103 protein-coding genes are annotated in these 93,333 nt (G+C 74.3%); 53 read left to right on the top strand and 50 right to left on the bottom strand.

What is annotated here, in order from left to right:
* The first annotated feature begins 120 nt into the window (after window positions 1–120).
* Both PH189_RS24900 and PH189_RS24895 read left to right on the top strand, forming a co-directional pair.
* Window positions 121–1,287, top strand: coding sequence for a TolB-like translocation protein (locus tag PH189_RS24900; protein ID WP_274191542.1), 1,167 nt, complete (start codon window positions 121–123; stop codon window positions 1,285–1,287).
* Between the two features lie 65 nt (window positions 1,288–1,352).
* Window positions 1,353–2,030: an alpha/beta hydrolase family protein gene (locus tag PH189_RS24895; RefSeq protein WP_274191541.1), complete on the top strand. Its 678-nt coding sequence runs from the start codon at window positions 1,353–1,355 to the stop codon at window positions 2,028–2,030.
* A gap of 10 nt (window positions 2,031–2,040) precedes the next feature.
* On the opposite strand, the gene PH189_RS24890 is transcribed toward PH189_RS24895, so the two are convergent.
* From PH189_RS24890 to map, 4 genes are all read right to left on the bottom strand, one after another.
* The gene (locus PH189_RS24890; RefSeq protein ID WP_274191540.1) at window positions 2,041–3,249 is read right to left on the bottom strand and encodes an RNA polymerase sigma factor; all 1,209 of its coding nucleotides are present in this window, start codon (window positions 3,247–3,249) and stop codon (window positions 2,041–2,043) included.
* Window positions 3,250–3,267: 18 nt separating this feature from the next.
* The gene (locus tag PH189_RS24885) at window positions 3,268–3,603 is read right to left on the bottom strand and encodes a YciI family protein (protein WP_274191539.1); all 336 of its coding nucleotides are present in this window, start codon (window positions 3,601–3,603) and stop codon (window positions 3,268–3,270) included.
* Window positions 3,604–3,659: 56 nt separating this feature from the next.
* The gene (locus PH189_RS24880) at window positions 3,660–4,088 is read right to left on the bottom strand and encodes a DUF6069 family protein (protein WP_274191538.1); all 429 of its coding nucleotides are present in this window, start codon (window positions 4,086–4,088) and stop codon (window positions 3,660–3,662) included.
* A 118-nt stretch (window positions 4,089–4,206) separates the two neighbouring features.
* A complete protein-coding gene (gene map / locus PH189_RS24875; protein WP_274191537.1) occupies window positions 4,207–4,998 on the bottom strand; it encodes a type I methionyl aminopeptidase in 792 nt (263 codons plus the stop codon).
* A gap of 49 nt (window positions 4,999–5,047) precedes the next feature.
* Between map and PH189_RS24870 the strand changes: the two genes are divergently transcribed.
* From PH189_RS24870 to PH189_RS24860, 3 genes are all read left to right on the top strand, one after another.
* Window positions 5,048–5,317, top strand: a complete 270-nt coding sequence (locus PH189_RS24870) for a helix-turn-helix domain-containing protein (protein ID WP_274191536.1) — start codon at window positions 5,048–5,050, stop codon at window positions 5,315–5,317.
* A gap of 126 nt (window positions 5,318–5,443) precedes the next feature.
* Window positions 5,444–5,653 carry an ANTAR domain-containing protein gene (locus PH189_RS24865; protein ID WP_337994187.1) on the top strand — a complete coding sequence of 70 codons (210 nt, stop codon included), beginning with the start codon at window positions 5,444–5,446 and terminating at the stop codon, window positions 5,651–5,653.
* Window positions 5,654–5,676: 23 nt separating this feature from the next.
* Window positions 5,677–6,426, top strand: coding sequence for a GAF and ANTAR domain-containing protein (locus tag PH189_RS24860; RefSeq protein ID WP_274191535.1), 750 nt, complete (start codon window positions 5,677–5,679; stop codon window positions 6,424–6,426).
* A 123-nt stretch (window positions 6,427–6,549) separates the two neighbouring features.
* On the opposite strand, the gene PH189_RS24855 is transcribed toward PH189_RS24860, so the two are convergent.
* The 4 genes from PH189_RS24855 to PH189_RS24840 all read right to left on the bottom strand — a co-directional run bounded on the left by PH189_RS24855 (window position 6,550) and on the right by PH189_RS24840 (window position 10,133).
* Entirely contained in the window at window positions 6,550–7,236 is a 687-nt protein-coding gene (locus tag PH189_RS24855) for an NADPH-dependent F420 reductase (protein ID WP_274191534.1), read from the bottom strand.
* Window positions 7,237–7,255: 19 nt separating this feature from the next.
* Window positions 7,256–8,035: an N-acyl homoserine lactonase family protein gene (locus PH189_RS24850; protein ID WP_274191533.1), complete on the bottom strand. Its 780-nt coding sequence runs from the start codon at window positions 8,033–8,035 to the stop codon at window positions 7,256–7,258.
* Window positions 8,032–9,387: an MFS transporter gene (locus PH189_RS24845; RefSeq protein WP_274191532.1), complete on the bottom strand. Its 1,356-nt coding sequence runs from the start codon at window positions 9,385–9,387 to the stop codon at window positions 8,032–8,034. The genes PH189_RS24850 and PH189_RS24845 overlap by 4 nt, the downstream gene beginning before the upstream one ends.
* Window positions 9,388–9,476: 89 nt before the next feature.
* Window positions 9,477–10,133, bottom strand: coding sequence for a TetR/AcrR family transcriptional regulator (locus PH189_RS24840; protein WP_274191531.1), 657 nt, complete (start codon window positions 10,131–10,133; stop codon window positions 9,477–9,479).
* An 80-nt stretch (window positions 10,134–10,213) separates the two neighbouring features.
* On the opposite strand from PH189_RS24840, the gene PH189_RS24835 reads away from it, so the two are divergent.
* Together PH189_RS24835 and PH189_RS24830 are read left to right on the top strand one after the other, a co-directional pair.
* A complete protein-coding gene (locus PH189_RS24835) occupies window positions 10,214–11,125 on the top strand; it encodes a shikimate dehydrogenase (RefSeq protein ID WP_274191530.1) in 912 nt (303 codons plus the stop codon).
* Window positions 11,115–12,956 (top strand): sugar phosphate isomerase/epimerase and 4-hydroxyphenylpyruvate domain-containing protein, encoded by a 1,842-nt coding sequence (locus PH189_RS24830; RefSeq protein WP_274191529.1) that lies wholly within the window; start codon window positions 11,115–11,117, stop codon window positions 12,954–12,956. The genes PH189_RS24835 and PH189_RS24830 overlap by 11 nt, the downstream gene beginning before the upstream one ends.
* Here PH189_RS24830 and PH189_RS24825 read toward each other — a convergent pair.
* Window positions 12,943–14,460: a PP2C family protein-serine/threonine phosphatase gene (locus tag PH189_RS24825; RefSeq protein WP_274191528.1), complete on the bottom strand. Its 1,518-nt coding sequence runs from the start codon at window positions 14,458–14,460 to the stop codon at window positions 12,943–12,945. The two genes, PH189_RS24830 and PH189_RS24825, sit on opposite strands and share 14 nt — an antisense overlap.
* A 107-nt stretch (window positions 14,461–14,567) precedes the next feature.
* Complete coding sequence (locus PH189_RS24820) at window positions 14,568–14,948, bottom strand: STAS domain-containing protein (protein WP_274191527.1); 381 nt, start codon at window positions 14,946–14,948, stop codon at window positions 14,568–14,570.
* A gap of 170 nt (window positions 14,949–15,118) precedes the next feature.
* Between PH189_RS24820 and PH189_RS24815 the strand changes: the two genes are divergently transcribed.
* Window positions 15,119–15,763, top strand: a complete 645-nt coding sequence (locus tag PH189_RS24815; protein ID WP_274191526.1) for a PaaI family thioesterase — start codon at window positions 15,119–15,121, stop codon at window positions 15,761–15,763.
* Window positions 15,764–15,773: 10 nt separating this feature from the next.
* Here PH189_RS24815 and PH189_RS24810 read toward each other — a convergent pair whose 3' ends face one another.
* On the bottom strand, window positions 15,774–16,007 hold the full coding sequence (locus PH189_RS24810) for a hypothetical protein (RefSeq protein ID WP_274191525.1): 234 nt from the start codon (window positions 16,005–16,007) through the stop codon (window positions 15,774–15,776).
* Between the two features lie 309 nt (window positions 16,008–16,316).
* Here PH189_RS24810 and PH189_RS24805 point away from each other — a divergent pair, with 309 nt between their 5' ends.
* From PH189_RS24805 to PH189_RS24795, 3 genes are all read left to right on the top strand, one after another.
* On the top strand, window positions 16,317–16,472 hold the full coding sequence (locus PH189_RS24805; RefSeq protein WP_274191524.1) for a DUF6131 family protein: 156 nt from the start codon (window positions 16,317–16,319) through the stop codon (window positions 16,470–16,472).
* A gap of 112 nt (window positions 16,473–16,584) precedes the next feature.
* Window positions 16,585–18,270: an alpha-keto acid decarboxylase family protein gene (locus tag PH189_RS24800; protein ID WP_274191523.1), complete on the top strand. Its 1,686-nt coding sequence runs from the start codon at window positions 16,585–16,587 to the stop codon at window positions 18,268–18,270.
* Window positions 18,271–18,402: 132 nt separating this feature from the next.
* Window positions 18,403–19,347, top strand: coding sequence for an SDR family oxidoreductase (locus tag PH189_RS24795; RefSeq protein ID WP_274191522.1), 945 nt, complete (start codon window positions 18,403–18,405; stop codon window positions 19,345–19,347).
* A gap of 58 nt (window positions 19,348–19,405) precedes the next feature.
* Here the strand turns inward: PH189_RS24795 and PH189_RS24790 are convergent, their stop codons facing one another.
* The 5 genes from PH189_RS24790 to PH189_RS24770 all read right to left on the bottom strand — a co-directional run bounded on the left by PH189_RS24790 (window position 19,406) and on the right by PH189_RS24770 (window position 25,063).
* On the bottom strand, window positions 19,406–19,717 hold the full coding sequence (locus PH189_RS24790) for a hypothetical protein (protein ID WP_274191521.1): 312 nt from the start codon (window positions 19,715–19,717) through the stop codon (window positions 19,406–19,408).
* Window positions 19,714–22,233 (bottom strand): phosphoenolpyruvate--protein phosphotransferase, encoded by a 2,520-nt coding sequence (ptsP, locus tag PH189_RS24785; protein WP_274191520.1) that lies wholly within the window; start codon window positions 22,231–22,233, stop codon window positions 19,714–19,716. Before ptsP ends, PH189_RS24790 begins: the two co-directional genes overlap by 4 nt.
* The gene (dhaL, locus tag PH189_RS24780) at window positions 22,230–22,895 is read right to left on the bottom strand and encodes a dihydroxyacetone kinase subunit DhaL (protein WP_274191519.1); all 666 of its coding nucleotides are present in this window, start codon (window positions 22,893–22,895) and stop codon (window positions 22,230–22,232) included. Before dhaL ends, ptsP begins: the two co-directional genes overlap by 4 nt.
* Window positions 22,895–23,896, bottom strand: coding sequence for a dihydroxyacetone kinase subunit DhaK (gene dhaK, locus PH189_RS24775; RefSeq protein ID WP_274191518.1), 1,002 nt, complete (start codon window positions 23,894–23,896; stop codon window positions 22,895–22,897). The genes dhaL and dhaK overlap by 1 nt, the downstream gene beginning before the upstream one ends.
* Before the next feature lie 81 nt (window positions 23,897–23,977).
* Entirely contained in the window at window positions 23,978–25,063 is a 1,086-nt protein-coding gene (locus PH189_RS24770; RefSeq protein ID WP_274191517.1) for a glycosyltransferase, read from the bottom strand.
* A 153-nt stretch (window positions 25,064–25,216) separates the two neighbouring features.
* On the opposite strand from PH189_RS24770, the gene PH189_RS24765 reads away from it, so the two are divergent.
* Window positions 25,217–26,230 carry a hypothetical protein gene (locus tag PH189_RS24765; RefSeq protein ID WP_274191516.1) on the top strand — a complete coding sequence of 338 codons (1,014 nt, stop codon included), beginning with the start codon at window positions 25,217–25,219 and terminating at the stop codon, window positions 26,228–26,230.
* Window positions 26,231–26,246: 16 nt separating this feature from the next.
* Here the strand turns inward: PH189_RS24765 and PH189_RS24760 are convergent, their stop codons facing one another.
* Window positions 26,247–27,239: an LLM class flavin-dependent oxidoreductase gene (locus PH189_RS24760; protein ID WP_274191515.1), complete on the bottom strand. Its 993-nt coding sequence runs from the start codon at window positions 27,237–27,239 to the stop codon at window positions 26,247–26,249.
* A 144-nt stretch (window positions 27,240–27,383) separates the two neighbouring features.
* On the opposite strand from PH189_RS24760, the gene PH189_RS24755 reads away from it, so the two are divergent.
* On the top strand, window positions 27,384–28,955 hold the full coding sequence (locus PH189_RS24755) for a class I adenylate-forming enzyme family protein (RefSeq protein WP_274191514.1): 1,572 nt from the start codon (window positions 27,384–27,386) through the stop codon (window positions 28,953–28,955).
* A 93-nt stretch (window positions 28,956–29,048) separates the two neighbouring features.
* Window positions 29,049–30,110 carry an alcohol dehydrogenase catalytic domain-containing protein gene (locus PH189_RS24750; protein WP_274191513.1) on the top strand — a complete coding sequence of 354 codons (1,062 nt, stop codon included), beginning with the start codon at window positions 29,049–29,051 and terminating at the stop codon, window positions 30,108–30,110.
* 11 nt (window positions 30,111–30,121) lie between these two features.
* On the opposite strand, the gene PH189_RS24745 is transcribed toward PH189_RS24750, so the two are convergent.
* From PH189_RS24745 to PH189_RS24725, 5 genes are read right to left on the bottom strand one after another with little or no spacing between them, the layout of a single operon-like run.
* Entirely contained in the window at window positions 30,122–30,781 is a 660-nt protein-coding gene (locus tag PH189_RS24745) for a trimeric intracellular cation channel family protein (protein WP_274191512.1), read from the bottom strand.
* Between the two features lie 6 nt (window positions 30,782–30,787).
* A complete protein-coding gene (locus PH189_RS24740; RefSeq protein WP_274191511.1) occupies window positions 30,788–32,401 on the bottom strand; it encodes a thiamine pyrophosphate-binding protein in 1,614 nt (537 codons plus the stop codon).
* Complete coding sequence (locus PH189_RS24735; protein ID WP_274191510.1) at window positions 32,398–33,171, bottom strand: cyclase family protein; 774 nt, start codon at window positions 33,169–33,171, stop codon at window positions 32,398–32,400. Before PH189_RS24735 ends, PH189_RS24740 begins: the two co-directional genes overlap by 4 nt.
* Window positions 33,172–33,207: 36 nt before the next feature.
* Window positions 33,208–35,379, bottom strand: a complete 2,172-nt coding sequence (locus tag PH189_RS24730; protein ID WP_274191543.1) for a phosphatase domain-containing protein — start codon at window positions 35,377–35,379, stop codon at window positions 33,208–33,210.
* Window positions 35,380–35,427: 48 nt separating this feature from the next.
* Window positions 35,428–36,252: a class I SAM-dependent methyltransferase gene (locus PH189_RS24725; RefSeq protein ID WP_274191509.1), complete on the bottom strand. Its 825-nt coding sequence runs from the start codon at window positions 36,250–36,252 to the stop codon at window positions 35,428–35,430.
* A gap of 113 nt (window positions 36,253–36,365) precedes the next feature.
* On the opposite strand from PH189_RS24725, the gene PH189_RS24720 reads away from it, so the two are divergent.
* The 4 genes from PH189_RS24720 (at window position 36,366) to PH189_RS24705 (ending at window position 40,069) form a co-directional block, all read left to right on the top strand.
* The gene (locus tag PH189_RS24720; RefSeq protein WP_274191508.1) at window positions 36,366–38,228 is read left to right on the top strand and encodes a serine/threonine-protein kinase; all 1,863 of its coding nucleotides are present in this window, start codon (window positions 36,366–36,368) and stop codon (window positions 38,226–38,228) included.
* A gap of 62 nt (window positions 38,229–38,290) precedes the next feature.
* Entirely contained in the window at window positions 38,291–39,244 is a 954-nt protein-coding gene (locus tag PH189_RS24715) for a DMT family transporter (RefSeq protein WP_274191507.1), read from the top strand.
* Window positions 39,241–39,633, top strand: a complete 393-nt coding sequence (locus PH189_RS24710) for a hypothetical protein (RefSeq protein ID WP_274191506.1) — start codon at window positions 39,241–39,243, stop codon at window positions 39,631–39,633. Before PH189_RS24715 ends, PH189_RS24710 begins: the two co-directional genes overlap by 4 nt.
* 55 nt (window positions 39,634–39,688) lie before the next feature.
* Entirely contained in the window at window positions 39,689–40,069 is a 381-nt protein-coding gene (locus PH189_RS24705; RefSeq protein WP_274191505.1) for a putative quinol monooxygenase, read from the top strand.
* 13 nt (window positions 40,070–40,082) lie between these two features.
* Here the strand turns inward: PH189_RS24705 and PH189_RS24700 are convergent, their stop codons facing one another.
* A complete protein-coding gene (locus PH189_RS24700; RefSeq protein ID WP_274191504.1) occupies window positions 40,083–40,544 on the bottom strand; it encodes a hypothetical protein in 462 nt (153 codons plus the stop codon).
* Window positions 40,545–40,550: 6 nt separating this feature from the next.
* The gene (locus PH189_RS24695) at window positions 40,551–41,135 is read right to left on the bottom strand and encodes a TMEM165/GDT1 family protein (protein ID WP_274191503.1); all 585 of its coding nucleotides are present in this window, start codon (window positions 41,133–41,135) and stop codon (window positions 40,551–40,553) included.
* Between the two features lie 113 nt (window positions 41,136–41,248).
* Here PH189_RS24695 and PH189_RS24690 point away from each other — a divergent pair, with 113 nt between their 5' ends.
* The 5 genes from PH189_RS24690 to PH189_RS24670 all read left to right on the top strand — a co-directional run bounded on the left by PH189_RS24690 (window position 41,249) and on the right by PH189_RS24670 (window position 45,703).
* Window positions 41,249–41,839: an NADPH-dependent FMN reductase gene (locus PH189_RS24690; RefSeq protein WP_274191502.1), complete on the top strand. Its 591-nt coding sequence runs from the start codon at window positions 41,249–41,251 to the stop codon at window positions 41,837–41,839.
* Window positions 41,840–41,916: 77 nt separating this feature from the next.
* Window positions 41,917–42,219: an urease subunit gamma gene (locus tag PH189_RS24685; RefSeq protein ID WP_274191501.1), complete on the top strand. Its 303-nt coding sequence runs from the start codon at window positions 41,917–41,919 to the stop codon at window positions 42,217–42,219.
* Window positions 42,216–44,264 carry an urease subunit alpha gene (locus tag PH189_RS24680; protein ID WP_274191500.1) on the top strand — a complete coding sequence of 683 codons (2,049 nt, stop codon included), beginning with the start codon at window positions 42,216–42,218 and terminating at the stop codon, window positions 44,262–44,264. Before PH189_RS24685 ends, PH189_RS24680 begins: the two co-directional genes overlap by 4 nt.
* Before the next feature lie 13 nt (window positions 44,265–44,277).
* Window positions 44,278–44,967: an urease accessory protein UreF gene (locus PH189_RS24675; RefSeq protein ID WP_274191499.1), complete on the top strand. Its 690-nt coding sequence runs from the start codon at window positions 44,278–44,280 to the stop codon at window positions 44,965–44,967.
* Complete coding sequence (locus PH189_RS24670; RefSeq protein WP_274191498.1) at window positions 44,957–45,703, top strand: urease accessory protein UreD; 747 nt, start codon at window positions 44,957–44,959, stop codon at window positions 45,701–45,703. Before PH189_RS24675 ends, PH189_RS24670 begins: the two co-directional genes overlap by 11 nt.
* On the opposite strand, the gene PH189_RS24665 is transcribed toward PH189_RS24670, so the two are convergent.
* On the bottom strand, window positions 45,700–47,361 hold the full coding sequence (locus PH189_RS24665; RefSeq protein WP_274191497.1) for a purine-cytosine permease family protein: 1,662 nt from the start codon (window positions 47,359–47,361) through the stop codon (window positions 45,700–45,702). The two genes, PH189_RS24670 and PH189_RS24665, sit on opposite strands and share 4 nt — an antisense overlap.
* A 148-nt stretch (window positions 47,362–47,509) precedes the next feature.
* On the opposite strand from PH189_RS24665, the gene ureG reads away from it, so the two are divergent.
* Window positions 47,510–48,232: an urease accessory protein UreG gene (gene ureG / locus PH189_RS24660; protein WP_274191496.1), complete on the top strand. Its 723-nt coding sequence runs from the start codon at window positions 47,510–47,512 to the stop codon at window positions 48,230–48,232.
* A gap of 1 nt (window position 48,233) precedes the next feature.
* On the opposite strand, the gene PH189_RS24655 is transcribed toward ureG, so the two are convergent.
* Both PH189_RS24655 and crcB read right to left on the bottom strand, forming a co-directional pair.
* On the bottom strand, window positions 48,234–48,587 hold the full coding sequence (locus PH189_RS24655) for a fluoride efflux transporter FluC (protein ID WP_274191495.1): 354 nt from the start codon (window positions 48,585–48,587) through the stop codon (window positions 48,234–48,236).
* On the bottom strand, window positions 48,584–49,048 hold the full coding sequence (crcB, locus tag PH189_RS24650; protein WP_274191494.1) for a fluoride efflux transporter CrcB: 465 nt from the start codon (window positions 49,046–49,048) through the stop codon (window positions 48,584–48,586). Before crcB ends, PH189_RS24655 begins: the two co-directional genes overlap by 4 nt.
* An 83-nt stretch (window positions 49,049–49,131) precedes the next feature.
* Here crcB and PH189_RS24645 point away from each other — a divergent pair, with 83 nt between their 5' ends.
* Window positions 49,132–49,524, top strand: coding sequence for a hypothetical protein (locus PH189_RS24645; RefSeq protein WP_274191493.1), 393 nt, complete (start codon window positions 49,132–49,134; stop codon window positions 49,522–49,524).
* On the opposite strand, the gene PH189_RS24640 is transcribed toward PH189_RS24645, so the two are convergent.
* Window positions 49,505–50,341 (bottom strand): sulfite exporter TauE/SafE family protein, encoded by an 837-nt coding sequence (locus tag PH189_RS24640; protein ID WP_274191492.1) that lies wholly within the window; start codon window positions 50,339–50,341, stop codon window positions 49,505–49,507. The two genes, PH189_RS24645 and PH189_RS24640, sit on opposite strands and share 20 nt — an antisense overlap.
* 116 nt (window positions 50,342–50,457) lie before the next feature.
* On the opposite strand from PH189_RS24640, the gene PH189_RS24635 reads away from it, so the two are divergent.
* Window positions 50,458–51,342, top strand: coding sequence for an SMP-30/gluconolactonase/LRE family protein (locus PH189_RS24635; RefSeq protein WP_274191491.1), 885 nt, complete (start codon window positions 50,458–50,460; stop codon window positions 51,340–51,342).
* Here PH189_RS24635 and PH189_RS24630 read toward each other — a convergent pair.
* The 3 genes from PH189_RS24630 to PH189_RS24620 form a co-directional block, all read right to left on the bottom strand.
* Window positions 51,299–52,966, bottom strand: coding sequence for an acyl-CoA dehydrogenase family protein (locus PH189_RS24630; protein ID WP_274191490.1), 1,668 nt, complete (start codon window positions 52,964–52,966; stop codon window positions 51,299–51,301). The two genes, PH189_RS24635 and PH189_RS24630, sit on opposite strands and share 44 nt — an antisense overlap.
* Before the next feature lie 81 nt (window positions 52,967–53,047).
* Window positions 53,048–54,034, bottom strand: coding sequence for an alpha/beta fold hydrolase (locus PH189_RS24625; protein WP_274191489.1), 987 nt, complete (start codon window positions 54,032–54,034; stop codon window positions 53,048–53,050).
* 295 nt (window positions 54,035–54,329) lie between these two features.
* Window positions 54,330–54,650, bottom strand: a complete 321-nt coding sequence (locus PH189_RS24620) for a DUF222 domain-containing protein (protein WP_274191488.1) — start codon at window positions 54,648–54,650, stop codon at window positions 54,330–54,332.
* Between the two features lie 337 nt (window positions 54,651–54,987).
* Here PH189_RS24620 and PH189_RS24615 point away from each other — a divergent pair, with 337 nt between their 5' ends.
* Window positions 54,988–55,857, top strand: coding sequence for an alpha/beta hydrolase (locus PH189_RS24615; RefSeq protein WP_274191487.1), 870 nt, complete (start codon window positions 54,988–54,990; stop codon window positions 55,855–55,857).
* A gap of 128 nt (window positions 55,858–55,985) precedes the next feature.
* Complete coding sequence (locus PH189_RS24610; RefSeq protein WP_274191486.1) at window positions 55,986–56,714, top strand: helix-turn-helix domain-containing protein; 729 nt, start codon at window positions 55,986–55,988, stop codon at window positions 56,712–56,714.
* On the opposite strand, the gene PH189_RS24605 is transcribed toward PH189_RS24610, so the two are convergent.
* Together PH189_RS24605 and PH189_RS24600 are read right to left on the bottom strand one after the other, a co-directional pair.
* On the bottom strand, window positions 56,662–57,624 hold the full coding sequence (locus PH189_RS24605; RefSeq protein ID WP_274191485.1) for a helix-turn-helix domain-containing protein: 963 nt from the start codon (window positions 57,622–57,624) through the stop codon (window positions 56,662–56,664). The two genes, PH189_RS24610 and PH189_RS24605, sit on opposite strands and share 53 nt — an antisense overlap.
* Window positions 57,625–57,741: 117 nt before the next feature.
* A complete protein-coding gene (locus PH189_RS24600) occupies window positions 57,742–58,194 on the bottom strand; it encodes a VOC family protein (protein ID WP_274191484.1) in 453 nt (150 codons plus the stop codon).
* Between the two features lie 112 nt (window positions 58,195–58,306).
* On the opposite strand from PH189_RS24600, the gene PH189_RS24595 reads away from it, so the two are divergent.
* The 3 genes from PH189_RS24595 (at window position 58,307) to PH189_RS24585 (ending at window position 60,436) form a co-directional block, all read left to right on the top strand.
* Window positions 58,307–59,062 carry a TetR/AcrR family transcriptional regulator gene (locus PH189_RS24595; RefSeq protein ID WP_274191483.1) on the top strand — a complete coding sequence of 252 codons (756 nt, stop codon included), beginning with the start codon at window positions 58,307–58,309 and terminating at the stop codon, window positions 59,060–59,062.
* A gap of 72 nt (window positions 59,063–59,134) precedes the next feature.
* On the top strand, window positions 59,135–59,686 hold the full coding sequence (locus PH189_RS24590; protein WP_274191482.1) for a hypothetical protein: 552 nt from the start codon (window positions 59,135–59,137) through the stop codon (window positions 59,684–59,686).
* 33 nt (window positions 59,687–59,719) lie between these two features.
* A complete protein-coding gene (locus tag PH189_RS24585) occupies window positions 59,720–60,436 on the top strand; it encodes a PP2C family protein-serine/threonine phosphatase (protein WP_274191481.1) in 717 nt (238 codons plus the stop codon).
* A 1-nt stretch (window position 60,437) separates the two neighbouring features.
* Here PH189_RS24585 and PH189_RS24580 read toward each other — a convergent pair whose 3' ends face one another.
* Window positions 60,438–60,863: an ATP-binding protein gene (locus tag PH189_RS24580; protein WP_274191480.1), complete on the bottom strand. Its 426-nt coding sequence runs from the start codon at window positions 60,861–60,863 to the stop codon at window positions 60,438–60,440.
* A gap of 227 nt (window positions 60,864–61,090) precedes the next feature.
* Between PH189_RS24580 and PH189_RS24575 the strand changes: the two genes are divergently transcribed.
* Complete coding sequence (locus tag PH189_RS24575) at window positions 61,091–63,445, top strand: arylsulfatase (RefSeq protein ID WP_274191479.1); 2,355 nt, start codon at window positions 61,091–61,093, stop codon at window positions 63,443–63,445.
* Between the two features lie 13 nt (window positions 63,446–63,458).
* Here PH189_RS24575 and PH189_RS24570 read toward each other — a convergent pair whose 3' ends face one another.
* Entirely contained in the window at window positions 63,459–64,271 is an 813-nt protein-coding gene (locus PH189_RS24570; RefSeq protein WP_465251264.1) for a formylglycine-generating enzyme family protein, read from the bottom strand.
* 312 nt (window positions 64,272–64,583) lie between these two features.
* On the opposite strand from PH189_RS24570, the gene PH189_RS24565 reads away from it, so the two are divergent.
* Together PH189_RS24565 and PH189_RS24560 are read left to right on the top strand one after the other, a co-directional pair.
* Window positions 64,584–64,781: a hypothetical protein gene (locus tag PH189_RS24565; protein WP_274191477.1), complete on the top strand. Its 198-nt coding sequence runs from the start codon at window positions 64,584–64,586 to the stop codon at window positions 64,779–64,781.
* Between the two features lie 72 nt (window positions 64,782–64,853).
* Complete coding sequence (locus PH189_RS24560; protein ID WP_274191476.1) at window positions 64,854–65,702, top strand: aldo/keto reductase; 849 nt, start codon at window positions 64,854–64,856, stop codon at window positions 65,700–65,702.
* Between the two features lie 23 nt (window positions 65,703–65,725).
* Here the strand turns inward: PH189_RS24560 and PH189_RS24555 are convergent, their stop codons facing one another.
* Complete coding sequence (locus PH189_RS24555) at window positions 65,726–65,902, bottom strand: RGCVC family protein (RefSeq protein WP_274191475.1); 177 nt, start codon at window positions 65,900–65,902, stop codon at window positions 65,726–65,728.
* Between the two features lie 180 nt (window positions 65,903–66,082).
* Between PH189_RS24555 and PH189_RS24550 the strand changes: the two genes are divergently transcribed.
* Complete coding sequence (locus tag PH189_RS24550) at window positions 66,083–66,304, top strand: hypothetical protein (RefSeq protein WP_274191474.1); 222 nt, start codon at window positions 66,083–66,085, stop codon at window positions 66,302–66,304.
* A 19-nt stretch (window positions 66,305–66,323) separates the two neighbouring features.
* Here PH189_RS24550 and PH189_RS24545 read toward each other — a convergent pair whose 3' ends face one another.
* Window positions 66,324–67,424, bottom strand: coding sequence for a hypothetical protein (locus PH189_RS24545; RefSeq protein WP_274191473.1), 1,101 nt, complete (start codon window positions 67,422–67,424; stop codon window positions 66,324–66,326).
* A gap of 102 nt (window positions 67,425–67,526) precedes the next feature.
* Between PH189_RS24545 and PH189_RS24540 the strand changes: the two genes are divergently transcribed.
* Window positions 67,527–67,856 (top strand): hypothetical protein, encoded by a 330-nt coding sequence (locus PH189_RS24540; RefSeq protein ID WP_274191472.1) that lies wholly within the window; start codon window positions 67,527–67,529, stop codon window positions 67,854–67,856.
* 38 nt (window positions 67,857–67,894) lie between these two features.
* Here PH189_RS24540 and PH189_RS24535 read toward each other — a convergent pair whose 3' ends face one another.
* Window positions 67,895–68,362, bottom strand: coding sequence for a hypothetical protein (locus tag PH189_RS24535; protein ID WP_274191471.1), 468 nt, complete (start codon window positions 68,360–68,362; stop codon window positions 67,895–67,897).
* A gap of 114 nt (window positions 68,363–68,476) precedes the next feature.
* Here PH189_RS24535 and PH189_RS24530 point away from each other — a divergent pair, with 114 nt between their 5' ends.
* Both PH189_RS24530 and PH189_RS24525 read left to right on the top strand, forming a co-directional pair.
* Complete coding sequence (locus tag PH189_RS24530; RefSeq protein WP_274191470.1) at window positions 68,477–68,629, top strand: CsbD family protein; 153 nt, start codon at window positions 68,477–68,479, stop codon at window positions 68,627–68,629.
* Between the two features lie 72 nt (window positions 68,630–68,701).
* A complete protein-coding gene (locus tag PH189_RS24525; RefSeq protein ID WP_274191469.1) occupies window positions 68,702–69,475 on the top strand; it encodes a hypothetical protein in 774 nt (257 codons plus the stop codon).
* Here the strand turns inward: PH189_RS24525 and PH189_RS24520 are convergent.
* The 5 genes from PH189_RS24520 to PH189_RS24500 all read right to left on the bottom strand — a co-directional run bounded on the left by PH189_RS24520 (window position 69,441) and on the right by PH189_RS24500 (window position 73,957).
* Entirely contained in the window at window positions 69,441–69,758 is a 318-nt protein-coding gene (locus tag PH189_RS24520) for a winged helix-turn-helix transcriptional regulator (protein ID WP_274191468.1), read from the bottom strand. The two genes, PH189_RS24525 and PH189_RS24520, sit on opposite strands and share 35 nt — an antisense overlap.
* 1 nt (window position 69,759) lies before the next feature.
* The gene (gene lon, locus PH189_RS24515; RefSeq protein WP_274191467.1) at window positions 69,760–72,054 is read right to left on the bottom strand and encodes an endopeptidase La; all 2,295 of its coding nucleotides are present in this window, start codon (window positions 72,052–72,054) and stop codon (window positions 69,760–69,762) included.
* Between the two features lie 92 nt (window positions 72,055–72,146).
* On the bottom strand, window positions 72,147–72,347 hold the full coding sequence (locus tag PH189_RS24510) for a helix-turn-helix domain-containing protein (protein ID WP_274191466.1): 201 nt from the start codon (window positions 72,345–72,347) through the stop codon (window positions 72,147–72,149).
* A gap of 40 nt (window positions 72,348–72,387) precedes the next feature.
* Window positions 72,388–73,392 carry an acetyl-CoA hydrolase/transferase family protein gene (locus tag PH189_RS24505; protein ID WP_274191465.1) on the bottom strand — a complete coding sequence of 335 codons (1,005 nt, stop codon included), beginning with the start codon at window positions 73,390–73,392 and terminating at the stop codon, window positions 72,388–72,390.
* Between the two features lie 127 nt (window positions 73,393–73,519).
* The gene (locus tag PH189_RS24500; protein ID WP_274191464.1) at window positions 73,520–73,957 is read right to left on the bottom strand and encodes a uroporphyrinogen decarboxylase/cobalamine-independent methonine synthase family protein; all 438 of its coding nucleotides are present in this window, start codon (window positions 73,955–73,957) and stop codon (window positions 73,520–73,522) included.
* Between the two features lie 116 nt (window positions 73,958–74,073).
* Between PH189_RS24500 and PH189_RS24495 the strand changes: the two genes are divergently transcribed.
* From PH189_RS24495 to PH189_RS24480, 4 genes are all read left to right on the top strand, one after another.
* Window positions 74,074–74,823, top strand: coding sequence for an IclR family transcriptional regulator (locus PH189_RS24495; protein WP_274191463.1), 750 nt, complete (start codon window positions 74,074–74,076; stop codon window positions 74,821–74,823).
* 48 nt (window positions 74,824–74,871) lie between these two features.
* On the top strand, window positions 74,872–75,828 hold the full coding sequence (locus tag PH189_RS24490; protein WP_274191462.1) for a PDR/VanB family oxidoreductase: 957 nt from the start codon (window positions 74,872–74,874) through the stop codon (window positions 75,826–75,828).
* An 11-nt stretch (window positions 75,829–75,839) separates the two neighbouring features.
* Window positions 75,840–77,057, top strand: a complete 1,218-nt coding sequence (locus PH189_RS24485; RefSeq protein WP_274191461.1) for a cytochrome P450 — start codon at window positions 75,840–75,842, stop codon at window positions 77,055–77,057.
* A gap of 116 nt (window positions 77,058–77,173) precedes the next feature.
* Window positions 77,174–78,223, top strand: a complete 1,050-nt coding sequence (locus PH189_RS24480; protein ID WP_274191460.1) for a beta-ketoacyl-ACP synthase III — start codon at window positions 77,174–77,176, stop codon at window positions 78,221–78,223.
* Window positions 78,224–78,254: 31 nt separating this feature from the next.
* On the opposite strand, the gene PH189_RS24475 is transcribed toward PH189_RS24480, so the two are convergent.
* Entirely contained in the window at window positions 78,255–78,584 is a 330-nt protein-coding gene (locus PH189_RS24475; RefSeq protein ID WP_274191459.1) for a DUF6247 family protein, read from the bottom strand.
* A gap of 127 nt (window positions 78,585–78,711) precedes the next feature.
* Here PH189_RS24475 and PH189_RS24470 point away from each other — a divergent pair, with 127 nt between their 5' ends.
* The 5 genes from PH189_RS24470 to treS all read left to right on the top strand — a co-directional run bounded on the left by PH189_RS24470 (window position 78,712) and on the right by treS (window position 85,021).
* Window positions 78,712–79,224, top strand: a complete 513-nt coding sequence (locus PH189_RS24470) for a helix-hairpin-helix domain-containing protein (RefSeq protein WP_274191458.1) — start codon at window positions 78,712–78,714, stop codon at window positions 79,222–79,224.
* Between the two features lie 34 nt (window positions 79,225–79,258).
* Complete coding sequence (locus PH189_RS24465) at window positions 79,259–80,053, top strand: MOSC domain-containing protein (RefSeq protein ID WP_274191457.1); 795 nt, start codon at window positions 79,259–79,261, stop codon at window positions 80,051–80,053.
* Between the two features lie 19 nt (window positions 80,054–80,072).
* Window positions 80,073–80,531 (top strand): cupin domain-containing protein, encoded by a 459-nt coding sequence (locus tag PH189_RS24460; protein WP_274191456.1) that lies wholly within the window; start codon window positions 80,073–80,075, stop codon window positions 80,529–80,531.
* Between the two features lie 132 nt (window positions 80,532–80,663).
* Window positions 80,664–82,640, top strand: coding sequence for a SpoIIE family protein phosphatase (locus PH189_RS24455; protein WP_274191455.1), 1,977 nt, complete (start codon window positions 80,664–80,666; stop codon window positions 82,638–82,640).
* 125 nt (window positions 82,641–82,765) lie between these two features.
* Window positions 82,766–85,021: a maltose alpha-D-glucosyltransferase gene (treS, locus tag PH189_RS24450; RefSeq protein WP_274191454.1), complete on the top strand. Its 2,256-nt coding sequence runs from the start codon at window positions 82,766–82,768 to the stop codon at window positions 85,019–85,021.
* On the opposite strand, the gene PH189_RS24445 is transcribed toward treS, so the two are convergent.
* Window positions 85,014–85,445 (bottom strand): Lrp/AsnC family transcriptional regulator, encoded by a 432-nt coding sequence (locus tag PH189_RS24445; RefSeq protein WP_274191453.1) that lies wholly within the window; start codon window positions 85,443–85,445, stop codon window positions 85,014–85,016. The two genes, treS and PH189_RS24445, sit on opposite strands and share 8 nt — an antisense overlap.
* An 80-nt stretch (window positions 85,446–85,525) precedes the next feature.
* Between PH189_RS24445 and PH189_RS24440 the strand changes: the two genes are divergently transcribed.
* Together PH189_RS24440 and PH189_RS24435 are read left to right on the top strand one after the other, a co-directional pair.
* Window positions 85,526–86,215, top strand: coding sequence for an AzlC family ABC transporter permease (locus PH189_RS24440; protein WP_274191452.1), 690 nt, complete (start codon window positions 85,526–85,528; stop codon window positions 86,213–86,215).
* On the top strand, window positions 86,208–86,552 hold the full coding sequence (locus tag PH189_RS24435) for an AzlD domain-containing protein (protein WP_274191451.1): 345 nt from the start codon (window positions 86,208–86,210) through the stop codon (window positions 86,550–86,552). Before PH189_RS24440 ends, PH189_RS24435 begins: the two co-directional genes overlap by 8 nt.
* A gap of 7 nt (window positions 86,553–86,559) precedes the next feature.
* Here the strand turns inward: PH189_RS24435 and PH189_RS24430 are convergent, their stop codons facing one another.
* Window positions 86,560–86,988, bottom strand: coding sequence for an SAM-dependent methyltransferase (locus PH189_RS24430; RefSeq protein ID WP_274191450.1), 429 nt, complete (start codon window positions 86,986–86,988; stop codon window positions 86,560–86,562).
* A 48-nt stretch (window positions 86,989–87,036) separates the two neighbouring features.
* Between PH189_RS24430 and PH189_RS24425 the strand changes: the two genes are divergently transcribed.
* From PH189_RS24425 to PH189_RS24410, 4 genes are read left to right on the top strand one after another with little or no spacing between them, the layout of a single operon-like run.
* Window positions 87,037–87,477, top strand: coding sequence for a DUF1707 SHOCT-like domain-containing protein (locus PH189_RS24425; RefSeq protein WP_274191449.1), 441 nt, complete (start codon window positions 87,037–87,039; stop codon window positions 87,475–87,477).
* A 32-nt stretch (window positions 87,478–87,509) separates the two neighbouring features.
* Window positions 87,510–88,184 carry an MBL fold metallo-hydrolase gene (locus PH189_RS24420; protein ID WP_274191448.1) on the top strand — a complete coding sequence of 225 codons (675 nt, stop codon included), beginning with the start codon at window positions 87,510–87,512 and terminating at the stop codon, window positions 88,182–88,184.
* A gap of 39 nt (window positions 88,185–88,223) precedes the next feature.
* Window positions 88,224–88,643, top strand: a complete 420-nt coding sequence (locus PH189_RS24415) for a hypothetical protein (protein ID WP_274191447.1) — start codon at window positions 88,224–88,226, stop codon at window positions 88,641–88,643.
* A complete protein-coding gene (locus PH189_RS24410; protein ID WP_274191446.1) occupies window positions 88,640–89,899 on the top strand; it encodes an FAD-dependent monooxygenase in 1,260 nt (419 codons plus the stop codon). Before PH189_RS24415 ends, PH189_RS24410 begins: the two co-directional genes overlap by 4 nt.
* Before the next feature lie 7 nt (window positions 89,900–89,906).
* Here PH189_RS24410 and PH189_RS24405 read toward each other — a convergent pair whose 3' ends face one another.
* The 4 genes from PH189_RS24405 to PH189_RS24390 all read right to left on the bottom strand — a co-directional run.
* Window positions 89,907–91,412, bottom strand: a complete 1,506-nt coding sequence (locus tag PH189_RS24405; RefSeq protein WP_274191445.1) for a CoA-acylating methylmalonate-semialdehyde dehydrogenase — start codon at window positions 91,410–91,412, stop codon at window positions 89,907–89,909.
* Between the two features lie 48 nt (window positions 91,413–91,460).
* On the bottom strand, window positions 91,461–92,243 hold the full coding sequence (locus PH189_RS24400) for a hypothetical protein (RefSeq protein ID WP_274191444.1): 783 nt from the start codon (window positions 92,241–92,243) through the stop codon (window positions 91,461–91,463).
* Window positions 92,244–92,399: 156 nt separating this feature from the next.
* Window positions 92,400–92,636 (bottom strand): hypothetical protein, encoded by a 237-nt coding sequence (locus PH189_RS24395; RefSeq protein WP_274191443.1) that lies wholly within the window; start codon window positions 92,634–92,636, stop codon window positions 92,400–92,402.
* A gap of 69 nt (window positions 92,637–92,705) precedes the next feature.
* On the bottom strand, window positions 92,706–93,333 hold a 628-nt coding region (locus tag PH189_RS24390), incomplete at its 5' end, for a TetR/AcrR family transcriptional regulator (RefSeq protein WP_274191442.1).

Genomic DNA, 93,333 nt, shown 5'->3' with positions numbered 1-93,333 from the left:
ACCCCACCGAGCTGGATCGACCCCGACCGACAACCCCGACCCGGCGGCCGACCCCTTGTCCCCCTCTGAGCTCCCAGCGCGCCTTGACCATGCCGCGACGACACGGTGTTCATTGGGACGATGACCGCCATACCGGTGCCGAGGCACGACCTCGTCGATGTCGAGGACTTCTTCGCGGATCCTCCGTTCGCGGACCCGTCGATCTCCCCGGACGGCACCCGGATCGCCTACCTCGCGCCGCACCGGGGGCGCCGCAACGTGTGGGTGCGCGGCGTGGACCAGGACCACGAGCAGGCCGTCCCGGTCACCCACGACACCCGCCGCGGGATCAGCACCTACTACTGGACCGACGACCCCCGGTGGCTCCTCTACCGGCAGGACACCGACGGGGACGAGGCGTGGCACCTGCACCGTGTCGACCTCGACCACCCGGACCAGCCGGCCGTCGACCTGACGCCGCTGGCCCCGGGCTCGCGGGTGTTCGCCGTCGAGCCGGAGACGACGGTGCCCGGCTCGGTGATCGTCTACATGAACCCCCGCCCGCTGTTCGTCGACGTCTTCCGCCTCGATGTGGCCACCGGTGAGACCACCCCGCTCGTGGAGCGCACCGACCCGGCGGAGACCTTCCTGCTCGACCGGGCCGGGCGCCCGAGCTGGTACGTCGCCCAGGACGCCGAGGGCACCCACGAGATCGCCGCCGTCGACCCCGACACCGGCGAGCGACGAGTCATCCACCGGGTCGGCGGTCCGGAGCACCCCATGGGCCTCTTCCTGCTGCCCACCCCGGACGGCCGCGGGGCGCTGCTCGGCGACTACCAGGACTCCGACGACCTGCGGCTGACCCGGATCGACCGCGACACCGGCGAGCAGACGGTGGTCGCCGCCGTCGAGGGCCACAGCCTGGACACCCTGAGCTCGGTCGCCGACACCCTGCCGCCCAGCGTGTTCGTCAGCCGGCGCACCGGGGAGGTCATCGCCGCCCGCTTCACCGGCGACCGACCCCGCATCGTCCCGCTCGACCCCCACTTCGCCGAGGTCCAGGCCGCGCTGGAGAAGCTGTCCGACGGGGCCCTGAACGCGGTGTCGTCCGACCTGGACGAGCAGCGCTGGATCGCCACCTTCGGCCACGACCGCGAGCCGACGGGGTCGACCTGGTTCTACGACCACGCCACCGGGGAGAGCCGCCTGCTCTCGGGCGGCGACCAGCACCCGGACCCGGCGGTCCTCGCGCCGATGACCCCGGTCGCCTTCCCGGCCCGCGACGGCCTCCCGCTGCACGGTTCCTGACCCTGCCCGTCGGGGTCGCCCCGGAGGGCCTGCCGCTGGTCCTGCTGGTGCACGGCGGGCCGTGGATGCACGACACCTGGGGCTACAACGCGACCGTGCAGTTCCTCGCGAACCGCGGCTACGCCGTGCTCCGCGTGAACTTCCGCGGCTCCACGGGCCACGGGCGTCGCCACCTCCTCGCCGCGATCGGCGAGTTCGCCCGCGCGATGCACGACGACCTCGTCGACGCCGTCGACTGGGCCGTCGCCCAGGGCTACGCGGACCCCGACCGCGTCGCCATCCTCGGCGGCTCCTACGGCGGATACGCCGCGCTGGTCGGCGTCACCGTGACCCCGGACAGGTTCGCCGCGGCCGTCGACTACGTCGGCATCTCCGACCTGGCGAACTTCCTGGCTACGCTGCCCCCGTTCGTGCGAGCGAACATGACCAACAACTGGATCCGCTACGTCGGCGACCCCGACGACCCCGAGCAACTGGCCGAGATGCGCCGGCGCTCCCCGATCACGATGGTCGACCGCATCCGGACCCCGCTGCTCGTCGCCCAGGGCGCGAACGACGTCCGCGTCGTGCAGGCCGAGTCTGACAACCTCGTCGCGCCGCTGCGCGAGCGCGGGGTGCCGGTCGAGTACCTCCTCGCCGAGGACGAGGGGCACGGCTTCGAGAACCCCGAGAACCAGGTCCTGCTGCACCGCGCGATCGAACGGCACCTCGCGACGCACCTCGGCGGTCGCACCGCCCCGTGAGGCGGCCGGATCAGCCGCTCACCTCCGAGGCGAGGCCCGCCCGTCGCGTCTCGAGGAACGTCCGTTCGGTGTCGTTCGTGGCCAGGGTGATCGCCTCCGCGTAGGCGGTGACGGCCTCGTCGGTCCGGCCCAGACGCGCCAGGAGGTCGGCGCGGGTGGCGGGCAGCAGGTGGTAGCCGGGTATGTCCAGCTCCTCGACCGCGGCGAGGGCGGCGGCGGGTCCGTGCACCTCGGCGACGGCGACGGCGCGGTTGAGCGCGACGATCGGGGTCGGGTTGAGCGCCATGAGCTGGTCGTAGAGGGCCAGGACCTGGGTCCAGTCGGTGGCCGGACCGTCGGTGTGCACGGCGTTGATCGCGGCCTGGATCTGGTACGGACCGGGACGGTCGCGGCGCAGGCAGCGCCGGACGAGCTCGTGCCCCTCGGCGATCAGCTCCCGGTTCCACAGGGTGCGGTCCTGTTCGGCGAGGGTCACCAGCTCGCCGGTGGGCGCCGTGCGGGCCGGGCGGCGGGCCTCGGTGAGCAGCAGCAGCGCGAGCAGGCCGAGCACCTCCGGCTCGTCGGGCATCAGGTCGGCGAGCGCCCGGGCGAGGCGCACCGCCTCCGCGGACAGATCGGTGCGCAGCAGCGGGCCCGCCGTCGCCGTGTAGCCCTCGTTGAAGATCAGGTAGAGCACGGTCAGTACGGGCGGGAGGCGGTCGGGCAGCTCCGCCTCCCCGGGCACCCGGTACGGGATGCCGGCGTCGCGAATCTTCTTCTTGGCGCGGACGATCCGCTGGGAGATCGTCGCCTCGGGCGCGAGGTAGGCGCGGGCGATCTCGGGGACCTCGAGCCCGCCGAGCAGGCGCAGGGTGAGCGCGGTCTGCGCGAGCGGGGAGAGCGCCGGGTGGCAGCAGGTGAAGATCAGACGCAGCTGGTCGTCGCGCACCGGTCCCACCTCCTCGGTCTCCTCGGGCTGGTGCAGCAGCAGGGCCTGCGCGTGGCGGGCCTCGCGGGTGGACTCGCGGCGGATGCGGTCGAGAGCCCGGTTCCGGGCGGTGGTGACGATCCAGGCGCCCGGGTTGCGCGGCACCTCCTCCCCCGGCTGCGCCCACTTCTCCATCGCCGCCGCGAACGCGTCCTGGACGGCCTCCTCGGCGAGCCCGATGTCGCCGAGGAGGCGCGTCAGGGTGGCGACGCAGCGGCCGTACTCGGCGCGGTAGACGCTGGTGAGGTCCATGCGGACGACGCATCCCGGTCAGGCGAGGCCGTCGAAGGGCCGGACCTCGATGGGCGCCTCGCAGGCCTCCGCGCACTTCTCGGCCCAGCCCAGCGCCGCGTCGAGATCGGGGACCTCGATGACCCAGAACCCGGCGAGCTGCTCCTTCGTCTCCGCGAACGGCCCGTCGGTCATGGTGGTGGTGCCGTCCTGCACGCGGACGACGGTGGCGCTGTCGTAGGGCAACAGGCCCCCGGCGAAGACCCAGATCCCCTGCGCCTTCATCTCGTCGTTCACCGCGCCGACCCGGGCGAAGTTCCGCTCCTGCTCCGCCTCGGTGGGCCGGGGTCCGCTCTGGTCGAGCTCGACGCTCATGAGGTAGTGCACGGTGTTCGCTCCTGTTCGTGACGTCCTCGGACGGGATGTCGGAGTCAGGCCAGCCGGCGGGCGACGGCGGGAATGACGATCGCGGCAGCCACGACGTGGGTGAGGATCAGCAGCATCTTCGTGGACACCGCGGCGTCGGCGAGGACGTCCGGCACGAAGGAGAGCACGGTCAGCGCGACGGTGGTGCGCACCCACGCCGTGCGCGGGTGGCGGGCGAAGCGCCGCAGCGCCGTGGCGATGACCAGCCCGAGGACGGAGAAGATCGCCGTCAGGACGGCGAACCCGGTCGTCGGGATCGGCGCGCCGGCGACGGCGGTGCTGATGCCGATCGCCTGGCCGCCGGCGGCCACGGCCGCGGTGGCGACGGACGCGGCGACGGTGGCCGCCGCGCCCGCCAGGAGCATCGAGCCGACGCCCGGGGCGGCCGCGGTGGTGTCGTCGGCGTGGACGGTGGCGGTGGTGGTCGGGGACACGGGGACCTCCGGTGGGTGCGGGAGCGGCCCGGTTGCCGCTCTCTTACTCAGGCGACGAACGGGGTCGACCCGTGTCGACACGCCCCCGGAAATTCCTCCGAGAGTTTTCGCCGGCCCCTCAGGTGCCCGAGCCGGCGAGCTCGCCCTCGCGCCGGGTGAGCACCAGGGGGCCGACCTCGGTGATGGCGATGGTGTGCTCGGAGTGGGTCGTTCGCGAGCCGTCGGCCGAGCGGATGGTCCAGCCGTCCGGGTCGTAGGTGATCTTGTCGGTGGTGCGGGCGAACCAGGGCTCGAGGGCCAGGGTGAGCCCCGGCCGCAGGCGCAGCCCCCGCCCGGCCCGTCCGTCGTTGGCCACGTGAGGGTCCTCGTGCATCGTGCGCCCGAGCCCGTGCCCGCCGAACTCGAGATTGACCGGATAGCCGTGACGGGCGGCGACCGCACCGATGGCGGCGGAGATGTCGCCGAGGTGCTGACCGGCCTGCGCGGCGTCGATCGCGGCCTCGAGGGCCTCCTCGCCGGCCCGGACCAGCTGGCGGTCCTCCTCCCGGGGGGTGCCGACGATGACGGTCCGGGCGGAGTCGGCGACCCAGCCGTCGACGGCGACGGCGAGGTCCATGGTCAGGACGTCGCCGTCGCGCAGCACGTGGTCGTGGGGCAGGCCGTGCAGGACGGCGTCGTTGACCGACAGGCAGATGACGTTGCGGAAGGGGCCACGGCCGAAGGAGGGGGCGTAGTCCCAGTAGCACGACTCCGCGCCGCGCTCCCGGATGAGCTCACGGGCGAGGAGCTCGAGGTCGAGGAGGTTGACGCCGACGGCGGCCCGCTCCCCCACGGCCTGCAGGACGTGGGCGACGAAGCGTCCGGTCGTGTGCATCCGCTCGATCTCGGCAGGGGTCTTGAGCTCGATCATCGCCGTACCTCGCCAGTGGGATAGTTATCCCGGTATTAGTATCACGGTCATGGTGCGCGTGCCCTTGACCCCGCAGGACCACGAGCGAGGCCGGCGACTCGGCGAGGTCCTGCGCGCGGCGCGCGGGCCGCGGAGCATGACCTCGGTGGCTACGGCGGTCGGGATGTCCCCGGAGACCCTCCGCAAGATCGAGACGGGCCGGGTCCCGACGCCCGCGTTCTTCACCGTGGTCACGCTGTGCACCGAGCTCGGGGTGCCGCTCGACCAGCTCGCCGACCGGTGTGCCGCGGACGCCCCGGCGGAGCCCCGGAGCGCCTGACGGCGAAGCTCCGGACGGCGGTGGACTTCCCGACCGGTCGGGAGCACAGTGGCGTCGAGCCCGGTCCGGACCCCGCCGTGGCCCGATCCGCGGCTCTCCACGCGCCGCGAGCCACGAGCGCAGCGGGTGACCATGAACGATGACGTCCGGCCCTTCGACCCCCGGGTCCACCAGGCCGAGGGCATGCTCACCGCGCGGTACGGCGTGCCGATCAGCGAGGCGGCCGGGATGCTGCGCGCTTGGGCGGCACGAGGGGACCTGACGGTGCCCGAGATGGCGGCCCAGGTCGTCGGCACGCTCGTCGCCCGCCGCGGGAACGGCCACCCGAGTCGGTGACGGGACACGCGAAGGAGTCCCGCGTGGGCGACCAGCAGCCGGTGAGCACCGGTGAACGTGCGGGTGTCGAGCTGGCACGGGCCCTGGAGGAGGCGGCTCGCGGCCTGGTCGAACGGGGGGCGGACGAGGACGTCGAGCACACCCTGCAGCTGATCGTGCGAGGCGCGATCCACACCATCCCGCACGTCGAGCAGGCCGGCGTCTCGCTCGTCGAACGCGGCGGGATCGTGACGGCCCGCGCGCCGAGCAACGACGTCGTGCGCGAGCTCGACGAGCTCCAGACCCAGCTCGGGGAAGGACCGTGCCTCGACTCGATCTGGTACGAGCAGCGGACGGTGATCGAGGACATCACTCAGGTGCGCGCCCGCTGGCCCCGATGGGCCGTCGAGGCCGAGCGGCGCGGTATCGGGTCGTTGATGGCGTTCCAGCTCTTCACCGACAAGGGCAGCGCCGGAGCCCTGAACCTGTACGCGTCGGAGACCGGGGTGTTCGACGAGGCCACGACGGACACCGGCTCGCTGTTCGCCACCCAGGCCGCCCTGGTGCTCCACGGCGCCCGGCGCGTCCACGGGATGGCCGGGGCCCTGGCCAGCCGGGACGTCATCGGGCAGGCCAAGGGCATCCTGATCGAGCGGATGGGCGTGGGGCCCGAGCGGGCCTTCGCCATCCTCGTGGAGTCGTCCCAACAGACGAACATCAAGCTCGTGGACGTGGCGACCTGGCTGGTCGGCGAGGCGCAGAAGCCCGGCAGACGGGGCGGCCACGGACGTTAGCCCGGCGCAACGAGGTGGGTACCACCGCGCCAGGTCGGCCGTGCAGCCCGCGGGTAGGACGTCGACTCAGGTCCCGTCGGTTCAGCCTTCACGAGCCGGCGGGACCGTCGTCATCTCCGGGCCTTACGCGGCCCGGAACTCCTCCGGACGTCCCGGGGTGGCCTCGGCGAGGGCCGCGCTGACGCCTTCGGCGTCGTGGTCCTTGCCGTAGACCGGCGTGCCGGGCTGCTGGCGCCACGACTCCTCGAGCGGGCCGGCGTCGACCGGGTCGAACCCGAGCTCGTCGACGAGGGCGAACACCGTGTCCTTGCCGGGCCCGTCCGCACCCGCGACCGGCAGCGCGATCCGCCCCTGCTCGCCACGCGGCCTCCCGCGCTCGAGCAGGTGCTTCCAGTAGATGCCGTTGAACACCTTGTAGGCCGGCACGCCGAGGTGCTCGGCGACCCACACGCTCTCGGGGGTGCCGTCCTCGAGCGCGTCGATGCGGCCGTCGCGCTGCTGCGGGTAGTAGTTGTTCGTCTCGATCACCGGCGCGCCCGGCCGCGCCGACGTCACGAGGCCCGGCGCGAGGTCCGGGGTGTTCTTCTGCGGGATGCTGACGATCACGACGTCCGCGTCGACGGCGGCCTCGCGCGCCCACACGGCCGTCGCGCCGGTCTCCGCGGCCAGCTCGGCCAACGTCTCGGGGTCCCGGGAATTGGCCACCCGGACCTCGTGCCCCAGAGCGCTCAGCCGCCGCGTCAGCGTTCCGCCGATCATGCCTGCACCGATGATCCCGATCCTCATGACGACCAGAACCCGGCGTCGCACGACCTGATTCCGGCGCCGGTCAGGCCAGGCGGACGACGCCGGACCCGGCGCCCTCGACCACGCGGGGGTCGTGACCGGGGACGACGAGGCCGTCGTCGCCGGCGAGTTCGACGAGCCGGTCGAAGGCGGTGTGGACGTCGGGCACGGAGTGCAGGATCGGCGGCGGGTGGTCGTCGGCGAGGTTCTCGTGGAAATGGGCGGCGTCGGAGGCCAGCACCACCGGGCCGGCGGCGGTCCGCACGCGGACCACCTGCATGCCCGCGGTGTGCCCGCCGACGTGGTGCACCTCCAGCCCGGGCACGATCTCGGCGGTGCCGTCGACGACGTCGAGCCGGGACCGCGCCGTCCCCGTGAGGTGGCCGACGTCCTCGCCGCTGACCAGCCAGTGCTCCCGGCGGATGCGGGCGGCCATCGGGCCGGTCCAGTACTCGAGCTCCCCGCGCTGCACGACGTAGCGGGCGGCGGGGAAGGCCGCGACCGTGCCCGTGTGGTCGTAGTGCAGGTGGCTCAGCACGACGTGGTCGACCTGCTCCGGACGGACGCCCAGCTCGGCGAGCCCCTCGACGGGCGAGCGGTGGAACGTGATCCCGTCGATCGGCACGGGCCGACCGGGGTCGATCCCGGCGTCGACGAGGACGACGTGGTCGGCGTTCGTCGCGAGCCAGACGTAGTAGGCGGTGGGGTGGGGCTCGCCCGCGCGGTCGTCGTGGCCGAGGAAGTGCTGACCCCGCACGCCGGGCCGGCTCGCGAAGCGGACAGCGTGCACCGCGAACGGCGGTGCCCCGCCCACGAGGCTCACGAGGCCGTCGGGCTGGCCGCGGCGGGCTGCGACCGTGGCACCGGGCTCACGCCCAAGTCCTCGGTCGGGGTGCGGTAGTAGTCGCGACCGGTGGCCACGGCGACGATGTTGAGCAGGCACACCGCGGCGACGAAGCCGGCCACTGCCGGCCAGTTGCTGCCGTCGTCCCCCGCGAGGGCGGCGGCGATCGAGGGTGCGAAGCCGGCGACCGCGAAGCCGATCTGCGTGCCGATCGCGACCCCGGAGAGCCGGACGCGGGCGGGGAACATCTCCCCGTAGAAGGCGGGCCACACGCCACCGGTGGCGCTGTTGCCGAGGCCGAACACCAGGATGCCGAGGACGAAGATCCAGACATAGCTGCCGGCCGAGATCGCGGCGAGGTAACCGGCCATCGTCACCGCCATCGCGATCGAGCCGGCGAGGAACACGGGCTTGCGGCCGATACGGTCGCCCAGCGCGCCGAACAGCGGGATGACGACGATGGCGACGACGTTGGCGACCACCCCGACCCAGAGCATCGCGGTGCGCGAGAGCCCGACGTCGTTCACGGCGTAGGACAGCGCGTAGACGGTGAAGATCGTGCTGACGGTGGCGATCGTGGAGGCCAGCACCACCCTCACGACGGCGCCGAGGTGCGAGCTGAACAGCTCCGCGACGGGCGCGCGGGAGGTCTCGGCGCGACGCTGCTGCTCCTGGAAGACCGGCGTCTCGTCGAGGGTGCGGCGGATGAGGAGCCCGGCGACGACCACGACGGCGCTGAGCCAGAACGGCAGGCGCCAGCCCCAGCTCAGCAGGTCCTCCGTGGGCAGCGCGGCCACCGGCAGGAAGATCGCGGTGGCGAGCACCTGGCCGAACTGGGTACCGCCGAGGGTGAAGCTCGTGAAGTACGCGCGGCGGTTCGACGGGGCGTGCTCGAGGCTCGTCGACGAGGCGCCGGCCTGCTCACCGCCCGCCGAGAAGCCCTGCAGCAGGCGCAGCACGACGAGGATGATCGGCGCGGCGATGCCGATGGACGCGTAGGTCGGCAGGCAGCCGACGGCGAAGGTCGCGACGCCCATGAGCAGCACCGTCGACACGAGGATCCGCTTGCGGCCGAAGCGGTCGCCGAGGTGTCCGAGCACGAAGGCCCCGACCGGTCGCGCCACGTAGCCCGCGCCGAACGTCGCGAGGGCGAGCAGCGTGCCCGTCGCCGGCTCGGCCCCGGGGAAGAACAGCTTGTTGAACACCAGCGCGGCGGCCGTGCCGTAGATGAAGAAGTCGTAGTACTCCAGCGCGCTGCCGATCCAGGCGGCCAGCGCGGCCTTGCGGGGCTGGGCAGGGGGCCCGGTGGGCGCCTGCGGCGATGCGGTCACGACCACTCCTCGACACGGTGCGTCTATGTACCGTTCGGTTACGTACCGGATGGTGAGTTGAGACGCACGGCCGTGTCAAGCCGCTCGGGTCAGGCCCGCCCGACGTGCGCAGTCAGGTACTCCAGGACGAGGTCGCCGACCATGCGCCGGTAGTGCGCGCGCCGGTCGGGGTCGAGGAGGTCCCGGTCGAACACGGCCTGGAAGGTGTACCGGTTCGCGGTGCGGAAGATGCAGAACGCGCTGATCACCATGTGCACGTCGAGGGCGTCGACATCGTCGCGGAAGAGTCCCGCGGCGCGACCGCGCTCGAGGATGCCGCCCAGCACGTCGACAGCGGGCGCCGCGAGGCCGGCCAGGACCTCCGACGTGCGCAGGTGCTCCGCGCGGTGGATGTTCTCGATCGCCACCAGACGGACGAAGTCGGGGTGCGACTCGTGGTGGTCGAACGTGAGCTCGGCGAGCGCCCGCATCGCGCGGGCCGGGTCGAGGTGCTCGACCTCGAGCTGGGCCTCGAGAACCCGGATGCCGGCATAGGCGTTCTCGAGCACCGCCAGGTAGAGCCCGCGCTTGCTGCCGAAGTAGTAGTAGATCATCCGCTTCGTCGTGCGGGTGCGCGCCGCGATCTCGTCCACGCGCGCGCCGGAGAACCCGTGATCGGCGAACTCGGTGGTGGCCACGGCCAGCAGGTCGGCACGGGTGCGGACGGCGTCGCGGCGCCGCTCGGCCACCTCCGCCTCCTCGGTCACGCCCCGACCCTAGGCGGCGCGGGTCCGGACGAAGCCAGCACGGCTGGATAATGAACCATCTGGTACGTACGCTGCGGGCCGTGAGACTCCTCGCCGACCCCGACACCGTGCACGTCGGCCTGATCGGTGCGGGCATCGGCCCGTCGCTCTCCCCCGCGCTCCACGAGCGCGAGGCGCGCGCCCTCGGGCTGGCGTACCGCTACACGCTGGTGGACCTCGACGTGCGCGGCCTGGGCCCCGCCGACGTCGGCGACCTCCTCGCCGAGGCCCGCGACGCCGGCCTGCGGGGCGTCAACGTCACCCACCCCGTCAAGCAGCGGATCCTGCCCCATCTCGACGCGCTCTCCCCCGACGCCGCGGCGATCGGGGCGGTCAACACGGTGGTGTTCGACGGGGACCGCAGCCTGGGCCACAACACCGACTGGTCGGGCTTCGCCGCGGCCCTGCGGACGGGCCTGCCCGGGGCCGCGCTCGGACGGGTCGCCGTGCTCGGGGCCGGTGGTGCCGGCGCCGCCGCGGCGCACGCCCTGCTCACCGCCGGGGCCGGCGCCGTCGACGTCCTCGACGTCGACGGCGATCGGGCCCGCGAGCTCGTCGCCCGGCTCGACACGACCTTCGGCCCCGGCCGCGCGCACGCCGCCGCGGCCGCAGCGATCGGCGACGTCCTCGCCGCCGCCGACGGCCTCGTCCACGCCACCCCGACCGGTATGGCCGACCACCCGGGCCTGCCCGTCCCGGCCACCGTGCTGCACCCGCGCCTGTGGGTCGCGGAGATCGTCTACCGCCCGCTGCGGACCGCCCTGCTGGAGGCCGCGGCCGGCATCGGGTGCCCGACGCTCGACGGCGGCCTGATGGCGGTGCACCAGGCCGCCGACGCGCTGCACCTGTTCACCGGGCTGGCGCCCGACACCGCCCGGATGCGCCGCCACCTGCTCGAGCTCGTCGGCGCACCGGCCCAGCCCACCCCCCGGGAGGACCACCGTGCCGGCTGACCCCCACACCGCCGTCGCCACGGTCTGCCTGTCCGGGGCCCTCGAGGACAAGCTGGCCGCCGCCGCCACGGCGGGCTTCGACGGCATCGAGATCTTCGAGCCCGACCTCGTCGCCTCGCCCATGTCGCCGGGCGAGGTCCGGCTGCGCTGCGCCGACCTGGGCCTGTCGATCGACCTCTACCAGCCGTTCCGCGACCTCGACTCCACCGACGACGACCGCCTCGCCGCGAACCACCGTCGCGCCCAGCACAAGTTCGACGTCATGCGGGCGCTGGGCACCGACACCGTGCTCGTGTGCTCCTCGGTCGCCTCCGACGCCGTCGCGGACCCCGACCGGCTCGCCGGCCAGCTGGCCGACCTGGCCGACCGGGCCGCGGAGCGCGGCCTGCGGCTGGCCTACGAGGCGCTCGCCTGGGGCCGGCACGTCGACACGTGGGAGGCGTCCTGGGACGTCGTCCGGCGGGCCGACCACCCGGCGCTGGGCCTCTGCCTCGACAGCTTCCACGTCCTCTCCCGCACGTCCGAGATCGACGGGATCGCCGCGATCCCCGGCGAGAAGATCTTCTTCCTCCAGCTCGCCGACGCCCCGGTGCTCTCGATGGACGTGCTGCAGTGGAGCCGCCACCACCGGCTCTTCCCCGGCCAGGGCGGCTTCGACCTGCCGCGCTTCCTCGCCGCTGTCCTGGACGCCGGCTACGCGGGACCGCTCTCGCTCGAGGTCTTCAACGACGTCTTCCGTCAGGCCGACCCCGTGCGCACCGCCGTGGACGGGCACCGCTCCCTGCTCGCGCTCGCCGAGGCGACGGCCGCCGGCGGCACCGGGACCGATCCGGTGGGCGGACCCGCGCCCGCGGTCGAGGGCACGGCGTTCGTCGAGATTGCCACCGGCGGCGAGGACCCGGCGCTCGACCACGCGCTCACCGCCCTGGGCTTCGCCCGCACCGGGCACCACCTCACCAAGCCCGTCGACCGCTGGGAGCAGGGCCGCGCCCGCGTCCTGGTCAACCGCGCCGAGGGGCCCGCGGCGGCGATCAGTGCGCTCGCGGTCGAGTCGGCGGACCCGCCGGCCGCGGCCCGACGGGCGGCCCGGCTCGGAGCGCCCTGCCTCGCCCGTGCGCACGGTCCCGCCGAGGCCGACCTCCCTGCGGTCACCGCTCCCGACGGCACCGCGCTGTTCTTCTGCCGGCCCGGCGTCGACAGCGACTGGAGCGGCGACTTCCGCACCACGCGGAGCGCAGCTGCTGGACTCGGCGTGACCGCCGTGGACCACGTCGGGCTCGCCCAGCCCTTCGACCACTTCGACGAGGCGACCCTGTTCTACCGCGCGGTCCTCGGGCTGCAGCCAGGCACCGCCGGCGAGTTCGCGGCCCCGTTCGGCCTCGTGCGCAGCCGCGCCCTCGCCGACCCCGCCCGGCGCGTCCGGCTGGCCCTCACGGTCTCGCTGTTGCGTCGCGGCGAGTGGGCGCCGGGCATCCCGGAGCCGCAGTACATCGCGCTCGCCGTCGACGACGTCGTTGCCGCCGCCCGGGCCGCGCGGGCCGCCGGGGCGCCCCTGCTCGGCATCCCCGACAACTACTACGAGGACCTCGCCGCGCGCGTCGACCTGCCGTCCGACCGGCTCGCGGCGTACCGCGAGCTCGGTGTCCTGCACGACCAGGGCCCGGGCGGCGCGTACCTCCAGGTCTGCACCGAGGTCCTCGCCGGGCGAATCTTCGTCGCCCTCGTCCAGCGGGTGGGCGACGACGACGGGTACGGCTGGACCGACACCCCGGTGCGCATGAGCGCCCACCGCCGGCAGCGCCTCGCGCGCCGGGCGCTCACCCCGGGCTGAGGGTCGATGCCGTGCCGTCGGCGCGGTGGACGTGGACGAGCGCGACGTCGTCGTCGTGGACGCCGCCGGTGAGGTTCGCGACGAGGCCGTCGCAGGCCGCGGCGGTGACCGGCCGGGGCAGCGCGGCGACCGCCTCGAGCAGCCACTCGATGCCCTGGGTGACGTCGCGGGTGCGGCTCTCGACCAGCCCGTCGGTGTAGAGCAGGAGGTCGGCCCCGGGCGGGAGCTCCGCGCTGCGCTCGGAGAACACGCGGCCGACGCCGAGCGGCTGGGCCATGGCCTCCCCGAGCTGCTCGATCGTCCCGTCGGCGCGGCGCAGGACGGCCGGCAGGTGCCCGGCGTTGGCGTAGACGAGCCCCTCGTCCGGGCGGAGCACGGCGTAGAAGCAGGTGACGAAGGTCGGCTCCGCGAAGGTCTCGAGCAGCGCGGAGACGTAGCGCAGCACGTCCGAGGGCGCGAGGCCGAGCACGGCGTAGGCGCGGATCGCGGTGCGGACCTGACCCATGATCGTGGCGGCGGTGACCCCGTGGCCGACGACGTCGCCGATGACGAACGCGGTGCCGCCGACGTCGAGGGGGATGACGTCGAACCAGTCGCCGCCGATCTTGTGCCCGGTGGCCGCGGGCAGGTAGCGGGTGACGAGGTCCAGCCCCGGCACGGCGGGCGCCTCGGGCAGCATGCTGCGCGAGAGCTCGCGGGTGAAGTTCCGCTCGCGCTCGTAGAGCCGGGCGTTGTCCAGCGCGATGGCCGAGTAGCCGGCGATGCCCTCGGCCAGGTACTCGTGGCGACTCGTGAACCGCCCGCGCTCGGGGTGGCCGAAGAAGAACCCGCCGAGCACCTCGCCGCTGGTCGGGCTGATCACCGGGACCGCGAGGTAGCTGGACACGGGCAGGTGCCCCTCGGGCATCCCGTAGTAGGGGGCGTTGCGGCCGAAACGCCGGTCGGCGCTGATGTCGTCGCTGCGGACGGTGCCCTCGCCGTCGAACGTCGGCGCGAACACCAGGGTGTTGCGCGGCATCGGGAAGCGGGAGAAGGCCTCGCGGGGCGCCCCGGAGAGCGTGTAGAGGGTGTACGACTCGCCGAACTGGTTGATCAGGTTGTAGAGGAAGGCGCCGAACGCCGCCCCGACGGCCGTGGTCGCCGCGGCGGTGGCCTCCTGCACGAGCTGGTCGACGTCGAGCTGCGCGGTCAGCCGCCGGCCCACCGACTGCAGGGCGTCGATCACGGCGGCCTCGGCACGCAGCGCCGCGACGCTGCTGCGCAGCCCGCCGGTCGCGGCGGCCACCGCCTCGGCCGCGACCAGGGGGGTGCGGTCCACCGGCACCCGGGTGACCAGCGCCGTCCCGCCGCCGGAGTCCTCACGGTCGACGACGACGAGCCCGGCCGTCGCCCCCGGGACCAGCGCGGCGAGCTGCGCGTCGTCGGGGATCAGCACACCCCCGCCGTCCACCGCGCGCAGGGCGGCGAGCCGGTCCGGACCCAGCACCACCCGCTCGACGGGCACCCGCGCCCCCGTCCGTCCCGGTGAACACCGCGGCGAGCGCGGTCAGCAGAGCCTCGGCGTCGGGCCCCGGGCGCTCGCTGCCGGGCGGCGTCGCGGTCATTCCGCCCTCACCCGGAGGCGAGGGCGTCGGCGAGCGTCGCGTGGATCGCGAGCTCGTCGGTGAGACGGGTCAGCTCCAGCGGACGCAGGACGAGCCGCCCGGTGGCCACGACGCGAACCGGGATCTCGCCCCCGAGCTGCCGGTGGGTGCGGACGAGCTCGGCCATGCCGGAGGAGGCCAGGAACGTCACCTCCGTCAGGTCGAGCACCAGCAGGGCCGGACGCAGCCGCGCGGCCCGCTCGACGGTCCGCCGCAGCGCAGGCGCGAGCGCGAGGTCGAGGGCCCCGGACACGGCGAGCACGATGCCCTCGGCCACCTGATCGAGGGCCACCGAGCCCGACGGCTCGTCCCCGAACGGGTCGTCGTCCACCGATTCGCGCTCGGTCATGGCGTCATCATCCCTGCCCGGACGAACGCCCCGACAGCGGCGTCGGGGGGAGGAATCGTGCCCGCGGCCGAGGTGACGATGTGCACCTTTCCCACGACCTGGTGTGCGCCCCGGGCCGCAGTGGCGCACGGTGTCGGACGGACGTGAACCGCGAGGACAGGGAGCATCGGGTGGACGACGAGGCGATCGTGCTGGCCGCGCCGCTCGTCCGGACCGACCCGCACCGTCCCGACACCGAGACCTGGCTGGGCCGTCCGGTGCCCGAGGGCTACACGGACATGATCGACCAGGTCCGGGAGCTGCTCGACCGCCTCGCCGGTGCCGCCCCGAGCGCCGAGGTCGTGCGGTCCACGACGAAGACCGTCGCGGAGCTGAGCGCCGCGCTGGCCGCGTACGAGGTCGACGAGCCCGACCAGCTCTCCGGACGGCTCGGTTCCGCTGCCGGCCGGGCGCAGGTGGCCGGTCCCGCGCTGCACGTCGACGAGGTCGACGACGAGCGGATGACCGGGCGGGTCCGGTTCGGCCGGCACTTCCTGGGCAGCAACGGCGTCGTCCACGGCGGCGCGATCCCGTACCTGTTCGACGACCTGCTCGGCAGGCTCGCCCTGGGCGGGGGACGCCCGCGTTCCCGGACCGCCTACCTGCACGTCGACTACCGCTCCGTCGCCCCGATCGACACCGAGCTGCGGGTCGCGGCCTTCTTCGACCGCGAGGAGGGGCGCAAGCACTTCCTGCGCGGCACGCTCCACGACGGCGACCGCCTGTGCGCGGAGGCCACGGCCCTCTTCGTCGCGCTGAACCCGGGCCAGACCTGACACGAGGTCCTCAGTCCTCCTCGGCGGGCGCCGCCAGCGACGGCCACCCGACGTCGGCGCGGACGCTCCCCGAGACGTAGAACGCCGGCGCCGTCACCGAGGTCCCGCACGACGGGCAGCGGCGTCGCTCGCGACGTCCGTCGTCGACCAGGAAGCCCGGTGGGAAGCGACGGATGCGACCTCGGCACCACTCGCCCGGGCAGATCAGATCCTGGTGCCACACCAGGTGCTCACCGTCCGCCATGGCCACCGAGTCTCGGCGCTCCGCGGAGACCGGCGGCCCGTCCCGGCGGCAAATACTTTCCGCATGACGTCCGACGATCTCGTCACTGCTCCGGGTGCTCCCCCGACTGCCCCGCCGCGCGGGACGTGACGGCCCAGCGGCCTCGTCCGGTCGCAGCGGCGCCCCGGCGACCGGCCCAATTACGTCGGGAATCCGCGCCGACCAGCACCGGCGCATCGGTCGGGCTCGTTGTCACCTCCGACCGGCCGGGTTGCAGACGGACGACCCGGGCCGGCTCCTCGCACGCTCCCCCCGGTATCGGAGAAACCTGTGATCATCCTCGGCATCATCCTCATCGTCGTGGGCTACGTGGCCCCCGTCCCGAGCATCATCGCCACCATCGGCTGGATCCTCCTGGTCGTCGGCCTGATCCTCACCCTGCTCGGCGCCGTCGGGCGCCCCGTGGGACGCAAGACCTACTTCTAGGCACTCCCGGGGATCCGCCGGCGGCCCACACGGGCCGCCGGCGGGTCACCCCGGAGTGAGCACGCGACGGTGTGCCTACGGTGGTGCGGCACCCGCACCGAGAGGACACCCCATGGCGACACCGTCCGGCTCGGTCGGGGCCCACCTGGCGACCCGGCTCGTCCAGCTCGGCGTCGGCCACCTCTTCGGCCTCCCCGGGGACTTCAACCTCGCGCTCCTCGACGAGATGCTGCCGGTGCCGGGGCTGGAGTGGGTCGGGTCTACCAACGAGCTCAACGCCTCCTACGCGGCCGACGGCTACGCGCGGGTGGGGCGCCGGGTGGGGGCGTTCGTCACCACGTACGGCGTCGGGGAGCTCTCCGCGGTCAACGGCATCGCGGGCAGCTACGCCGAGGACGTCCCCGTCGTCCACGTCGTCGGGATGCCGTCGGGGACCGCCATGGCCGCCGGCGCCCCGCTGCACCACACCTTCCTCGACGGCGACTTCCGCCGCTTCGAGCGCGTGTTCCGCGAGGTGACCGCGGCCCAGACCGTCCTCGAGCCCCACAACGCCGTCGCCGAGATCGATCGTGTCCTGCGGGTGGCCCTCGAGACGAGCAAGCCGGTGTACATCGGGGTGCCCGCCGACGTGGCCACGGCCGCCGCCGGAGCCGGCTCGGTCGAGCCGCTGGTCGCCCCCGCGGGCGACCCCGCCGGCCTCGAGCAGTTCCGTGCCGGGCTGGCGGCGCACCTGCAGGGCCACGACGACGTCTGTGTCCTGGCCGGTCCGCGCGTGCACCGCCGGGGCCTCGAGCACGTGGTCGCCGGGCTCGCCGAGCTGCCCGGGGTAAGGGTCGCCTCGCAGTCCGGGTCGAAGGCGCTCGTCGACGAGGAGCACCGCGCCAGCCTGGGGACCTACCTCGGCGCCACCACCCGCTCCGACGCCGCCCGCGCCGCCGTCGACGACGCCCGCCTCCTGGTCATGGCCGGCACCGTCCACAGCGACTTCACGACGGGGTTCTTCACCCACCGCTACGACCGCGAGGCCGCCGTGGAGCTCGCGATCGACCACGCCCGGATCGGGCGCGCCGTGTACCCGCGGGTGCGCCTCGAGGACTCACTGCAGGTCCTCCACGAGCTCGTCGGGGCGGCGGGGTTCTCGCCGGCGCCGCCGGTGGAGCTCGCACCGTCCGGCCACGACGTGCCGGGCGCGGACGACGAGCCGCTCGACCACGCCCGGTTCTGGAGCCGGCTGCAGGGCTGGATCGCCCCCCGCACCACCCTCGTCGCCGAGGCCGGCACCGCCTTCTACGGCGCCCTCGACCTCTCCCTCCCCGCCGAGTCCGACCTGCTCGGCCAGCCGATCTGGTCGTCGATCGGCTTCACGCTGCCGGCCACGCTCGGCGCCGCGCTCGCGCGCCCCGACCGACGTCCCGTGCTGGTGATCGGCGACGGCTCGGCGCAGCTCACCGCGCAGGAGCTCGGGATGCTCTACGCCCGCGCGCCGGACGCGATCGTGCTCCTGCTCAACAACGACGGGTACACCGTCGAGCGCGCCATCCAGAGCCCGGACGCCGTCTACCAGGACATCACCGCGTGGGACTGGACCCGCCTGCCCGCCGCCCTGGGCGCCCCGGACGTCCACGCGGTGTGCGCCCGGACCGTCGGCGAGCTCCGCGCCGCCCTCGACCACGCCGGGACGCCGGGCACCGCGGCGTTCATCGAGGTCGTCCTGCCGCCGAAGGACGCGCCCCGTCTCCTGCTCGAGCTCGCCCGGGGCCTGTCCACCACCGGCCGGGCGGCGTTCGAGACGTCCTGATCCCCACCATCGGTCCGGCCAGCCCGGTCCGCTCAGCCCGGGCCCGGCCAGCCTCGGATCGACGGGCCGTGGTTCCTGCTCCCGGAGCGCCGCACTCTCGAGTCACATCCCCGAGAGCTCAGGAGCGATCCCATGCCACGCACACGGCCCGACATCACCGTCCCCGACCTGACGGGCAGGCGCGCCGTCGTCACCGGAGCGAGTGACGGCGTCGGCCTCGGCGTCGCCGCACGGCTCGCCGCCGCCGGCGCCGAGGTGGTCCTGCCCGTCCGGAACCCCCGCAAGGGCGAGGCGGCGCTCGCCGCGATCGCGGACCGGACGCCGGGGGCGGACGTCTCGCTGCGGACCCTCGACCTGTCCTCGCTCGCCTCGGTGGCCGACCTCGGTGCCACCCTGCGCGAGGAGGGCCGGCCGATCCACATCCTGATCAACAACGCCGGCGTCATGACCCCGCCGGACCGGCAGAGCACCGCCGACGGGTTCGAGCTGCAGTTCGGCACCAACCACCTCGGCCACGTCGCGCTGGTGGCCCACCTGATGCCGCTGCTGCGGGCCGGAGCGGCCCGCGTGACCTCGCAGATCAGCGTCGCCGCCCGCTCCGGCACGATCAACTGGCAGGACCTGGACTGGGAGCGCTCCTACGACGGGATGCGCGCCTACAGCCAGTCGAAGATCGCGTTCGGGCTCTTCGGCCTCGAGCTCGACCGGCGCAGCCGCGCCCACGGCTGGGGCATCACCAGCAACCTGTCGCACCCCGGCATCGCGCCGACGAACCTGCTCTCCGCCCGCAGCGAGGTCGGCCGCGACCGCCCCACCCTGGGACGGCGGGTCATCGGCGCCCTCTCCGCGCGCGGCATCCTCGTCGGCACGCCCGAGTCGGCGGGCCTCCCCGCGCTCCTCGCGGCGACGTCCCCCGAGGCCCGGGGCGGCCTGTTCTACGGGCCGGGCGGGCCCGGGAACCTCGGGGGCGCGCCCGCGGAGCAGAAGCTCTACCCGCCGTTGCGCAGCGCCGACGAGGCCGAGCGGGTCTGGACGGTGTCCGAGGAGCTGGTGCGGGTGGGCCTGATGACCGGGTGACGACGGGCGCTCTCGTCTCGCCGGACGTCCGTGCCCGGCGTCGGGCCCGGCATCGTGCTCAGCGCCCGGCGAGACGCCGCCGGTTGCCCGTCACGGACTGGTGCACGGGGGCGAGGACGTTGCCCACGAACTGCGCGGTGTCCCGCGGGGGGTGCACCACCGCGGCGTATCCCGCCCGGCCGAACGCGCTCGCCTTCTCGGTGACCATCCGCTGCAGCTCCCGGCGCTCCTTGGCGTTCGGCGGCCATCCGCCCAGCACGAGCCGCGCCGTCCGGTAGGAGATGACGATCGGGGTCGAGACCGTGATCTCGACGAGCTGCATCCACGGGCGCAGCCACCCCGCCCCGGACTTCGTGCTCGTGGTGTTCATCCCGTCCACGGTACGGACGGGACGCCGGGACGCCCGCCGACGGTTCGCTCCGTGGACAGCAGGGCGCGGACCGCACCGGCGTCGGGGCAGGTCAGGGCGGCCGCGGCGACGTCGCGGGCAGAACCGAGGTCGACGTCCCGGACGGCTTCCTTGACCGTGGCCGCGGCGCCCGGGGCGACGCTGAGCTCGCGGACCCCGAGACCGATCAGGATCGGGACGGCGGCCTCGTCGCCGGCGAGCTCGCCGCAGACCGCGACGAGCACGTCGTCCCCGGCCCCGCGCACCGTGGCCGCGATCAGCGCGAGGACCCCGGGGTCGAGGGCGTCGGCGAGGGCGGCGAGCTGGTCGTTGCCGCGCTCGGCGGCCAGCGTGTACTGGGTGAGGTCGTTGGTGCCGATCGAGAAGAAGTCGACGTGCGGCGCGAACGCGGCGGCCTTGAGCGCCGCCGCCGGCACCTCGACCATGATCCCGACCCTCAGGCCGGCCGGGCGACCCCGGCCGACGGCCTCGACGGCCTCGTCCAGCGCCCGGCGGGCGGCGGTGAGCTCGTCGACCGCCGCGATCATGGGGAACATGACGTCGAGGGGATGGTCGTGGGCGACCCGCACGATCGCCGTCAGCTGGTCGGCGAGGATCCGAGGGCGGGCCAGCGCCAGCCGGATGCCCCGGACCCCGAGGAACGGGTTGGCCTCGGGCGCCACCGGCAGGTAGTCCAGCGGCTTGTCGCCACCGACGTCGAGCGTGCGCAGCGTGATCCGGCCGTCCATCGCCTCCGCGATCGCGCGGTAGGACGCCTCCTGCTCGTCGACGGTCGGGGCCTCCCGCCGGTCGAGGAAGCCGAACTCGGTGCGGACCAGGCCGGCGAGGTCGGCCCCGTGGGCGGCCCGGGCGTCCTCGGGCGACCCGAGGTTGGCGCCGACGAGCACCGTGGTCCCGTCACGGGTGACGGCCGGTTCGTGCGCCCGACGCCGCGCGTCGTCCCGGCGCCGGTCGAACGCCGCGGCCCGGTCGCGGAAGGCGGCCAGCGTGGCGTCGTCGGGGTCCACGACGACCTCGCCGGTGGTCCCGTCCACGACGAGGAGCGTGGCCTCGCCGGCGCGGGCGGCCGGCGCGGCGCCGACCCCGACGACGGCGGGCACACCGCGGGCACGCAGCAGGATCGCGGCGTGCGCCGTGGGGCTGCTTCCGGCCAGGACCACCGCGGGCGTGCGCGCCGGGTCGAGGGCGGCGGCGTCGGCGGGGGACAGGTCGTCGGCGACGAGGATCCCGTCCGGCGCGGTGTCCTGTTCCTCGCGGCCACCGAGGGCGCGCAGCACCCGGTCGCGCACGTCGCGCACATCGGCGGCGCGAGCACGCAGGTACTCGTCCGCGGCGGCCGCGAACCCCTGCTCCACGTCGTCGAGGGCGTCCGCCCAGGCGCGCGCGGCGTCGGCGCCGCCGTCGATACGGGCACCGGCGTCGGCGAGCAGGTCGGGATCGTCGAGCAGCAGCACCTGGGCGTCGAAGATGGCGGCCTCGGCCTCGCCGATCTCGCGGGCGGCGGTGCCGCGGACGCCGTGGAGCTGGTCGCGGGCGCGGGTCCGGGCCTCGTCCAGGCGGCCGCGCTGCTCGTGCGGGGTGCCGGGCCGGGCGTCGGGGACGGTGACGGCGGCCCGGCGCGCGACCCGCACGGGCCCGATCCCGATGCCGGGCGACGCCGGGACCGGCCGGTGCTCGGTCCGCTGCTCCTCGACGTCGAGCTCGACCGCGAGCGGTGCCGGCGCCGGGCCGGCCTCGCCGAACCCGTCCCCGGCGAGCCCGAGGATCCGGCGGAGCGCCTCCGCGGCGTCGCCGCCCCGGGCCCGCACCGCGACCTCGTGGCCGTGGAGGGCACCGAGGGTCGCGACCTTCGACAGGCTCGCCGCCGAGACCTCCGGCCCGTCGAGCGTGACGTTGCGCAGACGCACCTCGGCGTCGAGACCGTGCAGCGCCCGCACGAGCTGCGCGGCGGGCCGGGCGTGGAGCCCGTGCGGCATCGCGACGGTGAAGGACCCGACCTCCTCGTCGCCGGCCGGCGCGGTGTCGGCGGTGCCGGGCTCGAGCGGGGTCGAGGACGGGCCGAGATCGGCCGGACCGAGATGAACCGCCTTGGCCTCCAGGGCGTCGCCCGCCTCGGCGGCGACGGCCGCGGCCGAGGCACCCCCCGCCGCGCTGACCGAGGCCAGCACGAGCCCCTCGACGAGCGGGGCCGGCGTGAGCACCACGCGCTCGCGGACGTCGTCGTCGACCATCTCGAGGGCCAGCTCGGCGGAGAGCACCGCGCTGCCCATGTCCATCAGCACGACCACCCCGTCGCCCTGGTCGGCGCGGGCGACGGCCTCGCTGATGGCGATCGCGTCGGTGCCGAAGCCGCCGTCGTCGAGGCCGGCGGCGACCTCGATCGGGCCGCGGCCGTCCTGCAGCATCTCCCCCGCCAGCGCCACCGCCGCCTCCGCGAGGGCCCGGCTGTGGGACACGACGACGATCCCGACGGTCACGCACCCTCCGCGACGGCCCCGCCGACCGAGCCGGCGGCCGCGGCGACCAGCAGGGCGGCCGACGTCGCGCCCGGATCCTGGTGGCCCGCGCTGCGCTCCCCGAGGTAGCTCGCCCGTCCCTTGCGGGCGACCATCGGGGTCGTCGCGTCACGGCCCTCGTCCGCGGCGGTGGAGGCGGCCCGCAACGCGTCCGCCAGCGACTCGCCGGCGGCCAGTGCGGCGTCGAGCGCGTCCAGGGCCGGGGCGAGGGCGTCGACCATCGTCTTGTCGCCGAGCTCCGCCTTGCCGCGGGCGACCACCCCCTCGAGACCCGCGCGCAGCGCCTTCGCGAACGTCTCGGGGTCGAGCGTCGTGGCGCCGCCCGTGGCCGGGGCCATGCGGAGGAACCACGTGCCGTAGAGCGGTCCGCTCGCTCCCCCGACCGACTTGACCAGCGTCATGCCGGTCTGCTTGAACAGCGCCGCCGGGTCCGCGGCGGGTGCGGCGTCGAGGGCGTCCACCACCGCGCTCATGCCGCGGTGCATGTTCGCCCCGTGGTCCGCGTCGCCGATCGCGGCGTCGAGGTCGGTCAGCTCGTCCTTGTGCTCGGCCACGGACGCGGCGAACGCCCGCAGCCAGCGCTGCAGGGTGTCGAGGTCGACACCGGGAGAACCAGCTGCCATCACATGCCCCATCGCAGGCCGGAGGTGGCCACGGGCGCGTCCCAGAGCCGCAGGAGCTCGTCGTCGAGCTGCGTGATGCTGACCGAGCACCCGGCCATGTCCAGGCTGGTGACATAGGGCCCGACCAGGGTGCGGACCGGGACGACGCCCGCCTTGTCCAGCAGGGCGGCGATCTCGCCGTACATCAGGTACAGCTCGAGCAGCGGTGTCGCGCCCGTGCCGTTGACGAACACGAGGACGCCGTCCCCGCCGGTGAAGTCGCGGTCCGCGAGCACGGGGTCGACCAGCATCGGGGCGATCTCGTGCGCGGGCGCGAGCGGGACACGACGCCGGCCCGGCTCGCCGTGGATGCCGATCCCGATCTCGATCTCGTCGTCGGGGAGGTCGAAGGTGGGGCTGCCCTTGGCCGGGACGGTGCAGGACGTCAGCGCCATGCCCATGCTGCGGGAGTTGTCGTTGACGCGACGGGCCAGGTCGGCGAGCTCGGACAGGCTGCGCCCCTGCTCGGCGGCGGCGCCGACGATCTTCTCGACGGCGATGGCGGCACCGGTCCCGCGCCGGCCGGCGGTGAAGAGGCTGTCCTCGACGGCGACGTCGTCGTTCATCACCACGGCCTCGACCGTCGTGTCGGTCTCCGCCGCGGCGAGCTCGGCGGCCATGTCGAAGTTCATGACGTCGCCGGTGTAGTTCCAGACGAGGTGCAGCACGCCGGCGCCGCTGTCGATGTTCTTGGTGGCCTCGGCCATCTGGTCGGGCACGGGCGACGTGAAGACCTCGCCGGCGCAGACCGCGTCGAGCATCCCGGGGCCGATGAACCCGGCGTGCGCGGGCTCGTGGCCGCTGCCCCCGCCGGAGAGCAGCCCGACCTTGCCCGACACGGGCGCGTCGGCGCGGTAGATGATCCGGTTCTCGTGGTCGACCCGGAGCTCGGGATGCGCGCGGTCCAGCCCGCGCAGGGACTCCGCGACGAGGTCGGCCGGGTCGTTGAGAAGCTTCTTCATGATTCGACTCCTGACGTAGAGCGCCGGGCCGACGATCGTCGTTCCGCCAGGTCCGGGCAAGGGTCCGGACGGCCGAGACGATCAGCGATCGGTCCGGGCGAGCCACCACGCCACGACATCTCTCTTCGTGTAGCCGACCGGTCGCGGGACGTCACCGGACGCGGCCTCGTCCGGCGTCTCCATCGCCCGCCGGAGGCCGTCGGCCAGGCTCACCGGGTCGCCCGGGGTCGTGAGGGTGACGAGCGGGTGCCCGCGCAGGTCGTCCGCGAGGCCCGTCTCCGTCGTCGTCACCACCCGGCAGCCGTGCGCCAGGCCCTCCACCAGCGGCAGCCCGATCTGCTCGCGCCACCGCCGGAGCCGGACCGACGGCATGGCGACCACGGCGCTGGAGCGCAGGAGCTCGTGCACGACCTCCCGGGGCGGGCGCCGCCGGATCGACACCCCGTCCCGCAGGGGCGGCTCGCCCTCCCCGGCGGGGTCGCACACCACCATCCGCCAGCCCTGCTCGACCGCACCCGAGCGCTCCCAGGCATCCATGAGCACGGGGAACCCCTTGCGCTCGCTGGGCGCGCCGAGAACCAGCACGGTGCGGTCGCGGGGCGTCCCGGCCGGGGGCCCGCACACGCGGCAGGCGTCGAGCCGCGGCGTCAGGACGGTGTGGCGCGCCCGTCGCAGCGACCACCCGAACGCCCGCCGATAGTTCTCGGCGGCGCCGGTCGTCCCGAACACCACCGTGTCGAGCAGCAGCAGGGAGACCCCGAGCCCGCCGGCGGCGAGCCGGGTCGCCACCGCACCCAGCACGGGGCGGGCGTCGAGGGACCGGAAGCTCAGCCGTTCCCGCGCGTCGAGGTTCTCGATGGCGTAGGTCGCGACCCGCACCCGTCGCCGGCCCGGACGCGCCGCGCGCAGCACCCTCACCAGGACGATGGAGCGCAGGGCCCGGACCCACTCCCCGACCCACAAGGGCTCGGCGACCTCGAGGAGCTCCAGGTCGGGGTCCCGCGCGGCCTCCAGCAGCCCCGGCCAGCTGAAGGGCCGCACGTCCGGGTGCGCCAGCAGGGCGGGATCGGCGTCCCCGAGCTCCGAGGTGAAGAGCAGCACCTGGCCCGCGGGCATCTCCTCCACGACCGAGCTCCGCAGGTTCGGGACGATCCGCAGCGTCTGCACCGCAGCTGGTACCCCGCCGGCGCCGCCCCCATCCGGCCGTCGGGCACCTCTCGGAGACCCGTCGTGAGCACGGTGCACTCCTCGACGGTTCGCCGTGACCCCGGACTGCGCTACCGTCGCCCCTGCCCGGCCGCCGAGGACGGAGGCGGATCTGTGTCGCGGACGGGATGGCTCGGGGAGCTCGGCGCCGGGAGCTGGCGACGCGTGGCCGTGGCGGCCGTGCTGACGGCCGGCCTGGTGGTCGAAGCGGTCCACCAGATCGGCGCCGGCGACCACGCGCCGGACCTCCCGATCGTCGACGACTGGCTCCCCGCCGGGCTCATCCTCGCCTCGAGCGCCGTGTGCGTGTGGGGCGCCCGACACCGTCGGACGAGCCCGTCCCGCGGTGCGTGGTGGTGCTTCGCCGCGGCGCTGCTGCTCTTCGCCCTCGCGGAGATCCTGTGGGGAGCGCTGTACGGCGACGGCGGCGACGTGCCCACCCCGAACCCCACCGACGCGCTCTACCTCGGGACCTACCCGCTCTTCATGGCGGGCCTCGTCCTGATGGTGCGGGCCCGGGTGACCGACGTCCCCTGGCACCGGTGGCTCGACGGCTTCGTCCTGGTGCTCCTCGTCGCCACCCCCGGCGTCCTGCTGGTGATCGTCCCAGTGCTGCAGAACGCCCCGATCGATCCCGCGGGGGAGCTCGTCACCGTCGCCTACCCCCTCGGTGACGTGCTGCTGATCGGTGCACTGCTCGGCACGCTCCCGCTCATGTCGTGGCGCCTCTACGGCAGCTGGCCGTGGGTCGGCGCCGGGCTCGTGTGCCTGACCGTCGCCGACTCCGCCTACAGCCTCACCGCCGCGGACGTCGTCGCCCACCGCGGCCCCTACGACTTCCTCTGGAGCGCCGGCGCGCTCGCGTTCGCCGTCGGCGCCACCAGGCTGCCCGGCCACCCCCGCCCGTCGAGGGAGATCACCGGCTGGCCCGCGATCGCCCTGCCCCTGTTCGCCCAGGCGGTCGCCGTCGCCACCCAGGTCTACGGATGGTTCCGGCCGCTGCCGCCCGCCGAACGGCTGCTGACCATCGCCGTGCTGGTCGTCGGCATCGCCCAGATCATCGTCTCGCGCCCCCGGCCGTCGGGCGAGAAGGACGAGACGGCCGGGGCGGGCCGGGACGCCCGCTGATCCCGGCGTCCGTCGGCTACGCGGCCTCGACCTTGGGCATGATGTCGTTCTTGATGCGCTTGAGGTCGTCGAGCGTCTTCGTCACCGGGACGTCGGTGAAGGGCGGCCAGATCAGCGGCATGGTCAGACCGGCCTCCTTGTAGGCCTTGAGCCGGTCGGTGAGCTGCTTCTCGGTGCCCACCAGGAGGTTGGACGGGACGCCGTTGTCGGTCTGGTCGGTCTCCTCGTCGGTGATGACCGTCCAGATCATGCTGCAGATCTCGAGGTCCTTCGAGCGCTTCGGGCTCCCGATCTCCTCGAACTGCTGGTCGATGGCCGTGAGCCACTTCGACAGGCCGTTGGGAGAGTCCTGGATGCCGATCCAGCCGTCGAGGTCGTACTTCGTGATGCGCTTCGCGGAGCGCAGCGGGTCCTTGAGCCCGCTCATGAAGATCGGCGGGCGCGGCTGCTGCAGCGGCTTGGCGCCGAACCCGCACCGCTCGAAGTCGGCGAACTCGCCGTGGTACTCGAAGTGCTCGTTCGCCCAGACGCCCTGCAGGACCTCGATCGTCTCGCGCACGTGCTTGTGCCGCTTCGGGAAGATGTGAGCCGCGCTCGCGGCGGCGAACTCCTCGGGCATCCACCCGGCGCCGAGACCGACGTTGAGCCGGCCGCCGGAGAGGTGGTCGATGGTGGCCAGCTCGGCGGCGAGAACGCCCGGCGCCCGGAACGGGGTGTCGATGATGCTCTGGCCGATGCGGACCGTCGATGTGCGCGCGGCGAGCCACGGGAGCAGCGGGTAGCCCTGGAACCACTGCCCGGTGGACTGCACGGGCAGGGCGTTCGGCAGCCCGTCCATCATGCCGAACGAGTACTGGAGCTCCCCGCGGTCCGAGGCCTCCGGGACGACGATCCGGTCCAGCGTCCACACCGAGTCGAACGCGAGCTCCTCGGCGAGGTCCGTGAGGTCCTCGAGCTCCTTGATGGTCACCTCGGTGCGGAAGTTCGGCAGGTACAGAGCGAGCTTCACGGGGACGGCCTCCTTGCCCTCGGAGCGACGTGGATCACAGCGGCTGGCGATGACGCTCCCGCACCTCGTGATCCGAGGCAAGGGTTGCGTCCAACCGACAACCTCTCCCGCAGCACCGGTCCGGCTGGCATGATCCGGACTGCGATGACCACGACCTCCCGCCGTCCCGGGACCTTCGCCGAGCTCTGGCGCCGCGCCGTCGACCGGCACGCCGACCGCCCGTTCCTCGTGTTCCGCAGCGAGGACGGCGAGGTCGACACGTGGACCTACGCCGAGTTCGACGGCCTCGTCCGCGACACCATGGCGCTGCTCGCGGCGCACGGCGTCGGCCGCGGGGACGCGGTGCACCTGTGCCTGCGCAACTGCCCGGGGTCCATCGCGCTCTGGCTCGCCACCACGGGGCTCGGGGCCTGGATGGTGCCCGTCGACCCTGCGTCGACGAGCCGCGACGTCGCGAGCCAGATCGCCCGCGTGACCCCGAAGATGGGCTTCTACGCGAGGGCGCGGAAGGACACCTACCTCGCCGGCGTGCAGGGCGCAGGGGGCACCGCGCTGCGCAGCGTCGCCCTCGAGGAGACCGCCGCGGACGTGCGACCGGGCGGCCGCCTGCGGGCCGGGGACGGCCGGACCGCCGAGGTGGAGGCCGTGGAGCCGGGCACCCGGCTGGCCGTCATGTTCACCTCCGGCACGACGTCGCAGCCCAAGGGCGTCGTGCTGACCCAGGCCAACTACCGCCACGTCGCGGCGGGCATGGCGGCCGCGGCGGACCTCGGCGCCGACGACCGCTGGCTGGTCACGCTCCCGCTGTTCCACGCGAACGCGCAGTTCTACTGCTTCGCCCCGGCGATCGAGGTCGGCGCCTCCGTCGCCCTCACCGCGACCTTCTCGGCGAGCCGGTGGGTCGCGCAGGCGACCGAGCTCGGCGCCACCCACGCCAGCCTGTTCGCCGCGCCCGTGCGCATGATCCTGGCGCGGACCCCTGAGGGCACGCCGCCCGCCCGGCTGCGCCACGTCTGGTTCGCCCAGAGCCTCGGCCGGGACCACCACCGCGAGTTCGCCGAGCTCGTCGGCGTCCTGCCGCGCCAGGTCTACGGGATGACCGAGACGACCACGGTCGTCACCGCCGACCGCGGCGATCCACCCAGCCACGAGCTGATCGGGGAGCCGCTGCCCGGCCGCCGGGTCCGCCTCGTCGACCCGTCCACCCACGCCGACGTCGAGCCCGGCTCGCCGGGAATGATCATCGTGGCGGGCGAGCGCGGCGTCGACCTGTTCGCGGAGTACCTCGACGACCCCGCGGTCACCGACCGCACGTTCACCACCGACGACGACGGCGTCACCTGGCTGGTCACCGGCGACCTCGCCCGGGAGACCGGGAGCGGGGCGCTGCAGTTCGTCGGACGCGCCGACGACGTCATCAAGGTCGCCGGGGAGAACGTCAGCCTCACCGAGGTCGAGGCCGCCCTCGCCCAGGCGCCGGGCGTGCTCGAGGTCGCGGTCGTCGCCCGCGCCGACGCGATCCGCGACCAGGTGCCCGTCGCCTACGTCGTCGCCCGCGACCCGGACCACGCCCCGACCGTCGACGAGCTCGCCACCTGGGCCGCGGATCAGCTCACGCCGCAGGCCCGGCCGCGCGAGTGGCACCTCATCGACAGCCTGCCCCGCACCAGCGTCGGCAAGGTGCGCCGCTTCAGGATCGGCAGCGACGACGCCTGAGCGGCGAATCTGCCGACGCCGGGCGTTTGTTGCTCCCCCGGCGCGACCAGGGGTGTGATGTGGGCCTCACCCATGACCCTCGGGAGGTCGTCGATGGCCGACACCATGAAGGCGCTCGCATTCCTGGGCACCGGGAAGGTCGGGCTCGTCGAGCGCCCGATCCCCACCGCCGGCCCCGGCGACGCGGTCGTCCGGACGACGAAGGCGCTGATCTGCACCTCCGACGTCCACACCGTGGCCGGGCTTCTGCCGGTCCCCGAAGGCCGCCTGCTCGGGCACGAGAGCGTCGGCGTGGTCCACGAGATCGGCGAGGGCGTCACGTCGGTGCAGGTGGGCGACCGGGTCGCGGTCAACGCCGTCACCCCGGACGGCACGTGCGACAACTGCCAGGCCGGCTACACGTCGCAGTGTGGCGGCCCGCTCGGTGGCTACCGCTTCACCGTCCAGAAGGACGGCAACATGGCGGAGTACTTCCACGTCAACGACGCCGACTACAACCTCGCCCCGATCCCCGAGGGGCTCGCCGACGAGGTCGCGGTCTACGCCTGCGACATGCTCTCGACGGGGCTCATCGGCTCCGAGAACGCCAACATCCCGATCGGCGGCTCCGTGGCGATCTTCGCCCAGGGCGCGGTGGGCCTCTCCGCGACGCTCGGCGCCAAGCTCCGGGGCGCGGGGCTCGTGATCACCGTCGAGGGCCTGGCGAACCGGCAGGCCGTGTCCCGGCAGTTCGGCGCCGACGTGGTGATCGACCCGGCGTCGGGCAACGTGGCCGAGCAGATCATGGAGATGACGAACGGCGGGGCGGACTCCACGGTGGAGGCCCTGGGCAACCAGGCGACCTTCGAGGGCGCGCTCTACGCCACGCGTCCCGGGGGAACACTGTCGAACGTCGGGTACCACGGGGAGTCCGGCCCGACGGTCGTCATGCCGCTCGACGCGTGGGGCCTGGGCATGGCCGGCAAGAAGATCGTCACCGACCTGTGCCCGGGCGGGCGCCTGCGCATGGAGCGGCTGATGCGCCTGCTGTCCAACGGCAAGATCGACCCCACGCCGATGACGACCCACCAGATGGGCATCGACGAGGTCGAGGAGGCCTTCGACATGATGACCCACAAGCGCGACGGCATCATCAAGCCGCTGATCACCTTCTGATCAGCCCCGTCTCACCCCTCCGTCGCCCGCCCGACCGGACCACTGCCCGGCGGCCGGGGGGCGTTGAGCCGGAAGCCGACACCCACCAGGCGGACGACGAGGGCGACGGCGGCGCCGACGAGCGTCCACACCAGGCCGCCGACGCCCGCCCTCGCGGCGAGCACGACGACCGCGGCGCCGAGCATCGCCGGGATCGCGTAGAGCTCGCTGCTCAGGACGCTGGGGACGCGGCGTACGAGGACGTCGCGGATCGTGCCCCCGCCGGCCGCGGTGATCGTGCCGAGCAGGACGGCCTGCCCGGTGCCCGCGCCGTGGACGAGGGCCGTCGTCGCCCCGGTCACCGCGAACAGGCTCAGCCCGAGCGCGTCGAAGACCGTGATCGGCAGGGCCAGGCGCTCGAGCTGCCCGGCCGCCGCGAACGCGACCAGTCCGCCGGCGGTGGCCACCACGAGGTAGCGCCAGTCGCTGAACGTCGCCGGGGGAAGGGCGCCGAGCAGGACGTCGCGCAGGATCCCGCCGCCCAGGGCGGTGATCATCCCGAGCGTCACCACCCCCACGATGTCCAGCCGCGCGACCCGGATCCCGGTGAACGCGCCGTTCAGCGCGAACGCGAACGTCCCGGCGAGGTCCAGGACGAGCGCCGTCGTGACGGTCGCGGGCGATCCGGTCATGCCCTCTCAGTGCCCCCGGAACGCCTCCGCCAGCCACCACGACGGGCCGTCGGAGGTGACCTTCGCATCGAGCAGCAGCGGGCGGTCGCGCGGGCCCGCGAGCCACCCCTCCACGATCGCGAGGTCCCCGGTCGACCGGACCACGGCCGCATCGCACCCGTAGCCCCGGGCGATCGCGGCGAGGTCGGTGTCGGGGAAGCGCACGGTCCCGTGGTCGGAGTCGGCGAAGTGGTGGAACTCCGCGCCGTACCCCGCGTCGTCGTAGACCACGACGACCATCCCCAGCCCCAGCCGTACGGCGGTCTCGAGCTCGGCGATCCCCATGAGGAAGCCGCCGTCGCCGCACGCCGCGACGGCGAGGCGGTCCGGACGGGCCAGCGCGGCCCCGAGGCCGGTCGCCAGGCCCAGCCCGATCGACTGGAAGGCCTGCGTGAAGCAGAAGCCGGCCGCGTCGGGGACGGCCAGGTAGCCCGCCGGGTAGCCCATGAAGTTGCCGGAGTCCACGGCGACGGTCCGCTCGGCGGGCAGCAGCCCGTCGAGTGCGGCCGAGAGCGTGCTCGGGTCGATGCGGTCCGACCCCGCGACGTCCGCGGGCGCCGCGTGCCGGCCGTCGGTGGCCAGGCGGGCCGCCACGGCGTCGCTCCGGTACCCCGCGGAGGTCGCGACGTGCTCGGCGACGTCGCAGGCGGTCGCCGCGACGTCGCCGAGCACGCCCAGGTCGACGGGGCGCTGCGCCCCGAGCGCGTCGGCGGTGTCGTCGACCTGCACCAGCGTCGCGTCGCCGAGCAGGGCCCCGTGCCGGGTGGTCCACATCGTCAGCGAGGCGCCCCAGGCGACGACGAGGTCGGCGCTGCTGATCAGCTCGGCGGCCACCGGGGTGGAGAAGCCGCCGGAGATGCCCAGCGACCACCGATGGCCGGCGAAGAGCCCGTGCGCCACCGCGGACGTCGCGAGCAGCGCCCCGCAGGCGTCGGCGAGCGTCTCGAGCTCCGCACGGGCGTGCCGAGCGCCGCGCCCGGCGATGAACACCGGACGCTGCGCACCGTCGAGCAGCGCGGCGAGCTCGGCCACCGCGGCGGGGTCGGGGCGGGGTGCGCGCCACGTCGTCCGCTCCGGGGCGGGCGCCGGGTCGGCGGGCGCGGCCTGCACGTCGAGGGGCAGGTTGAGCACGACGGTGCGGCGCTGGTCGCGGCAGGTGCCGTAGGCGCGGACGACGTCCGCGGCCGCCGACGCCGGCGAGTGCACCCGCTCCGCGACGGCGCCGACCGAGCGCGCCACGGCGTCCTGGTCGATGCGGAAGTTCGACCGCACGGCCGCCCCGGCGGTCTCCGCCGCGAGCACCAGCAGCGGCGTACGGCTCTTCGCCGCCTCGGCGATGCCGGTCAGCGCGTTGGTCAGCCCGCAGCCCTGGTGCAGGGTGACGACGGCGACCTCGCCCGAGGTCCGCGCGTACGCGTCGGCCATCGTCGCCGCGCCGCCCTCGTGGCGGGCCGCGGCGTACGGGACGCCGGCCGCGCGCAGCGCGTTGGTGACGTGGAAGTTGCCGCTGCCGACGACACCGAACGCGTGCCCGACGCCCAGCTCCGCCAGGAGCGCGCCCACCTGGTCGGCGACCGTCACGTCTCCACCAGCGCCAGGACGCGCGTCGGGCTCCCCGACCCGCCGACGATCGGCAGCGGGCACACCACCAGCACCGCGCCGGTGGCGGGGAGACGGCCGAGGTTGCGCAGGCTCGTCAGGCCCCACTTGTGCGCGCCCATGAGGAAGTGGTGGCACGCGAACGGCGGGTCGAACCCGCCCGCGGCCCCCGCGTCGGTGCCCACGGTCTCGACGCCGAACCCGGCCAGCGGCGAGGACTGCGCGATCCAGCGCGCGCACTCGGCGGACACCCCCGGGGTGTGCGGGCCGGCCTCGTCGGCGTTCATGAACTCGTCCTGCGTCCCGCCGCGGGCCTCCCACCCGGTGCGGTAGAGCAGCCAACCGCCCTCGGGCAGCGGGCCGTGCTCGGCCTGCCAGGCCTCGATGTGGGCCACCTCGAGCAGGAAGTCCGGGTCGCCCTCGACCTCGCGGCTCATGTCGATCACGACGACCGGCGCGACGAGCAGCCCCATCGGCGCCTGCGAGACGTCGACGCCGTCCCGCCCGGTGACCCAGTGGTTGGGGGCGTCGAGGTGGGTGCCGGTGTGCTCGCCGGTGTGGATGTCGTTCCAGTACCAGGCGGGGCCGCGGTCGTCGTAGCGGGAGAGCTCCTCGAGCCGGAACCGTGAGGTGTTCGCGAACGGCGCGGGCAGCTCGAGGATCGGCGTCGACTCATGCAGCGGCGTCGTGAGGTCGATGACCTCGACGCTCCCGGAGCGGGTCGCGGTCACCAGGGCGGACAGGACGGACACGGGGGTCTCCTCGGTGGGGCGTGCGGGGGATCCGGCTCAGTAGATGCGGCGCAGGCGCGCCGCCAGCGGACGGCCGTCGGGATCGAGCACCCTGCGGTACGCGGGGCCCGTGATCCAGCGTTGCCGCCAGGTCTGGTCGACCTGCTCGTGGCCGGGGGCGTGGCGACGGAGGCGGCCGGGCGGTCGCGCGCCGAGCGCGCCGCCGGCGTGCCACGCGTCGAGGGCAGCGACCCGGTCGCGCACGGTGCGCGCGGCGTCGTCGGGGTCGAGCAGGACGGCGTCGTCGGCCTCGAGGTGCTCGCGCATCAGCTCGAGGCGCAGCCGGCGGGCGAATCCCCGGGCTCCGTCGCCCAGACCCCCCGGGTCCGCGGGGGCACGCCCGTCGCGCTCGGAGTCGAGGATCGCGGCCGCGAGCTCGGAGTCGTGGGTCCAGGACCGCGTGTTGAAGTTGTTGCTCCCGACCGTGGCCCAGACGTCGTCGACGACGCAGATCTTGGCGTGCACGTAGACCGGGCGCGCCTCGTCGTTCTCGACGTCGAGGATCTGCACGCGGTTGCCGCCGGCCTCGTGGACCATCGCGATCGCCTCGCGCTGCCCGACCGACGCCGGGGTCGGGCCGTCGTCGCGGTCGGGACGCGGGACGACGGCGATCAGGTGCAGCTCCGGGGCCCGGCGCAGGGCAGCGGCGAATACGCGCGCGACATCGGCGGACCACAGGTACTGGTCCTCGACGTAGACCAGCCGCCGCGCCCGGCCCAGCACCTTGATGAACGCGCGGGCGAGGCTGCGCTCGCCGCGGGGCGCGAACGGGTGCGCGGGCCGTCGCTGCGGATAGGTGCGCAGGATCTGGATCGCGCACCCGCCTGCCTGCGGCGGGGTCGGCGCCGGGTCCGGGAGCGACGACCCCCGCCGGGGCAGGCCGTGGAGGAGGTCGGGGACGACGTGCCAGGGCAACCGGGCCAGCGGCGCGGGGTCGTCCCACCGCTCGGCGACGACGTCGTGCAGGTCCCGGACGACCGGTCCGCGCAGCTCGACCTGGGCGTCGTGACGGGGGCTGCGGGTGTACTCGTCGCCGGACGCCGCCGACTGCGGGTCGCCCCGATGGACGATGTCGTCGCGGGCGCCGAGGACGAGGTCGATGCCGCCGACGTAGGCGACGTCGTCGTCCGCGTCGCGGTGCCGGAGGACGACGATCTTCTGGTGGTGGCTGCCGAGCGGCCGGATCCGCTGGTCGAGCAGCACCTCGCCGCCGGCGGCGAGGACCGCCCTCGCGAGCCGGCGGTTCTGCGCGACGTGATAGCCGAACGCCTCGAGGTGCGAGCGCCACAGCAGCCCGCGCACCAGGGCCCCGCGCCGCGCCGCGCCCGTGAGGACCTCGGCGACGGTCGGTCCGCCGTCGCCGAGCTGCTGGTCGCCGTCGCCGCGCCAGCCGGCGAACAGCACCAGGTCGCCCGCGCCGGTCGCCGCTACCCGCTCGGTGAGCGCGCGGTAGTAGGCGCTCCCGTGCACCCGCAGGTGCACGGCGTTGCCCTCGGTCCACGCCCGCACCCGGGTCGCCGGGTTGTCGCGCTCGGCCCGCGTGAGGAACCAGTCCTCGATCCGCGGCGCGCCGCGCCGGGGCCCGATCCCCAGCGCGTCGCACAGCCCGGGCAGCAACTCCTCGCCGTTCGGGGCCTCGACGACCGGTGGGCTGCCGTCGTCACCCGCCGACTCCCGGTCGTCCCCGACGTCGAGGAGCCGGCGCAGCGCGATCACGGCGACCCGCCCCGGGTGGTCGCGGGCGAAGTCGGCGAAGAGCTGGGGGTCGTGGCCGGCGTCGTCGCCGACGAGCACGAAGGTGGTGTCCGGGTGCCGGGCCGCCAGCCGGTCGAGCACGGCGCGCTTGCTCTCCAGACCCGCGCCGAAGAGCCAGCCCGTGAAGATGCCGCGCCCGGCCATCAGCACCGTGCCCGGCGGGTACTGGTCGTGGCGCAGGATCCGCCGCAGCGGGCGGGCGAGCCGGATCGGCAGGGCCGTCAGGAAGAAGACCGATCCCCCGGCGCCGCCCTCGACCAGCGTCCGCAGCACCCGCTGCATGCCGAGCTGCGACCGGCGGTCGTGCGGGCCCCGGGTGGCCAGCGCGCGCAGCCGACCCCACTGCTGGCGCAGCGGCGCGATCCGCAGGATGCCGTCGATGTCGTAGACCACCGCGTACGTCGATCGCTCCATGGTCACCGTGCGCATCGTCGCGGGCGGGCGAGCCGAGGACAAGCGCCCTCAGGCGGTGGCCGAGACCAGCCAGCAGGCGGCGGTGAACGCCACCTCGTCCCCCCGGACGAACGGGGCGAGGGCCGGACGGACGCGGTCGACGACGCGGGCCCTGATCGCGTCGTCCTGCCCGGCCAGCGCCCGTCCGACCGGGCCCATGAGGGTCAGGTAGGCCTCCAGCTCGCTCGCGGGGAAGGTGCACTCGCGGTCGACGGGCTCGACGGCGACGTCGCCCCACCCCGCGGCACGGAGCATGGCCGCGGTGCGCTCGGCGTCGGCGAGGCCGAACTGACCCGGGGCACCGGGGACGGGCGGGGGCACGTCGAGCAGGCCGGCGGCCGCCTCCGGCGCGGCCGTCATGAAGGGGTTCTCCTCGGGGTCACGCCAGACGACCGCGCGCAGCGCGCCAGCGGGCGACGCCGCCGCGCGGAGGTTGGCGAACGCCGCCTGCGGGTCGTCGAAGAACATCACCCCGAACCGCGAGGCGATCACGCGCGGGCCGGGGCCGAAGTCGTGGCGCTGCGCGTCGGCCTCGACGAACGACACCTCCACGCCCGCGCGCGCCACCCGCTCGCGGGCCGCTGTCAGCATGGGCTCGGAGACGTCCACCCCCGTCACCGCCGTGCCCGGACCGAGCCGGTGCGCGAGGGCGAGGGTCGTGGCACCGGTGCCGCACCCGACGTCCATCACCGCGGGGACGCCGGGCGCGGCGTCGGCGACGTGGTCGATCAGGAGCTCCTCCAGCGGGACGTACATGGCGTCGAGGACGCTCTGCAGGCGCACCCAGGCCCCGCCGCCGGGTCCGTTCCACTGCGCCGCCTGCTCCGTCCCCATCCGTCCGCCTCCCGTCGCCGTGCCCCGTGACCATGCCCCGACGGCGCGGTCTCCGCACCTGATCCCCGCCCCGGCGGCTGGTCCGGGCCCGCGCGCTGGTGGACGCTGGGGACGTGGGCACGGAGCTGGGTCCCTATCGCCTGGGCCCGGTGCTGGGCAGGGGCGGCATGGGCGAGGTGTACCGGGCGTGGGACACGCGCCGCGGGCGCTGGGTCGCGCTCAAGCTGCTCCACCCCCGGTTCGGCGCCGACCCGGCCTACCGGCGCCGGTTCCGGCGCGAGGCGGAGGCCGCGGCGGACCTGCGCGAGCCGCACGTGGTGCCGGTGCACGACTTCGGGGAGATCGACGGCCAGCTGTTCCTCGACATGCGCCTCATCGACGGCACCGACCTCGGCACCGTCCTGGGCGAGGGGCCGCTCGCTCCCGAGCGCGCGGTCGACCTGATCACGCAGGTCGCCGCCGCGCTCGACGCCGCCCACGCCGCGGGTCTGGTCCACCGCGACGTCAAGCCGTCGAACGTGCTGGTGGGGCCGGGCGACTTCGCCCACCTGGCCGACTTCGGCATCGCCCGCTCCACGGGATCGGAGACCGCCGAGGGCTCGGTGATCGGGACCATGGCCTACATGGCCCCGGAGCGGCTGCGGGCCGAGCCCGCCGACGCGCGCTCCGACGTGTACTCCCTCGCCTGCCTGCTGCACGAGTGCCTCACCGGCTCGCCGCCCTTCGTCGCCGACGACCCGCCCGCGCTCGTCGACGCCCACCTGCGCCTGCCCCCGCCCGCCCTGACCGACGACGCGATCCCGCCGGCGCTGCGACGCGTCATCGCCCGCGGCATGGCGAAGGAGCCCGGGGACCGGCCGGCGGGCGCCGGGGTGTTCGCCGGGGAGGCGAAGGCGGCCCTGCACGCGCGAGCGACTGCGCGGCTCACCCGACTCGTCCCATCCGCCCGGTCGGACCGGCTCGTCCGCGGCTGGCGTCGATGGACGCCGCCCCTCCCCGGCCGGGGGGCGCGGCGGATCCTCGGCGGCGCGCTCGCGGTCCTGCTCCTCGTCGTGGGGATCGTCGCGGTGCGCCGCTACGTGGGCGACGGGATCTCCGTCGGGTACAGCCCGGTCGCGGTGGCCTTCTCGGCCGACGGCGGGGACGCCTTCATCGCCAACGCGGGTGACCGGTTCGTCTCGGTGTACGACACCGGCCGGCGCGTCCGGGTCGGCGAGGTCCTCCTCGACGGCGAGACCGTGGGCGCCGTCGCCGACCCCGCGGGCGAGCAGCTGTTCGTCACCACCAGCCGCCGCGACCGGCACGCCCTGTCCGTGATCGACATGCGCACCTCCGCCGTCGTCGCCGGCGTCGCCCTCCCCCGTGCCCCGGTCGCCGTGCCGGTGGTGAACGCCCGCCGGACCACGGCCTTCGTCCCGACGCCCCGGGGCATCGACGTCGTCGACCTGCGGGGACGCGGCGTCGTGGGCACCCTCAACCGCACGGCCACCGGGCTCGCGCCGAGCGCGGACGGCACCCGCCTGCTCACCGTGGACGACCGCCGCTCGACCGCCGAGGTCGTCGACGTCGCCACCCGCTCGACGGTGACGTCGATCCCCCTCGAGGCGCCGGCGCGCAGCGCGGTCGCGTCGCCCGACGGCACCGCGGTCTACCTCGGCAGCACGGACCCCCGGCACGCCCTGACCGTCGTCGACCCCGTCGCGGGAGCCGTCGTCGACTCCGTGGCGCTGCCCGGTCCCGTCTCGGCGCTGACCGTCTCCCGCGACGGCAGCCGGGCGTTCCTCGCCCTGGCCACCGCCGATCGGCCGGTGCTCGCGGCCGTCGACACCGACGACCTCCGGCCCCAGGTCGGCTGGTTCATGGAGGAGTTCACCGGCCGGGTCGCGCTCGCCGCCTCCCCCGACCGCAGGGAGGTCTACATCGTCAACACCGACCTGGGGACGCTGACCATCGACGACGTCTCGCGGCGTCCGTGAACGCGGAGGGGGTGACGCACAACCGTTTGCGTTGTCGTTAGCGGTGCTATGGACTGGCGGTCATGCTCCGTGACAGCCGCGGCGGCCCGCTGACGGCGCCGCCGGTCGAGGACTCGACGGAGCGTCCTCCCCGCCGCTGGCTCGTCCCCCTGCTCAGCACGCTGTTCGTGCCGATCTACGCGTCCGGGTTCATCGCCGGGAAGATCGCCACCGCGCACATGGCGGTGCCGACGGTGCTGCTGTGGCGGTTCCTCATCGCGCTGTCCGTGGTGCTCGTCGCCGTCGTCGTGATGCGGCCGGCGATGCCCCGCGGCCGGGCCTGGGTGCACCTCGTGGTCACCGCCCTGCTGCTGCAGGTCGGCCAGTTCAGCTTCGTCTACACCGGCCTGGCGGAGGGCGTCCCGGCCGGCGTCTCCAGCCTCATCCTCGGGATGGCGCCCCTGCTGGTCGGGCTGCTGACGCCGCTGGTGCTGGCCACGCGGCTGGGCGCGGCGCCCGCCGTCGGCCTGCTGATCGGGGCCTGCGGGGTCTACATCGTCCTGTCCGACCAGCTCGGCGGGTCGCTCGGCTCGGCCGTCGTGCTCCCGGTGCTCGGGATGCTCTCGATGGCCGCCGGCACGCTCTACCAGAAGCGGTTCAACGACGACACGCCCGTCGCCACGAGCGTCGCGGTCCAGATGGCGGCGTCGCTGGTGGTGACCGTGGCCGCGATGCCCTTCCTCGGCGTCGGCTGGCTGCCCACCGACGCGGCCGGGTGGTGGGTGTCGCTCTGGCTCGGCGTCGTGAACTCGGCCGGAGCGTTCGCGCTGATGTTCCTGCTGCTGCAGTGGCGCTCGACGGTGCACGTGAGCGCCCTGCTCAACCTCGTACCGGCGACGGTCGCGCTCGCCGCCGTGCCGATCGTCGGCGAGCCTCTCACCGTGAACGCCGTCATCGGCCTCGCCGTGGCCCTCGTCGGCATGTACGTCGGCCTCGGGCTCCTCGGCCGGCGGCGCCGGGCAGGATCCCCGTCATGAGGCGAGTGGTCTGTCGCGCCTTCGGGCCCGTCGAGGACGTCGAGATCGTCGACGGGCCCGATCCCGTGCCGGGGCCGGGCGAGGTGCTCGTCGAGGTCGAGGCCGCCGGGGTCGGCTTCGTCGACGCCCTGATCGTCCGGGCCGGCTACCAGCTGCGGCCGGAGCTGCCCTTCACCCCCGGTACCTTCCCTGTGCGGGCGCGGGACGGCGATGGGGGCGGAGGTCGGGAGCCCAGCCGTCGGCGACCGCGTCGCCGCGCTGGTCATGGGCTTCGGCGCCTACGCCTCGCACCTGACGACATCCGCCGGCTCACCGGGGGCGGCGCGCACCTGGTCGCCCGCTTCGCCCGGCGGGCCGTCACCGGGAAGATCGCGCTGGTGCCCGGCTGAGCGGGGCGTGCACATCCTGAGCCGATGTTGACGGTCCTCGCGCCACCTCACGACGATGGCCGGAGGCGATGACCTGGCCGGGGACCTCGCCGACGACTCGAAGGAGCCCGCCGTGATCGTGATCAACATCGTCATGCCGATCCGTCCCGAGAAGACGGACGAGTGGCTGGCCCTCGCCGACTCCTACGCCAAGGACGTCAACTCCGAGGAGGGCTGCCTGTTCTTCAAGTTCTCCCGCAGCCTCACCGACGAGAACGAGTACGTCTGCATCGAGGGCTTCCGGGACGCCGACGCCGGAGCGACCCACGTCCAGCAGCCCTACGTGAAGCACTTCTTCGACGCCGCGCCCGACCTCGTGTCGGCACAGCCGCAGATCCTCTACATCGACACGCCCCACGCCGGCTTCGGCCCGATGGGCGAGATCCAGCCCCGGTGACGAGCAGGCCGACCTAACCGTCGTCGACCGGCCCGGACGCCGGGCTCGCGTGGCCGATCGGGGCCGCGGGGGTGTGCCCCTCACGTCCGTCGTGGCCCTGGAACACCAGGACCAGGCCGAGGACGCCCGCCGCGATCGCGAGGACCGCCCCGACCCGGTCCTTCGTGGAGGTCGCCGGCGGGACGACGACGGCCCCCTCCCGGGCGTACCCCCGCTCCGCACGGAGCCAGGCGGCGAGGCGGGACGGCTGCGTGGACCAGGGCATGGGGTCCGCCCCGTCAGCTCGGGTCGCGGCCCGGCGGGCGTTGCTCATCCGACGCTCGACCTCGGCGGCGACCCCGTAGGCGACGGCCAGCGGGAAGAGCCCCACGGTCAGCAGGTCGAGCGGGGCGGCGACCACCCGGACCAGCCCCGCCACCAGGCACGCGGCGGCGACGACGAGACCGCCCTTCCAGCTCCTCAACCAGGTGAGCACGTCACGTCACCCACGGATCGCGTCGACCGCGGTCCACACCGCGAGACCCACCATGATCGTGGCCGCCACCCGGGTCACCCACTTCACCGGGATGTACCGACGGACGCGGTCGCCGCCCCAGACCGCGAGCGCGGAGACGACCCAGAGCCCGAGCAGGGCGCCGATGCCGACGGCGACCGGGTCGCCGTACCGCGCGACCAGCGAGGCGGCGACGATCTGCGACGGGTCGGCGAACTCCGAGAGCACGGTGATCCCGAACGCGGTCGCGACCACGCTCCAGGCGGTGCGCGGCGTCTCCTTCAACGAGACCTCGTCGTCGTCATCGTCGTCCTCCTCGCCCTCCCGCCAGATCAGGAACGCCCCGACGAGGAAGATCAGGGCCAGGACGGCCTCGAGGGGCCGTTCGGGCAGCAGCGCCAGGAGGCTGCCGGCCGCGATCGCGACCCCGACGTGCACGAGCATCCCGGCGCAGACGCCGACCAGCACCCACCGCGCCGGGAGGCGGCTGGCGAGCACGAGCGTCACCAGTCCGCTGGTGTCCGCGACCTCCGCCAGGAACACGAGCCCGAAGGTGATGGCTGCCACTGACACGGAGGGATCATCCAGTCACGCACGCCCCACCACAACCGCCGCGTTCGTCGCGCAGGGCGCAGAATGGTTGTAGCGACAACCACCTCTCGCACGACGCCACACGAAGGAGCCCGATGACCGACGCCGGCCGCCCCCTGCTGCAGATCATCGTCGCGAGCACCCGCCCCGGGCGGGTCGGTGAACCGATCGCGCAGTGGTTCGCGTCGTACGCGCGGCAGTACGAGGGTTTCGACGTCGAGATCGTCGATCTCGCCGACGTCGACCTGCCGATGTTCGCCGAGCCGGAGCACCCGCGGTTCGCGCGCTACACGCTCGACTCGACGAAGGCCTTCAGCGCCACGATCGCCCGCGCGGACGCCTTCGCGATCGTCCATCCCGAGTACAACCACAGCTACAACGCCGCGCTGAAGAACGCGCTCGACCACCTCAACCAGGAGTGGGCGGGCAAGCCGGTCGCGCTGCTCGGCTACGGCGGAGTGGCCGCGGGTGCCCGCGCCACCGAGGCTCTCTGGCCGGTGCTGGTCGCCCTGCGCATGGTGCCGGTCGCGGCCACCGTGCCGATCCCGTTCGCCGCCAAGTTCGTCTCCGGCGAGGGCGACGCGCGAACCTTCACCCCGCCCGAGGAGACCGAGGCCGGCGCCAAGGCGGCCCTCGACGGCCTCGCCGGGTGGATCGAGACCCTGGGGCTGCGCGGCACGCACTGACCCGCACTCGCCGATACGATGGCGACCACTCGGGCAGCGTGGCTCGTGACGCCCACGCGACGTCCGAGGAGAGCGACGTGCTGCTGACACCGCACGAGCAGGAGAGGTTGCTGGTGCACGTCGCGGCGAACCTCGCCCGCGAGCGCCGCGCACGCGGCCTGCGCCTGAACCATCCCGAGGCCACGGCCCTGCTGACGTCCTGGATCCTCGAGGGCGCCCGCGACGGGCGGTCGGTCGCCGAGCTCATGGCCGACGGGCAGCACGTGCTCACCCGGGACGACGTCATGGACGGCGTGCCGGAGCTGATCCCGACGGTCGCGGTCGAGGCGACGTTCCCGGACGGGACCAAGCTCGTCTCCGTGCACGACCCGATCACGTGATCCCGGGACGGGTCGAGCCCGGCGACGGGGAGGTCCGCGCGGGCGAGGGCGCCGACAGCACCACGGTGCCCGTCCTCAACACCGGCGACCGCCCGATCCAGGTCGGGTCGCACGTGCACTTCGCGGCCACCAACCCCGCGCTGGAGTTCGACCGGGACGCCGCGGTGGGCATGCGCCTCGGGATCAGCGCGGGCACGAGCGTGCGATTCGAGCCGGGGGTCGAGCAGGACGTCACGCTGGTCGCGCTCGGCGGGGCCGGGGTCGTCCCGGGCCTGCGCCTCGACGTCGCCGACCCGGCCGGCGCCCACCGCGGGACCCCGGCCTCGGGCTGGACGGTGACCCGCGAGGCCTACGCCGAGCTGTTCGGCCCGACCGAGGGCGACCTCGTGCGCCTCGCCGACACCGACCTGCGTCTGCGCGTCGAGGAGGACCGCTGTCGCGGGCCGCGCGGCGGTGACGAGGCGGTGTTCGGCGGCGGGAAGGTCATCCGCGAGTCGATGGGGCAGGCGCGGGCGACCCGCGCCGAGGGCGCTCCCGACCTGGTGATCACCGGTGCACTGGTGCTCGACCACTGGGGCGTGGTCAAGGCCGACATCGGCGTCCGCGACGGCCGCATCGTCGGGATGGGGAAGGCCGGCAACCCCGACACGATGGACGGGATCACCCCCGAGCTGGTGATCGGGCCGGGCACCGAGGTCCTCGCCGGGAACGGCAAGATCCTCACCGCGGGCGGCGTCGACTGCCACGTGCACTTCATCAGCCCGCAGCAGCTCCCCGAGGCCCTCGGCTCCGGCGTGACCACGATGATCGGCGGCGGCACCGGGCCTGCCGAGGGCACGAAGGCGACGACGGTGACCCCGGGGGCCTGGTACCTCGCGCGGATGTTCGAGGCCCTCGACGGCGTCCCGATGAACGTCGCGCTGCTGGGCAAGGGCAACACCGTGGGCACCGACGCGATGCACGAGCAGGTCCGCGCCGGCGCGAGCGGCTTCAAGGTGCACGAGGACTGGGGCGCGACCCCGGCCGCCATCGACGCCGCCCTCCGGGTGGCCGACGAGACCGGGGCGCAGGTGGCGCTGCACACCGACACCCTCAACGAGGCCGGCTACGTCGACTCCACGCTCGCCGCGATCGCGGGGCGGAGCATCCACGCGTACCACACCGAGGGGGCCGGCGGCGGGCACGCGCCGGACATCATCACCGTCGCCGGACAGCCGCACGTCCTGCCGTCGTCGACCAACCCGACGCGCCCGCACACGGTCAACACCGTCGACGAGCACCTCGACATGCTCATGGTCTGCCACCATCTCTCGCCCTCGATCCCGGAGGACCTGGCGTTCGCCGAGTCGCGCATCCGGGCGTCGACGATCGCCGCGGAGGACCTCCTGCACGACCTCGGGGCGATCTCGATGATCGGCTCGGACTCGCAGGCGATGGGCCGGGTCGGCGAGGTCGTCCTGCGCACCTGGCAGACCGCCCACGCCGCCCGTCGCCGCATGCTCGGCACCGGCGGCACCACCGCTGACGACAACGACCGGGCCCGGCGCTACATCGCGAAGTACACGATCTGCCCGGCGATCGCGCACGGGCTCGACGCGGAGGTCGGGTCGGTGGAGGTCGGCAAGCTCGCCGACCTCGTGCTGTGGGACCCGGCGTTCTTCGGCGTGCGGCCGCACGTCGTCCTCAAGGGCGGCATGATCGCCTGGGGCCGGATGGGGGACGCCAACGCCTCCATCCCCACACCGCAACCCGAGCTCTCGCGCCCGATGTTCGGCGCCGCCCCCGCCGCGGCCGCGGCCACCTCGCTGTACTTCGTGACGGAGAAGGCGCTGGCCGCGCGCCTGCCCGAGCAGGTGGACGTGCGACGGCGGTTCGCGACGATCCGGTCGACGCGCGGGGTGAGCAAGGCCGACATGCCCGAGAACGCGACCACGCCGGACATCGCCGTCGACCCGGAGACGTTCACGGTGCGCATCGACGGGTCGGTCGTCGACCCCGACCCCGTCCGCGAGCTGCCGATGGCCCAGCGCTACTTCCTGTTCTGATGGGCCCGTCCTGATGGTGGCGCCGCAGCTGTGGCTGCTCGCCGACTCGCGCCTGCCGACAGGCGGCCACGCCCACTCGGCGGGCCTCGAGGCCGCCGCGACCCGGGGGCTCGTCCGCACCCCGGAGGACGTCGCGGGCTTCCTCGCCGCCCGGGTGCCGACGGCGGGCCTGCTCACGGCGGCGGCCTCCGCGGCGGCGTGCGCGCTCGGGGATCGCCCCGCCCACGCTCCGGTCGGCTGGGATCCCTGGGACGCGGCCGTCTCGGCGCGCACCCCGGTCGCGGCCCTGCGGGAGGTCTCGCGGGCCCAGGGGCGTGCGCTGCTGCGCACCGCGCGCGCGGCCTGGCCGTCGCTGGGCTACGACGCCCTCGGGCGCCGTCCGCACCAGGCGCTCGCGCTCGGTGTGGTCGTCGCCGCGGCCGGGGGGACCCCGCACGACGCCGCCGCCCTCGCCGTCCACCACCTCGCCGGGCAGGTCGTCTCGGCGGCGGTCCGACTGCTGGGGATGGACCCGCTCGCCCTGTCCGCGGTGCACGCCCGGGCGCTGGCCGACGGCGCGGCGACCGTCGCCGAGGCGGCGGCCGCCGGGAGCGCCGCCGCCGGCGCGCACGACCCCGCGCTGCTCCCCGCCGCGAGTACCCCGCTGCCCGAGGTGCTGGCGGTCCTGCACGCCCGGGGGGACGGAGCACTCTTTGCCTCCTGAGGCCCCCGCAGGCCCCGACGTCGACGCCACGGCCCGTGTGTCCCGCTCCGGCGGGCGCCTGACCTGGGCGTCGAGCCCTCCCCTCGTCCTGCGCCGCACGGGGCCGGGGCGGGTGCACCTGGTGCAGGTGGGTGGCGGACCGCTGGGCGGCGACCGTCTCCGGCTCGACGTCGATCTCGGGTCCGGCGAGCGCCTCGAGCTCCGCACCGCCGCCGCGACCGTCGTGCAGCCCGGGCGCCACGGCGGCAAGGCCCGCTTCGCCGTGACCGCCCGCCTCGGGCCGGGCGCGTCGCTGGACTGGCGCCCCGGACCGACCGTCGTCACCGACGGCGCAGACTGGTGGTCGAGCCTGGACCTGCGGCTCGCCGCGGGGGCGACCGCGACCGTCACCGAGCAGGTCGTGATGGGGCGCGCCGACCAGCGCGGCGGGCGCTGCCGCAGCGACCTCACCGCCACCGTCGACGGCCGTTCCCTGCTCGCGACGGCGACCCGCCTCGACGGCGCCGACGCGGTGCTCGCCGGGCCGGGCGGGAGCGGCGCGGCCCGCTCGCTCGGCACGCTGCTGGTGTGCGGCGACGGGCTGAACGGCATCGGCGACGACGGGGGCGAGAACGGCGCCCTGCGCTGGGCCCGGACCGTCCTCGACGGCCCGGGCGCGCTGGTCACGGCCCTGGGCCCGACCACGGACGTCGCCCGGACCGTCGAGGCCCAGCGTGCGCTCCTGGCCGGGGGCTAACGCGCGGGCAGCACGTGCCGCCCCTCGCGGTCGGTGGACAGGCACAGCGAGCAGACGTGCCCGGTCCCGGTGCCCGACGCCGCCATGTCGGGGCGCTCGAGGTCCTGCCCGCAGCCCTGGCAGTGCAGCGTCTCCCCCGACGGGTTGCCGTGCTCGTCGAACATCGGGGCGTCGATGCCGTCGTCGGTGCGGCGCAGGTAGTACCGGCCCTTCGTCGCGAGCGCGATGATCGGCGGCAGCACGAAGGCGAGCCCGATCGCCACCAGCGGCGAGTACGACGCGAGCGTCTCCCCCAGCGCGCCGAAGAAGGCGAGGATCGAGACGCCGGCGGCGATGAGCATCGAGCCGAAGCCCACCGGGTTCACCGCGTAGAGCATGCCGCGCCGGAACTCCGGGACCTTGGGCGAGATGCCGAGCAGGTACTTGTTGATCGCGATGTCGGAGGCGACGACGACGACCCACGCCATGCCGCAGTTCGCGTAGAACCCGAGGATCGTGTTGAGGAAGTCGAACATGTTCGCCTCCATCAGCACGAGCGCGATGAGGAGGTTCACCCCGAGGAAGACCAGCCGGCCGGGGTAGTGCTTCGTCACCCGCGTGTAGGAGTTCGTCCACGCCAGCGAGCCCGAGTAGGCGTTGGTGACGTTGATCTTGATCTGGCTGATCACGACGAGGATCACCGCGAGCGTGAGCGCGAGCCATGCCGGCATGATGTTGGTGTAGATCTCGAGGAACTGGCGCACCGGCTCGTTCGCGAACGACGAGGCGCCGGCCACGGTGGCCAGCAGGTACACCGCCAGGAAGAGCCCGACGACCTGCTTCGCCGCCCCGAAGATCACCCAGCCCGGCCCGGCGAGGACCGTCGCGGCCCACCAGCGCCGCGAGTTCTCCGGCGTCTTCGGCGGCATGAACCGCAGGTAGTCGATCTGCTCGGCGATCTGGGCGATGAGCGAGAGGCAGACCCCCGCGGCCAGCATCACCGACCCGAGGCTCGGCGTCCCCTGGCCCTCCTCGCCCTGGTATGCGAAGAACGCCTGCACCGAGTCCGGATGGCTGATGAGCAGGTGGACGAACGGCAGCACCATGAGGACCAGCCACAGCGGCGTGGTCCAGAGCTGCAGCTTCGAGAGCAGGCTCATGCCGTACACGACGAGCGGGAAGATGATGATCGTCGACACGGCGTAGCCGAGCCAGAGCGGCATGCCCAGCCCGAGCTCGAGGCCCTGGGCCATGATCGAGCCCTCGAGGGCGAAGAAGATGAAGGTGAACGTCGCGAAGATGATGTTCGTGACGACCGACCCGTAGTAGCCGAAGCCGCTGCCCCGGGTGATCAGGTCGAGGTCCAGGTTGTAGCGCGCCGCGTAGTAGGCGAGCGGGAAACCGGACAGGAAGATCACGACGGCGAACACCGCGATGCCCCAGAGGGCGTTCACCGTGCCGTAGGAGATCCCGATGTTGGCGCCGATGGCGAAGTCCGCGAGATACGCGATCCCGCCGAGGGCCGAGGCGGCCACGACGCCCGTCGACCACTTGCGGTAGCTGCGCGGGGCGAAGCGCACCGTGTAGTCCTCGAGCGTCTCCCGCGCCGCACCGGCCTGGGACGCGGCGGGTCGCGGCGGCGAGCTGGGTGCGTCCTGGCGTGTCGCGTCCTGCGTCACTGTGACCGTCCTCGAACCGTGGTCGGTGTCCCCCTCGGGGGCGGCTCGGATCAGAGCGTGAAGAGCGTGTGTGTTCACGCGGAAACAGCCGCACGACACTCGTGTTTCCGGCGGACACAGCGCCGCCCGGTCGGCCGATGATGCAGCGGTGCACAGACTCGACGTGGCGGACCCGGGCGGCGGCGCCCCAGACCCGCACGACCAGGACCCGCACGACCAGCACCCGCACCACCACCTCCCGCCGCGACCCGGTCGCGCCCTCCGGGTGGGCATCGGGGGACCGGTCGGGTGCGGCAAGACCGCGCTCGTGGCGGCGTTGTGCCGCGCGCTGGGCCACGAGCTCTCGCTCGCGGTGGTCACCAACGACATCTACACCACCGAGGACGCCGACTTCCTGCGCCGGCAGGCGGTGCTCGCCGACGAGCGGATCGTCGCGGTCCGCACCGGTTGCTGCCCGCACACCGCCATCCGCGACGACATCACCGCGAACCTCGACGCCGTCGAGGACCTGGTCGAGCGCCACGACCCCGAGCTCGTGCTCGTGGAGTCCGGCGGCGACAACCTCACGGCGACCTTCAGCTACGGCCTGGTGGACCGCCAGATCTTCGTGCTCGACACCGCGGGCGGCGACGACGTGCCCCGCAAGGGCGGCCCGGGGGTGGCGGGCGCCGACCTGCTGGTGGTCAACAAGACCGACCTCGCGCCGCTGGTCGGCGCGGACGTCGACCAGATGGCTGCGGACGCCGCTCGGGTGCGCGAGGGTCGGCCGACGATCCTGACGTCGGTGCGCACCGCCCCGGCCGTCACGGGGATCGCGGGCTGGGTCCGTGACGAGGTGGCCCGGCACGCCCTGGTCGGGCGCCGCGCGTAGATCACAGGGCGAGACCGAGCCCAGCGGCGCCGAGCCCGGCCAGCACCGAGGCGACCACGTTGAACACCGCCGAGCTCCAGGCGCCCTGCTCGGCGAGGCGGACGGTCTCGTAGCCGAGGGTCGACCACGTGCTCAGCGCACCACAGAATCCGGTGCCGACCAGCGCCGTCACCGCGGGCGAGGCGCCGAGGCCGAGGACCAGCCCGAGGACGAACGACGCGACGATGTTGACCGTGAACGTCCCCCACGGGAAGCCGGTGCCGTGGGTGGACTGCAGCCAGCGGTCGGTGAGGTAGCGGGCCGGGGCACCGACGGCGGCGCCGAGCACGACCAGCAGGCCCGCGGTGACGGTCATGAGCGGGCCACCGGGCGTCGCAGGCCGACGGCACGCCGGGTGATCGCCAGCCCGATCACGACCGCCACCACGGCGCCGACCACGGTCAGGACGAGGTAGAGGGCGGCCACGGCCAGGTGCGTGCCCCCGACGAGCTGCTGGGCCTCGACGGCGTAGCTGGAGAACGTGGTGAACCCGCCGAGCACGCCGGCGCCGAAGAACGGCCGCAGGATCGGGTGGGCCTCGCGCGCCTCGGTCACCAGCACGACCAGGACGCCCATGAGCAGGCACCCCGACACGTTGACCGCGAACGTCGACACCGGGAAGCCGCCGGGCGGGGCGGGCCACACGGCCAGCAGGGCCCACCGGGCCAGGGCACCGAGCGCGCCGCCGAGCGCGACCGCGCCGGTGCTCGCCGCCTGGCCGCGCAGCACCGGCAAGCCCGGTGGCCGCCCGGCGATCACGTCGTCGTCGTCGGACAACTCATCTCCTCGGTGCGACTCGTCGACTCCGGGAGGCTCCCCCGTCGTGGGGCGGCCCACCGGACGGTGTCTAGTTTCGACCGGTGCCGCCCAACATGGCGATCCTGGTGCACGGGACGGTCGCCGTCCTCGGATCGGCCGCCGTCCTGGCCACCCTGGCCGGTGCCGCGACGGCGAGCCCGCTGGTGGCGCTGAACGCCGTCGGGTTCGTCGGCACCGGCGCGCTGTCGTCCGCCGCGGTCTTCTACTCGGTGGCGCTGCTGCGGATCGGGCTGAACAGCGCCCGCAGGGCGGCGACGACCCTGGTCGCGGTGCTCGCGGGCTCCGCGGGGGTGATGACCCTCGTCCTCGTGCTGCTCCTCACCGAGGCGAGGTTCCGCGAGGAGGCGTCACGCTTCGGGCTCCACTCGGTGGCAGGGGTCGGCGTGCTGCTCGTGCTCGCCGTGGCCCTCGCGATCACCTGGCACGAGCGGTAGCCGGGCGGCGCAGGAGAGCCAGGGTCTCGCGCACCGCCATGAGCAGCGCGAACGTCGCGAAGACCAGGCCGAGCACCACCGTGTCCAGCGCCAGGCCGAGCAGGGCCCCGGCGACGACCCCGGGCGCCGACGTCAGCCCCAGCAGCCATCCCCAGCGGGCGGACGCCGTGCCCTGACGGATGTGCACCCAGGACCCGACGATCGAGTTGGGGATGAACATCAGCAACGAGGTCCCGGCGGCGACGTGCAGCTCGACGCCGAACAGCAGGACCATCGCCGGGACGGCGAGCAGCCCGCCGCCGAGGCCCATCGCCCCCGACCAGGCGCCGATCACGATCCCGACGACGAGGGTCGCCGGGACCACGAACCACAGGTCGGCGAGCAGCCCGGACGGCACGAGGGCGTGGGTCAGCAGCGGCAGCCCGAGCGCATCGACCGAGAACTTGGCGGCCGTCAGCACCAGGATCACGATCAGCAGGACCCGCAGCAGCCGGTCCGACGCGCGGGCCAGCAGGCGGGGCCCGATCAGGCCACCGAGGGTGCCGCCGACCAGCATCCCTGTGCCGACGCGCAGGTCGACCGCGCCGCCGCCGAGCGCGTAGGCGGCGGAGCCGGCCACGCAGATGCCGATGTTCGCGATCGTCGACGTGCCGTGCACGCGGGCCCGGGACATCGCCGTGAAGCGGTCGAGCCCCGCGACGAACAGCACCCCGCCGCCGCCGCCGATCAGGCCACCGACGACCCCGCCGACCACCCCGATGGCCGCGATCCCGCCGCGGGAGCCGCCCTCGGCCGGCTCGTCCCGCCCCGTCCGCACGGCGCCACTGTCGTCGATGGCGGTCGCCCGGGCCACCTCACGCCGCTGTCGGAGCTGTCCTGTGGATCGGTACCGTTCGGCCTGTCGATCCCGCCGGGGTCCGTCCGTGGGGAGGCATGAGCATCGACATCGAGTACCTCCCGCCCGCCCGCACCCTGCTCACCGGCCTGGCGATGGTGGAGTCCGCCCGCTGGCACGACGGACGGCTCTGGTTCGCGCACTGGGGCGTCGGCGAGGTCGTGGCCGTCGACCTCGACGGTCGCGCCGACGTGATGGCGCCCGGCCCGGCCTCCATGGGCTGGTCGATCGACTGGCTGCCCGACGGCCGCCTGGTCACCACGGGCGGGTCGGTCACCCTGCGCGAGCCCGGCGGTCCGGCGACGACGCTGCGCGACCACGGCGCCAACGAGGTCGTCGTCGACCCGCGCGGCCACGTCTACGTCAACGGCGCCGACTTCGACTTCGTCGGTGGCGCGGCTCCGGAGCCCGGCTGGATCGACCTCGTCGCGCCGGACGGGTCGTCCCGCCGGGTCGCCGAGGACATCCAGTTCCCCAACGGCATGATCGTGACCCCGGACGGTGCCACGCTCGTGGTGTCCGAGTCGTTCGCGGGCCGCCTGTCGGCGTTCGACATCGGCGCGGACGGCAGCCTCGCCGGCCGGCGCGTGTGGGCCGACGGCCTCGGTCCCGACGGCATCGCTGTCGACGCCGACGGGGCGATCTGGGCCCAGACCGCCGACACCTTCGCCCACTCGCAACAGCCGGGCGCGCCCGGCGGGGCCTGCGTCCGCGTGCTCGACGGCGGGGAGATCACCCACCGGATCGACACCGAGCTGCCCTGCTTCTCGTGCGCCCTCGGCGGCCCGGAGGGTCGACACCTGTTCCTGCTCTGCAACGAGTTCGAGGGCATCGACCGGTTCGCCGAGGTCCAGGCCCGGCGGTCGTCCCGCATCCTCGTCACCGAGGTGCCGGCGACCGGCCCAGGCGGGCGTGATCGATGATCGCCTCGAAGTCGACGCCGCGCAGCGTCCCGTAGCCCGGGCCCCAGCCGGTACCGAGCCGCGAGGTGACGAACGCGTCGGCGACGGCGGTGGGCGCGTGCTCGACGAGCAGCGCAGCCTGCGCCGCGAGCGCGAGCCGGGTGACCAGGTAGCGCGTGGTGTCCTCGGGCTCGTTCACCAGCTCCTCGATGTCGGCGAGGGCGCCGGCGAGCAGCGGGTGCTCGGCCGCGGCGGGCCGGATGTCGTCGAGGACCGGCTCGAGGGCCTTCGGCTCGCGGGCCAGGACGCGCCCGACGTCCATGACCATCATGTTCGAGGTGCCCTCCCAGATCGCGTTCAGCGGCGCCTCGCGGTAGTAGCGCGGCAGCGGGTGCTCCTCGATGTAGGCGTTGCCGCCGATGGACTGGATGACCTCCTCGGTGACCCCCGGGACCCGCCGGCAGTTCCAGAACTTGGCCACGGGCGTGAGCAGGCGGCTCACGAGCTGCTCGGACACGTCGTCCTGGTGGTCCACGGCGCGCGCCACCCGGAACCCGAGGTGCGCCGCCCCCGCCCACTCCAGGGCCAGGTCGGCGAGGACCGGCGCCTGGATCGGCAGCTGCGAGAGCGGGGCCCCGAAGGCGGTGCGGTGGTCGTTGTAGTGCAGCGCCTGGGACAGCGCCGCACGCATCAGGCCCGCGGAGCCGATCGCGAAGTCCAGGCGGGTGTACTCGGCCGAGGACAGGATCGTCCGCACGCCCTTGCCCTCCTCGCCGACCAGGATCGCCTCGGCGTCGTGGTACTCGATCTCCGAGGAGGCGTTGGCCCGGTTGCCGAGCTTGTCCTTGAGTCGGTTGACCCTGATGCCGTTGAGGCTCCCGTCGGCGCGCCGCCGCGGGACGAGCAGGCAGGAGACCCCGCCCTCGGTCTGCGCCACGGTGAGGTAGCAGTCGGCCATCGGGACCGAGGCGAACCACTTGTGCCCGTTGACCAGGTAGGTCTCCCCCGCCCCTCGCCGGCCGACCGGGCGGGCGACCGTGACGTTGGCCCGCAGGTCGGAGCCGCCGTGCTTCTCGGTCATGAAGTAGCCGATGGTGGCCGCCGACTTCGCGGTGACCGGCACGTCCGCGGGGTCGTAGCCCTCGACGACCACCTTCTCCGCCCACGGCGCGAGCTCGGGTCGGCTGCGCAGGATCGGGATCGACGCATAGGCCATGCCCGTCGGGCAGGCGGTCGAGCCGTCGACCTGGTTCCAGAGGTACGACAGCACCGCCCGCGCCGTGTGCGCGCCCGGCTCGTCGGCGGTCCACGCCAGCGAGTGCACCCCGGAGCCGAACGCCAGCGACATCAGGTCGTGGTAGCTCGGGTGGAAGTCGACGTCGAAGACCTCGCGGCCCAGCCGGTCCAGCGGGCGCAGCTCCGGGGAGTGGCGCTGGGCCTTGCGCGCGGTCTCGAGCACCTCCGGGTCCCAGACGCGCGCCCCGAGGGCGGAGGCGCGCTCGCGGGCCCACGGCGCGTACCGCTCGACGACCCCGGACGCGATCGCATCGCCGGCGAAGGCGTCGACCCCGTGCAGGTCCGGGACCAGGTTGTCCTCAGGGATCGGGCGCGGACGGGAGAACGGGGTCTCGTCGACGGAGGTCACCCGGCCATCTGAACCGCGGTTCACCACCCTCGTCAATCGCCGACCTGCGACTCGGCCTGCCACCCGGGCCGCATCCCGGACTCAGCGCCGGTCGAGGCCGTCCAGCAGCGGGATCAGCGCCGTGGCGAAGCGGTCCGGCTCGCCGAGCAGGGCCAGGTGGCGGGCGCCGGGCAGTTCCGCGATCAGGGAGGTACGCAGGCGTGCGGCGGTCGCCTGCGCCTGCTCGCGGGTGAAGCTGCCGTCCTCGCCGGCGTAGAGGATCGCGGTGGGGACGGCGACGGTCGACTCCTGCGCGTCGGTGAGGCCGATGAGCGGCTGCCGCAGGATGCTCGTCAGCGCGTCGACGGCCCCCGGGAGCAGGAACGGCGCGCGCCACCGGTCGATCGCGGCGTCGTCGACCGGGCACCCGGGCCCGCACTGCGCGGCGACGATCGAGCGGATCGGGGCACGGTGCCGCATCGCCGCGGTGACGAGCGCGGGCGCGATCGGGTCGACGAGCACCCGGCGTGCTCCGCCGCCCGAGCTCGTGCGGTCGGTCCCGAAGTAGGGGGTGCCGTCCCCGTTGGCCGCGACGACGCCGGTGATGCTCGTCGGCGCACGGAGTGCCAGCGACAGGGCGATCGCGACGCCCGAGGAGTGCCCGACGACGATCGGACGCTCGAGCCCGAGCGCCGCGATGAGGCCGCCGAGCTGGTCGGTGTCGGACGCGAGGTCGTAGGGCGGCACGCGGTCGGTGAACCCGTAGCCGCGCACGTCGTAGGCGTAGACGTCCCGGTCGGCGGCGAGCAGCGGCGCGACCCGCGACCAGACGTAGGTCGACTCCGCGAAGCCCGGCACCAGCACCAGCGGCGCCTTGCCGGACGGCCGCACGGCGGGCCAGTGCTCGACGTGCGTGCGGACCCCGGCGGCGTCGACGTCGAACCCCGGCGGCGCGACGTCGAGCTGCTCCGGGCTCAGGCGGTCCCAGCCCAGATAGGCCCCCGACACGGCGAACACCAGCACGACGAGCACCAGGAGGGTCAGGCCGACCCGCCGCGCCCACGTCCACACCCGACGGCGTCCGCGCACGGCGTCACTGTGCTCGCCCGCCGGTGCCGGCGCCGTGCGGCCCCAGCTCAGAAGGGTGGGGGCGGGTCGATGAGGGCCTGGCCGCGGCGGTGTGCGGTGTCTGGCGTCTCGGCGGCCTGCGGCGGGTGCGTCGGTACGGGCCACCACCCGCAGCCGCTTCTCCGCCGCCCGCTCCCGCCGCGCCGCCCACTGCGGATCCAGCGCCCCCGCCACCTCCTGCAGCCGCGCGATCAACGCCCCCACCGGCAACCCCGGCGCCTCCGGCAACAACACCCGGCACACGTGACGGGCGTGATCATCGGACAGGCCACGGGTCCACTCCGAGAACACCCGGGCCTTCCTCGTCGAGCTCCCCCGACGCCATCGCCGCCTGCACCTCCACCAGACGGCGATGCAGATCGTCGGCGAACTCCAGACACCGCCCCGCCATCGACAGCGACCACCCCAACGCCGTCGACACCTCGTCACCGGAGAACTCGTCCACCGACCCCCGCCGCGTCGTCGTGCCGTCCTCGGCCCGCCCGGCCTCGTGCACCGCAGTCAGGAACCGCGCCGCCGCCCGGTTCCGCACCCGCGCACACGCCTGCAGGTAGACGACCGACTCCGCACCCTCCACACACCTCGGATCGATCCCTCCAACGCCTCGACCAGCACCGCCCCCGGCGCGAGACCCTCCAACCCGGCCACACCACCGGGGCCCGGATCGAGATCGATGCTCACACCAGCAACGCCAGCCCCGACCCCCGACAACGAAATCGATCACGACTGGCCGGCCCCCACTCCGTTGCCGACGGGACACCCGGCCGCGGCGGCAGCGGGCGATCCGCGCTCGCCCCGCGACCGTGCACGCACAGCCCACTGCTCTGCGCGGACAGGACATTCCGCCCGGGCTCCCGCTGCCAGGTTGGGACGGCCTGCTCGTCCTCACGACGGCCTGAGAAAGGGACCTCGTCATGACGCACGCCGCCCGCCCGGCCCCCGACACCATCGTCCTCGTCCACGGCTTCTGGGTGACACCGCGCTCCTGGGAGCAGTGGATCGCCCACTACGAGGCCAAGGGCTACCGGGTGATCGCCCCGGCCTACCCCGGCTTCGAGGTCGAGGTCGAATCCCTCAACACCGATCCCGCGCCGGTCGAGGCGCTCACGATCCCCGGGATCGTCGAGCATCTCGAGTCGGTCCTGCGCGGGCTGGAGAACCCGCCGATCATCATCGGGCACTCGGCGGGCGGGGCGTTCACCCAGATCCTGCTCGACCACGGGTTCGGCGCCGCCGGCGTCGCACTGAACTCGGCGCCCACCGAGGGCGTGCCGATCATCCCGCTCACGCAGGCCAGGGCCACGTTCCCGGTGCTGAAGAACCCGGCCAACCGCCACCGGGCGATCCGCTACGACTTCGAGCACTGGAACTACGCCTTCACCAACACCTTCCCCGAGGCCGAGGCCCGCGCGCTCTACGAGCGCTACGCCGTGCCGGTGTCCGGCGGCATCCTCTTCGAGAGCGCGCTGGCCAACCTGACCCCGGGACACAGCGGGACGTGGGTGAACTACCACAACGAGGACCGGGCGCCGCTGCTGTTCGTCGCCGGCAGCGAGGACAACATCATGCCGCCGAAGATCCAGTGGTCGAACGCCGCGCACTACAAGGGTGAGAAGACGATCACCGAGGTGGTCGAGTTCGGCAGCAAGCCCCACCTCCTGCCCGCCGCGCCCGGCTGGGAGGAGATCGCCGACTACGCCCTGGCCTGGGCCCTGCGCCACGCGACGACCCCGCCGGCGATCGTGCCCGCGCCATCGGCTCCGGCCGCGCCGATGACCGTCTAAATCCGCCTGCCCCGCTCGCCCCACGACCACGCGACGTGCCCGCCGGTGTGCACGTCGTGGTGGTCGTTGACCCCGTCGTCCCGTGCCCCGACGCTGGACGGGACGACCCACGACATCGGGGAGCACCCGTGCTCGTTCCCGAGCGGATAGCGAACACCCCGGAGATCACGCTGGTCCTGCCCGCCGGCGACCCGGAGTCGTGCGCCCTCGTCCTCGTCGACCCGTGCGCGCCCGCCGCCGTCGGCCGGCCCACCGGCGCCCCGGACGCCGTCCACATCGACCTCGACGAGCTCGGCCTGCCCCTGGACGTCGTCCGGGAGGCCGCGCGCGAGCTGCGCTCCAGCCCGCTGTACCCCCTCGTCCGGGACCACGTCGTCCGCGTGCAAGCCCAGGCGCGCACGCCCGCCGGCAGCGCCGTCGCCGCGGACCTCGGCCGGGCCTCGGTGCGGCTGGTGCGCGCCCTCGTCCTCTCCGCCGCCGGGCAGGCCCGGGGACCCGACGAGACGAGGACGGCGTCGACCGCGGACCGGGTCGACGCCTACGTGCGCACCCACCTCCGCGACCCCGACCTCGGTCCCGCGGAGATCGCCGCGGAGAACGGCATCTCGGTCCGCGCCCTCTACAGGATCTTCGAGGAGCGCGGCGTCGGTCTCGAGCAATCGATCATCGAGCGACGACTCGAGGGTGCCCGGACCGACCTCGCGGCCCCCGGCCGTCGCCACCACTCGATCGCCACCGTGGCCCGCACCTGGGGCTTCGACAACCCGAGCTTCTTCTCGCGGCGCTTCCGGGCGGCGTTCGGCGTCACGCCCCGGCAGTGGCGGGACGGGACCGGCGCACCCACTCCGACGGCGTGAGCCCGTAGGCGTTGCGGAACCGCCGGCCGAAGTGGCCGGCGTCGACGAACCCCCACCGGCGCGCGACCGCGAAGATCGTGACGTCGGACGGCAGGAACGTCAGCTCCCGGCGCACGCGTTCCAGCCGCTCGCGCAGGATCCAGGCGGCGAGGGTCTCCTCCTGGTCGCCCCAGACGTTGTACAGCGTGCGGAGCGAGACGTGGTGCGCCGCCGCGATCCGTCCCGGCGTGAGGTCGCGATCGCCCAGGTGGGCCCGGACGTGGGCGACCACCCGCGCGCGCAGCGTCTCCCCCAGGACCTCCCGCTCCCGGTGCCCGGTCGCGGAGACGACCAGGGCCCGGGTCAGGTCGGCGGTCGCCGCGCCCAGGTCCGCGGTGACGACGGGGCTCGCCCCGAGCTCGCCGATCGCGCCGGACATGTGCACGAGGTGCGCCCGCACCAGGGGCAGCAGCTCGCTGCCGGCGAGCCGGGGCACGGCGGCCCGGACGACGTCGGCGCTCAGGCCGAGGTCGGCGTGGGAGATGTGCGCGACGATGGTGCTCATGCGCGGCCCGGCGTGGGAGAACGCGTACGGGCTGGTGAAGTCGACGAGCACCACGCCGTCGCGGCCCAACCGCTGGTCGGTGCCGTGGGCCGAGTACGTGCACCCGCTGCGGGCGAGGGCGATCCCGACGAGCTCCGGGGCGTCCCGCCGCACGTCGCGCGCCGTCCGGGTCAGCGTCAACGCCGTGCCCACGGTGCGCAGCACCCCGGTGCTGCCGAGCTGCCACGCCTCGGCCCGGATGTCGACGGACTCGGCCGGCGCCTTCGGCTCCACCCGGCGGCGGACACCGCTGCGGGCGATCACCTCCTGCACCAGCTCGGCCCGGTCGCGTGGTGGGTGGGCGGTGGACTCCAGGACGAGGGCCATGCCCGCTCCCTCCCGAGAGGCACACGTCCTCGTGACACCCCGTCACCGAGAACTCCGACCGACAGGTGAGCATAGGGACGATTCGGCCTGCCTGGAAGCACTGACGGTCACCTCGGGTCAGGCGACGGGGTGCGCCCCGTCGTCCGCCTTCGGCACGAGCACCTCGCCCTCGAGGCCGTCCGGATCGCGGAAGAACATGCTGAACGCCGAGCCGAAGTCGTTGACCGTGCCGTCCGAGGCACCCCGGGTCATCAGCCGCTCGCGGATCGTCGCGAACGCCGGGTAGGACGCGGCGTGCAGCCCGAAGTGGTCCAGGCGTCCGCGGTGCCACATCGGCGTCTGCCGGTCGGCCTCGTCGCTGCTCGGCACCGTGAAGACGTTGAGCTCGGTGTGCGGCCCGATCCGCATCACCGTCATCGTCTCCTCGCCGTCCTGGCCGTGCGCACGGGTCGGCCCGATCTCGGCGTCGAAGACCGCCGCGTAGAACTCCCCGAGCCGCGCCGGGTCGTGGGTCAGGCACGCGATGTGGTCCACCCCGCGAAGAAGCACGTCGATCATCCCTTTCGTCACCGATCGTCCCCCGAGCAGGCCGCCGCAACGGCTGGTGCGGAGCCGCGCGGAGCTGCCAGCATCCTCTCGTGGAGTCCACGCAGGCCGGGTGCGCTCCGACCACGGGTCGTGCATGACGCCGGGCGAGCCTGCCTGGTTCACGCTCCCGGTCCCCCGATGGTCGGACGGGGCCGCCCTGGCGGGTCTCCAGGCCCGGGCGGGGGCGACGCGCCACGAGCTGATCCTGGCGGCCGCCCGCCGGTTCGCCTGCCAGGGCTACCACGCGACGTCGCTCGTCCAGGTGGTCGAGGACTGCGGCCGCACCAAGGGCGCGCTGTTCTTCCACTTCGGTTCCAAGAGCGCCCTCGGCTGGGCGGTCGTGGGCGAGGTCCACGCCTCGTGGGAGGACATCGCCGAGCGCATCGCGGCACGGCACCTCGATCCCCTGCAGACCCTGCTGGTGGTGTACGACGCGCAGATCGGCCGCCTCATGTACGACCCGGTCGTCCAGGGTGGACTGCGCGTGATGCGGGAGGACCCGGGCATGCAGGCCGACCGGAACACGTGGGTCGAGGGCTGGCGGGCCGAGAGCGAGGTCCTGCTCGCGCGAGCCCGCGCCGACGGGCTGCTCACCGCCGACACCGACCCGGCGGCGGTCAGCACCACGCTGCTGAGCACCGTCGTCGGGCACCACTACCTCGCCGAGGCCCAGCCCGACGGCCCCACCACCTGGGAGCGCATGACCACGACGTGGCGCGGGCTCCTCCCGGCCATCGCGGTCCGCCCCTGGGTCACGCGCTGGTCGGACTCGGGCTGGTCGCACCGGCCCGCGCCGACGGCCGAGCCCTACGAACGGGCCCGGCGGGAGGGCGTGTCCGACCGGGTGTGATCCCAAGCGCCGCGACATCGGCGGACGGGCGATCGGGCGGACGATCCGGCGGAGCGCCGTAGGGTCCTCGGAATGACGACCGGGGCGACGTGGGGCGATGTCTTCACGACGCTGACCGATCGGTCCCACCTCGTCGTCGGCGAGGGCCTCTCGGCCATGGTCGACGAAGCCGTCCGACCGCTCGGGCTCCACGCCGACGTGCTGCTGGTCGACCTCGGCCAGCGGGTGCTCACCTCGGTGCGGGTGGACCCTCCGGCGGCGCAGTCGGTGGACGGGACCCTCGCCGGGCGCGCCTTCCAGTACGGCGAGTTCGTCGCGGGCTTCAGCGACGACGGGCGCCGGTTGCTGTGGGTGCCGATGCTCGACGGCACGGAGCGGGCGGGCGTGGTGAGCCTCGAGCTGGGACCCGACGTGGTCGACGACCTCGAGTTCCGTCGCCGGTGCTGGACCCTGTCCGGGCTGATGGGGCACATCGCGATCGCCAAGCTTCCCTACAGCGACCGCGTCCGCCGGCTCCGCGCCCCCCGGCCGCTGACGGTGGCCGCCGAGCTCCTCTGGCAGCTGGTCCCGCCGCGCACCTTCGCCACCGACAACGTCTGCGTCACGGCGCTCCTCGAGCCCTAGGACCGGGTCGCGGGCGACGGCTACGACTACGTCGTGGACCTCGACACCGCCTACGTGGCGGTGTTCGACGGCGTCGGGCACGACCTCGCCGCGGGCAGTGCGACCGCCCTGGCCGTCAGCGCGATCCGCAACGCCCGCCGCCGGGGCGTCAGCGACCTCGCGGCGCTGGCCATCGAGGCCGACATCCAGATGCAGGCGGCCGGGGTGCTCCCGCGGTTCGTGACCGCGATCCTGGCCCGGCTGGACCTGCGCACCGGCGAGCTGCGCTACCTCGTCGCCGGCCACCCCCATCCCCTGCTGCTGCGCCAGGGGCACCTCGTCGGCGCGTTCGAGGCAACCCCCCGGCCGCCGCTGGGGGTCGGCGAGCACGCCGCCCCGGTGGAGGAGGCCGTGGAGTGGCTCGAGCCCGGTGACCGCGTGGTGTTCTACTCCGACGGCATCACCGAGGCGCGCGGCGCCGACGGACGGTTCTTCGGCGAACGCCGGCTCGTCGACCTGAGCGAACGCGCGGAGCTCGACGAGGTCTCGGCGCCCGAGACCCTGCGACGGCTCGCCGCCGCGGTCCTCGAGCACCAGGGCGGGCTGCTGCAGGACGACGCCACCCTGCTGATGGTGGACTGGTCGGCCACGGCGCACGAGCGCCTGCTGCCCTCCGTCGCCCGCGAGGTCACGGCGTCGACCCCGCCGTCACAGCGACCGGAGAAGGGCCGGTCCAGCGCGGTCGGAGGCTTCCGCTCACCGACGGCGTGAGTCAGAGGTAACGGGTCAGAGCGAGACTGGTGCCCCCCGGGCCTGCCTCGATGGCGACGTCGTCGACGAGCTCTCGCATCATCGTGAGCCCCCGGCCCCGGTGGCCGGTGTCGGCGCCCTCGAGCTGCCAGGACCCGTCGTCGGCGACGGTGATGACCAGCCGGTCGACAGCATGGGACGCGGTGAGCGTCATGGTGCCCGCGGCGTGGTCGCCGGAGTAGGCGTGGTCGCAGCAGTTCTCGAGCGCCTCCGACGTGGCCATGACCAGATCCTCGATCGTGTCCGTGTCGAGGTGGTCCCCGCCGAGCCACTGCGTGAGGCGGCGCCGGAGGAGACGGACGTGGCTCCCGTCGGCCGACGTACTGACCTGCAGGGTGTCGGGCCACCGGGCGACGGCGGCGGCACCCAGGGCGTCCGGGTTCGGCATGGTCCCTCCGGGGTGCCCGATCCGCGACGGTCCAACCCACCGATTCTTGTGACGTCTCCCCAGGAATGGCACCCCTCGACGTCGCCGGCATTCCTCGACGAACTGCAGAATGGTCTCGGTACGATGTTCCCCGCCATTCCTTGCTGACGATTCTTGCCTGTGCTAAACCCACCGAGCCGTCCAGCCACGGGCGGTTCACCATCGACAGAAGGGATCGTGGAGCCGGGATGAGCAGGTTCAACGGTGGCCGTCACGTTCTACCCGAGCCGGAGCAGCCGGCCGGGGTGGTCACCGCCCTCGGGATCGACGAACAATCCGAACCCTTCGAGCCGGTCCGCCCGACCGCCGCGCCCGAGGGAGCCCCGAATGTCGTGGTCGTGGTCCTCGACGATCTGGGGTTCGGCAGTTCCAGCGCCTTCGGGGGACCCTGCGACATGCCGACGGCGGATCGACTGGCCGCCGACGGGCTGCGCTACACCCGCTTCCACGTGACGGCGCTGTGCTCGCCGACGCGCCAGGCACTGATGACCGGCCGCAACCACCACTCGGTGGGCATGGGCGGCACCACCGAGATGGCGACGTCCGCCCCCGGCTACTCCGGCTTCCGCCCGCGCAGCGCGGCGACGATGGCCCGCATCCTGCAGGGCAACGGGTACTCGACGGCCGCGTTCGGCAAGTGGCACCAGACCCCGCCGTCGGAGATCAGCCCCGTCGGCCCGTTCGACCGCTGGCCCACCGGCGAGGGTTTCGACCACTTCTACGGCTTCATGGCCTGCGAGATGAACCACTGGTACCCCCTGCTCTATCAGGGCACCACGCCGGTCGAGCCCACACGGCGGCCGGAGGAGGGCTACCACCTGTCCGAGGACCTCGTCGACCATGCCGTCGACTGGGTCCGCACCCAGCGCACCCTGACCCCGGACCGACCCTTCTTCACCTACCTCGCCTTCGGCGCGTCGCACGCGCCCCTGCACGTCCGGAAGGAGTGGCGGGACCACTACCGCGGCCGGTTCGACCACGGCTGGGACCGGCAGCGTGAGCTGACGCTGGCCCGGCAGAAGGAGCTCGGGGTGGTCCCGCAGGACGCGGAGCTCGCCCCGTGGGCCGAGGAGGTGCCGCACTGGGACGAGCTCAGCGACGACCAGCGCGCGCTGGGGGCGCGGTTCATGGAGACCTTCGCCGGGTTCACCGAGCACGCCGACACCCAGCTCGGACGCTTCGTCGACGAGCTGGACGAGCTCGGCGAGCTCGAGAACACGGTGATCGTCTACCTGATCGGCGACAACGGCGCCTCGGGCGAGGGCGGCCTCGAGGGCACGCTCAACGAGCACCGCCTCGGGCACGGCCTCGTCGACGACCCCGCCGAGATGGTCGGGCGCATCGACGAGATCGGCGGGCCGACGAGCTACCCGATCGCCCCGGTGGGCTGGGCGCTGGCGCAGAACACCCCGTACCAGTGGACCAAGCAGGTGGCGTCCCACTTCGGCGGCACCCGCGACGGGCTGGTGATCCACTGGCCGCGGGGCATCACCCACGGAGGCGGCCTGCGCCACCAGTTCCACCACGTCATCGACGTCCTCCCGACCGTCCTCGAGTGCGCGGGCATCCCCGCCCCGATCTCGGTGGACGGGGTCACGCAGAAGCCCGTCGAGGGCACGAGCATGCGGTACACGTTCGACGACGCGGCCGCGCCCGACCGTCGCCGGACCCAGTACTTCGAGATGTGCGGCAACCGCGGCATCTACCACGAGGGCTGGACCGCGGTGACCCGTCACGGCATTCCCTGGGACATGGTGCCGGAGGCCGGCAGGTCGTTCCGCGACGACGTGTGGGAGCTCTACGACACCACCACCGACTGGAGCCAGGCCCACGACCTCGCCGAGCGCCACCCCGAGAAGCTCGCCTCCCTGCGCGAGCTGTTCCTCATCGAGGCGGCGAAGTACCAGGTCTTCCCGCTGGACAACCGCGTCACCGAACGGGAGAACCCGAGGATCGCGGGGCGGCTCGACCTGCCCGGCGACCGTCGCTCGGTCACCTACCACGGGCGGACCCGCCGGCTGATCGAGGAGACGACGCCGAACGTCAAGAACCGGTCCCACACCGTGACCGCCGATGTCCACACCGACGGGACGCTCACCGACGGGGTGATCGTCGCCCAGGGCGGGCGCTTCGGGGGCTGGGCGCTCTACTGCCTCGGCGGGCGCGCCTGCTACGTCTACAACTACTTCGGGACCACCAGCCACGTCCTGCGGGCCGAGGAGCCGATGCCCGCCGGGCGCCACGAGGTCCGGATGGATTTCACCTACGACGGCGGCGGCCTCGGCCGGGGCGGCGCCGTCGTGCTCACGGTGGACGACGTGAAGGTCGCCCACGGCACGGTGGACGCCACCATCCCGTACTACTTCTCGTTCGACGAGACCTTCGACGTCGGCGTCGACCTCGGGACCCCGGTGGGCACCGACTACCCGACCGTCGGCAACGCGTTCACCGGGACCGTGCACACGGTGCGGATCGATCTCGGCGAGGAGGAGGGGACCTCCGAGGACGGCGGGCTCTACCGGCGGGTGATGGCCGCCCAGTAGAGCGCGCAGAAGGTCAGGGGGAGCTCGCGCACCGGAACCCGAGGTTGCCCGAGCTGGACTCGGGGGTGTTCGACGACCGTGCCGCCACGCGGTAGCGGTAGCAGTACGAGTCGTGGCAGAGGTACGAGCCGCCGCGCATCACCCGGCTCACGCCCTCCGCCGGCCCGACCGGGTCGGCGGCGGGCGACTCGCGGTAGGTGTGCGGGGAGAACCAGTCGGCGCACCACTCCCAGACGTTGCCGACCATCTGCCAGAGCCCGTGCCCGTTGGGCCGGAAGGTCTTCACGGGCGCCGTCGTGAGGTAGCCGTCCTCCTCGGTGTTGTGGGTGGGGAAGCGGCCCTGCCAGATGTTCAGCGGCCACCGTCCGCGGGGCCGGAGCTCGTCGCCCCAGGGGAAGCGGGCGCCCTCGATCCCGCCGCGCGCGGCGTACTCCCACTCCGCCTCGGTGGGCAGCCGCTTGCCCGCCCACGCGCAGTAGGCCTGCGCGTCGTTCCAGGACACGTGCACCACCGGGTGGTTGGCGCGGTCGCCCACCGACGAGCCGGGGCCCTCCGGTCGCCGCCAGCAGGCACCCCGCACCCCGAGCCACCATCCGGCGCCCTCGACGCTGGTCAGGATGTCGGCGCGATCCCCGTGGAAGGCCAGGTGGAACACCGCCGACGATCCCCAGCGCTCGGCGTCGGTGACGTAGCCGGTGTCCTTGACGAACGTCGCGAACGCGGCGTTGGTGACCGCGGTGGCGTCGAGGCCGAACGGCGCCAGGGTGACCTCGTGCACCGGGTGCTCGCCGTCGTCGACGTAGCCCTCACCGAAGGGGTCGCCCATCGCGAAGCGCCCACCGGGCAGGGCCACCTGCCCCCGCGTGCTCACGCCCCGACACTAGACGTGGCCGGTGTCGAGGGGCTCGAGCTCCTCACGCGGGCGCGGTCGTGAACACCGGCCACCCGATCTCGGTGCGCCACGCGGCGCGGTCGGCGGTGTCGCGGGGCCCCACCAGCTAGGTCTCGCGACCGGGGCCGTCGACGAGCAGGGCGTGCTCGGCGAGGTGGGCGCCGGGCGCGCCGTAGTGACGTCGATGTCGTCGTGCGGGCCCGGGTGACCGTGAGCGCGAGCTCGCGGGACGGGAGGTCGACCGACGTGGCCGACGACGGCCGTCACCCGGCGGGCCGGCTCGCGGCGGTGCTCCACCGGCAGGGGCCGGGGCTCGGCCGTGAGCAGGCGCTGTTGGCCGGGATCGCCGGCGACTTCCCCGGCAGCCCCGTCACCCTCGCCTTCGGCGTCGTCCTCGCCGACGACCGGATGGAGCGGCTGACGATCCGGCCGGCCGACGGCTGAGGCCGCGTCGGAGGGTGTCGGGGACGTCACGCCGGGGAAGGTGCCCCGCTCCGCGGGGCGTTGACCACCACCATGGCCCCGACACTCCTCGCGCCGGACACCACCGTCGCCCTGAACAACGGCCTGCGCATGCCCCAGCTCGGCTTCGGGGTCTCCGAGGCCCGCGACGCCGAGGCGTCGGTCTCCGAGGCCCTCGAGCAGGGCTACCGCAGCATCGACACCGCCGCGGTCTACGGCAACGAGGAGGGCGTCGGCCGCGCGATCGCCGCGTCGGGCATCCTGCGCGACGAGCTGTTCGTCACGACCAAGGTGTGGCACGGCCACGAGGGGTGCGCGCACGCCCGGGACTGCGCGGCCGGCAGCCTCGAGCGGCTCGGCCTGGACTTCGTCGACCTCCACCTCGTGCACTGGCCGACGGACGTGCTCGCCGAGTGCGTGCAGACCTGGGAGGGGATGGAGCAGCTGCTCGCCGAGGGACGCACCCGCGCGATCGGCGTCTCCAACTTCCGCGCGGGTCACCTGCGGCGCCTGCTCGACCTCGGCGGCACCGTGCCCGCCGTCAACCAGATCGAGCTGCACCCGCACCTGCAGCAGCACGAGCTGCGCGCCCTGCACGCCGCCCTCGGCATCACCACCGAGGCGTGGAGCCCGCTCGGCCGCGGTGCCGTCCTCGACGACCCGACCCTGGTGGCCGTCGCCGACCGGCTCGGTCGCACGCCGGCCCAGGTCGTGCTGCGCTGGCACCTCCAGCAGGGCACGGTCGTCATCCCCAAGTCCGACAGCCCCGAGCGCATCGCCGGGAACCACGCCCTCTTCGACTTCGCGCTGACCGACGAGGACATGCTGGCGATCGCCGACCTGCACGTCGCCGACGGCGCCGGGCGCATCGGGCCGGTGCCCGACGAGCCGACGGGGACCTGATCGCCCGTCCGGCGGACGGCCGGTCAGCGGCAGATGCAGCCCCGATCCCAGCCGTGGTCGCGGGTGGCCGTGCAGAACCTGCGGCCCAGCGCGTCGTGCCCCGACCAGGTGTGCTGGCAGGCGGAGCACGAGGGTTCGCTCGTCTCGTCCAGCACCTGGTCGGTGGGGTTCTCGATGACAGTGGCCTCGTGAGTGCCCATGGCGTGCCCTTCTCGAGCGGCTGGAGTGGCTCCGGACGCGAGAGGGACAGCCCGGCGGAGCAGGTACCGGACGTCTCCGACGCTACGCCGTGTCGTGGGGTGCGGGTAGGCTGAGGTCACTGGCGGAGTTGGCCCCGGCCCCCGGCGAGCCCCGTTCCCCTCCTGGTGGTCGGAGTTCGCATGTCGTCAGTCGGTCCGAACGTCGAGGGTGACGTCCCTCCCGACCGCATCCTCAAGAGCCACGAGGCCGAGGTCGCCGCACACCACCTGGCCCGCCGCCGCGCCGTACCCGTGATCGCCGGGCGTGCCATCGACGCCGACGACTGCCGCGAGCTGCTCCACATGCTGGGGCTCGCCGACGTGGCCGGGCTGCCGACGATCGAGATCCCGCCGCGCCGCTGAGACGCCGGCGGGTGCGGGCTCACTCCAGGAAGCGCGCCCGGTAGCGGGTGGCGACGAGGAGCAGGGCCAGCTCGGCCACGACGGCGACGACCACGAGCTCGGCGTCGAGGTAGCCCAGCGCGACGTTGACGCCGGCCAGCGCCAGGACGAGCCCGATCCGGCAGAGCCGGACGCCCGCCCGATCGCGTCCGATCACCAGCGCCACCGCGGCGACCAGCAGCAGGACACCGACGACGGCCTCGCCGGCCGAGGCGACCACGAGCATCGGCGGTCGCGTGCCCGGCGGCACCGCCCTGTCGTCGAGGACGATCTGCGTGTCCGGGTCGCTGCTCCACAGGGCGATGAGCACGACGAGGCCGAGCAGCGAGAGCAGGCCGAGCAGCGCCGAGCCCGCGGCGAGTGCGATCCGGTGCAGCCAGCGCGGGACGAGCGCCGCCTCCGCCCGGGCAAGGCCCGCGATCCCGGTGCGGGACCGGCTCGGTGCCTCCTCGACCGGGGCGGCCTCGACCACCGGGCGCAGCGCCGCGGCGTAGGCGACGAGGTCGGGACGTGACGTGTCGGCCTCCAGCGACGCGAGGTCGCGGAGCAGCGCGGCGCGGTCGTCCGCGCGCAGGGCGCCGTCGGCGAGGTCCTTCGACCGGACGGCCACCGAGTAGGCGAGCGCCCGGGGGCGGTCGAGCCGGGCGCGGCGCGTCACCGTCGCCAGCCCGAGCACGCCCAGGAAGACGACGTAGATGATCGGCGCCGCCAGCGGGGTGAAGTAGTCGTTCTGGCGGGTGATGAACTTCCCGACCTCGTCGACGAAGAGCCCGGAGCCGACGCCGACGAGGACCGCGGTGGCCGTCGGCACCCAGCGGTTGCTCCACATCAGGGCGGCGAGGCCTCCGAGCAGCAGGAGCAGCCCGCCCCAGAGGGCGTGGGCGAGGTGGTAGGTCGCCCCGCCGATCTGGGGGTAGCCGGTGAGCGCCAGGTAGAGGCGGGTGACCACCACCGCGACCCCGAAGGCGACGGCCACCAGCCGGACGTTGCGGGCGGCGTCCTCCCGCGGCACCGGACCGCGGAGCCGGCGACGCGCGGGCGCCCCGTCACCCGTCGACGCCGCCACCGCGGTCGTGGTCATGGGTCACGACCGTAGTGACTCCGGGCGCACCGCGGGGGACGCCCGGCGCGCCGCTCGCCGGGGCGATTGCGGGCGCTCCACCGGGCAGGGGACCCTGTAGGGGTGGGCGAACACCCGACGCACCTGACACTCGACGACCTCGGCGTGGCCCGGGACCTCCCCCGGCCCGGCGGTAAGGACCAGATTCAAGGCGTCCCCTACCGACCGATCCAGTTCCTCGACGACGACCTCCCGACCGCCCTCGAGCGCTCGGCGACCTGGTTGCGGGAGGCCGAGCAGTGGCTCGGTGAGCCCCTCGACGTCATCGCCGTGCACCTCGACTACGACGACGCCAAGGGCTCGCCTTACTACGACCTCAAGCTCCTCTGCAACGAGGAGGACCTGGCGGGCGTGCCGATCGCGATGCGCAAGCGCGACAACCACACGGGATAGCACACGGCATAGGCACACGGGATAGCACACGGGATCGGCTAGCGGCTCCGGAGCCCGGACGCCTCCACCTGGCCGACGAAGTACCGCACCGACTCGGGCCGGGCGGTGACGCTGAAGTCCATGTGGTCGGCCGACTCCCGGCCGGGCAGGGCACGCACGCCCGGGGCCAGCTCGTCGAAGTCGACACGCAGGGTGCCGGCGCCGACGGTGCCGACCTCGCGCAGCGCGGCGATCGGGAACTCCAGGCGTCCGGAGTGCTCGCCGTCGAACGTCACCGCCATCGACGTCACGCACAGCAGGCCGCGGTCGGTGGTCTGGGGCTCGGTGACGACGGCGCTGAGGACGGCGCGGACCGAGGTCGTCTCGGGCACGGCGGCGAGCGCCTCGGCGAGGTGGCGCTTCGACCGCAGGCGCTCGGCGTCCTTGGCGTGCATGCCGTTCAGCGCGCGGCGCACGTCCTCCCGCTCGGGCAGCGGGACGGGCGGAGTGCGGGAGAAGAGGCCCATGGTGTGGACCCTAGGGACCAACCTCGGGATTCTGAACGGAGGCTTCCGACGCGCGTCCGGCCCAAACTCTGGTCGTGGCCGTCTGAACCCTCCTGATCAGGGAATGTCGATCACATGAGTGCCGACGACACGGTCAAGAACCGCTCGAAGCAGGTCAAGGGGAAGGCCAAGGAGGTCACGGGCAAGGCCACCGGCAACAAGAAGCTCGAGCGGAGCGGCCAGAAGGACATGGTCGTCGGCGAGGTCAAGGAGCGCGGCAACTTCTGATCCGGCTCCCTCCGACAGGCACCATCTGATCGCGGCCTGACGCCGACCCGCCCTCGGGACCATGATGGGGGCGTGGCCACGCGGACGCAGGACACCGAGGTCATCCTTCGCCTGCCGTGCCTCGGTCCCGAACCGGTGCCCCTGACGCAGGCGACCTCCGCGGTCGTCGGGTACGCCCGCGCCCGGCGCTGGCTGCGCTTCCGCTCGCCCGGCACCCCGGAGGGCCGGTGGGTGGAGGTGCCGGCGTTCGGTTGGGCGCGGTTCGACGCGCGGCCCGCGAGCGCCGGCCTCGACGCCGACGTCCTGCTGGCCGAGGGCCTGCACGGACGCCTCGACCAGGCCGGTTGGCACGCCGTGCACGACACCCTCGCGGGGATTCGCGCGCTGGTCGACGCCCTCGTCGCCCGGGCCGGCGGGCGCCCGTTCTGGGAGCTGCCCGACGAGGAGCTCTCGGTGCTCGGCGAGCCCGGCACCGTCGGCGCGTACCTGCGCCGGATCGGGCAGGACTCGGGCGCCCACTCCGCGCACGTCCTCGCCGCCCTGCACCACCGGCACCCCGAGCTCGTCCCGCACCTGACCCGGACCACGCGCCGCGCGCTGCTCTCCCATCTCGAGGAGGGCGACAGCGGCGTCGACGCCGTGGTGCACCGGGATCTGCAGGCGAACGCCGACGCGTTCGCCGCGCTGGAGGACGCCGTGGCAGCGGCGACGGGCGACGCCCGGCCGACCCGCCTGCGCCTGCACGACGTGCTGCTCTGGCTGTCGACGACGCTGCGTCTCGCGCACGCCGTCGCCGCGGGAGATCGTCTCCTCAGTGCGGCCGGCGATCCCGGCTGCAGGTCGTGAGCGCCTCGAGCAGCGGGGCGAGGCGACGACCCTCGGCGGAGAGCGCGTACTCGGTGCGCGGTGGACGCGCGTCGAGCACCCGCCGTTCGAGCAGCCCCGCCGCCTCGAGGTCGGCCAGGCGCGCCGCGAGCGTCGCGGGCGGCACCTGGCCGAGGGCCTGCTCGAACTCCGAGAACCGGACCGCTCCGAGGTGCGCGGCGTAGAGCACCGAGAGCGACCACCGTCGCTCCAGCAGTGCCGTCAGCGCGCGCACCTCGGGCGGTACCGGCTCCCGTGAGCACATGTCAGGCGGCCACCTCGAGGCTCTGGGGCACAGGCTCCAGAGCCACGTCGAGGACCTCACTGATCGTCATCGACGGGTGGAACTCCAGCTGCGCGGCCACGTCGGCGGGGACGTCGTCGAGGTCGGCGCGGTTGCGCTCCGGGACGACGATCTGCGTCAGGCCCGCCGCGTGCGCGGCCAGCACCTTCTGCTTCACCCCGCCGATCGGCAGGACCCGTCCCTGCAGCGTCAGCTCACCGGTCATCGCGACCGTGTGCCGCACCGGGCGTCCGGTCAGCAGCGACACCAGCGCCGTGGCCATGGTGACGCCCGCCGACGGCCCGTCCTTCGGAGTCGCGCCCGCGGGCACGTGCACGTGGAACGAGCGTCCCGAGAATGCGTCCTCGGCGATGCCCAGCTCCGGGGCGTGCGAGCGCACCCACGACAGGGCGATCCGGGCCGACTCCTTCATGACGTCGCCGAGCTGCCCGGTGAGGATCAGGCCCTCGTCGCCCGCCATCCCGGCGGCCTCGATGAAGAGGACGTCACCGCCCGCGCCGGTCACGGCCATGCCGGTGGCGACGCCGGGGACCGCGGTCCGCTCGACGGCCTCGGTGAAGACCCGCTGCCGGCCGAGGTGCTTGCGCACGACCTCGGTGTCGACGACGACGTTCGGCGCTCCCGACGCCACCTCGGTGGCGATCTTGCGGGTCAGCTTGCCCAGCGCGCGGTCGAGCTGCCGGACGCCGGACTCGCGGGTGTACTCGGACACGACGAGGCGCAGCGCGGACTCGTCGGCGCTCACGTCGTCGACCGTGAGGCCGGCGCTCGTGATCTGACGTGGCAGCAGGTGGTCCCGGGCGATGGCGACCTTCTCCTCGACGGTGTAGCCGTCGAAGGAGATGACCTCCATGCGGTCGAGCAGCGGGCCCGGGATGGTGTCCAGCTGGTTGGCCGTCGCCAGGAACACGACCTGCGAGAGGTCGATCTCGACGTCGAGGTAGTGGTCGCGGAACGCGTGGTTCTGCGCCGGGTCCAGGACCTCGAGCAGCGCGGCGGACGGGTCGCCGCGCCAGTCGGCGCCGACCTTGTCCACCTCGTCGAGCAGGATCACCGGGTTCATCGTGCCCGCGTCGCGCAGGGCCCGCACCAGGCGGCCCGGCAGGGCGCCGACGTAGGTGCGGCGGTGACCGCGGATCTCGGCCTCGTCGCGGACGCCGCCCAGCGACATCCGGACGAACTCGCGGCCCATCGCCCGCGCCACGGACTCGCCGATCGAGGTCTTGCCGGTGCCGGGGGGACCGACGAGCGTCAGGATGGTCCCCGCCTTGCGGTCCTCCTCGACCCCACGGTCGCGGCGCAGCTTGCGGACGGCCAGGTACTCGACGATGCGGTCCTTCACGTCCTCGAGACCGGTGTGGTCGGCGTCGAGCACGGTGCGGGCCGCGGCCGGGTCGAGCTGCTCGACGGAGCGCTGCGACCACGGCAGGGCCAGCAGCCAGTCGAGGTAGGTCCGGATCATCGAGGACTCGCCGGACTGCTCGCCGCTGCGCTCGAGGCGGGCCAGCTCGCGCTCGGCCTGCTCGCGCACGTGATCGGGCATGCCGGCCTCGGCGATCTTCGCGCGGTAGTCGTCGCCGGCGCCGCCGTCGTCGCCCTCGCCCAGCTCCTTGCGGATGGACTCCAGCTGGCGACGCAGGACGTACTCGCGCTGCTGCTTCGCCGCGCCGGACTCGACGTCCTCACGCAGCGTCTTGCGCACCTGCAGCTCGGCCAGCCGCTCGCGCTGCAGGCGCAGGGCCAGCTCCAGGCGCTCGCGCACGTCGAGCGTCTCGAGCAGGGACACCTTCTCGTCGTAGGGGGTCTCGGGGGCCCAGCCGGCGGTGTCCGCCAGCGCGCCCGGCTCGTCGATGCCGCGCAGGAACGTCGACACGCGGCCGTCGTCGCCGCGCAGCTCGAGGATCTCCTCGACCACCACGCGGTACGTGTTCTCCAGCTCGCGGATCGGGCCGTCGCGGTCCGTGCTGTCCTGGTGCGGCGTCACCTCGACGCGCAGGTGCCCCGCGTCGTCGGTGGTGCCCGTCCCGGCCATGCCACGGTGCACTCCGGTGAGCTGGACGGCGGTCACGCCGTTCGGGAGTCGGGTGCGGCCCGTGACGTCGGCGACCGTGCCGACCGTGGCGAAGCGACCCTCGTGGCGTGGGACGAGCAGGACCTGCTCGCCCTCCTCGGCACCGACCTCGGCGGCCGGGACCACGACGGTCATGCCCGGGAAGATCACGTTGTCGTCGACGGGGACCAGCAGCAGCTCGGTCATTCTCGTCACCCCATCACTCGTACTGATAGCAGCTACAAGTGTTGAAGTGGCTACGGTATTCCGGGAGCCGGCGACCGGCCGGGCGCCGCAGGTCAGGTGGTGCGGGGGCGGCTGCCGCCGCGGGGGCGCATGGTGACGCCGGCGTCCATGAGGAGCCGTCGGACGTGGCCGAAGCTGCGGCCGGTGTCCTGCGCGAGGCGCATGAGGCTCTCGCCGGCGGCGTAGCGCTCGACCAGGTACCTCGACAGCACCGCCCGCTCCGACCCGCGGAGCTGCTCACCCGTGTCCGGCACCCAGGTCCCCTTTCCTCGACTGCCGCGACCATAGGCGCGTTCAGGGACCTTCTCCGTGAACTGTCCAGGATTGAGACAGGCCACGTCTCAGCGGACCACGGTGCTCGGGGGCCGCGATCGCGATCAGGCGCGCGGCCCGGTCGTCGAGCGGGCACCCGCGCAGGTCGGCGACGCCGTGCTCGGTGACCACGACGTCGACGTCGGCGCGGGCGGTGGTCACGGGCCCGGACAGTCCCGCGACGACCGTCGAGCGGCCGCCGGCGGTCGCGCGCAGGGCGATGATCGACCGGGCACCGGTGCGCGCCGCGGCGCCGGAGAAGTCGGCCTGTCCGCCGACCGCACCGAGCGCGCGGCCGTGCACGGACTCGGCGCCGACCTGGCCGGTGAGGTCGACCTCCAGCGCGGAGTTGATCGAGACCAGGCGCCGCAGCCGGGCGAGCACCGCCGGGGTGTGGGTGTAGCTCGCGGGCCGGAAGGCGACCGGCAGGTCCGGGAGGCGGTCGTAGAGCGCGGGCCCGCCGACCGCGGTGCCGGTCACGAGCGCCCCGCGGTCGATCTCCTTGCGCGCCCCGGTGATCACGCCGCGCTCGACGAGGCGGCGCACGCCGTCGGTGAGCATCCCGGCGTGGAAGCCGAGGTCACGGTGCCCGGAGAGCCCCGCCAGGATCGCCGTCGGCAGGGCGCCGACCCCGATCTGCACGGTGTCCCCGTCGGCGACCAGGCCGGCGACGTGCGCCGCGATCGCCTCGTCGACGGCGTCCGGCGCGCGGTCGGGCACCGGGGCGAGCGGGCGGTCGGTCTCGATCACGGCGGCGAAGCGCTCGCGCGGGATGCCCGGCGTACCCGTGGTGCGCGGCGTCCGCTCATTGATCTCCGCGATCAGCACCCGGCTGTGCACGACCGCGTCGGCGGCGTAGTCCGCGCCGATGCCGAGCGAGCAGAGGCCGTCGCGGTCCGGCGGCGCGACCTGGACCAGCCCGACGTCGCCGGGCAGCAGGCGTTCGGCGAACAGCCGCGGCAGCGTCGAGTAGTGCGCGGGCACCACCCGCCCAGTAGTCGTCGTCGAAGCGGGCGCAGACGTCGCGAACGGCCTCCCGGATCAGCCGGTGGTCCTCGGAGTCGCTGAAGTCCATGACGGATGCGTACCAGCGGCCGGGCCGGGGCGTCGGTCGCTACAGCTCCGCCCGCACCAGCGCCGCCCCCTGCGCCATCGCCGCGAGCTTGGCGCGGGCCACGGGGCCGGTGAGGTGCCGGAGCCCGCAGTCGGGGTTGATCACGAGACGGTCGGCGGGCACCAGGTCGAGGGCCCGGCGGATGCGGGTGGCGACGAGGTCGGGCGTCTCGACCTCGGCGCTCTCGACGTCGATGACCCCCAGGCCGATCGCGCGGTCCCAGCCGGACTTCTCGATCGCTGGCAGGTCGTCGTCGCCCTTGCGCGCGAACTCCAGGACGAGCTGGTCGACCCGGGCGTCGAGCACGGCCGGGAACGGGAAGTCGTAGTGCCCCTCCCACCACGGGCGGGCGTAGCGGTTGCCACAGCAGACGTGCAGCGCCCAGGCGGCGTCCACGCCCTCGGTGACCACGTTGACGGCCTCGACCGCCCCGCGCACCTGGTCGCCGACACCGAGGTTCGGCGTCGCGACCGTGTGGTGCCCGACAAGCCACCGGACGCGGTTGGGCCCCCTGGAGCAGCGCCGGACCGGGGTGGACGTCCTACCGTCACGCCGTGGCGCGATCCGGGTCCGGCGAGTCGGTGCTCGAGCGCGTCGTGCGCATCCTCGAGGCCTTCACCCCGCGGTCCCCGGTGCTGACCGTCGGGGAGGTCGCCCGCCGCGCCGACCTGCCGGTAGCGACGGCGTCGCGGCTGATCGCGGAGCTCATCGGACACGGTCTGCTCTCCCGCGAGGAGGACCGCCGCGTGCGGATCGGGACGCGGCTCTGGGAGCTGGGCTCCCGGGCGTCGCCGACGTCGTCGCTGCGCGAGCTCGCGCTGCCGGTGCTCGAGGACCTCCTGCGCGTGGTCGGTCACCACGCGCAGCTCGGGGTGCTCGACGGCGAGGAGGTGCTGTTCGTCGAGCGGCTCTCCGCCGAGCACGCCGTCATCAACTACACCCGGATCGCGGCGCGGCTGCCGCTGCACGCGTCGTCGTCGGGCCTCGTCCTGCTCGCCTACGGCTCCGAGATCCTCCAGGAGCGCATCCTCGCGGGGACGCTCACGCGCTTCACGCCGATGACGATCACCGACCCCGGGGAGCTGCGGCGCCGCCTCGCGGACGTGCGCCGCCAGGGGTTCGTGCTCTGCCCCGGCTTCCTGCACGTCGACGCGACCGGCATCGCGGTCCCGGTGCGCGACGAGACCGGCCACGTCGCGGCGGCGGTGTCGGTGATCGTGCCCAACGACGAGCAGGCCCGCGGGTACGTCCCCGTCCTCACGGCCGGGGCCCGGCAGATCGAGCGCCGCCTCGTCTCTCATTGAATGAGAACGCCGTTCCGACCATGGCGGCGGCCTCGTCATCCTCGGCGCATGGACAGCGCCGCCGTCGACCGGCTCGTCGTCACCGGGAAGGCATCGGCGGCCGAGGGCGTCGCGATCCTGGAGCTGGCCCGGCCGGACGGGCGGCGGCTGCCGGACTGGACGCCCGGCGCCCACATCGACGTGACGCTCGGGAACGGGGAGACCCGCCAGTACTCGCTGTGCGGGGACCGGTGGGACGCCCACCGCTACCGGGTCGCGGTGCTGCGCGAGGTCGACGGCCGCGGCGGGTCGGCCTACGTGCACGACGAGCTCGCCGCCGGCGACGAGGTGACGCTCGGCGGGCCGCGCAACAACTTCGCGATGGTGCCCTCGGCGCGCTACGTCTTCGTCGCCGGTGGCATCGGGATCACGCCGCTCCTGCCGATGATCACGCAGGCCGAGCGGGTCGGCGCGGAGTGGACGCTGCTCTACGGCGGGCGCCGGCGCGCCTCGATGGCGTTCCTCGACGACCTCGCCCGGTACGGCGAGCGCGTGCGCGTGGTGCCCCAGGACGAGGCGGGGCTGCTGCCGCTGGCGTCCTGGCTCGGCGGGCCGCGCACCGACACCGTCGTCTACTGCTGCGGCCCGGCCCCGCTGCTCGCGGCCGTCGAGCAGACGGTCGCCGCGGCCGGCTGGGCGCCCCACCGGTTGCGCACCGAGCGGTTCACCGCCGCCGAGGTCGGCGCGCCCGTCCGCGACGCCCCGTTCACCGTCGAGCTCGCCCGCACCGGCACGTCCGTCACGGTCACCCCGCAGATCTCGGTGCTCGCGGCCGCCCGCGACGCCGGGGCGACGACCCTGTCGTCCTGCGAGAAGGGCACCTGCGGCACCTGCGAGACCACCGTGCTCGACGGCGTGCCCGACCACCGCGACTCGATCCTCGCCGACCACGAGCGCGCCGCCGGGGACTGCATGTTCCCGTGCGTCTCCCGGTCCTGCACCGACCGTCTCGTCCTGGATCTCTGAGGGGTTCCTACATGACCACCACCGCCCTGACCGCGGTCGCCGCCGTCGACCCGTTCTCCCCCGAGGTGCTCTCCGATCCGTTGCCGTTCCAGGCGGCTCTGCGCGACGCCGGGCCCGTCGTCCGGCTGACCCGCTACGACGACCTCTACGGCATGGGCCGCTACGCCGACGCGCACGCCGCGCTCGTCGACTGGCAGCGGTTCTGCTCGTCGGCCGGGGTCGGCCTGTCGAACTTCCGTCGCGAGGCGCCGTGGCGTCCGCCGTCGCTGCTGCTCGAGGCCGACCCGCCGCACCACGACGCACCGCGCCGGGTGCTCGCGCCGATCCTCGGCCCGCGGGCGCTGCGCCGGCTGCGCGAGCGGTGGTTCGCCGTGGCCGAGGAGCACGTCGACACCCTGCTCGCGGGTGCCGGCCCGGTCCTCGAGGTCGACGCCATGCCGGCGCTGGCCGAGGCGTTCCCGCTGCGCGTGTTCCCCGACGCCGTCGGCATCCCCCGCGAGGGCCGCGAGCACCTGCTGCCCTACGGCGACCACCTGTTCAACGCCTTCGGCCCGCCCAACGACCTCGTGGCGAAGGGTGCGCCGCACGTCGCCGAGCACGCCGGGTGGGTCAACGCGCAGTGCGCCCGCGAGGTGCTCTCCGACGACGGCTTCGGCGCCGCGATCTGGGCCGCGGCCGACCGCGGCGATATCACCCACGACCAGGCGCCGCTGGTGGTGCGCTCGCTGCTGTCGGCCGGCGTCGACACCACGGTCCACGGCCTCGGGGCCGTGCTGCGCGCGATGGCCACCCACCCCGGGGCCTGGGACCGGCTGCGCGCGGACCCGAGGCTGTCGCGGGTGGCGTTCGAGGAGGCCATCCGCTGGGAGTCGCCGGTCCAGACGTTCTTCCGCACCGCCGAGGTCGACGTGGCGATCGGCGACACCGTCGTCCCCGAGGGCGCCAAGATCCTGATGTTCCTCGGGTCCGCCAACCACGACCCCCGGCACTGGGACGACCCCGACGCCTTCGACCTCGACCGCGACCCCTCGGGCCACGTCGGCTTCGGCATGGGTCTGCACCAGTGCGTCGGCCAGCACGTCGCCCGCCTCGAGGCCGAGGCGCTGCTGACCGCACTGGCCGCTCGGGTCGCACGGATCGAGGTCGCGGCCGAGCCGACGCGCCACCTCAACAACACGATGCACGCCTTCGCGACGCAGCCGATGCGGCTACACCTCGCAGGGCTGTGACCATTGACATGGCCGTACTGATTAGTAGGACTTCCGAGTAACCGCGGACCACCGGCACCGTGGAGTGCGGGCGTCGTCCACCACGGCGTGACCGCACCCTCGTGGAGGTCCCCCTCGTGCCGCCAGCCCCCATCGCCGCCCGTCCCGCCCCCGCCACGGCCGGGGAACGACTGCTGGGACTGGGCGCGTACCGGCCGCGGCGCACGGTGGACAACGACGAGGTCTGCGCGCCGCTCGAGGACGTCGACCCCGACTGGGTGGTCGCGCGCTCCGGGATCCGGACGCGCCGCTTCGCCGGGGTCGACGAGACGGTCGTGGCCATGTCCACGGCCGCGGCCGGGGACGCCCTCACCGCCGCCGGCCTCACCGCCTCCGCCCTCGACGCCGTCCTCGTCGCGACCATGTCGCCCGACAGCGCGTCCCCGCAGGTCTCCACCCGGGTGGCCGCCGAGCTCGGGACGACCGCGCCGGCCTTCGACCTGGGGGCCGCGTGCTCCGGGTTCTGCTACGGCCTCGAGGTGGCGGCCTCGCTCATCCGCGGCGGCACCGCCCGCCACGTGCTCGTCGTCGGCGTCGAGCGCATGAGCGACCTGCTCGACCCGCGCGACCGCGGCACCGCGTTCCTGTTCGGGGACGGGGCCGGCGCGGTCGTCGTCGGGCCCGCCGACGAGCCCGGCATCGGCCCCGTGGCCTGGGGCAGCGACGGCGGGCAGGCCGATCTCATCGTCCACGCCCCCACCTGGCAGGAGGCGGCGCGGGGCCTCGGGGACGGGGTGGTGCCGGGCCTTCGCATGCAGGGGCCCGCGGTCTTCCGCTGGGCCAGCACCCAGATCGCGCCGCTGGCGGAGAAGGCCCTCGCCGCCGCCGGGGTGGGCGTCGACGACCTCGACGCCTTCGTGCCCCACCAGGCCAACAACCGGATCACCGACGGGATCGTGCGCGCCCTGGCCCTGCCGGACGGCGTCGCGGTCGCCCGCGACGTGGTCGACACCGGCAACACCTCGGCCGCCTCGGTGCCGCTGGCGATGCACGCGCTGCTGACGGGCGGCGAGGTCCGGGCGGGCGACCTCGCCCTGGTCTGCGGCTTCGGCGCGGGCCTGACCTACGCCGCCCAGGTGCTCACCCTGCCGCCGGTGGCCCCGTCGTCAGCACCCCGGGAGGGCTGACCGGAAGGCTCGCGACCTCGTGGCGCCCGCTCTAGCGGTCGGGAAGGGTCTGCGCCGCCGCCACCGGCTCGTCGCCGGGACCCGCCTCCGCGGTGTGCCGCATCGCGGCGCGGAGGGCTACGCGACGGAACACCTCGGGGTCCGAGGTCAGCGCCGCCACCCGCCGCCACCGGTCGAGCACCGTGAAGAGCTCGACGAGGTCGCCGCTGGCCTTCGCGTCGTCCAGTGCCTGCGCGTAGGCCGCGTCGAACTCCGCCCGGTCCTCGGGCGACAGCACGACGCGGATGGCCGCCGGCGAGGCCCCCCTGGCCAGCGGGTGTCCGGGAACCGGCTGCTCGTCGACCGAGTACATCGCCTTCATCGAACCGACCCTAGCCGCCGCCGCCGCCTCCGCGCCGCAACCGCACGACGGAGTTCGCCATGTCGATCTCCCGAGCGTGGGCGAGGTGTCGGAGGGGCTCGCTAGCCTCCGACCCGAGGTGATGGCCATGACGACGGCGCGCCAGTTGCGCAAGGCCCTGAGCCAGGTCCGCGCCGAGGAGACGACGGACGACGGGGGCCGGCCCACGTTCACCGTCGACGGCCGCCCGTTCGCGGTGCTCGACGGGAGCCGCGTGCGTCTGCACCTGTCGGCCCCCGACGTCGACGCGATCACCGCGGCGTACCCGGCCGCCGAGCCCGCGCCCGGCGGTGCGACGCTGGCGCTCGAGGGGATCGACGGGCAGCACCTCAACCACTGGGTCCGTCGCGCCTGGGCCTTCCGGGCACCGCAGGAGCTCACCGAGACCGCCGCCGCCGCGGCGACGTCGCGCCCGGGTGAGGTGGGAGACCTGCCACGGGCGATCGGCCGACCGGCCACGCGCGCCCTGGCCGACGCAGGCGTCACCACCCTTGCGCAGGTCGCGGCCATGCCGCGGGAGGAGCTGCTCGGCCTGCACGGTGTCGGGCCGAAGGCGGTGCGGGTGCTGGACGAGGCGCTCGGCCGCGGGGAATCCTCGTGACGCCCCTCCCCCGCACCCTCCAGGAGCGACCACCGTGCGCGTGTCGACGCTGACCCGCTACCCCGTCAAGTCGATGCTCGGCCAGCCGCTCGAGGAGGCCCTGCTCGCGACCGCGGGGCTGCCGTTCGACCGCCGGTACGGGCTGCTCGACGCGACCACCGGGCTCGTCGCCACGGCGAAGCACCCGCGGCTGTGGCGCCGGCTGCTCCAGTACACGGCGTCGGTGGAGGACGACCGCGTGCGCGTCACCGCCCCCGACGGCCACGCCCTCGACGTCGACGACCCCCGGCTGCCCGACGAGCTCGCGGCCGACCTCGGCCGGGTCGTCACGATCGCCGCCGCGCGCCCGGGTGGTGCCGAGGTGGAGCGGCCCGACCCGGAGGACGTGCTCGAGCACGGCGTCGAGCACGAGGTCGCGGCGCCCACGCTGGAGATCTCGATGGGCAGCGCCGCGGACACGTTCGTCGACTACGCGCCGGTCCACCTCATCACCACCGCGACCCTCGACCACCTCGGCATGGACGCGCAGCGGTACCGGCCGAACCTCGTCGTCGAGTCCGACACCGCACCCTTCGCCGAGACCGACTGGGTCGGCCGGGAGCTCACCGTCGGCGAGGCGACGCTGCGCCTCGTGCTGCCGACGCCGCGCTGCTCGGTGCCGACCCTCGAGCACGGCGACCTGCCCCGGGCCCCCGAGGCGCTGCGTCCGCTGCTGTCCGGCAACCGCGTCGACGTCCCGGGGTTCGGGGTGCTCCCCTGCGCCGGCGTGTACGCGGAGGTGGTCCGCGGCGGCACCGTGCGCCGCGGGGACGCGGTCGCCCTCGTCTAGCACCACGGAGGGGAGCGCGATGACCATCGAGTTCGCCGACGGGCAGGTCGTCACCGTCGAGGCCTCGGAGCCCGACTTCGTGTTCACCGCCGTCGTGCCGCCCGGGCACGCCGGCCCACCCGCCCACCGGCACCGCCGCGAGCGCGAGGTGTTCACCGTCGAGTCCGGGCTCCTGATGGTGCGACTCGGCCGCGAGCGGCGGCTGGTGCAGCCGGGCGAGACGGTGAGCGTGCCGCCGGGGACGACGCACGCGTTCGCCAACCCCTTCGACGAGCCGGTCCGCCTGCGGACGGTCGAGACCCCGGCCGGCCCGCTGCAGGCGCAGCTGCGGGCGATGGCGGCCGCGACGGGCGCACCGCCGCTGCGCGAGCTGGCCCGGATCAACGCCGAGCACGACTGGTCGTTCACCCTGGCCGGGCTCCCCGACCGTCCGCAACGGGTGCTGTGGCGGCTGCTGGCGCGGGCCCCGTCCCGGTGACCGCGATCCGTGTCGCCACCGGGAACCGCTGGTGGCGCTTCGGCGCCCCCGGCTCGAGGGCCACCTGATCGTGCAGGCGCCGGGGGCGAACCCGACGTGTGGCGCCGGGCCGGGTCGGAGAACCATGGCCCCATGGCTGCGGACGATCCCGTCGAGCAACCGGCGGGCACCCCCGGCGACGTCGTCGCCGCCTTCGAGGACATCCCCGCCGTGCTCTGGGCCTTCGAGGGCCCCGAGCACCGCGTCGTCGCCGCGAACCGCCTCGCCCGCGCGAGCATGGGCTTCCGTCCCGGGATCGTCGGGCGCCCCATCCGGGAGGTCGCGCCGGAGCTCGACGGCCAGCAGGTGTTCGAGACCCTCGACGAGGTCTGGGCGCGCGGCGAGCCGGTGATCGGCGACGAGCGGCGCATCCTCGTCGACCGCGACGGCGACGGCCGCCTCGAGGAGGACTGGTACTCGTACACCTTCGTCCCCACCCACCACCCGGACGGGTCGATGCGGGGCATGACGGTGCACATCGCGCGGGTCACGGACGAGGTGCTGCGCCGGCGGCAGGCCGAGCTCTCGGCCGCGGAGTCCGAGCAGCGACGGCAGGCCGCGCAGGACGTCGTGCTGACCCTGCAGCGCTCGCTGCTGCCGGCCGGGCTGCCCGTGCTGCCGCAGGTCCGGCTGGCGGCCCGGTACGTGGTGGCCGGGCGGGAGCTCGCCGCCGGCGGCGACTGGTTCGACGCGGTGCCGCTGCCCGGCGGGCGGGTGGCGGTCGTGGTCGGCGACGTCGTCGGCCACGGCGCCGCGGCCTCGGCGGCCATGGGCCGGCTGCGGGCCGTCGGGGCGAACGCGCTGGCCGGGGGCCGGGACGTCCTGGGCACCCTCACCGAGCTCGACCGGTTCGCGGGCCGCGAGCGCGCGACCCGCGCGACCACTGTGTGCGTCGCCGTCCTCGATCCGCGCACCGGCGACCTCGAGGTGGCCGCCGCCGCACACCCGCCGCCGCTGGTGGTCACCGCGGAGGGCACCCCCCGCTGGGTCGAGGTGGCGGCCGGGGCGCCGCTCGGGACCGGCGCCGGGGCCCCGCGGGTGACGGCCGACCGGCTCGGGCCCGACGACGTCCTCGTCCTCTACACCGACGGCCTCGTCGAGCGGCCGGGTCGCACGCTCGACGACAGCCTCGAGGCCCTCGCCCGCACCGCGGTGGCGGCCGGCCACGAGGCCGTCGAGGACGACGCGACGGTGCCCACCGCGCAGGTCGACCGGATCGCCGCGCTCACCGTCGAGCGGATGGGCTGGACCGGCGGCGGCCAGACCGACGACGCCACCCTGCTCGCCGTGCAGCGCACGGCCGAGCCCCTGGCACCGCTGACGCTCGAGGTCGCGCCCGACCCCCGTCGCCTCGGACGGATGCGTCGCGCGGTGGGGGCCTGGCTGGAGCAGGCGCGCGTCGGCGAGGACGACGCGATGGCTCTGGTCCACGCGGTGGGCGAGGCCGTCACCAACGCCATCGAGCACGCCTACCCGGAGCCGCCCGCCGACGGCGTCGGCGCCCGCGTCCGGGCGGTGCTCGACGACGAGGGCCGGATGCACGTGACCGTGGCCGACACGGGGCGCTGGCTCCCGGCGCCCGACGACGCGGGCGGTCGCGGGCGCGGCCTGATGATGATCCGCGGGCTCGTGGAGCACGTGGACGTCACGGCCGGGCCCACCGGCACGACGGTGACCATGGTGGCGCCGGTGCACCGCGAGGTCTCGGTGGGCAGCTACGACGACGAGGCCGCGATCTCGGGCCTGCGCGGCGTCGACCGTGAGCTCACCATCGCGGAGCCCGAGCCCGGCGTGCTGGCCGTGGCCGGGCCGATCGACACCGGGACCGTCGAGCGCTTCCGCCACGGGCTGCTGGCCGCCGCCCGCGGCGGCGCCCGCGGGCTCACCGTCGACCTCCACGCCGTGACCGTGTTCTCCAGCGCCGCGGTGCAGGCGATCCACGAGCTGCGCGGCACGCTCCCGGGCCTGCGGCTGCGCGCGGGCCGGGGCAGCGTGGCCGGCCGGGTCCTCGATCTCACCGGCCTGTCCGACCTGATCGACGAGGTGCCCGACGGCGCCGCGATGGCCTGACACCCGCTCCACATCCACATGACACGGACGGGGGCGCGGCGGACAGCGAGCCCTCGTCGGAGGCGCGCCCGGCTCGTGTGACCATGGTCGGCCTGTCCTGCTGGACGCGTGGAGAAGGAGTGCGTGTGGACGCCCGGGCCGACGATGCGGACGACCCGTCGATCGACGACGAGGTGCTCCACGAACCCGGTGAGATCACGTACGCGGAGCACCTCCATCCCGCCCGCCCGCGAGCACTGCGCCACCGGGCGCGGGTCCGCTCCCCCTTCGAGCGCCGGTCCAGCGCGCGCGACGGCGAGCCGGTGGGCACCAACCCGACCTACGTCTCGTGGCTGCTCTCGGAGTCGATGCTGGCCGACGCCAACACGATCGCCCGCCAGTTCTCCGGCCAGGGCTCGATGTGGCAGAACCCCTACGCCGACCCCAACCCGCGCCTGGCCGTGGACAGCGCATCGGTGTGGTTCACCGCGTACCCGCTGTCGCTGATCACCCGGCCCGGCCAGTCGTTCCTCGCCGCACTCGGCGAGGAGGAGCTCTGGTCGTCGTTCGCCGACATCGGCATCGAGGCCGTGCACACCGGTCCCGTCAAGCGCGCCGGCGGCATCTCCGGCTGGGGGCACACGCCCAGCGTCGACGGGCACTTCGACCGCATCTCCACGGTCATCGACCCCGCCTTCGGCTCCGAGCAGGAGTTCCGGGCGATGTGCGGGATGGCGACCTTCTACGGCGGCACCATCATCGACGACGTCGTGCCCGGCCACACCGGCAAGGGCGCGGACTTCCGGCTCGCCGAGATGGGCTTCGCCGACTACCCGGGCATCTACCACATGGTCGAGATCGAGCCCGACGACTGGCACTACCTGCCCGACGTCCCGGCCGGCCGCGACTCGATCAATCTCGACGCCGCCACCGAGGAGCGCCTGGAGAAGGCCGGCTACATCATCGGGCGCCTGCAGCGCGTCATCTTCCACGCGCCCGGGGTCAAGGAGACCAACTGGAGCGCGACGGCCGCGGTGGCCGGCGTCGACGGCGTCGCGCGCCGCTGGGTATACCTGCACTACTTCAAGGAGGGCCAGCCCTCGATCAACTGGCTCGACCCGTCGTTCGCGGGCATGCGCCTGACGATCGGCGACGCGCTGCACTCCCTGGCCGACCTCGGGTCGGGGGCCCTGCGCCTAGACGCCAACGGGTTCCTCGGCGTCGAGAAGAGCGCGGCCGACGGCCCGGCCTGGTCGGAGGGCCACCCGCTCTCCGAGGCCGCCAACCACCTCATCGCGAGCATGGTCCGCAAGGTCGGCGGGTTCACCTTCCAGGAGCTGAACCTGACGATGGACGACATCCGCGAGGTCGGCGAGGCCGGCGCGGACCTGTCCTACGACTTCGTCACCCGCCCCGCCTACCACCACGCGCTGGCCACCGGCGACACCGACTTCCTGAGGCTGTGCCTGCGCACGAGCCTGGAGACGGGCATCGACCCGGCCTCGCTCGTGCACGCCCTGCAGAACCACGACGAGATGACCTACGAGCTCGTCCACTGGTCCACCGGGCACCGCGACGACGTCTTCACCTTCCGCGGCGAGCCCACCACCGGCGCCGAGATCGGCGACACCGTGCGCCGCGAGCTCGCGACCGCGCTGGCCGGCGAGAACGCCCCGTACAACCTGGTGTTCACCACCAACGGGATCGCCTCCACCACGGCCACGGTGATCGCCGCTGCCCTCGGCATCCGGCGCCTCGACGACATCACCGACTCGGACGTCGTCGACATCCGCCGCGTGCACCTGCTGCTCGCGATGTACAACGCGATGCAGCCCGGCGTCTTCGCCCTCTCCGGCTGGGACCTCTGCGGCATGCTCACGCTGCCGCCGGAGCAGGTCTCCGACCTGCTCGCCGAGGGCGACACCCGCTGGATCCACCGCGCCGCGCACGACCTCATGGGCCACAACCCCGACGCGACCCGCTCCGCCGAGGGCATGCCGCGCGGGCGCAGCCTCTACGGCTCGGTGCCCGACCAGCTCGCCGACGAGGCGAGCTTCCTGCGCCAGCTGCAGGCGATCCTCGGCGTGCGCAAGCACTACGGCATCGCCACCAGCCGTCAGGTGGACGTCCCCGACGTCAGCCACCGCAGCGTGCTCGTGCTGGTGCACGCTCTCGACACCGGTGAGCACCCGCGCCACGCGCTGACGATCCTGAACTTCGGCGCCGAGCCGATCCCCGCCGCCACCGTGCGCTCGACGGTCCTCCCGCCCGGCGGCACCGTGATCGACATGTTCACCCAGGAGACCGTGGGCGTCGTCGACGACCTGCACTCGGTGGGGATCGACCTCAACCCGCACCAGGGCGTCGCGATGCTGGTCCAGCCGCCGGTGCCCGCTACTTGATCTTCTTCAGCGTCAGGTGCGAGTCGATCCGCGCCAGTCCGGGCGTGCGGGCGAGGCGGTCGACCACGAACGCCTCGTAGGACTCGAGGTCGCGGGTGGCGACGCGCACGAAGTAGTCGGGCAGCCCGAACATCCGGCGCAGCTCGACCACCTCGTCGAACGCCGACACCTCCTCCTCGAAGGCGAGGAAGTCGTCGCGGTGCTTGCTGACGAGGTCGATGTTGACCAGGACCTCGAAGCCCCGTCCGTCCACCGCGGGGTCGATCTCGGTGCGGTAACCGATGATGACGCCGTCGTCCTCGAGCCGTCGCACCCGTCGCAGGCACGGCGCCGGCGTGAGCCCGACGCGGTCGGCCAGGTCGACGTTCGGGATACGGCCGTCCCGGCGCAGCTCGTCGAGGATTGCGCGATCGATCTCGTCCACGCACCGATGATGCCGAAGTTGCGGCGGTTGCGCACCTCCTTCGCCATCGGGTGGCGCGGCGTTCGTCCTAACGTTGCCCCATGAGACAGGTCGACCACCGCAACGCTCTGCGGGACGTCGCCGCCGTGGGCCCGGGCATGGGCGTGCTGGGCACGAGTTTCGGGCTGCTCGTCGTCGGCTCGGGACTCGACTGGTGGTGGGCGCCGGTCTTCAGCGTCGTGGTGTTCGCCGGCTCGCTGGAATTCCTGCTGGTCGCCCTCGCGGTGGCCGGCACCCCGCTGGCCGCGATCGCCGTGACCACGCTGCTGGTCAACGGCCGGCACGCCTTCTACGGCCTGTCGTTCCCGCTGGACCGCATCCGCAGCAGGGCGGGCCGCGTCTACGGCGTCCTCGCGCTCACCGACGAGGCGTATGCGCTCTACACGGCCCGTCCCGACACCTCGCTGTCGGGACCGCGCATCGTGACCGGGCAGGCGCTGATGCAGGCGTGCTGGGTGGGGGGCGGCACGGTCGGTGCGCTGGCCGGCAGCGGGTTCGGCCTGCACGTGCCCTCGCTGGAGTTCGTCTTCACCGCGCTGTTCGTCGTACTCGCCACCGAGGCCACCGTGGTCGGGCGCGAAGCCACCGGACCCCTGCTCGCGGTCGCCTGCGCGCTGGTCGCTCAACTCGTCGCGCCCGGGGAGATGCTGCTGGTCGCGATGGGGCTGTTCGTGGCGGCACTGCTGGTCCGGCGCCGGATCTCGGCCGCGCGGGAGGCCGCCCATGCCTGACACCGGTTACCCGGGCACCGGCTACCTGATCGCGGTCGTCGCCGTCGCCGCCGCGATCACCGTCGCGCTGCGGGCTGCGCCGTTCGCGATGACGGCGACGCTGCGCTCCTCGGCCCCGGTCGCGGACCTCGGTCGCCACCTGCCCGCCGGGATCATGATCATCCTGGTGGTGCACCTGCTGGGCGACGTCCCCCTCGGCAGCGCGCTGGTGGGGCTGCGCGAGATCGTGCCGGTGGTGGTCACCGTCGCCGTGCACCTCCGGCGCCGCCACGCACTGCTCAGCATGGCGACGGGCACCGCCGTGTACGCGGTGGCGCTGGCGCTCGTCCCGATCTGAGCGCCCGTCAGACCAGGGGGACCTCCCGGCCGTCGACGACGAAGCGGCCGCCCGGGCGCAGGGCCGCCGCGACGCGGGCGAGGGCCCGGTCGTGGTGCGCGGGGTGGCGCCCGTCGAGCACGCCGACCCGCACCGCGAAGGCGAGGTCGAACGGCTCCTCGCCGTCCTGCAGCACCAGGTCCTCCACCGCGACCTGTCGCACGCCCATCCGGCCGGTGGCGATCTCGGTCGCGGCGCCCGCACGGGCCTGACGGACGGCCGTGGCGGACCGGTCGGTCGCCAGGACGAAGCCGGGGTCGACATCCCGGTCGACCCGGGCGGCGACGGCCCGAGCGGCGGCGCCCGGCCCGCACCCGATCTCCAGCACCCGCATCCCCGGCGCGAGCGGCAGCGCGTCCACGACCGCCGCGAGCCGGGGGGACAGTCCGGTCGGCACGCCGTGACGGTAGCGCCGGCGACCCTCCCCGGTGCCATGCTGTCGGCCATGAGCGAGCCGGCCCCGAACTCCTCGCCCCGCATCGGCACCGCCGAGCGCGAGGCGGCCCTGGCGGATCTCGGCGCGCACCTCGAAGCGGGACGACTCGATCCCGAGGAGTACGGCGAGCGCAGCGCCAAGGTCACCGAGGCCCGCACCGCGGCCGACCTGGAGCCCCTCTTCGCCGACCTGCCCGAGCCCCGTCCGCACAGGGGCGCGGGCGCGGTGGCCGCACCGGTGACGGGCGCCGCGCCCCGGGCCGGGGGCCCGAGCGCCCTCGCCCGCTGGGGACCGGCCGTGAGCGGGGCCCTGCCGATCATCGCGCTGATCCTCTTCTTCACGGTGCCGATCGCGAACTCCTGGGTGTTCTTCCTGCTCATCCCGCTCGGTGGCGCGCTCTTCGCGCAGAGCCGCCGTGCCGACGACGGGCGCCGCGACCGGGACGAGTGACCGCGGTGCTCTCGACCTGACAGGCTCCCCGCATGGCAGCGCGCTTCCGGGAGATCGCCGACGGGGTGCACCTCGGCGCCCTGGCCCCGGCGGGGCTCCTGCAGACCGTGCTGCTCGAGGGCCCGGACGGCGACGTCGTCGTCGACGCCGGGTTCCCCTGGTCGGCGCGCCGGCTCGCCACCCTGCTGCGCGGTCGCCACGTCGTCGAGCACGCCGTCACCCACGCGCACGGCGACCACGTCGGCGCGAGCGCCTGGCTGTGCCGCCAGACCGGCGCGCCGCTGGCGATGGGCGCGGCCGACGCCCCGCGCTACGAGAGCGGCCGCATCGACACGCACTCGGGGGCGGCCGGGCGCCTCGTCCTCGGCGGGCTGGCGCGGGAGCGACGCCCGGTCGACCGCCGCCTGGTCGAGGGCGACCGCGTCGCGGGCTTCGAGGTGCTCGCCGTGCCGGGCCACAGCCCCGGCACGCTCGCGCTGTGGCGCGCCGCGGACGGCGTCCTCGTCGTCGGCGACGGCCCCGTGAACGTGTCCTCGGACCCGACCTCGCCACGCTGGCTGCCGCTCCCCCGCGGCCTGCATGACGACCCGCCGGTCGCGGACGCCTCGCGTCGTCGGCTCGCCGCGCTGCGCCCCGCGCTCGTGGTGGCCCTGCACGGGCGGCCGGTGGCGTCCCCCGACGCCTGGGCCCGCGCGGTCGGCGCCTGACCCTCCCGCACCACCCCCGTCCGGGCGTAGCGTCGCACGATGGCCAAGGGGAAGAAGAAGCAGCAGACCAACGGCGTCGCGGTGGAGGACGTCGTGGCAGAGGCCCTGACGGCACCCGAGGCCTCCGTGGTGGCGACGACACCGGACGGTCCGACTCCCCCGACGACCGCGCCTGCCACGACGAACCCGGCCACTCCCACCCCGGTGCCGACCCGGGCCACCCCCACCCCGGTGCCGCCCCCGGCCCCCGACCACCACCAGGAGGGCGTCGTCGACACGGCGGTGGCCACCGCCTCGGAGGTCGCGCGGTTCGTGAACGCCCTGGTGCCGCAGCGCCTCCCCGCCTACCTCGGCGGCGCGGCGCTGCTGGTGCTCGGGGTCGTCGACCCGCCGCTGGTCCTCGGCGGCGTCCTCGCCTACGAGGCGATCCGGCACTGGGGTCCCGCGCCGAAGGCGTGACCAGCGGCATCGCGTCGACGGGCTGGACCCGGGTACTCCCGGGGATGACACCGCGCCGCGTCCTCGTCTCCGGAGCCGGCGTCGCCGGTCCCGCCCTCTCCTACTGGCTCGGCGTCCACGGGTGGTCGACCACCGTCGTCGAGCGCTCCGCGGAGCTGCGCGACGCCGGCCAGAACATCGACGTGCGGGGCGCCGGGCGCGAGGTGCTGCGGCGCATGGGCCTCGAGGACGCGGTCCGCGCGGCGGGGACCGGCGAGCTCGGTACGCAGTTCGTCGGTGACAACGGCGAGGTGATCGCGAGCTTCGACGCCGGCGAGAACGACACCGACGGCGCCACCGCCGAGCTGGAGATCCTGCGCGGGGAGCTCGGCCGGCTGCTGCACGAGCGCACGCGCGACACGACCGAGTACGTCTTCGGTGACGAGGTCACGGGCCTCGACGAGCACGCCGACGGCGTCACCGCCACCTTCCGGCAGGGGGCACCGCGGACGTTCGACCTGGTCGTCGTCGCGGAGGGCGTGACGTCGCGGACCCGGTCGCTCGTCTTCCCCGAGGCCGACATCCGCTCCCTCGGCCTGCTCGTGGCCTACCTGACCGTGCCGCGCACGGCGGCCGACACCGACTGGTGGCGCATCCACCAGGCCTCCCAGGGTCGGGCGGTCACCCTGCGGCCCGACAACGTCGGGACGATCCGGGCGACGCTGTCGCTGCTCACCGACGTCCGCGGGATCGAGGACCTCGACCGGCCCGCCCAGGTGCACGTCCTGCGCCGGACCTTCGCCGACGCCGGCTGGGAGGTCCCGCGCGTCCTCGACGCGCTCGACGACGCGCCCCTCTACGTCGACGCGGTCGGCCAGGTCCGGCTACCGAGCTGGCACCGGGGACGGGTCGTGCTGCTCGGCGACGCCGCCCACTGCCCGTCGCCGATCACCGGGATGGGCACCAGCCTGGCCCTCGTCGGCGCGTACGTCCTGGCCGGCGAGCTCGCCGGCACCGCCGACCACGAGCAGGCCCTCGCCGCCTACGAGACCCGGATGCGCCCCTACGTCGAGCGAGCCCAGCAGCTGCCCCCGGGCGCGCCGGGCCTCGTCCACCCGCGCACCCGGACCGGCGTGCGCGCGCTGCGGGCCGCCGTCGGTGTCGCCGGCAGCGCCCCGGCGAAGCGGCTCGGGAGCCTGCTCGGGGCCGCGTCGTTCGCGTCCCCGCCGGCCGAGGCGATCGACCTGCCGCACTACCCGGTGCCCGTGTCCGCCTGAGGACCCGTCAGCCGTTCCGGGGGAAACCGAGGTCCAGGCCCGCGGACTCGCCGCGGCGGGCCGGGTCGGTCCACCGGGTGGTGACGACCTTGCCGCGCGTGAAGAAGTGCACGCCCTCGGTACCGTGGGCGTGGGTGTCGCCGAACAGCGAGTTCTTCCAGCCGCCGAAGCTGTAGTAGGCCATCGGCACCGGGACCGGCACGTTGATGCCGATCATCCCGACCTCCACCTCGTTCTGGAAGCGGCGGGCCGCGCCGCCGTCGTTGGTGAAGATGGCGGTGCCGTTGCCGTAGGGGTTGGCGTTGATCAGTGCGACGGCCTCGTCGTAGGTGTCCACGCGGACCACCGACAGCACCGGCCCGAAGATCTCGTCGGTGTAGATCGACATGTCGCTGGTGACGTGGTCGAACAGCGTCGGGCCGACGAAGAAACCCTCGCCCTCGGCGTCGGGCTTCACGTCACGGCCGTCGACCACCAGCGTGGCCCCCGCGGCCTCGCCGGCGTCGACGTAGCCGGAGACGCGGTCGCGCGCCGCCGCCGTCACCAGCGGGCCCATGTCGGCGCCGCGACGGCCGTCGCCGGTGACCAGTCCGCGGGCACGCTCGGCGATCTTCTCCACGAGGACGTCGCCGGCCGAGCCGACCGCGACCACGGCGGAGATCGCCATGCATCGCTCGCCCGCCGAGCCGAAGCCGGCGTTGACGGCCTGGTCGGCGGCCATGTCGAGGTCGGCGTCCGGCAGCACGACGGCGTGGTTCTTCGCCCCGCCGAGGGCCTGCACGCGCTTGCCGTGGGCGGTGCCGGTCTCGTAGACGTGGCGGGCGATCGGGGTCGAGCCGACGAAGCTGATGCTCTTGACGTCGGGGTGGGTGAGCAGCCCGTCGACGGCGACCGCGTCGCCGTGCAGGACGTTGAACACCCCGTCGGGCAACCCGGCCTCGCGCCACAGCTCGGCCATCCACTGCGCCGCCGAGGGCACCTTCTCCGAGGGCTTAAGCACCACGGTGTTGCCGGCGGCGATCGCGAGGGGGAAGAACCACATCGGCACCATCGCCGGGAAGTTGAACGGGCTGATGATCCCGACGACGCCGAGGGGCTGGCGGATCGAGGAGACGTCGATGCCCGTCGAGGCGTTCTCGGTGGCCGATCCCTTGAGCAGGTGCGGTATGCCGCAGGCGAACTCGACGACCTCCTGACCGCGGGCGACCTCTCCGGCGGCGTCGGATGCCACCTTGCCGTGCTCGGCGGTGATGATCGCGGCCAGCTCGTCGGCGCGGGCGTTGAGCAGCTCCCGGAACCGGAACAGGATCGGGGTGCGCCCGGACAGCGAGGTGTCGCGCCAGGCCGGGTAGGCCCGGACGGCCGCCCCGACGACCTGCTCGACGTCCGACTCGGAGGCGAGCGCGACCCGGCGGGACACCTTGCCGGTGGCCGGGTCGAGGACGTCGCCGACGCGGTCGCTCGCCGAGGTGAGGACTGCACCTCCGGCCCAGTGATGGAGCGTCTCGGTCATGAGGACATCCTCCCGTGTGCGAGCGGCCGACGCGGACTTCGCCCGGGCTCAGACCCCCGCGGCCCGGAGCAGCTCGTCGAGCCACGCCGCGGACTTGGTGCGCTGCTCCTGCGCCGGGGCGGCGTCGTGGAGGGCGAGGAAGCGGGTGACGGCGCGCGCGACGTCCGCGGCCTCGGCCGGCGCGCAGCGCGCCGAGAACTCCTCGAGCACCCGGCCGCCGGGGAAGCGGCAGCGCTCGTGGCGGGCGTGCGGGAGCCGGCAGCGCGGACGCGGCACCGTGACCCGCTCGACGGCCAGCGGCCCGTGGGCGTGCAGCGTCGCCACCCCCGGGGCGGCCTCGTCGAGCAGCGCGGTCTGGGCCGCGGTGAGCACCTCGCGGGTGTCGAGCCGCCCGTCGCGGCAGGCGAGCGCGCGGTCGACGTCGACCACCTCGCGCAGCTCGGTGGAGTGGAAGGCGTGCCCCGGCAGGACGTCGAGCTCCACCCGCGCGCCGGCCGGGCGGGGCAGGTCGGCCACCGGGCCCTCGCCCCGCCGCCGGACGGTGACGTCCCAGCGGTCGCGGCCGCGGTCGCGCAGACGGACGTGGACGCCCGCGCGGGCGAGGACGAGGTCCGGGGTGTCCATGAGGTAGAGCCGGCGCTGCCGCACCCGGGTGGCGTGCCGCACCGTGAAGCGTGTTCCCGTGCCGGGACCGGGCCGGAGCAGCACCTTGAGCTCGACGCTGTCGACACCCGCGCCGGCGACCCACGTCCAGAGGGCGTCGTCGGGCGGCGGGAACCCGACGGCTCCGGGGAGATCCTCCCCCTGGGCCGTCCGGGCACGGTCGAGCATGCGGTCTCCCAGCGCGACGCTCGAGTGGTCCGCGTCGCCGGGTCGAGGACTCAGGTCACCGCGGCACCCCTGCTGGACCGCGCCGCCCGACCGTAGGCGACCCCGGGGCCGAGGGACACCCCGTCGGGGGACCGACCGCTCACCCCGGAGCGGACATCACCGGCGCCGGGCCCCGCCCGGGCCCACCGCCGCGGGACCGGCCTTCGGCTTGCCCTCCCACAGCTCGCCGCCGGTGAGCACGTAGACGAACGGCACGATCGGGACGAGGGCGAGCACCGCCCAGACGATCTTGGCGGTGGCGCTGAGCTCGGGGCGCACCACGAGGTTGAGCCACACGAGGATCACGGCGATGGGGTGCAGGAAGCAGACCAGGAGCTCCGCGAGCTTCTTCATCGACCGTCCCCGGGCTGGGGGTGACCGGGACGGTCACGGGGATGCCGACGGTAGCGGGATCGTCGGGCGTCACACCAGGTCTGCCGCGTCCGTCCTCGGGGGCACCAGGGCGCGCAGGACCCGCTCGACGTCCGCGATCGCCCACGGGCGGTCGTCGCACCAGCAGCGCAGGAACAGGCCGTCGACGCCGGCCGCGGCGGCGAGCCGCCGCGAGGGGTCGGGCACGAGGGGGAGCAGCAGGGCGTCGAGCGCGGCGGTCCAGCGCTCCCACTCCCCGCGCAGCGCGGGGCGGCGCCCGGCCTGCAGGAAGAGCTCGTACTCGGCGGCGACGGCGGGACCGCGGTCGGCGCCGCAGGCCGCCACGAAGCCGGCGAGGGCCCGCAGCGGGTCGTCGTGCTGCGCGCAGCGTTCCAGCGCGGCGACGTAGGCGTCGTTGACCGCGGCGAGCGTCGCGGACAGGAGCGCGTCGACCGTCGGGTAGTGGTAGCTGACGAGGCTCGGCGTGAGGCCCGCCTCGGCCGCGACGGTCCGCTGGGTGACGGCGGCGACCCCGCCCTCGGCGATCCGCCGCATCGTCGCCTCCCGCAGCAGGCGGCGCCGCTCCTCGCCCTTGCGCCGTCGTCCGTCGGTCGCGGGGGCCGAGGCGGTGTTCACGTCGGCGGTGTTCACGTCGGCGGTGTTCACGTCGGCGGTGTTC

Source organism: Actinomycetospora chibensis (genome assembly GCF_028737215.1).
In the GTDB taxonomy this organism is placed as follows: domain Bacteria; phylum Actinomycetota; class Actinomycetes; order Mycobacteriales; family Pseudonocardiaceae; genus Actinomycetospora; species Actinomycetospora chibensis.
Note: the sequence above shows the minus strand (reverse complement) of the source record. Positions and strands in the feature narration are given on the sequence as shown.

What these genes read in the sequence shown, in the direction of transcription:
- PH189_RS24900 (WP_274191542.1), top strand. Translation starts at nt 121, where the DNA reads ATGACCGCCATACCGGTGCCGAGGCACGACCTCGTCGATGTCGAGGAC.
- PH189_RS24895 (WP_274191541.1), top strand. Translation starts at nt 1,353, where the DNA reads ATGCACGACACCTGGGGCTACAACGCGACCGTGCAGTTCCTCGCGAAC.
- PH189_RS24890 (WP_274191540.1), bottom strand. Translation starts at nt 3,249, where the DNA reads ATGGACCTCACCAGCGTCTACCGCGCCGAGTACGGCCGCTGCGTCGCC.
- PH189_RS24885 (WP_274191539.1), bottom strand. Translation starts at nt 3,603, where the DNA reads ATGAGCGTCGAGCTCGACCAGAGCGGACCCCGGCCCACCGAGGCGGAG.
- map (WP_274191537.1), bottom strand. Translation starts at nt 4,998, where the DNA reads ATGATCGAGCTCAAGACCCCTGCCGAGATCGAGCGGATGCACACGACC.
- PH189_RS24870 (WP_274191536.1), top strand. Translation starts at nt 5,048, where the DNA reads ATGGTGCGCGTGCCCTTGACCCCGCAGGACCACGAGCGAGGCCGGCGA.
- PH189_RS24820 (WP_274191527.1), bottom strand. Translation starts at nt 14,948, where the DNA reads ATGACCGAGCGCGAATCGGTGGACGACGACCCGTTCGGGGACGAGCCG.
- PH189_RS24810 (WP_274191525.1), bottom strand. Translation starts at nt 16,007, where the DNA reads ATGGCGGACGGTGAGCACCTGGTGTGGCACCAGGATCTGATCTGCCCG.
- PH189_RS24800 (WP_274191523.1), top strand. Translation starts at nt 16,585, where the DNA reads ATGGCGACACCGTCCGGCTCGGTCGGGGCCCACCTGGCGACCCGGCTC.
- PH189_RS24795 (WP_274191522.1), top strand. Translation starts at nt 18,403, where the DNA reads ATGCCACGCACACGGCCCGACATCACCGTCCCCGACCTGACGGGCAGG.
- PH189_RS24790 (WP_274191521.1), bottom strand. Translation starts at nt 19,717, where the DNA reads ATGAACACCACGAGCACGAAGTCCGGGGCGGGGTGGCTGCGCCCGTGG.
- dhaL (WP_274191519.1), bottom strand. Translation starts at nt 22,895, where the DNA reads ATGGCAGCTGGTTCTCCCGGTGTCGACCTCGACACCCTGCAGCGCTGG.
- dhaK (WP_274191518.1), bottom strand. Translation starts at nt 23,896, where the DNA reads ATGAAGAAGCTTCTCAACGACCCGGCCGACCTCGTCGCGGAGTCCCTG.
- PH189_RS24755 (WP_274191514.1), top strand. Translation starts at nt 27,384, where the DNA reads ATGACCACGACCTCCCGCCGTCCCGGGACCTTCGCCGAGCTCTGGCGC.
- PH189_RS24750 (WP_274191513.1), top strand. Translation starts at nt 29,049, where the DNA reads ATGGCCGACACCATGAAGGCGCTCGCATTCCTGGGCACCGGGAAGGTC.
- PH189_RS24745 (WP_274191512.1), bottom strand. Translation starts at nt 30,781, where the DNA reads ATGACCGGATCGCCCGCGACCGTCACGACGGCGCTCGTCCTGGACCTC.
- PH189_RS24730 (WP_274191543.1), bottom strand. Translation starts at nt 35,379, where the DNA reads ATGGAGCGATCGACGTACGCGGTGGTCTACGACATCGACGGCATCCTG.
- PH189_RS24725 (WP_274191509.1), bottom strand. Translation starts at nt 36,252, where the DNA reads ATGGGGACGGAGCAGGCGGCGCAGTGGAACGGACCCGGCGGCGGGGCC.
- PH189_RS24715 (WP_274191507.1), top strand. Translation starts at nt 38,291, where the DNA reads ATGCTCCGTGACAGCCGCGGCGGCCCGCTGACGGCGCCGCCGGTCGAG.
- PH189_RS24710 (WP_274191506.1), top strand. Translation starts at nt 39,241, where the DNA reads ATGAGGCGAGTGGTCTGTCGCGCCTTCGGGCCCGTCGAGGACGTCGAG.
- PH189_RS24705 (WP_274191505.1), top strand. Translation starts at nt 39,689, where the DNA reads ATGGCCGGAGGCGATGACCTGGCCGGGGACCTCGCCGACGACTCGAAG.
- PH189_RS24690 (WP_274191502.1), top strand. Translation starts at nt 41,249, where the DNA reads ATGACCGACGCCGGCCGCCCCCTGCTGCAGATCATCGTCGCGAGCACC.
- PH189_RS24675 (WP_274191499.1), top strand. Translation starts at nt 44,278, where the DNA reads ATGGTGGCGCCGCAGCTGTGGCTGCTCGCCGACTCGCGCCTGCCGACA.
- PH189_RS24655 (WP_274191495.1), bottom strand. Translation starts at nt 48,587, where the DNA reads ATGACCGTCACCGCGGGCCTGCTGGTCGTGCTCGGCGCCGCCGTCGGT.
- PH189_RS24635 (WP_274191491.1), top strand. Translation starts at nt 50,458, where the DNA reads ATGAGCATCGACATCGAGTACCTCCCGCCCGCCCGCACCCTGCTCACC.
- PH189_RS24615 (WP_274191487.1), top strand. Translation starts at nt 54,988, where the DNA reads ATGACGCACGCCGCCCGCCCGGCCCCCGACACCATCGTCCTCGTCCAC.
- PH189_RS24605 (WP_274191485.1), bottom strand. Translation starts at nt 57,624, where the DNA reads ATGGCCCTCGTCCTGGAGTCCACCGCCCACCCACCACGCGACCGGGCC.
- PH189_RS24595 (WP_274191483.1), top strand. Translation starts at nt 58,307, where the DNA reads ATGACGCCGGGCGAGCCTGCCTGGTTCACGCTCCCGGTCCCCCGATGG.
- PH189_RS24590 (WP_274191482.1), top strand. Translation starts at nt 59,135, where the DNA reads ATGACGACCGGGGCGACGTGGGGCGATGTCTTCACGACGCTGACCGAT.
- PH189_RS24580 (WP_274191480.1), bottom strand. Translation starts at nt 60,863, where the DNA reads ATGCCGAACCCGGACGCCCTGGGTGCCGCCGCCGTCGCCCGGTGGCCC.
- PH189_RS24575 (WP_274191479.1), top strand. Translation starts at nt 61,091, where the DNA reads ATGAGCAGGTTCAACGGTGGCCGTCACGTTCTACCCGAGCCGGAGCAG.
- PH189_RS24570 (WP_465251264.1), bottom strand. Translation starts at nt 64,271, where the DNA reads ATGGGCGACCCCTTCGGTGAGGGCTACGTCGACGACGGCGAGCACCCG.
- PH189_RS24560 (WP_274191476.1), top strand. Translation starts at nt 64,854, where the DNA reads ATGGCCCCGACACTCCTCGCGCCGGACACCACCGTCGCCCTGAACAAC.
- PH189_RS24555 (WP_274191475.1), bottom strand. Translation starts at nt 65,902, where the DNA reads ATGGGCACTCACGAGGCCACTGTCATCGAGAACCCCACCGACCAGGTG.
- PH189_RS24550 (WP_274191474.1), top strand. Translation starts at nt 66,083, where the DNA reads ATGTCGTCAGTCGGTCCGAACGTCGAGGGTGACGTCCCTCCCGACCGC.
- PH189_RS24545 (WP_274191473.1), bottom strand. Translation starts at nt 67,424, where the DNA reads ATGACCACGACCGCGGTGGCGGCGTCGACGGGTGACGGGGCGCCCGCG.
- PH189_RS24535 (WP_274191471.1), bottom strand. Translation starts at nt 68,362, where the DNA reads ATGGGCCTCTTCTCCCGCACTCCGCCCGTCCCGCTGCCCGAGCGGGAG.
- PH189_RS24530 (WP_274191470.1), top strand. Translation starts at nt 68,477, where the DNA reads ATGAGTGCCGACGACACGGTCAAGAACCGCTCGAAGCAGGTCAAGGGG.
- PH189_RS24520 (WP_274191468.1), bottom strand. Translation starts at nt 69,758, where the DNA reads ATGTGCTCACGGGAGCCGGTACCGCCCGAGGTGCGCGCGCTGACGGCA.
- lon (WP_274191467.1), bottom strand. Translation starts at nt 72,054, where the DNA reads ATGACCGAGCTGCTGCTGGTCCCCGTCGACGACAACGTGATCTTCCCG.
- PH189_RS24490 (WP_274191462.1), top strand. Translation starts at nt 74,872, where the DNA reads ATGGACAGCGCCGCCGTCGACCGGCTCGTCGTCACCGGGAAGGCATCG.
- PH189_RS24485 (WP_274191461.1), top strand. Translation starts at nt 75,840, where the DNA reads ATGACCACCACCGCCCTGACCGCGGTCGCCGCCGTCGACCCGTTCTCC.
- PH189_RS24475 (WP_274191459.1), bottom strand. Translation starts at nt 78,584, where the DNA reads ATGAAGGCGATGTACTCGGTCGACGAGCAGCCGGTTCCCGGACACCCG.
- PH189_RS24470 (WP_274191458.1), top strand. Translation starts at nt 78,712, where the DNA reads ATGACGACGGCGCGCCAGTTGCGCAAGGCCCTGAGCCAGGTCCGCGCC.
- PH189_RS24460 (WP_274191456.1), top strand. Translation starts at nt 80,073, where the DNA reads ATGACCATCGAGTTCGCCGACGGGCAGGTCGTCACCGTCGAGGCCTCG.
- PH189_RS24455 (WP_274191455.1), top strand. Translation starts at nt 80,664, where the DNA reads ATGGCTGCGGACGATCCCGTCGAGCAACCGGCGGGCACCCCCGGCGAC.
- PH189_RS24440 (WP_274191452.1), top strand. Translation starts at nt 85,526, where the DNA reads ATGAGACAGGTCGACCACCGCAACGCTCTGCGGGACGTCGCCGCCGTG.
- PH189_RS24435 (WP_274191451.1), top strand. Translation starts at nt 86,208, where the DNA reads ATGCCTGACACCGGTTACCCGGGCACCGGCTACCTGATCGCGGTCGTC.
- PH189_RS24425 (WP_274191449.1), top strand. Translation starts at nt 87,037, where the DNA reads ATGAGCGAGCCGGCCCCGAACTCCTCGCCCCGCATCGGCACCGCCGAG.
- PH189_RS24420 (WP_274191448.1), top strand. Translation starts at nt 87,510, where the DNA reads ATGGCAGCGCGCTTCCGGGAGATCGCCGACGGGGTGCACCTCGGCGCC.
- PH189_RS24415 (WP_274191447.1), top strand. Translation starts at nt 88,224, where the DNA reads ATGGCCAAGGGGAAGAAGAAGCAGCAGACCAACGGCGTCGCGGTGGAG.
- PH189_RS24405 (WP_274191445.1), bottom strand. Translation starts at nt 91,412, where the DNA reads ATGACCGAGACGCTCCATCACTGGGCCGGAGGTGCAGTCCTCACCTCG.
- PH189_RS24400 (WP_274191444.1), bottom strand. Translation starts at nt 92,243, where the DNA reads ATGCTCGACCGTGCCCGGACGGCCCAGGGGGAGGATCTCCCCGGAGCC.
- PH189_RS24395 (WP_274191443.1), bottom strand. Translation starts at nt 92,636, where the DNA reads ATGAAGAAGCTCGCGGAGCTCCTGGTCTGCTTCCTGCACCCCATCGCC.